This is a genomic window from Rhodobium orientis (genome assembly GCF_003258835.1).
Classification (GTDB): domain Bacteria; phylum Pseudomonadota; class Alphaproteobacteria; order Rhizobiales; family Rhodobiaceae; genus Rhodobium; species Rhodobium orientis.
The window spans coordinates 18,744-134,086 of sequence record NZ_NPEV01000004.1 but is presented as its reverse complement, the minus strand read 5'-3'; the positions used below and the strand labels follow the sequence as shown (position 1 = coordinate 134,086).

Sequence of the window (115,343 nt, the reverse complement as noted above, 5' to 3'; positions counted from 1 at the left end):
GTCGCAAATGACCTCGGCACCGATTCGAGCTGCCGAAGACCGGAGCTCGTGACAGTCTATCCAAGGGGTGCAGCACCATGGCCCAGAACACTCTCCCGGCAATCAGTGCGGGCGAAAACGGACTACAACGCTATCTCGACAAGATCCGGCGGTTCCCGATGTTGGAGCCGCAGGAAGAATACATGCTGGCAAAGCGCTACAGCGAGCATGAGGACCCCGATGCGGCGCACCGGCTGGTCTCCTCGCATCTGCGCCTCGTTGCCAAGATCGCCATGGGCTATCGCGGCTACGGCCTGCCGATCGGCGAGGTGATCTCCGAGGGCAATGTCGGCCTGATGCAGGCGGTCAAGCGGTTCGACCCGGAAAAGGGGTTTCGGCTGGCCACCTACGCCATGTGGTGGATCAAGGCCGCGATCCAGGAATACATCCTGCGCTCGTGGAGCCTCGTCAAGATGGGCACCACGGCGAACCAGAAGCGCCTGTTCTTCAATTTGCGCAAGGTCAAGGGCCAGATTCAGGCCCTCGACGAGGGCGACCTGCAGCCCGAGCAGGTTGCCGAGATCGCCCGGCGCCTCGGCGTCAGCGAGGAGGAGGTCATCTCCATGAACCGCCGCCTCGGCGGCGATGCCTCGCTCAACGCGCCGATCCGCCAGGAGGCCGACGGCGGCGAATGGCAGGACTGGCTGGTCGACGAGAGCGAGAGCCAGGAAAAGATGCTGGCCGACCAGGAAGAGCTCGACATGCGCCGGGCCATGCTGAAGGACGCCCTCGGCATCCTCAACGACCGCGAACGGCGCATCTTCGAGGCGCGGCGCCTCGCCGAGGACCCGATGACGCTGGAAGCGCTGTCGGAGGAGTTCGGCGTCAGCCGCGAGCGCGTCCGCCAGATCGAGGTCCGCGCCTTCGAAAAGGTGCAGAAGGTGATGCAGAAGCGGGCCGCCCAGATCGAGCAGCAACAGCAGCTCGCCGAGGCGTAAGAAGCGGGAATGGGACCGCAGGCCTCAGGCCTGCGTCCCGGTAGCCTCGGTCCGAAACCGCCTTACCCAGTCCTCATTGGTCGCGTCCGACAGCTTGGCGACGCCGATCTCGACGGTGTCGGCCGCGGCGGGATCGCGGCCGAGCGCGGTCAGCACCGTTTTCAGCGTACCGATGGGATCGGCCGAAAGCCCGCCATAGGTCAGGCGCAGCGGATCGATCTCCTCCCCCTTGAACCAGTCGGCCCAGGCCGCATCCATGGCGACCATCTCGGCCATTTCAGCCGCGATCGCCTCGCGGTCGTAGCGGAGCTCCTGCGGGGCCGAGAGCCGTTCCAGCTCCGAGCCGTCCGGCGCCCGGTGCCAGAGGCCCGACTGCTGCGCCTTCAGAAAAGAGACCGCCTGGTCCAGCTTGTCCTCGCGCGTCAGGTGAACGAACAAGGTCCGCCCGAAGACGGCCTCAAGCCGCCCAACGTCCGTCGCCGGGTCCGGATGAAGGAGCGCCAGCTTTTCGGTGAAACAGGCAAAGCTGTGCCGCTGCAACCGGAGGCCGAACATCCCCGTATCGCCGCTCCCGAGCGCAATGGCTTTCCGGAACACCTCCTGCAGGGTTTCCACCTCGCCCTTCGCAGGATCGGGCGAGAGCCCCAGATCCTTGATCCACTCCGCAACGGACGGTTGATGGAAATAGGAGTCCGGCACCCCGGCAACGCCGGTGGCTTCCAGCAGAGAGCACAGAAGCGTGCTGCCGCTGCGGGGAGAGGTGCAGATCACATAAGATTCGTAGCGTGTCGCGGTCATGCCACCTCTCCCGGAATTCCGGTCTATTCGAGTTCCACGGCATAGTCGTCGACAGGCCGTGCTTCCTCGATCAGCCCGCTCTTCTTCATGAAATCCGCGAAGCGCTTGTAGCGTGCGCTGTCGAGCGCCGCCGGGCGCTTGGCAAAGCGCGGGAGCGTGTCCATGAAGGCGCGCCGGTTGAGTTCGTTGTCGAGATCTGGATGCGCCTTCAGGAACATCTGCTGCGCCTCCTCAGGGTGGTTGGTCAGGTAGATGGTCGCCTTTTCCACCGCTGCGAGGAACCGCCGCAGTCGCGCATCGTCCAGATGGTCGCGATGGGCCAGGAAGATGAGTTCGTCATAGACCGGCACGCCGTGCTCTTCCAGATAGAAGGCCCGGCCCTTACTGCCTTCAAGCTCGAGCTGGGTCATCTCGAAATTGCGGAACGCGCCGACGACGGCATCGACCCGGCCGGCGAGCAGCGCCGGCGACAGGGCGAAGTTGACGTTGACGAGTTCCACATCGTCGAGGCTGAGACCCACCTCGCCGAGCATGGCGCCGAGGATCGCGTCCTCGAAACCTGCGACGGAGAATCCGACCTTCTTGCCCTTCAGGTCGGTGATCTTCGTCACCGGCCCATCGGCAAGCGCGACGACTGTATTAAGCGGCGTCTCGACCAGCGTGCCGAAGCGCACCAGCGGCAGGCCCTCGGCGACCTGCTGGTAAAGGTTCGGCTGGTAGGAGATGGCGATATCGCCCTTGCCGGCGGCGACGAGCCGCGGCGGCGCGCTCGGGTCGGCCGGCGGCACCAGCGTGACGTCGAGCCCCTGTTCTTCGAAATAGCCGGCCTCCTTGGCGATCACCAGCGGCGCGTGGTCGGGATTGACGAACCAGTCGAGCAGCACGGTCAGCTTGTCGGCGGCGAGCGCCGGCGACGTCAGCGTCACCGCCAGCGCGGTGAGAAGGGCGAGAACGAGGCGTTTCATCTCAAAATCCTTTCGTTTCATGGTGGAGGCGGTTGGCCCGATAGGGTCAGGCATCCGTTTCCGGAGCCCAGAAGACGAGGCGCCGCGTCGCCCGGTCGACGACCTGGCGCAGCGTGACGGCGATGACGGCAAGGACGATCAGGGCGGCAAAGACGGTGTCGGTCTGCATGCGCGCATTGGCCTGGATCATGACGAAGCCGAGGCCACTGGAGGCGCCGACCCATTCGCCGACGACGGCACCGATGGGCGCAACGGCAACGGCGACCCGGAGCCCGGAGGCAAGGTTCGGCAGCGCGGCCGGAATGCGGATATGGATGAGCGTCTGCCAGCGCGAGGCGCCGGAAAGCCCGGCCAGTTCGACGAGCCCGCGGTCGGTCCGCGTCAGCCCGTCATAGAAGGACGAGGCGACGGGGAAATAGATGATCAGCGACGCCATGACGATCTTGGAGGCCATGCCGAAGCCGAACCAGACGACGAGCAGCGGCGCGATCGCAAAGACCGGCAGCGCCTGGCTGGCAACGACCACCGGCAGCACCAGCTTGCGGGCAAGCGGCAGGAAGCTCATGACCAGCGCCGTTACGACGCCAAGGAGCGCGCCCGTCGCCAGGCCGACGACAATTTCAAGGAAGGTGGTGAGCCCGTGTGTGGCGAGATAGCCCGGCTGCGCGCGGAACACGGCGGCGACCCGCTCCGGCGACGGCAGCATGTAGTGCGGCAGGGCAAAGCCGGTGACCACCGCCTGCCACAGGGCGACGAGGGCAGCGGCGATCAGCAGCGCGCGGGCGAGCGCCCAGAAAACGCGGGACATGGCCGAGCGGCCGAAATCAGGCGCGGTCGCGCCGGGCGCGGCGCCGCGGAAATCGCGCGGAAAAAAGGGAAAAATCGGACATCGGCGACACCTCCACAAGGATGACCGACGTCAGGAGATGTCCGCATAAGCCGTGCATGCGCCCCGTCCCTTCGCCGGCATGATCCGGATCAGGTTCGAAGGGTTCGGCATCCCGCGATGCCATCTCAGCTCCTTGACGGAGCACCCCTCGGAACGGCTGAGAGGATGCGCGGGATCGCCGCCCATTGCAAGCGGGGTGAAAAAGATTTTCGAAAAGACTGGAAAGGCTGGCGCAGCCGCGGTCAGCCGGCCTGCCATTTGGCGAAGGCCTGCTCGATCATGCGATCGCCGGGAGCGCCTTTTTCCAGCGTCAGGATCGCCCGCTTGTCGGTCTCGAACAGCACCGGAATGTCGATCCAGCCGCGATCCTTCAGGAGCGTCTGGTTGCGGTCGTTCTCAACGTCGTTCTGCGACAACGCGATCCAGAAAAGGTTTTCCAGAACCCGGGCGGAGGCGCCGCGCAAGGCGTCGCCGCGCGCCGCCTCGCTGGTCTTCAGGATCAGGCCGGGCACGTTGGCGATGCCCCCGCCCTCGAAGTCTTCCGGCAGGGTGAAGGCGATCTCGATCGTATAGGGCGCCGGCAGGGCGGTATCCCGGTTCGGCCGCAGCTTGACGTCGACCGCCATGTTCTTGTCCGGAATGTCCGCATGGGCATGCAGCACCGTATCGGTGCCGCCGCTCGCCGACGGCTCCTCGGTCAGCGACCACACAACGCTGCCGTTATAGGCGGTGTTGCCGGCGCCGGGCTCGGTGTTTTCCTCGTAGAGGATCGCCCGTTGGCCAACGCCGACGGTGTTTCCGGAATCGACGACCGGTGCCGGATTGTCTTCCGGCGCCGGCTCGGTGGCGGACTGCTCGTCCGGGGCGACCTCGTCCGGCCCGGTCTCTTCGGACGTTTCCGCCGGCTCGTCGCTCAACGCCGCATCGTCTGCGCCTTCCACAGGGACCGCATCCTCGGCCGGAACGTCCTCTTCGGTTGCCGCCCCATCCTCGCCCTCGCTGCCGGGTGCCCGCACGCGCATGGTCCTGACGCTCTTGGCGTCCGGCGCGGCGCCGTTCTCGCCGCCGACCGAGGGCAGCCGGTCGGTGATCTTCGGCGCCAGGCCGTCCGGCGCAAGGGCCGGCTCGTCGGTCGTCCGGGTGTCCATTTCGGTGACGGTCGGCTGGACCGTCCCGTCATCGGCAAGGTCGGCCGATCCGAACAGGAGGTCCCGCTGGGCATAGATCCAGCCGGCAACGCCGACGAAGATGACAAGCAGGATCGCGGCCGCCACCATCCACATGGTCCGCGAGGACAGCGGCTGGGCGACCCGGCCGTGGAATTCCGTCCCGGCAAGGGCATCGCCGTCGGCAGGCCCGTCGCCCGAAAGATGCGGTTCGCCGGCGGCTGCGACCGGCGGCTCGGCCATCGGCTCCGCGCCGGGTTCCTCAGGCGGATGCTCGGGGAGTTCCGGCTCCTGACGCTGGCGCTCGGCGCGGCGCTGCTTCTTTTCCGTCGCATCGAGGACCTCGCGCGCCGACTTCGAGGCCTTGCCGGAGGCGGCCCCGAGCGCGCCGGCAGCCTTGACCGCGCGGCGGAAGACATCGACGCCGCGCGCCTTTTTCGGCGGTTCGGAATCGTTCGCCGCTTCCGGCCTGTCCGGCTCACCGGCGGGCGCGGGAACGGGAACCGCAAGGTCCTCCTTCGGCCGCGCCGGCGGGATCGGCGGAGCGACCGCCCCGGCGGGCGGCGCAGCGGCAGGTTCCTTTTTCACCGGCGGCTCAGCGCGCGGCGGCGCCTCGAAGCGCGGCGGCGCCGGAGGCCTCGGCCTGTCCGGTTGCCCGGCGGGCTTCGGCGCCTCGGTGCGAGCCGTCGCCTCGGGATTGACCCTGGAGGCCGGCGCAACGGGCTTCGGGACCTCGGCGCGCGGCCGGTTCGAGCCCATCAGCGCCCGCGCCGTCTCCGATTCCACCTTGCGGATCGATTCTTCCAGGGCGAGGCGCTGCTTGGTGATTTCCGAGGGCGCCAGCGGCGGATCGACGGATTTCAACTGGGTGACCAGCGCGCTGCGGGCCTTTTCATAGACGGCGCGACGCGCCTCGCCGGTGTTTTCCGGCAAGGCGTCGAGAGCCCGTTTCAGGATTGCGTAATAGTCCGCCATGTCTCAACGCTCGGTCGGGCGCGTATTATTGTCGTCGAGGGCCGTTCGCGCCGAAGCGGTCTCCCGTCTGCAGGAACGCCGGCCGGTCCGAAGACGTTCCGAAGCGCGCCATGCCCTCGCTCCTCCCCGCTCTAACCTTCAACTCCCCGTCTCTACGCACCGCACGCCGCGTCCGCAATACTTGGCGGCCGCCAAGTCTTACAAAAAGTGCTAATCCTGAAACGGATCCTGGACAAGGATAGTGTCGTCTCTTTCCGGACTTGTCGACAACAGCGCGACCTGGGTGCCGATCAGTTCCTCCAGGTAGCGCACATATTTGACCGCCTGGGCCGGCAGTTCCGCCCAGCTTCGCGCACCCGCCGTCGAGGCTTCCCAGCCTTCCAGCGTCTCGTAGACCGGCTCGACCCGGCGCTGCGCCTCCTGGGCGGCCGGCAGGTAGTCGATCCTGGCACCGTCGAGCATATAGCCGGTACAGATCTTCAATTCCTTCAGGCCGTCCAGTACGTCGAGCTTGGTGAGCGCGATGCCGTTGATGCCGCTGGTGCGGACCGTCTGGCGCACCAGCGCGGCATCGAACCAGCCGCAGCGCCGCTTGCGCCCGGTGACTGTGCCGAATTCGCGCCCGCGCTCGCCGAGGAACTGGCCGACCTCGTCATCGAGCTCGGTCGGGAACGGCCCCTCGCCGACCCGGGTCGTGTAGGCCTTGGTGATGCCGAGCACATAGTCGATGGCGCCGGGGCCCATGCCGGAACCCGTCGCGGCCTGGCCGGCGCCTGTGTTCGACGACGTGACGAACGGATAGGTGCCATGGTCGATGTCGAGCAGCGCGCCCTGCGCGCCCTCAAAGAGGATTCGCTTGCCGGCCTTGCGGATCTCGTCGAGGAGCTGCCAAACCGAATCCATGAACGGCAGCACGGCATCGGCTGCCGCGGCCAGTTCCTCATAAAGCGCGTCTGCCGAGATCTCCTGCTCCCCGAGCCCGCGCCGGAGCGCATTGTGGTGGATGAGCATGCGGTCGATCTTGGGTTTCAGCGTCGTGAGGTCGGCAAGGTCCATCAGGCGAATCGCCCGCCGGCCGACCTTGTCCTCATAGGCCGGGCCGATGCCGCGTCCCGTGGTGCCGATCTTGCCGGCAGCGAGCGCGTTCTCGCGCAGCGCGTCGAGTTCGCGGTGCAGCGAAAGGATCAGCGTGCAATTCTCGGCGATCCTGAGGTTGTCGCGGCTGACGGTGACGCCCTGGTCCTTCAGCCGGCCGATTTCCGCGATCAGGGCGTGCGGGTCGAGCACCACGCCATTGCCGATGACGCCCAGCTTTCCCTCGCGCACGACGCCGGACGGCAGCAGGCTCAACTTGTACGAAACGCCGTCGATGACCAGCGTGTGGCCGGCATTGTGCCCGCCCTGGAAGCGCACCACCACATCGGCACGCTCGCTCAACCAGTCAACGATCTTACCCTTACCCTCGTCGCCCCATTGCGAGCCGACGACAACCACATTCGCCATTAACGCGCCCCGAAATACGCTCTTTTTTCCGCTGAGTTTCGCTGAAGCACCGCGGCTCCCACCCATCTGCGGGCGCGCGACTATAACCACTCGGCCGTGCCGTGGCGAGACCCCCCGATGTCTGAGCGGGGGACGCGCCGCGCCGCGGCCGGATTCGGCGCCGGGGCTGTGTCGCAAAGGTCACGTGAGACGGCAAAGGACCGGGCGCAATCAGCGCACTGGGCCACCGTTCCACATGATCCGCTCCTCCTCCGGCCAGCGCACCGTGTAGCCGATCAGGATCTCGCGCGCCTTTCCGGCATCGAGATCGAACGCCCAGCGCACGACACCGCGCCTGCCGTCCACATCGGTCGTCGTCGGCTCGGTCGTGTCGGACGCCCGCTCCACCTCGATCTTCTCGTTCTCCGACTGCGGCAGCCGGTCGTCGATCTCCATGCGCATGGTGCGGTCGTGACGGTTGGTGACGGTGATGCGATAGCGCCGCTGGTCGATCTTGTCGGTGGAGAGCATGCCGCGCTCGCCCTCGCTTTTCTCCAGCGTGATCCGTTCCACGACCACCGCCGGATCGGCGCCGAAGCCGAAGGAGACCTCCTCGTTCGGCGCGATGAAACCGATCCCGCCCTTGCCGACGAAGACCCCGTCCCGGAACAGCTGCACCTCGCCCGGCAGGATCGGCCCGGCGCTTTCATTGTCGAAGCGCACGGTCAGATAGGCCGTCGGATCGAGCACAGGCACGGAGCGCACGATGAGCTCCGGGGAGATTGTGTCGCTGCCGATCTTCAGGGTCTTCGGCGTACCGTCGCCGACGATCGAGGTGCGGCCGGGGATGCGATAGACGAGGTCGAAGCCGCGGGTCTCAAGGGCCGCGGCGCGCTCCCGCGCCGGCATCGCCCGGACCATGGCGCCGCCGGCCGGCGCTTCCATCGGCGCGGCCTCCGCCATCTCGTTGTCGTCAAACATGCGCATGGTCTTGCGGCTCTGGGCCATCGGCACCGGCCGCGGCTGCGGCGCGATGCGGACGATCAGGGGGCTGAGCTCCGGCGCCTCGGCCCGCCCGCCCGGACGCGCCGTGGAAAGGGTCAGTTCGGCGTCGCTCCAGTCCTCGCCGGTCGCCTGGGTGACGACGGCCCGGCGCACCAGGTCCAGCGACGGCCTCTCGCCGGAAAGCGACAGCCGCGCGTCATAGACCGGGCGCCAGACCGCACCGGCCGCTGCATATCGCAGCGTCAGGGCGGCATCCGCCGGCTTGTCGGCGACAACGGAAATGCGCGCCTGATAGGTCGGCTTTGCTTCGGGGAAGCTCTCGTTCTGCTTGTCCCTCAGGCGCGCGATCTCATCCTTGATCTCCTGCAGGCGAACGGTCGAGGCGCGCACCGTCTCGCGCAGGCTCGACAGCGAGGTGCCGAACTTGCCGAGCATGTCCGACCAGTCCGGAGCCGGCCGCTCACCCTTGAGGTCGAACATCTGCTTGGGCGCCTCGGAAACGATGTTGCGCACGAAGCGGATCTGCTCGTTGGCCGTGGCGATGGCGTCTTCCACCGCCTGGCGCTCGCGCTGGAGGGCTTCGATCCTGGCGCCGATCTCGCCCGGCTCGTCATGGGGCTTCGGCACCATGCGGCGCATGTCGACGGAGACGATCTCAAGCCCGGCCGTCGCCTCGGCTTCGACCCGCACCGAATCCGGATCGAGGCTGAGCGGCAGGTTTTCCAGGACGATGACGGATTCGCCGGCCGGCACGGCAGCCGTCGCCTCACGCGCCACCGTCGCCCCGTCCGGATAGACCTCCACCTGGGCGATCCGCGAGGGCGCCGTGACGTCGGCGGCCCATGCCGGGACAACAGCTGTACCCGTCCCCGTTGCCGCGACGAGGAGCCCTGCCGCGAAAATGCCGATCGGTTTCATCTGCCGAATTCCTCCCTCAGGAAACGCTTGAAAATCAAGCCCGCGATTGTGCCGGCAAATGCGGCGGCCTGACGGCGCCGGCCCGCAATAATGCTAGCGCTCGGCGCCGTGCGGCTCGGCATGGGTGACGATCCGGCGCACGTCCGCACGGCTCTCCCGGAACGCCCGCTCGAAGCGGTCGACGGCGGTATGCACCTCGTCGACGGTGAGCGTGCGGTCGACCCAGCAGTGCAGCGTCACGAACAGGCCGAGGCTGTTGCGCCGCACCCGGACGTCGTGGATGTGGGTGACCAGCGGATGGCGCTCGGCGAGCACCTCCAGCTTGTCGACCACCTCCAGGATCATCTCCTCGGAGACGTCGGCGCCGTCGACGCCGATGACATCGGCCGGCTCGATGTGGCTTTCCACTTCGACATCGTCGCCGAGTTCGTTGCGGATCGCCTCTTCCAGGCTAGATGCGACGTCATGCGCCTTCCAGTACGGCCAGTCGGCATCGACCTCGATGTCGAAGCTGACGGAGAGCGCGTCGCTGACATGCTGGACCGTCAGATGGTGCATGGCAACGCCGCGCCGCGCCGCCACCAGCATCACCTTGTCGAAGATCGTCTCGTCGTCGATCGCCACCGGATGGGCCGTCAGCGAGATGTCGGCGTCTTCGATCTCCCGGTGCACCCGGTCGATGAACTTGGCCTTGATCGCATTGACCCGGTCGAAGGCGAAGGTCCGGCGCACATTGACGTCGGCGTCGATGAAGACGGTCGACCCGCCGCGGCGGATCCGCGCCCGTTTCAAGGCCAGCACGCCCTCCGCGTCCCTGGCGATGTTGGCGATGATGTCGGCATAACCCGCCGGCGCGGTGTCGGTCAGGGACTCAATGGTGCGCCGGCCGAGCCGGTAGCCGGCAAGCCCGACGACGACGGCAACGGCAATTGCGGCAAAGGAATCGCCGGCCGGGAACCCGGCCCAGGTCGCCGCCAGGCCGACGAGAACGGCCGCGGAACTCCACAGGTCCGAGGCGAAATGCAGCGCGTCGGCGGCAAGCGCCTCGCTGCGCGTCGCCTCCGCCGCCCGTTTCAAGGCCCGCGAGCGGTTGAAATCGACGACCATCGACCCGCAGATGACCGCGACCGCCCACCAGGTGACCTCGACGCCGTTGCCCGGCGCGATCAGGCGGTGGATGGCCTCGTACACGATCCAGCCGGCGATGACGAAGAGCAACCCGGTCTCGGCGAGCGCCGTCACGCTCTCGATCTTGCCATGGCCGTAATGGTGCTCGTCGTCCGCCGGCTTGTCGCTGACCCGCACGGCAAAGAAGGTGATCGCCGTTGCGCCGATATCCATCAGGCTGTGGAAGGCATCGGACAGGATGCCGAGGCTGCCGGTGGCAAGCGCGACCGAGAACTTGCCGATGGTCAGCCCGACGCTGGCAAGAAGCGAGATGAGCGCGACTCTGGTCTTTTGCGAGGTCATCGTCCGTCCGGCCTGGCGCGGTCGTTCATGCGCGCCGTTCATAGCACGAGCGGACGACAAAAAAAGCCGCGCGGCGAACCGCGCGGCATTCTCTCATAGGTTTTATGCCTGCCCTCAGAATGCGAGCGGCGCGACCTGGACGACGCTCGGCAGCGCCAGCACCTTGGCCAGCACGTCTTCGGCGATCGGCCCGTCGACCTCGACGAGGCTGATGGCATCGCCGCCGCGCTCCGAGCGGCCGAGATTGAAGGTCGCGATGTTGACGCCGGCATCGCCGAGCACGGTGCCGAGATTGCCGATGAAGCCCGGCTTGTCCTCATTGGTGACGTAGAGCATGTGGGGACCGAGCTCGGCCTCCATGTTGATGCCCTTGATCTGGATGATGCGCGGCTTGCCGTCGCCGAAGACCGTTCCCGCCACCGAGCGCGACTGGCGCTCCGTGGTAATGGTCAGCCGGACATAGCCCTCATAGGCGCCCTGCTGCTCGCGCCGCACCTCTTCCACATGGATGCCGCGTTCCCGGGTCATTGCCGGGGCCGAGACCATGTTGACGGTCTGCAGCATCGGCCTCAGCACGCCGGTCAACGCCGCAGAGGTCAGCGCGCGCACGTTCATCTCCGCGACCGTGCCCTCATACTCGATCTTGATCGCCTTGATGCCGGTCTGGGTGAGCTGGCCGGCAAACAGGCCGAGCAGTTCGGCAAGGCGCACGAACGGCGTCAGCTTCGGCGCCTCCTCGGCCGAGATCGACGGCATGTTGAGCGCGTTGGTGACGGCGCCGTGCAGCAGGTAGTCGGACATCTGCTCGGCGACCTGCAGGGCGACGTTCTCCTGGGCTTCCGAGGTCGAGGCGCCGAGATGCGGGGTGCAGACGACGTTCGGCGCATCGAAGAGGACGTTTTCCTTGGCCGGCTCGGAGGAAAAGACGTCGATGCCGGCGCCGGCGACCTTGCCCGACTTCAGCGCTTCGGCCAGCGCCTCTTCGACGATCAGGCCGCCGCGGGCACAGTTGATGATGCGCACGCCGTCCTTCATCTTGGCGATCGCGGCTGCGTCGATGATGTTGCGGGTCTTGTCGGTCAGCGGCGTGTGCAGGGTGATGAAGTCGGCGCGGCGGAACAGCTCGTCGAGATCGACCTTCTCCACCCCGAGGTTCATCGCCCGCTCCGGTGACAGGAACGGATCATAAGCGATCACCCGCATCTTCACGCCGATAGCCCGCTCCGCGGCGATCGAGCCGATATTGCCGCAGCCGATGACGCCGAGCGTCTTGGCGGTGATTTCGGTGCCGACGAATTTCGACTTTTCCCACTTGCCGGCCCGTGTCGAGGCATCGGCCTCGGGAAGCTGGCGGGCGACGGCGAACATCATGGCGATGGCGTGCTCGGCCGTGGTGATGGAATTGCCGAAGGGCGTGTTCATGACGATGATGCCCTTGGCGGTCGCCGCCGGCACGTCGACATTGTCGACGCCGATGCCGGCCCGGCCGATCACCTTCAGATTGTTCGCATTGGCGATGATCTTTTCCGTCACCTTGGTGGCGGAGCGGATCGCCAGGCCATCATAGTTGCCGATGATCTCGGCAAGTTTGTCCTTGTCCTTGCCGAGGTCCGGCTGGAAATCGGCATCGATGCCGCGGTCCTTGAAGATCTGCACCGCGGTCGGCGAAAGCTTGTCGGAAATGAGAACCTTGGGAGCCATGGGAGTACCCTCATGCGGCACCGGCGGGCGCCGGTGCCTGAAAGAAAGATTGTGTTCGGAAAGGCGCGGGCGTCAGGCCGCGTGGGTCGGAACCTTGACGGAGCCGTAGGCCCAGTCGAGCCACGCCATCAGCGCTTCCAGGTCGGCGCGTTCGACGGTGGCGCCGGCCCAGATGCGAAGGCCCGGGGGCGCATCGCGATAGGAGCCGATGTCGTAGGCGACGCCCTCCGCGTCGAGCGCGGCCGTCAGTGCCTTGGCAAAGCCCGCCTGGCCCGCGGCATCGAGCGCGGTGATGTCCGGATCGACGATGGTCAGGCACACCGAGGTATTCGACCGCGTCAGCGGATCCTTGGCGAGGAAGTCGATCCAGTCCGTCCTGTCGACCCACTCCGCGATCACCGCAGCATTGGCGTCGGCCCGTTCGACGAGGCCGTCGAGGCCGCCGACGGACTCTGCCCAGGAAAGCGTGTCGAGATAGTCTTCAACGCACAGCATCGAGGGCGTGTTGATGGTCTCGCCGCGGAAGATGCCCTCGTTGAGCTTGCCGCCCTTGGTCATGCGGAAGATCTTCGGCAGCGGCCAGGCCGGGGTGTAGGTCTCCAGCCGTTCCACCGCGCGTGGGGAAAGGATCAGCATGCCGTGCGCCGCCTCGCCGCCGAGCACCTTCTGCCAGGAGAAGGTCACCACATCGAGCTTGTCGAAGGGCAGCTTCTGGGCAAAGGCCGCGGAGGTGGCGTCGCAGATGGTCAGGCCCTGGCGGTCGGCCGGGATCCAGTCGCCGTTCGGCACGCGCACGCCCGAGGTGGTGCCGTTCCAGGTGAAGACCACGTCGTTGGAGAAGTCGACCGCATGGAGGTCGGGCAGCTCGCCGTAGTCGGCCTTCAGTGTCCGTGCGTTGTCGAGCTTGAGCTGCTTGACCACATCGGTGACCCAGCCGGCGCCGAAGGATTCCCAGGCCAGCATGTCGACGCCGCGGGCGCCGAGCATCGACCACAGCGCCATTTCCACGGCGCCGGTGTCGGACGCGGGAACGATGCCGATGCGATAGTCTGCGGGAACTTCCAGGATCCTGCGGGTGTCCTCGATGGCCTTGGCGAGTTTCGCCTTGCCGATCTTGGCGCGATGCGAGCGCCCGACGGCGGCGTCGGCAAGAACCGACGGCGTCCAACCGGGACGTTTGGTGCAGGGACCGGAGGAAAATTGGGGATTTGCCGGCTTGGTGCCCGGCATGGCAGGTGCTGTCATGTCGTCTATCCTTCCAGATAGTAGCCCCTCGTTGGGGAGGGGTGTCCCACTGGCGCGTATAGACCTCGGCCCGGCAGAGTGCAACAGGCTTTGACGTGAATTTCGTGTGACAGCGTCGTCCAGGATCGCCTCGGCCGGTCGGAAAACGACGGACACCGGCCGCGCAGTGACCCCACCCTGCCGGCGCTCTGGGGCGGATCACCGCACCAAATCTGCGCCGGCTACCGTCCGCATTTCTTCCAGCCATGAAAGGTCATGGATTGCGGGGAAATTCCGCTGCCGCCATGCTGCCACGACATCCGGACAACTGGGAACGCACGCCTTGCAAAGGTTACCGAATCGGTGGCCGACGGCGCCCATGGTCAACGGATCGTTAGCGGGCAAGCCCCCGGACGGCGGAAGGCTAACCCTTTGCAGCATAACGATTTGTTAGGATTTCGACGGCGCGAGGACCATTTGCCCGCCGTCCGTCGCCCGTTTCAGGAACAAGTAGGAACGGCGCTTCTTATAAATACCGGTCGTCGAAAATCCGGCGTTTGCGGATGCTCTCCACAATAACGCGGCGGATTTTGATGTAATCGATGGGAATCGGCCGCGTATCGATTTCACACTTGAAGATGAATCGATCGAGATTGTTCTTGATGTGGAAGAGTTCCCTGTCCGTGACGCTCGGATCGCCCGCGATATCGGTTGCCAGAAGCTCGATGTCTTTTTTCCGCAAGGTTCTCATCGTTCCCAAAAATTCCCCGTTCGCCCCCGCCGTGTGGCCGGCATGAAGCGCGCGAACGGGCATTTCTTCAACGATGCGCTATGCGATTGCTAAGCAAACCTTAAACGAATCCGTTAGAATTCGTTTCGAATTTGCCTTTGATTTGAATGGTGGCGGTAATATTTCCCGCCCCTGCGGACCACCGGCCATCGCCTCCCGGGCCTAGCCGATTGAAAGGCCCACGCATTTCCGGCTTCACTGTATACAATAGCCGGATAGTCCGATGTGCGGCGGCCGATATCCGCGACCCGTGCCGAAATGGATCAATGCGGGGCACGCGGCGACGGCCGCGGCCCCGGGCGCACCGCGGATAGACCGTCCGATCCCTCGTCCGACGTCGACGATAGAGGCCAGGAAACGAAACCGGTCGGAGCCTCGGCGGGATCGGCGGCAATCCGTCGCGAAAGTTTCCAGCGGCCGCCATGACGATAGTGCAGCCTTCGTATTTTCCCGTTGTATACAGGCTGGCCTTGGGGCAGAAAAGTAACTCATTCTGTCCGTCGGCGTGTCGCCCTCCCGCGTCTTTCGTCGTCACAACAACGCATGTCAGGCCAAACTTGATAACTACGGAACGCACCATCGCCATCGTCGGCGCCGGTCTGCTGGGCTGCCTCAGCGCGATCGCGCTGGCGCGCCGTGGCAGGCGTGTCGTGCTGTTCGAGCGCGACGGGGATATTCTCGGCCGCGCCAGCCGCTTCAACGAAGGCAAGGTGCATCTCGGCTTCACCTACGGCCTCGATCGGACCGGCGAGACCGCCGCCCGGATGTTCGCCTACGGGATTCGGTTCAAGGAGGAACTGGCCCGCCTGCTCGACCGGCCGGTCGAGGAGTTCTTCCTGCACCAGCGCTGCGTCTATGCCGTTGCCGGCGATTCCGCCCTGACGCTTGAGGACGCCGTGACGCACCTGGACGCCCTCGATGCCCTCCATGCGGCCCATCTGGCGGCAGGCGGCGCACCGGCGACGACATCCGGCCCTTTCATCCGCCGACTGACGGGCGCCGAACTGGCGGCCCGGTTCAGCGACACGGTAACAGCGGCATTCGATGTGGCCGAACCGATGCTGGATTGCGACCGGCTGTGCGACGGCGTCGCCGCGGCCGTCCGTGCCGCATCCGGGATCGAGATCGTCGCCGGGTGCGCCGTCCATGCCATTGAGGCAACGCCCGAGATCGTCGACGCCGACGGCAACCGCCACGGCCCCTTCGACCGCGTCATCAACGCGGCGTGGGACGGCATGCCGGCGATCGAGCACCGCAGCGGCCGCCCGGCCGACGGCCACAGCTTGAGGGGCAAGACGGGGTTCGTCACGGAAGTCCTGCGCGGCATGCCGGAAGCACCGGTGACGTTCTGCTGGGGCATGTATGGAGACCTCGTCCCGCAAACGCGCAACCAGGCCTACGTCTCCTGGTATCCGTCCTGCCGGATGGGGTTCACCACCAGCGTTTCCGCCGGCTCCGGCTGGTTCGACGCCCTCGCCGAATCCTTCGATTTCAACCGCGCCTACCAGGATTGCCGCGCGGCCTTTTCCCGGCTCCTGCCGAATCTGGAACTGTCCGAGGAGCCGGCCGCGCGCCGCGCCGGGGCGATTCTGGCACACGCGCGAACCGACCTCCAGGACCCCGGCAGCGGCCTGCACCGGCGGACCGATTTCGGCATTCACGCCTATGACCGGGTGCTGATGGTCAACACCGGCAAGCTCTCCTGTGCGCCCGGGCTGGCGACCCGGCTCGCGGAAATCGCCTGAGACCATGGCGACGGCGCAGCCACCCGTCAGCATCTGCATTCCCGCCTGGCGGGCGCAAGGGTTCATTGGCGAGACGCTGGACTCCGTCCTCGCCCAGACCTGGCCCGTTGATATCGCCGTCTCGGTCGACCCCTCCGACGATGCGACGACACAAACGGTGCGCAAGGTGCTTGCCGGGCGGCAGGCGCGGGTCGTCGAACAGCCGCAACACCTCGGATGGCTCGGCAACTGCAATGCCGCGCTCGGCCTGGCGAGCCGGGACCACGCCATGCTGATGCCCCATGACGACACGCTGGATCCGGACTACGTCGCCGCCTGCATGGATGCGCTGGCAGCCAACCCGCGGGCGGTGCTTGCATTCACCGATATCGACGGCCTCAACAAGGCGGATGTCCTCGGCACGGAGCCGTCCGAAACGGGATCGACCTGCCAACGGGTCGCCGCCATGTTCCGCCGGCATTTCCCGGCCATCGGCTTTCGCGGGGTTTTTTCGCGAACGCGCGCGCGGCGCCACGCCGTCCCCCGTGCCATGGCAGGCTTCGGCGCAGATTCCCTCTGGGTTCTGAGGATGGCCGTCCAGGGCGATATCGTGCGCATACCGAGCACGCTCTATCACAAGCGCTTCCACGACCAGACAGCGCACCAGCCCTGGTATCGCGCATCCCCCGCCGAGCGCGACGAGATGTGGATCGCGCATTGCGTGGAGTCCCTGCGCACCGTCGCGCTGCAGCGCCCGGACGTGTTGCTGGACGCCGATTTGCGCCAGGCCTGGCGGCAACGCCTTGCACGCCAAGAGGTGCGCTTCCACACGCCGCCCGGCCTGCCGGGCGAACTCGACCCGGGTCGGCCGCTTCTGCCCCAGGTGCTTCGCGTCTACCGCCGCGTAGCCCGCCGCACGCCGCACTATTCCTGGAGTTGAGCCCCGCCCCGCGACTGCAAACGGAAAGCGAAATCCTGTGTTACAGTCGCACACGATTTTTGAACGCTTTTGAGGGATCATTGCGGCTATAAGACGCCAATCCATTCCTCGATCTGAACGACAATCGCCGTGACGGGAGGCGATATGACACGCAAGTTTTTCGGGACCGACGGCATTCGCGGGCGGGCCAACACCTGGCCGATCACGCCGGAGGTCGCCCTCAAGGTCGGCATGGCGACGGGCCTCGTCTTCACCCGAGGCGAGCACCGCCACCGGGTCGTCATCGGCAAGGACACGCGGCTTTCCGGCTACATGATCGAAACGGCGCTGGTCTCCGGCTTCACGTCGGTCGGCATGGACGTCTTCCAGCTCGGGCCGATCCCGACGCCTGCCGTCGCCATGCTGACGCGCTCGCTGCGCGCCGATATCGGCGTCATGATCTCCGCCTCCCACAACGCCTATCACGACAACGGCATCAAGATCTTCGGCCCGGACGGCTTCAAGCTCTCCGACGACATCGAGCGCGAGATCGAGGAAATGATGGGGGCCGACCTGACGGAGCGCCTTGCCGTCTCCGACAAGCTCGGCCGCGCCAAGCGCATCGACGGCGTCCACGACCGCTATATCGAGGCGGCCAAGCGCACCCTGCCCCGCAATCTCAGCCTCGACGGCCTCCGGATCGCCATCGACTGCGCCAACGGCGCCGCCTACCGGGTCGCGCCGGAAGCGCTCTGGGAACTCGGCGCCGACGTCGTGCCGGTCGGCGTCACCCCGGACGGCTTCAACATCAATGACGGCTGCGGCTCGACCAGCCCGGCAGCCCTCGCCGAAAAGGTCTACGAGGTCCGCGCCGACATCGGCATCGCGCTGGACGGCGACGCCGACCGCGTCCTCATCGTCGATGAAAAGGGCCATGTGGTCGACGGCGACCAGCTCATGGCCGTCGTTGCCGAAAGCTGGAAGGAGGACGACCGCCTCTCCGCCCCCGGCATCGTCGCCACGGTGATGTCCAATCTCGGCCTGGAGCGCTTCCTCGGCTCGCTCGGCCTCACCCTCGACCGCACCAAGGTCGGCGACCGCTACGTCGTGGAACGCATGCGCCAGATGGGCTTCAATGTCGGCGGCGAGCAGTCCGGCCACATTATTCTCTCCGACTTCGCCACCACCGGCGACGGCCTCGTTGCCGCCCTGCAGGTGCTGGCCGTCGTCAAGAAGCTCGACAAGCCGGTGAGCGAGGTCTGCCACCGCTTCGACCGGGTGCCGCAGATCCTTGAGAACGTGCGCACCCGCGGCGGCAAGCCGCTGGAAAACGAAGCGGTGCTCAGCGCCATTCGCGACGCGGAGACGAAACTCGGCAATTCCGGCCGCATCGTCATCCGCCCGTCCGGCACCGAGCCTGTCATCCGGGTGATGGCAGAGGGCGACGACGAAGTGCTCGTCGCGCGCCTCGTCAAGGAGATCTGCGGCGCCGTCGAAGCCGTCGTCTGAGCAAAGACCTGCGGACACCACCGCGTTTTTGCGGGACCGGCGTGTGGTTTTCACCTGTCCGGCGCGGAAATCCGCCAGAAATTATCTGCTGAGATGGCTTTCAGGCGTTTTTTTCAACCTTTGTCCGGAGAGCATTTTGCCACCGGAATGCCGGACCTTGAAACATACACTTGGAATTAGACTTCGCGTGCCAAGAAAAACACCGGAAAGCGGTATCTATTGCCGCTAGAGGCTGTTTGGATATTTTTGATATATATTAAGTCAAAATTTATCAGTTAGGCGACTTACACCTTCCTTTATCGATAGAAGGCGATTCTCAAACACTAGAAAAATCTATTTTCGGGTCATTTTTTACTATTACATTCCAGAAAATCGAAGAAAAGGTGAATTTTCACTCCGAATATTGCCCTTCCCTTGCAGGTAATCTGCGGGATAGTCTGTCTACACAGAGCGTCGCGACCGGCTTGGCGCGATCCGAAAGCGCTCACGTACCCGGCCCATCGGCGGCGAAAACGCCCATCCGACGGGCCGTCGGGGATGGTGGAACAGGGGAAGGTGAAGAGGAAACGCGGGCATGGCCACTGGTAACACATACATCGACTCGATCAGCTGGGGAGGCTGGGGCTGGTACAATCCGGGCGGCAGGGTCGTCATCAAATACTATTTTGACAACGACTATTCGGCGTGGTCGAACTCCGAAAAACACGCCTACCGCACCGCGCTCCAGGAATGGGCGAAGGTCGCCAATTTCACCGTCCAGGAAACCCAGAACGAGAGCGAGGCCCAACTCGTCGAGCACAGCCTCAGCAACGCCCAGATCAATGCCAAATACGGCGTGCAGCCGGGCTCGGTGCTGTTCGGCGTCCACGATACCCCGGAAAACGCCGCATCGAGCTTCGACGGCAAGGCGCACGGATTCTACAACTACCAGGCCTATAGCTGGCCCTCCTCCGGCATCGCTTACGATACCGGCGGCCTAAAGAAGGGTGGCTGGGGTTACACGACCATGCTGCACGAGCTGGGCCATGCGCTGGGCTTCGCCCATCCGCACGACAATGGCGGCGGCTCGCCGCAGATGCCGGGCGTGAGCAGTTCCGACGACCTCGGCTACAACAAGCTGAACCAGAGCCTCTACACCGTGATGTCGTACAACAGCGGCTGGGAAGCGGTTCAGCGGCCGGAAATGAATGACATTTCCGACTACGGCTACAATTACGGCCTCGGCGCCTACGACATCGCCGCGGTCCAGATCAAATACGGCGCCAACACGACCTATGCCAGCGGCAACAACACCTACACCATCCAGAACAACGGTGCCTGGATCTCGATCTGGGATACCGGCGGAACGGACCGCATCGTCTACAGGGGCTCCCACGACGCCGTGATCAACCTCAACGCGGCGACGATCGACGGCACGGCCCATGGCGGCGGCTATCTCAGCTACGTGAAGAACGCCGGCAGCCAGAAGCACTATGGCGGCTTCACCATCGCCGACGACTTCACCAACGCGCTGGCCAACCGCAACGGCGAGACCGGCGTCATCATCGAGAACGCCGTCGGCGGCAGCGGCGACGACAAGATCACCGGCAACGGCGTCAACAACAAGCTGATCGGCGGCGCCGGCGACGACACCATCTTCGGCCTGGGCGCCAACGACAAGCTGATCGGCGGCAACAACGACGACCTCCTCTTCGGCGGTGGCGGCAACGACCGTATCGCCGGCGGCAAGCACAACGATACCCTCGCCGGCGGTTCCGGCAACGACTGGGTCGCCGGCGGCGCCGGCAGCGACAGGGTCAACGGCAACGGCGGCGACGATCGCGTCCTCGGCGGCGCCGGCAACGACACCCTCGCCGGCCAGTTCGGCGACGACAAGATTTACGGCGGCAGCGGCTCCGACTACCTCAACGGCAGCCAGGGCAACGACCTCCTGCAAGGCTCCAAGGGCACCGACCGCCTCATCGGTGGCGGCGGGGACGACACCCTTTACGGCGGCAAGCACGCCGACGAGTTCGTCTTCGGCGGCAAGACCGGTCGCGACATCATCGAGGATTTCCATGTCAATTCGGACCTGATCGACCTGTCGGCCTACAAGAGCCTGCACGACATGTCCGACCTCACGATCTACATGCGCCACGGCGACACGGTAGTCCGGTTCTTCAACAACGTCATCGTCCTCGACGACGTCAGCAAGGGTGCCCTCGACAACGGCGATTTCATATTCTGACTGTCGTCACCGGCTGCCGAATATCAGGACTTAACCGCCGCCGGTCCGGCGCCGCGGCCGGGCAAATGTGATGCCCGCCAGCACCATGGCGAAACCGGCGAAATCCGTGCTCGTGAAGTGCTCGCCGAGGAAGCTGACGCCGACGGCGAGCGCAAAGGCCGGCACCAGATAGTTGGTCAGCGCCGTGAAGCCGGCGCCCGCCGAGGCGATCAGCGGGAACAGGACGATGCCGGCAATCGCCGTCGGAAAGATGCCGAGGAGCGCCAGCGACGCCAGGGTCTCCGCACGCTCCGCCGCATAGCCGTCCGGCGCCGTGACCAGCGCCAGCGGCAGGGCCATGGCGCTTGAGGCGATGATCATGCCCGTCGCCCGCTCCAGCCCCGCCATTGGCCGCATCAGCCGCACCGTCACCGCCTGGCTGGCATAGCCGAACGACGCCGAGACGACCGCCAGCGCGCCGAGAAGCTGCATGTTGCCGGGGTCGAACGACAGCAGCGCGCCCGGCCCGATCAGCATGACGACGCCGGCAAAGCCGGCCACGAAGCCGATGCCTTTTCGCACGGTCAGCGGCTCGTCCCTCAACAGCGCCGCCGCCATGAAGATGACCACCAGCGGCACCGCCGCCATCAGGACGCCGGCAAGGCTGGAGGAGATGTACTGGGTCCCCCAGGAAATCAGCCAGAACGGAGCAACCGTGCCGACGAAGGCCAGCCAGGCAAATCCGGCCCAGTCGCGCGGCCGCCGCGACAGCGCTCCCCCGCTGAGGAGGAGCACCGGGATCAGGACGGCGGTCGCCAGCAGCACCCGCCACGCCACCACCCAGACCGGCGCCACCTCGCCGACCGCCACCTTGGTCAGCGCAAAGGACGATCCCCAGACGACGACGAGGACGGAAAGGTCGGCCCAGTCGCGCATCGGATGTCGGGTGGCAGCTTGCGGGTCCGAGCCCATGCGGTCCTTCCAGTGCGCGCGGAGACGGCAGGCGCCGCCGGGGGACTTCCGGGTCCGCGACCCGGCCTGCTCCCGGCCCTTCTTATCGCAATCGGCGAGGCGGGCAACAGGCCGGCCGGTCGCAGGCGCGAAATCGAAACCTTTTGTTTACAAAGGTTTCGATCGTTAAGTATTCGGAAACCTTAATATTCGTGGTTAAAAATCTCGGTTAATTCAGCCTTAAGATTTTCCGCCCATAGTTCCGCCCTGAAGTAAGGGTCCGGGGTGTTGCGTCGAGTGTGACCGGGACCGGCAACGGAAGGGATTGAGTAATGGGCAGCCTGAAGAAAACGATCCTGTCGACGTGCGCGGCGATGCTGCTGTCGTCGACGGCCTTTGCGGCGGATCTCCTGGAACCGCCGATCATTGAACACACGCCGGAGGTCATTCCGGTGGAGGTTGGTGCCGGCTGGTATCTGCGCGGCGATATCGGCTACGCGGTGATGCAGGCGCCCGACGCCTACTGGAACAACACCAATTTCCATGGCGAGTCCCTCGACAACACATGGACCGGCGGCGTCGGCTTCGGCTACGATTTCACCGAGTATTTCCGCAGCGACATCACCTTCGACTATCATGGCAATGCCGAGTTCCGGGCCCGCACGCGCTGCGCCCCCGGCTGCGGCACCACCCGCGAGCGCACCACGCTCGATGCCTGGACCATCATGCTGAACGGCTATCTCGACGTCGGCACCTGGCAGGGCTTCACCCCCTATATCGGCGCCGGTATCGGCACCTCCTACATCAAGACCGACAACGTCGTCGGGCACAATCCGGTGCCGCCCGCCAGCCGCTTCGAGGGCAACGAGCAATGGAACCTGTCGGCCGCTGCGATGGCCGGTGCGTCCTTTGAGGTCGCCCCCGGCCTCATGGTCGATGCCGGCTACCGCTATCTGTGGATGGGCGACGCCATTTCCGGCAACGCCCGCGGCTTCCGCGGCAAGGTCCATTTCGAGGACGTGGCCGCGCACGACATCCGCGTCGGCCTGCGCTACATGATCGAATAGCGCCAACGATCGCGTAATTCCGGCGGCAACGCCGGAGGGGCTGCCGAGCGCGGTGGAGGGTCATGCCTCCGCCGCGTTTGCGTTTCGGGCAGACCACAGAACGTACAGACAAAAAAACGCCCGGGCGGATCCGCTCGGGCGTTTGTTATCTGGGTCGCAGCAGGTCGGTTACGCCTGCGGCTGCGGCTCCATTCCGCCGGCATCGTCCTCGCGCGGACGGGTACCGCCGGCCTTGGGGACCGCGGACGACCGGCTCGGGGGCGGCTCGTCGCCGGAATCCCGGATCGGCGCCTTGCCCTTCAGGAGATCCATGATCTCCTTGCCGGACAGCGTCTCGTATTCCAGGAGGCCCTTCGCCAGCGTGTGCAGCTCGTCGATGTTGTCGGTGAGGATCTGGCGGGCCTTGCCCTCCGCCTCGTCGATGATGCGGCGGATTTCCTCGTCGATGATCTTGGAGGTGTCCTCCGAGATGTTCTGGTGCTGGGTCACCGAATGGCCCAGGAACACCTCTTCCTGGTTCTCCCGGTAGCGCAGCCGCCCGAGCTTGTCGCTCATGCCGTATTCCATGACCATCGCGCGGGCCATGTTGGTGGCCTGCATGATGTCGTTTGAGGCGCCGGTGGTGACGTTATCCTCGCCGAAGATCAGCTCCTCGGCGACCCGGCCGCCGAACAGCATGGCCAGCCGCGCCTCCATCTCCATCTTGCGGATCGACAGGCGGTCGCGTTCCGGCAGGTTCATGGTGACGCCGAGCGCCCGGCCGCGCGGGATGATCGTGACCTTGTGCAGGGGATCGTTGCCCGGGGTGTGCAGGCCAACCAGGGCATGCCCCGCCTCGTGATAGGCGGTCAGCTTCTTTTCGTCCTCGGTCATGGCGAGGGTGCGGCGCTCCGCGCCCATCATCACCTTGTCCTTGGCGTCCTCGAACTCGGCCATGGTGACCATGCGCTTGCCGCGCCGGGCGGCCAGCAGTGCCGCCTCGTTGGTCAGGTTCATCAGGTCGGCGCCGGAAAAGCCGGGGGTGCCGCGGGCCAGCACCTTCAGCTCCACGTCAGGCGCCAGCGGCACCTTGCGCACATGGACCTTGAGGATGCGTTCGCGGCCGATGACGTCCGGATTCGGCACCACCACCTGGCGGTCGAAGCGGCCGGGGCGCAACAGCGCCGGGTCCAGCACGTCGGGCCGGTTGGTGGCGGCGATCAGGATGACGCCCTCATTGGCCTCAAAGCCGTCCATCTCCACGAGGAGCTGGTTGAGGGTCTGCTCGCGCTCGTCGTTGCCGCCACCAAGGCCGGCACCGCGATGGCGGCCGACCGCGTCGATTTCGTCGATGAAGATGATGCAAGGCGCGTTCTTCTTAGCCTGCTCGAACATGTCGCGCACGCGGGATGCGCCGACGCCGACGAACATTTCCACGAAGTCCGAACCGGAGATGGTGAAGAACGGCACGTTCGCCTCGCCGGCGATCGCCCGGGCAAGCAGCGTCTTACCGGTGCCCGGAGGGCCGACCAGCAGCACGCCGCGCGGGATGCGCCCGCCGAGCCGCTGGAACTTCTGCGGATCGCGCAGGAATTCGACGATCTCGTGCAGGTCTTCCTTGGCCTCGTCGACGCCCGCCACGTCCTCGAAGGTGACGCGGCCGTGGGCCTCGGTCAGAAGCTTGGCCTTCGACTTGCCGAAGCCCATCGCCTTGCCGCCGCCCGATTGCATCTGCCGCATGACGAACAGCCATATACCGATGATGAGCAGCATCGGCAGCCAGTTGATCAGCACCGCAATGAACGAATAGTTGTCCCCGGCCGGCTTGGCTTTGATGTTGACGTTCTTCTGGCGCAGGCTGTCGATGTAGGACGCATCGCGCGGCGCGTAGGTCTGGAACGTCGTGCCGTCGGTCAGGTGGCCGGAGATGTTCTGCTCCTGGATCACCACGTCGCGCACGTTGCCGCGGTCGACGTCGCTCAGAAACTGCGAAAAGGCGATTTCGGTGGAGCCGGTGCGCTGTCCGGGGTTCTGGAAAAGCTGGAATAGCGCAATCAATAGGAGGCCGATGATGACCCAGAGCGCAAAGTTGCGGAAATTTGTGTTCATTTTGGTCCCTTGCATCCGGAAGACGCGCGCGCGGAAGCGCTGGCGCAGCGTTCCGTTGTCCTCGCGAGGTAAGATAGGTTCCCCCGCCACCCTTGCCAAGTCATGGGCCTGCCAAGTCGCTGCAACTTTTTCTTAACCTAAACGAATGGCTAATCCGAGGCACGAAAGACACCGCCTGGGATATCCCCGGTAAAGGAACGCAACCGGAGTCCCCGCGGTTCCTCCCAGACGGCAGAAAACGGCACGGCCGACGCCGCATCGGGAAGTGTCGCCGAGAACGCCGGAACGGCGGCAAGCCGCCCCGCGGCGAACGCCGCCGGCATGGTCTCAAGTGCCGCGGCCGGCATTCCCTCGGCCGAGGTGAGTCCGAGTACGGCGCGCCCGTCCGGCCCGAGCGGGCCGACGACGACCGGTGTTCCGGCACCCGCCGCCAGCGTCACTTTGAAGCGGTGGTCCCAGATCGCCTTTTCGCCCGGAAGAAGCGGGATTTCCGGCATGCCCTCCCGCCCCGCCTCGCGGTAGAACCAGAGCCGGCCGCGGCGCGCCTCGACGACGACGCCGGCAAGCGTGCGCTTGAGCCGCCGGCCGTCGTCGCGGGACCGGATTGCCTCGACGAGAGCCTCGAGCCGCTCCTGGCGCGGCGGATAGACCGTGCCGCCGACGGCGGTGAGAAGCCGCGCCACCAGCCGCAGCGCGATCTCCTCCGGGCAATCGGCAAAGGCGGCCGGGTCGAGCGCGCCGAAGCCGCCCGGATGAAACCGGGCGAAGGCGGCAAGCCGCGACAGTGCATCGGCCTCAAGGGCGTCCGACGCCTTTCGCATGCGCCGCGCCGTCGCCGCCAGCCGCTCCGGCGTCAGGCCTTCGCCGGCAAGGACCGGCAGCAGCCTGCGCAGCCGGATGCGCTCAAAGGCCGTGTTCTCGTTGGAGGGATCCTCGATCCAGCCGATGCCCGCCGTCTCCAGCGTCGCGACGAGCCGCGCCTTGGGGACATCAAGCAGCGGCCGCACGAGCCGGATGCCGCCGATCCAGCGCGCAGGCGCCATGGCGGCAAGGCCGTCGACGCCGCTGCCGCGGGCAAGCCGCATCAGCACGGTTTCGGCCTGGTCTTCCAGATGGTGGGCAACGACGATCGCCCCGAGACCCGACAGCACGGCCCGCTCGATCAACAGCCGGTAACGCGCCTCGCGCGCTGCGGCCTGAAGGTTCGCGGTCGGCTTATCGCCGGTCCAGGAGAGCGTTTCGTGGCCAAGGCCGAGCCGCCTCGCCAGCTTTGCGACCTTTACCGCCTCACCGGCCGATTCCGGCCGCAGCCCGTGGTCGACGGTGAGGACGATCAGCCGGGGCGCATCGCTGCACCGTCCGGCCCAGCGCGCCGCCAGCACCATCAGCGCCGTGGAGTCGGCACCGCCGGAGACCGCAAGGCCGATGGCCTCCTCGCCGGCAAGCGGCGCGAACAGCGCCTCCAACTCGTCGTCGCGGATCGGGTCGGCGGCGGTCATGTCGGGTGTCGGCTCAGCCCTTGCAGCCGGCGCCGCGCATTTCCTTGGTCACGCGCGAGCGCAATGCCTGCGAGGCGCTGCCGTGGTTTTCCAGCACCTCCGAATAGGTGGCGCAGGCCGCACCCGTCTCGCCCATCGCCTTCAGCGACTGGCCGAGCTTGAACAGCGCGTCGGGAGCCTTCGGGTCGGTCGGATGCTCCGTGTAGACGGCAAGGTAGACGTCGGCCGCGTCCTGGTAGCGGCGCTGGCCGAACAGGCTCTCGCCGAGCCAGAAGCGGGCGTTGACGGCAAGATCGTCATCGCCGTGGAAGTCGAGGAAGTTGCGGAACGCGGTCTCGGCCCGGGCATAGTCGCCGGAAAGGATGTAGCCATAGGCGACGTCGTAGTCGGCGCGCGGATCGCCGCCGCGGGCCGGCACCACGTCGCTGTCGCCCTCGGCCGGTCCCGGCGCCGTCAGATTGTTGCCGCCGGCGAGCGTCGACAGGTCGAGCGGCTGGCCGATCGCCCGGCCGATGGCGTCCTCCTGGCTGCCCATGGACGAGCCTTCCGGCGCCTCGAGCACCATCGTGCCGAGCGTCTGGTCGTCGTTGGACGATTGCGGCTGGGACGAAAACTGGCTGTTGTTGGCGGTGTTCCGCTGCGGCTGCGGTTGCGGCTGCGTCACCTGCGAGCGATTGCCCCCGCCGCCCGGATTCTCAAGCTGCTGGAAGCGGAACTCATTGTCCTGCTGCATCCGCTGGAGCTGGTCCGTCAGCGTGCGGACCTGATAGCTAAGGTCCTCGACCTGGCCGGTCAGCTTGCGGATCTGCTCCTCGAGCTGGCTCATGCGCAGCGACTGCGAGGCGTTTTCGCGGCTCGAGGACCCGAAGAAGCCGCCCTGTGCAAGGATGATCGGCGACTCAAGCTCGCTGGCGGCAGCGCCGGTGGCGGAAAACCCGAGTATCGCCAGCATCGCCCCTGAAAGGGCTACCGGCAGAACGCGGTGTCGGATGCCGCTGGTGATCATGGTGTCCTTGCCTCGTCGTTGCACCGTCCAGGAAATGAAAACCGGTGTTTGCCGGGCAACACGCCCGAGCTGAGAAAAGACCGCGGATGGCAGGCCGCAAATAAACGCGCGAAGCCGGCCAAAGTTTGACGGTCCCCATCGGGGGCGCCACTCCAGCACCGGCTGTTGCCGCACTATAGAGGGTTTCGCGGAAAAAGGGGCGTGCCTTTTGCACACCGCCGGTGCACCCGGCCGCATATTCGCGGCATCGAGGCCCGAGGCGCCCGGTGTTCCGAAAACAGAACGACGCCGGAGCCTGTTGTCGGGGCCCCGGCGTCGCCGTCGGAAAAGGGCGGAACGTGTCTGCCGTTCGCGCGTCAGCTTCCCGCGCCGCTGACGACAGAGACCGCACGGCGGTTCTGCGACCAGCAGGATTCGGCCGAGCAGACGGCCACGGGCCGTTCCTTGCCGTAGGAAATCGTGCGCAGCCGGCCCGGCGAGACGCCCTGGCTGGCGAGATAGTCGCGCACGGCGGACGCGCGCCGGGCGCCCAGCGCCAGGTTGTATTCGCGGGTGCCGCGCTCGTCGGCATGGCCCTCGATGGTCAGCGAGTACTGCGAGTACTGGCCGAGCCAGCGGGCCTGGCCGTCCAGCGTCGAGCGGGCCGAGGCGTCGAGCGACGAGGAGTCGACGTCGAACAGCACACGGTCGCCGACATTGACGACGAAGTCTTGCGGGCTGCCAGGGGCAACCCCATTGATATTGGATTCCGGCTTGTTCGCGCAGGCCGCGACGGTCAGAGCCACGACGGCCACTGCGAACAGTCGCATTGCACCTGCAAAACGCGCATTACTCAGCATGCGATCACTCCCAAAAAGTCCCACCCAGTAAGTTCAGGGTTACCAGTGCGATGGTTAAGCCGCGGTTTTCCAGGATGGTAAACACTTCGTTGCGGCGGTTTCCAGAAAAATCCCGGCGCAGGTGAGCCCCAGCCGCCGAATTCCGCTGTCTGATGGCAATGAATGCGGTCAACACTATGTCCGCATTGCGCCAAATCGGTGATGAACACCGCCAGAGCGGCTCAAAACCCTGCGCCGAAACAACGTTGTGGCCAACTGTGTTTCTACCGCAACAGTAGCCGGCAACAATTCAATCGGTTGGGGCTTGCCGTTCGGCCGGAACGCCTTCCCTAGGGAAGCGGCGGCGACCAGGCCGGATCGGAGGCGAAGGACGGCGTTCCGATCTGCCGCTCGTGCCGGCCCGTCAGGTCGATGGCCCACAGTTTCGGCCCGCCACTGGCGCCCGGCGTCTCGCGGAAGAACATCAGCACCCGGCCGTTCGGCGCCCAGGTCGGGCCTTCGTTGTGGAAGCCCTCCGTCAGGATGCGCTCGCCACCGCCGTCCGTCCGCATTACGCCGATCTGGAACTTGCCGCCGACCTGCTTGGTGAAGGCGATGAGATCGCCGCGCGGCGACCACACCGGCGTCGAATAGGAGCCGCTGCCATTGCTGATCAGCCGTGCGCCGCCGCCGTTGCCGCCCATGACATAGAGCTTCTGGCGCCCGCCGCGGTCCGATTCAAAGACGATCTGGCGCCCGTCCGGCGAATAGCTCGGGCTGGTGTCGATCGAGGGCGAGGAGGTCAGCCGCGTCGTCTGGCGCGTCCTCAGGTCCAGCGAATAGATGTTGGCGTTGCCGTCCGACTGCAGGCTCATCACCACCCGGTTACCGTCGGGCGAGAACCTTGGGGCAAACGTCATGCCCGGAAAGTTGCCGACCAGTTCGCGCCGGCCCGTCTCGATGTCGAGCAGGTAGACCCGCGGCTGGCCGTCCGCATAGGACATGTAGGTGACAACCTGGCTCGACGGGCTGAAGCGCGGCGTCAGCACCAGATCGCGGCCTTGCGTGAGATACCGCAACCGCGCGCCGTCCTGGTCCATGATCGCCAGCCGCTTGACGCGCTTGGTCTTCGGCCCGCTCTCGTCGACAAAGACGATGCGGGTGTCGAAATAGCCCTTCTCGCCGGTCAGCCGCTCATAGATCGCATCGGCGACGATGTGGGCGATGCGCCGCCAGTTGTCCGGCGAGGTGAAATACTGCTGGCCGGTCATCTGCTCGCCGGCAAAGACGTCCCAGAGCCGGAACTCCACCTTCAGCCGGCCGTCCGGCTGCTGGGTGACGGCGCCGACGACGAGCGCCTGGGCGTCGATGACGCGCCAGTCGCCGAAACGCGGCGGCTGGCTCACATCCGGGTTCTTCTGGATGAAAGCGGCCGGATCGAGCGGCTTGAACAGGCCCGAATTCTTCAGGTCGTTGCTGATCACATTGGTGATGTTGCGGCCAATCTCGGCCGACGCACCGGAGCCGACAAAGTCCGGCAACGCGATCGGCAACGGCTCGATCACGCCCTGGGTGATGTCGATCTCGATCAGCGCCGAGGCCGGAAAGGCGCCGGCCGCCGTCAGCACGCATGCGGCGATCGTCGCGCGGACGAGTATTGCGATCCTTGACAGTGACGACCGCATTGCCTGCTCCCAGCCCCGTTTGGTCCGCGACACAACGATATCGACCATCCCGTGGTTCCCCTTCGTGTTCCGTCTCGTCAACGCTTCTGCCTTATCGCGTGACAACTTTCCAGCGCACAGTTGGCTGATCCGCATGACGAAACGATGGCCGCCGTCCCTGCGGATTGCGCCTTACCGGCGGATATCACCCGCCGAGCATCTCGCGCGGATCGAAATTGACGATGACCTCTTCCCAGGCATCGTATTTGTCGGCCGGCAACTGGTAGGGCTGGCAGCGCAGGACCGCGCGCGTTGCCGCACTGGCAGCGGCCGGGAAGAACTGGCTCGACCCGGTATTGATCACCTTCGGCGGCGCTGCGACCGTGCCGTCCCGGTTCAACTGCATCTTCACCTTGACCAGCAGCCCCTCGGCCTCGGCCGCACCGATCGGCGGGCTCCAGCAGCGGCCGATCTGGCCGCGCAGCGAATCGAGCTCCGATTGCGTCATCTTGGCATTGTCGTTGCCGCGCCGGGCGCCGAGCGAGGCCGGCTGGCTGTTGCGCTGCGAGCCGCCGCCGGCCGGCTGGACCTTGTTGAGGAGCGCCGCCATCTCGTCGTTGCGCTTGTCCTTGTTCTGCGCGGTCTGCGTCCGCTTCGGCGGCGTCGGCTTGGCGCGCGGCCGGGCGGTGTCCGGGATCTCGGACGGCGCCTCGGCCTGTTCCTGCGGTTGCGGTTCGGGCTCCGGTTCCGGCACGGGTTCGGGCTCCGGCACGCTCTCCTGGACCGGTTCGGGCTCCGGTTCGGGCGGCGCGGGCTCCGGCTCCGGTGCCGGTTCGGGCGCGGCCGGCTCAGGCGTTGCCTGCTGGGGGGTCTGCTCCGGCGTCGGCGGTGTCGGTTCCGGCGTCGGCTGGACGCCGGGCGGTTCGGGTTGCGGCTCGGGCTCCGGTTCCGGCGTCGGTTCGACCTCGGCCTCGGACGGCACCTCGCGAATTTCCTTCGCGGTCCGGTCGCCGCGCTGCAGGTCGGTCAGCTCGGAGATCGGCACCAGGTCGACGGGCAGCGATTCCACGGCCGTCACCTCAAACGGCGTCGCATCCGGCAGGGCGAGCGTGCCCCACAGGATCAGGCCGACATGGACGACTGCCGAGGTGACGAGCCCGACACGCACGTGATCAGCCTCCCTGTTCCTCCAGCGTCACCAGCCCGATCCGTTTGTAGCCGGCGGCGCTGATGCGCCCCATGATCTGCATGATGACGCCATAGTCCGCATCCCGGTCGCCGCGCACATAGATGCGCTCCTCGTAGCCGGTCTTGGCGATCGCCTGCAGCTTGGCGACGATCTCGTCCGGATCGATCTCGGTGTCCTGGATGAAGACCTGGCCGGAGTTGCGGATCGAGATGGTGATCGGCTCGGTGTCACCCTCCATCGGCTTTGCGCGGGTCTCCGGCAGGTCGATGGGAACGCCCACGGTCAGAAGCGGCGCCGCGACCATGAAGATGATCAACAGCACCAGCATGACGTCGACGAACGGCGTCACGTTGATCTCGCTCATCGGCGCGTGGTGCACCTTCCGGCGCCCGCGCCTGCGGCCGCCCTTGTAGGCGGGCTTGACCCCGGCACCCATGGCTATGCCCCGGCCCGGGCGTCAGCGCGCGCGGCAAGGGATCTGCAATCGGTCATCGTTCGTCCCCACGAAAAGAACAGGTGCTCATGGCGTCCGGCGGCGCGGTCGGCGCTCACAGGCGCTCATCGATCTGGCGCGACAGGATCGCGGAGAACTCGTCCGCAAAGCCCTCCATGCGACCGCTCAGCTTGCCGACGTCGTTGGCGAACTTGTTGTAGGCGATCACCGCCGGGATCGCGGCAAAGAGGCCGAGCGCGGTGGCGAACAGCGCCTCGGCGATGCCCGGCGCCACCACCGCAAGGTTGGTGTTCTTGGAGGCCGCGATCGCCTGGAACGCGGTCATGATGCCCCAGACCGTGCCGAACAGGCCGATGAACGGCGCCGACGCCCCGACGGTCGCCAGGAACAGGAGCCGGTTTTCCAGCCGCTCCACCTCGCGCGCGATCGTCACGTCCAGCACCTTGTCGATGCGGATGTTGAGCGAGCCGAGCGCTGCCCGGCCCTTCTCGTGGCTGCGTTTCCACTCCCGCATGGCAGCGACGAACAGCGCCGCCAGCGCATGGTTGCCGCGCCCGGACAGCGACCGGTACAGCTCCTCCAGCGACTGGCCCGACCAGAAGATCTTCTCGAACCGGTTCATCTGCGAGCGGGTGCGCGCGAAAAGGATCGACTTGTCGATGATGATCGCCCAGCACCAGATCGATGCCAGCAACAGACCGATCATCACGAACTTGACGACGATATGGGCGTCTAGGAACAGCGTCAGCAGCGACAGGTCGCCGACCGGGGCCTCAAGGGCCGACTGGGCCAAATCCACCGGGTTCATGCAAAAAGACCTCTTGTCCGTCTCGATAGTGGTCGCCCGGCGTCACCAGACGAGACTTCCACGCGAAAACCGTCTCCGGCCGCGTATTCGCCTGTCTGATCGCCAAACATGTCAAAACTTGGAACGTTTGCCGCTCGCAAGGTCTACCCGCTTATGCCCCGCACCAGCAAGACTTCGGCAAGGTTAATAGAGCATTAACGAAAGTGACGGCGGAAAAGTTTCCGCGCCGCCGCCGATCCCGTCAACCGGCGGCAAAGCCCAGTTTTTCGCGCATTTCCTGAGCCAGACGGCGCGGCCGGCCGGCGGCATTGATGACGGCGGCGGTCACCGCCGCCCCGATCAGGACGGTCGCCCCGCGGCGCACCACCTGGTCGAGCACCATCCGCGCGCCGCGCAATTCGCGGAATCGCGTCTCCACGGTCAGGACGTCGTCGATCCGCGCCGGCGCGTGGAAATCGAGCTCCATGTGGCGGACCACGAAATGCAGCGCCTCGCCGCCCGCACCCGCGGCAAGCTCCGCGTGGTGGACACCGCAAAGGCGCAGGAAATCGGTGCGCCCGCGCTCCATGAATTTCAGGTAGTTGGCGTGATAGACGATGCCGGAAAAATCCGTGTCCTCGTAATAGACACGAATCTGCAAAAGGTGATGGCCGGCCTCGATGCGGCCGGCAAGCGCAATGTCATCCATGTGAAAGGTCGTCGGGGTCGGGGGTTTGTGAATGGTGGCCGGCGGCTCGAAAGAAGCCGACCACCTTCCTGTTTAACCCACCTTTGTGACGACCGCGAGGAATTCGCCCATTTCGCCGCGCAACTCGTCCAGCGATTTCTGCTGATCGGCAAGCTGGCGCGCCGAGGTCATCACTTTTTCCGCCGCCTTTGCAGTGACTTCGGCCACCTCCTGGACGTTGGTGATACTCGTCGTCACATCCCGCGTGCCGCTCGCCGCCTCGGCGATGTTGTGGCTGATCTCGCCGGTCGCCGCGCTCTGCTCCTCGACCGCGGAGGCCACCGCCGTGGAGGTCTCGCTGACCTTGTTGATGGCCGAGTTGATCTCCTCATTGGCCTTCACGGCCTGGGTCGTCGCGGCCTGCAGGCTGTTGACCTGCACCGAGATCTCCTCCGTCGCGGTCGCCGTCTGGCCGGCCAGCGCCTTGACCTCCTGGGCGACGATGGCAAAGCCGCGCCCTGCCTCGCCGGCCCGCGCCGCCTCGATGGTGGCGTTGAGGGCCAGCAGATTGGTCTGCGCGGCGATGTCGTTGATCAGGCTGACCACCTCGCCGATGGTCTGGGAGGCGCCCGAAAGGCCGCGAATCTCCGCGTCCATCGCCGCCGACTTGGAGACCGCGCCGTTGGCGACCTCGGCCGACAGCACCATCTGCCGGTTGATCTCGCCGATCGAGCTGGTCAGTTGTTCCGTGGAGGCGGCAACGTTCTGCATGTTGGCCGAGGCCTGCTCGGCACCAGCCGCCGCGGTCAACGACTGCCGGTTGGCGCTGTCCGCGGACTCGCTGACCTTCGACGCCGCACCGTTCAGGTCGTCGACCGCCGAGGAGACCGAATGGACGATGCCCTGGAGCTGGGTCTCGAACTTGCCGGCGAGGTCGCAGAACGAATCGTGGCGCTGCTTGATGCCGGCCATCGCCGTGTTGATGCTGCGCGCCGCCCCGGCGAACGCGCCGACCATGCCGCGCTCCGCGATCAGGCGGAAGTGCTGGTTCTTGTTTACGTAGTCGAGGCAGGCCTTGGACTCGCGCAAATAGGCGTCGGTCCGGTCGATCAGGAGATTGATGGCGTGCATCAGCTCTCCCATGTCGCCCTTTTCCGTGATGTTCAGGATCCGGGCCTCGAAGTCGCCATTGGCGACCGCCTTGCAGACTTCCGTCGCTCGTCTCAGGGAAGATTTTCTCATGCCCACACGCACCGTTCCGTTTCCTTGTCATAGCCCTGGCGCCGGCGCCCCGACGGCCGGGACCCGTGCCGCTCCTTGCCGACGGTTGCGATAAACTCGTCATAGTCCATGCCGAGGTCGTCGAGCATGGATTCCAGCATCTTGGTCGACGCCGTCAGGCCGTCCTTGGCCGAGGTGTGCCGCTGCTCCTCTTCGCGCAGCTTGGCGTAGAGCGGGATGATGTGCTCTTCCAGGATGCGCCGGTCGGGCACCCGCCGGTTGGAGTGGTAGCCGATGATGTTGCCCTTGAGGTCGAAGCTGGGCGTGGCATGGGCATAGACCCAGTAATGGTCGCCGTTCTTGCAGCGGTTCACCACATAGGCGAAGATCTCGCTGCCCGACTGCAGCATGCACCACAGCACCTTGAACATCACCCGCGGCATCTGCGGATTACGCAGGATGCTGTGCGGCTGGCCGATGAGTTCCTTTTCCGTATAGCCGGAAATGTCGATGAAGATCTTGTTGGCGTAAGTCAGGTTACCCTTCAGATCGGTCTTCGACACGATGATGTCGTCCTCCGGGAAGGTTCTCTCCACGCCTGAGAGATGGACCTTGTCGTTCCGCTTCAAGACCTGACTCCTCGCTCTCGGCCAGCCCATTTTTGCGTCGCTGGACGGTTGTGTCGGGCGCGAGTTTCACGAGAAAGGAGTAAATGACCGGTTAAGAGAGATTTCGAAAACAGTTAAAATTGTAAGAATTCAATGTATAAGATGGAATCGAACGCAATAATACAGTAGTATTTTCCATCGGAAACCATAGTAATCGCATGACGACGGGCCGGAACGGACGCAGGCGGAACGCTATCCCTCGCGCAGCCGGGCGCCGAGCGCTTCCTCCATCCGCCTGAGGCAGCGCCCGCGCAGCGCGGAAGCGGCGAAGTGGTAGTAGTTGAGCTTGCAGGCGACGTCGGTGTGGAGGGCCGAGCGGTCGCCGTCTTCCAGGTCGACCCAGGCGATCACCGGCACGTCGTTCTTGCTGGCATCGACGCAGACCCAGTAGCTGTCGGCGAGCACCAGCTCCATTTCCTTCAGGTCCGCAAACTGCAGGCGGAGCGGCGTGCCCCAGCGGCCGCGGGCGCGGCGCCAGAGATTGTAGGTGCGGGCGTCTATGCGGTCCGGCCGCTGCGCCAGGACCGGCAATGCGGCAAGCCGCGCATCAAGTTCCGTCAGGTCCTCGTATCCTCGCCTCGTTTCGTGCCGATACCCCATATTGCCGCAGGACAGGGACGAAACGCCAGCCTGGCCCAAAGGTTGCCGCCGACAAAAAACGGAGAGGCTACTCGTCCTCGGTGAAGAGGCCCATCTGCGCGGCGATCGGCGGAGGTGCGGCAAGGCCGAGATGCTTGAAGGCGTGCGGGGTAAGAATACGGCCGCGCGGCGTGCGCTGGACAAAACCCTTCTGGATCAGGAACGGCTCGACGATCTCCTCGATGGCATCGCGCGGCTCCGACAGCGCCGCGGCGATGGTTTCGATGCCGACCGGACCGCCGCCGAAGCTCATGGCAATCGTCGTCAGGTAGCGCCGGTCGAGGGAATCGAGCCCGGCCGCATCGACCTCAAGCTGCCGGAGCGCCTTGTCGGCGGCGTCCCGGTCGATGGCATCGACACCGGCAACGGTGGCGAAATCGCAGACCCGGCGCAACAGCCGGCCGGCGATGCGCGGCGTGCCGCGGGCGCGCCGGGCGATCTCGTTGGCGCCCTCCTCGGTGATGCCGGTCGCCATGATCCGCGCACCGCGCTTGACGATCAGTTCCAGCTCATCCACCGAATAGAAGTCGAGCCGCACCGGAATGCCGAAACGGTCGCGCAGCGGCGTCGTCAAAAGCCCGAGCCGCGTCGTCGCGCCGACCAGCGTGAATTTGGCGAGGTCGATGCGCACGGATCGCGCCGCCGGCCCCTCGCCGATGATCAAATCGAGCTGAAAGTCCTCCATCGCCGGATAGAGGATTTCCTCCACCGCCGGATTGAGCCGGTGGATTTCGTCGATGAAGAGGACGTCCCGCTCTTCCATGTTGGTGAGCAGCGCAGCGAGGTCGCCGGCCTTGGCGATGACCGGTCCGGAAGTGGCGCGGAAATTGACCCCAAGTTCGCGCGAGACGATCTGGGCGAGCGTCGTCTTGCCGAGCCCCGGCGGCCCGACGAAGAGCACGTGGTCGAGGGCCTCGCCACGCCTTCGCGCCGCCTCGATGAAGACCTTGAGGTTGGAGCGCGCCTGGGCCTGGCCGACGAAATCGTCGAGCTGCTGCGGGCGCAGGGTCCGGTCCTCGTCCTCTTCGCGCACCTCGGCCGAGATCATCCGGTCGTCCGTCATAAAATAGATTCCATATCAGGTGGAAAAGTCGAAACTAGGCACCAGTGAATCGAAACGAGAATGAATTTATTGGGTCTGCTCATCAACACCAGAGCTATCGTTCTCGCCGCCAATCAAGACCACAGGCAACAATCGTCGGCCATGCAACAGATCGATGAATGACTTACGCACTATCCTAGCTTCGAGCTGCTCGTCTTCCCATCCTTGCGGAGTGTAGCCACCTTCGAATATTTCAAGTTGCTCGATCTTAAAGCCCATCTCCCTCGCCATTGAATGAAGTGTCTTCGCAAGCAGCGTATGCCTTTCGTTGTTGATTCTTCTCCAGAAGAGATCATCTTTATAGTTTTTTTGCTCAAGTGTATCGCCATCAATATACACTTCGCCGGGATACCTATTGTGCATTGTGCCTAAGTGCTCGAACAATCGTCGCCAAGCGTCGATAATCTGTTTTTTGTCTGCGAACTCGATTTCGATTAGATTGAGCGCACCAACATGTTCCAATGTCATTGGAGTTCGCCGCGTTCTCATCAGCGTACGAAAAACGTTCATCCGTCGTTCGCGTTTTTCTTTTCGATTCTGAAGATGTTGCGCGATAAGGACAGCCGCAAGCGGGCCGATGACGATGCCCGCAATCGTTAGGATTTCAACTAGAGTCATAAATTGAACTCCAACTCGATTTCGTCGCGGATCGGGATGCCGCTTGCCCCGATCGCGGGGATCTCCGGCTTCAGCTTGCGCGCTGCCTCCATCGCGCCCGGATAGACCGCCACGATGCGGAACCCCCGCCGCTGATAAAACCGCAAAGCATGGAGATTGTCATTGGTGGTCACCAGCCAGACCTTTGAGCAGCCCTTTTCCCGGGCCTCGAACAGCACCCGCACGACCAGCGCCTGCCCCGTGCCGCCGCCCTCAAAGACGCTGTTAACGGTGACGATCTGCAGGGCGCCATCGACAATCCGATAGCTAACGAAGCCTTTCAGTGTGCCGTCCCGGTCGACGGCCCGAAAGCCGGAAAGGTCGGCTGCCCCGATGACATCGCTGCGGGCGACGATGGCCGGCGCGCCCCAGTATCTGGTCAGGAAGTCGGCGATCCAGGCGGTATCGGATTCGGGGATCAGGTCGACCGGCGCGGTCACGTCGCCAGTTCCTTCAGCGCCAGCCGGATCAGCGTTTCCGTCGTTGCCTCCTCGCCGGCCTGGCGGGAGGCGGCGTTGACGGCGGCGCTCGCCCTTATCTGCTGGTAGCCGAGATTGACGAGGGCCGAGACCGCATCGGCAACCGGGCGCGGCGCCCGTTTCTCGGCGATGTCGTCGACGAGCCGGATGTGGCCGAGATCGGCGTCGGCATAGCTCGGCGCCTTGTCGCGCAGTTCCGCGGCGATGCGTTCCGCCACCTTTTTGCCGACCCCGGGCGCGCGGGTGATCTGGGCGACGTCCTTGAGCGCGATCGCGGTGGCAAGGTCCGAGGGCTTCATGATGCCGAGCACGGCCAGCGCCACCTTGGCGCCGACCCCCTGCACGGTCATAAGCAGCCGGAACCATTCCCGCTCGGCGTCCGACAGAAAGCCGTAGAGCCGGATCAGGTCGTCGCGCACATAGGTCTCGATGGAGAGCACCGCCGCCTCGCCCGCCGCCGGCAGGGCCTGCAACACCCGCGCCGGGCAATGCACCTCATAGCCGACGCCCTGGACGTCGAGGATGACATAGTCGTCGCCGAAACTATCGACGACGCCCTTCAGCTTGCCGATCATCGCCCGCCTCCCGCGGCCAACGCGATGCGCGCGCTCGCCGAGCCGCGATGGTGCGCATGGCAGAGCGCGATGGCCAGCGCGTCGGCCGCGTCGTCGCTGTCGAAGGTGGCCTTCGGCAAGAGCACTTTCACCATCACCCGGATCTGTCCCTTGTCGGCATGGCCGGCGCCGACGATCGCCTTCTTCACGGCGTTCGGCGCATATTCGGCAACGCTGAGCCCCATGCGGCCGGGAACGAGGAGCGCAATGCCGCGCGCCTGGCCGAGTTTCAGGGTCGCCTTGGCGTCGCGGTTGACGAAGGTCGCTTCCACCGCCGCCTCGTCCGGCCGTGCCTCGGCGACGACGGCATCGAGCGCATCGTGCAGCGCCACCAGCCGCTCCGCCAGCGTGCCCTCGACCGGCGGATGCACTGTGCCGGAGGCAACGAAGCCGACATTGTTGCCAGTGACCTCGATGACGCCCCAGCCCGTGTGCCGGAGGCCCGGATCGATGCCGATGATTCGAATCGCCTTTTCCATGGGAGGATTTTTAGCGCGTTGCCGGCACAAAAAGGTAGGCCGGCATTTGACGGTATCGCGCTAACCAGCCGTTAACGTTTTCACACGGCGCGCAAAAACGCCGCAGGACGCGTGGAGCGGTGTTTATACAACTGTAATCGGCCTCGACATACCCTGTCGCCAACGGTGATTCGCGCCCAATCCTCGCGCCATTTCAACCAAACTGCATCGAACCCTATCGTTATTTTGCCGATCGATGCCCGAAGGAGCTCATCATCATGGCAAGCAATTCATATGACAATCTGATCGTCGGCACCGCCGGAAATGACAAACTGAGTTTCAGCGGCAACCGGAACCGGGTTTTTGGCCTGGATGGGGATGATACCATCTCATCTCCACTAGAAATGGGAACCGGGAATACGCTAAACGGCGGCCAAGGCGATGATAGACTCTCAATGCACGAGGGACATTATAACATATTGATCGGCGGCGCCGGCGACGACAACCTATCAATACACAAAGGCCAAGAAAATGTGCTGAGCGCCGGCGACGGAAACGATTTCTTGTCAAACTATGGCGGTCAAAACAACGTTTTGAATGGCGGCATCGGAAATGATCACATATTAAACTATAATGGAAACAACAATAGATTAATCGGCGGCGAGGGGAACGATACAATATTCGGCCACGGCGCTAATGATATTTCAGAATATTCAGGAAATAGAGATGATTATTTGATTATCGACAAGGGGCTCGGTTGGATCGAAGTTGTTGATCAACGCACCGGTCAGACGGATGGTCGTGATCTCCTTCATCAGGTCGAAAAGCTCGCTTTCCAAGATGGCACGCTCTCAGTTCATGAAATCGAATTCGACATAACCACAGGCTTTGACGAGCAACTTTACGAGGGCACTGCCCGAAACCCCGCGACATTGATCTTTGGCGGCCGTGGCGGTGCCGTATTCGGTGACGGAGCCGATGAGTATTGTGTGGTCCAGAACGGCAACGACTCAACGCTGAGTGGCGGTCAAGGATATGACCGCTTCGACGTCATAAATTCATTCAACAGCCAATTGAATGGGGGGCAAGGGAATGATTTGTTGATGGTTCTTAGCGGCAGTAAAAACACATTGGAAGGGGGAGCGAACAACGATCATCTTCTTACGCAGTCCGGAGCCGAAGACAATCTGCTCATTGGCGGCGGGGGAAACGACACCCTACTTGGCCATGGCAGGGACGATACGGCACAATACTCGGGGAACCAGGACGACTACAAAATCATTTGGAGTAGTGACGGTAACCTCAAAATCATTGACGAACGCGACGCACCGGAAGACGGCGTCGACGAACTGCAGGGCATAGAAAAACTAGCTTTTGCTGACGGAACCGTATGGGTCAGCAGTCTTAGTTTCGACCAGGTTGACGGCACGGCAGGGAGTCAAAAACTCGCCGGCGGAGCCGGTGACCAGACGATTTTCGGAAAAGCCGGCAATGACACACTCGCCGGAAACGCCGGACGAGACGAAATCTTCGGCGGCAGGGGCAACGACAATTTGTTCGGCGGCTCCGGCAGGGACGAGCTGTTCGGTGGCAAGGGCAGCGACAGCGTGCTTGGCGGCACCGGCAAGGACCTGCTGTTCGGCGCCCAGGGAAAGGACACGCTTGCCGGCCAGGACGGCCGTGACAAGATTTACGGAGGTGCCGGCGACGATCGCCTGTTCGGTGGCGATGGAAAGGACGCACTTTTCGGCGGAAGCAACGATGATTTTCTGTCCGGCGGGATCGGCGATGATCGCCTGGTGGGCGGCAGAGGCAACGACACAGCGGTCTATGCCGGCGGCAAAGGCCGCTACGAGATTACCGAGACCAACAGTGGAAATATCAAGATTACCGACCACCAAGGTCACTTTGGAACCGATATCCTGAGTAGTATCGAGCAGATCAGTTTCGGCGGAAAGGTGTTTGACCTCGACGACCTGCTGAGTTGATCGAGCGGCGATGCGAAAGGGTGGCTTGCGACGCCGCGAGGTCGATGCGGGTGCAGGCGTGCAGATGCTCTCCGCGAAAGCACTGGAGCCGACGGCTGGCGGCGAACGTTTTGAAACGCTGCTTCAGTCGTTGGCCGGGCTGACGGACCCTACCCATATGCGTTGACATGCCGCGCCCGACCCGGAATTGTGCGCCGGTCCCGCCTTTCCCGTTCCGGCACCCGCAAACATGTTGTCCTGGACCGCACTGATCACCGAGCCGGCGATGCTCGCACTCGTTGGCATTGCCTTCGTCACCGCGCTGGTGCGCGGTTTTTCCGGCTTCGGCGCGGGCATGCTGTTCATGCCGCTGGCCGGCGCCCTGTTCGATCCCAAGCTCGCCATCGTCATGATCTGGATGATCGACAGCGTGCCGGCCTTCCCGATCCTGTTTCCGGCCCTGAAGAAATGCGTCTGGCGCGAGATCGTGCCGATGGCGATTGCCGCCTTCGTCGGCGTGCCGATCGGCATGTACCTGTTGAAGACCGCCGATCCGGTGCCGGTGCGCTGGACCATCAGCCTGTTGACCCTGGTGCTTGCCGCCATCCTCTGGTCCGGCTGGCGCTACCGGGTCCGGCCGAACATGCCGACGACGCTCGGCGTCGGCTTTTCCTCCGGCTTCCTCGGCGGGTTTGCCGCCATCCCCGGTCCTCCGGTGCTGATGTTCTGGATGAGCGGGCCGGCCTCTGCGGCGGTCGCCCGCGCCAATATCATCGCCTATTTCGGCATCCTGATGGTGCTGAGCGGCGCCAATCTCTTCGCGCAAGGCTTCATCACCATGGAAAGCCTGCAAAGATCGCTGATCCTCGCCCCGGTCTACCTCGCCGGCGTCCTCATCGGCAACCGCATGTTCGGCTTCGCCAGCGAGGCCACCTTCCGGCGCATCGCCTACGCGCTGATCATCGTCTTCGCGCTGCTCGGCCTGCCGGTGCTGGACAGCGTGCTGGGGTAGACATCAGGGGGCACTCGACAGAAAGCAAGTAGCCGGCCCATACTCTCCCCGTCACCCTGGGCCCATTGCCCCTGTCAACGCGGTAGTCCGTAGCCGGCGTTTGCTGGATCGCCGCGTCGGCCTTCCGGCCTCCTCGCGATGACGTTGAAAATACGAAAACTCGCCGAATTCCGTCATTGCGAGCGCAGCGAAGCAATCCAGAAACGGCCTTCGCTACCAGCGCCGACATACCGTATCGCGACGGGCAATGGATCCCGGCGCAAGGCCGGGACGCCGACGGAGGGTACGGTCCGCCCGGTGCACAAAACGCACCGAATTGCACCCCTAGCCCGAAGGGCTCGCAAGCCCGAACGGGCGCCGGCGCCGATGCGCCGAAAAGCCTGCGTGGCGCCTGAACGCCAAACTCACTCAAGCCGCCGCGATCTTCTCCATCACCTCGTCGGAGATGTCGTAGTTGGCATAGACGTTCTGGACGTCGTCGTCGTCCTCCAGCGCGCCGATCATCTTCATCAGCGTCGCCGCCTTTTCCTCATCGACCGGGGAAAGAGTCTGCGGCTTCCAGATGGCGTTGACCGATTCCGCCTCGCCGAGGGAATCGGCAAGGGCGGAGGAGACGTCGCCGAGGTCCTCGAAGGCGCAGGTGATGACGTGGCTTTCCTCGTCGGACTGCACGTCCTCGGCGCCGGCCTCGATGGCAGCGTCCAGGACGGTTTCCGCATCGCCCGCGGACGCCGGATAGACGATCTCGCCGACCCGGTCGAACATGAAGGAGACCGAGCCGGTCTCGCCCATCGCCCCGCCGTTCTTGGCGAAGCACGCGCGCACATTGCCAGCGGTGCGGTTGCGGTTGTCGGTCAGCGCTTCGACGAGCACGGCAACGCCGCCGGGGCCGTAGCCCTCGTAGCGGATTTCCTCATAGGTCTCCGCGTCGCCGCCTTCGGCCTTCTTGATCGCCCGCTCGATATTGTCCTTCGGCATCGACTGGGCGCGCGCGTTCTGGATCGCCAGGCGCAGCCGCGGATTGCCGTCGGCATCCGGGCCGCCGACCTTGGCCGCCACCGTGATCTCCTTGGACAGCTTGGAGAACTGCTTGGAGCGCTTGGCGTCCTGCGCTCCCTTGCGATACATGATGTTCTTGAATTTTGAATGTCCGGCCATGGCTCGTCTCTGTCGTTGCGTGCCGCTGGATACGTGGGCGAGAGGCGGCGGCGGGGGAGCCCCCGCGCGCGCCACGCGGCACGGGCGCGGCTGGTCGTTGGAAATTTCGGCTGCTTATATCAAAAGAGACGGCGAAATCCAGCCGGGCTTGCGCGTTCCGCCTACTCGAACTCCATCTCCATGAAGACGGCCTGGGCATTGCGCCGCGACAGGGTCTCGAAATTCGGCAGCGCGGCGAACGCCGACTGATCGATGTCGGCGGCCTCCGTCATGTCGCCGCCGCGCTCCAGCACCGCACCGACCTCGGACCGCAGATTGACCAGAACGTCGAAGGTCTGGGCAATTCCCGCCGACAGCGGCGCCGGCCGGCCATGGCCGGGAACGACGATTGCCGGGTCCAGCACTTCCAGCGCCTTGAAGGCGGCGATCCAGCCGGCACTGTTGGAGTAAGGCAGGACGCCGAGCATGCGGTCGAGGAAGACCACGTCGCCGGCAAAGGCGATGCGCTCCTTCGGCAGCCAGACGATGGTGTCGCCGGGCGTGTGTGCCGGGCCGGCCATCTTCAGCACCAACTTGGTGCCGCCGACCTCAAGCTCCAACGCGCTCTCGAAGGTCCGTTCGGCCGGCACGGCCTCGGTCCCGGCGAGCGCTTCTTCGCCGATGAGGTTGGTGAGCATGAAGAACTGCTCGTCCGCGCGGGCGGTCTGGTCCCGGACCGCGGCATCGGCCGCAATGATCTCCGCGCCCTTCGACTTGAAATAGGCATTGCCGAGCCAGCGATGATCCTGGCCGCCGGTGTTGATGACCGTGACGACCGGCTTGTCGGTGATCGTTTGAAGGGTCTCTGCGATCATCGCCGCACCCCTGGCGCTGCCGCCAGAGTCTATCAGTACCACGCCAGCATCGGTCACGACGACGCCGAAGGTGGCGTTGTTGCCGAGATTGTCGGCGCTCCTCTGGCCGAGCGGGCCGACCAGCGCATAGACGTTATCTGCGACCGGAACAACCTCGAGAACGCCGGCACGGGCCGGCAGGATGGCGAGGACAACAAGGGCAGCGGCGAGAAGGCCGGCGGCGCGAAAACGGCGCGACCATCCGTGAGCAAGACTGTGCATGGGGATTCCGGTTGGTTTTTCGGTTCTGTCGCGGGCGACCATGCCCCATCGCACAAAATTATTCAAATTACCGAATATAATGATTTGGAAAAGAAAATGGCGGGCCACAGGGTCCGCCACCAGAAGCTTTGAAAAACGCCGGCGCTTGAACGCCAAACCGAAGTTACGCGTTTTTCGCCGGATCGAGGGTGACCTTGTAGAGCTCGTTGTCGCCGCGATCCATCAGCCGGACGGTCATCTGTTCGGTCGAGCCGTCGATGTCGACGAGACCGAAGAACTGCAGGCCCATGGACGGCGGCAGGTTGGCGCCCTGCTCCTCGGTCGGCGCCTTGATGAACTTCAGTTCCGGACCGAAGGTCATGTCGAGGTCGTTGGGGCCGAAGGTGCCGGCGTGGATCGGGCCGGAGACGAACTCCCAGAACGGCTCGAAGTCCTGGAACTGGGCCTTGTCCGGATTGTAGTAGTGGGCCGCCGTGTAGTGGACGTCGGCGGTGAACCAGACCGTGTTGGTGATGCCGGCCGTCTTGATGAAGGAGAGCAGCTCGGCGAATTCCAGCTCGCGGCCCTTCGGCGCGCCGTTGTCGCCATTGGCGACGGCTTCGGCGCCGGCCTGTTCCTTCCAGTTGTCCCAGACGATGAGGCCGATCGGCATGTCGCAGGCGATCACCTTCCAGGTCGCGGTCGACTTGGACAGGGCGTCCTTCAGCCAGGCCATCTGTTCGGCGCCGAGGATGCGCGCTTCCGGCGACAGCTCGGTCTCCATCGACGGGCCGTTCGGGCCGCGATAGGAGCGCAAATCGAGGAAGAACACGTCGAGCAGCGGGCCGTAGGCGATCTTGCGGTAGACCCGGCCCGGTTCCGCCGGGGTGAAGCGGATCGGCATCATCTCGTGGAAGGCGCGGGCCGAACGCGAGCGCAGCACGTGGATCGACTTCTCGGTGTAGCGATCGTCGTTGGAGAGGTCCTTGGAACTCGACCAGTTGTTGACCACCTCGTGGTCGTCCCACTGGAAGAAGGTCGGGCAGACGGCGTTCATCTCCCGCACATGCGTGTCGAGGAGGTTGTACTTCCAGTTGCCCCGGAACTCGTCGAGCGTCTCCGCGACCTTGCGCTTTTCATCGACCAGCACCTTGTTGACCCACTTGGTGCCGTCCTTGAGGTCGACCTCGTCTTTCATCACGCCGTCGGCGTAGATGGTGTCGCCGGAATGGATGAAGAAGTCCGGCGTGTGCTTCGCCATGGTGCCGTAGGCCAGCATGCCGACCTCGTCGATGCCCCAGCCCTGGCCGGCGGTGTCGCCCGACCAGGCAAAGCGCACATTGCGCTTCTCGCGCGGCGCGGTGCGGAAGCGGCCGACGATCGGCTCGGAGACCGCATTGGTATCGGCAAGGTCGACCGCGGTCATGCGGTAAAAAATGTCCTGGTCGGAGGCGAGGTCCGTCAGCAGGCGCTTGACGGCAAGGTCGTTGGCCGGAACGGCGTCGAGGCTGGCAAGCTGGCGCGCATCGGCAAAGCTCTCGGTCGTCGCCACCTCGAAGCGGACGCTCGACGGCCTGTCGGTCCGGGTCCAGATCACGCCGGAATTGGTGTCGACGTCGCCGGACTGGACGCCGTGGGTGAAGACGGGCCGCGCGTTGGCGCGCGAATAGAACGGCATGGCAAGGCCGGAACCGGCCACCAGCCCGGCCGCGCCGGCGGAGGCCAGAAAGCCGCGGCGGCTCAGCTTGAGCATCTGAGTCATTGGAGATCCCCTTGTGCGAAAATTTGCTGCGGCTCGGATGACGACCGCCAAGGGGAAGCCTGACGCCGTTCGGTGACAGCGTTTTGTCTATTCCATTATGGTTATGTGAAAGAGAGGATATCGCTCCCGACGGGAAGCCCCTTCAAGATTTTATCATTTGAAAACAACTGATTGGCTGGGAATTGGCGAGCCCCGCAAGGGCGCGGAACGCCGAATGTGACAGCCCCGTCGCGGCACCGTCACGAAAGCGCCCGCAATGGTCGAGCGCCCTACCAGAAGGAGGGCACGGTCTCTTCCAGCCGCCCGCCGAGCCGGAGCGGCGCGACCGCCGTCGCCAGCCCCGTGTCGTCATCGACCTCCACCGCCACACCGGACAGCGTCGCCCGCCCCAGCGCCGGCGAGAACCGCGCTTGCGGGATCTTCTTGGTGAAGCGCTGGATCGGTTCGTCCTTGTCCATGCCGACGACGGAATCGTAGTCGCCGCACATGCCGGCATCGGTCATCAGCGCGGTGCCGCCCGGCAGAATCTGGTGGTCGGCGGTCGGCACATGGGTGTGGGTGCCGACGACGAGGCTCGCCCTGCCGTCGACGAAATGGGCCATCGCCTGCTTCTCGCTGGTCGCCTCGGCATGGATGTCGATGACGACGGCATCGACGTGCTCGCCGAGGCTGCAGGCGGAAAGCTCGCGCTCCATGGCCGCGAACGGATCGTCGAGCTGGTTCATGAACACCTGGCCCATGGCGTTCATGACGAGCACGCGGGCGCCGTTGCGGGCGGTATAGACGCCGGCGCCGCGCCCGGGCGTTCCGGCCGGATAGTTGACGGGGCGCAGCAGCCGGTCCTCGCGGGCGATGAAGACGAGCGCCTCGCGCTGGTCCCAGACATGGTTGCCGGTGGTGATGACGTCGGCCCCGGCGTCGAGGAACCCGCGGGCGATGTCCTCGGTGATGCCGAAGCCGCCGGCGGCGTTCTCGCCGTTGACGACGACGAAATCGAGCTCGTAGCGGTCGACGAGGCCGGGCAGCCGGTCGAGAACGGCAGCGCGGCCGGCGCGGCCGACGACGTCGCCCAAAAACAAGAGCCTCATATCGCGCCCTCCGTGTCGGGTCTCAGTTCCGTGCCGGCGTCGGTGAAGACCATGGCAAGCGGCCGGTCGTGCGGCTCGGCCGGAACGTCCTCCACCCGCTGGCACGCATAGGCGACGCCGACAAGCAGCGGCTGGTGATTTTCCGCCTCCATCGCCGCGATCGCCCGGTCGTAATAGCCGGCACCGTAGCCGATTCTGTTGAAAGCGCCGTCATAGGCGGCAAGCGGCACCAGCATGATGTCCGGGCGCACCGGTTCCGCCTCCGGCCGCGGCTCCATCAGCCCGAACCGCGCCGGCACGAGCGCATCCGGATCGCCGGTCCAGGCCCGAAAGACCAGCGTTTGGGCATCCAGCACCACCGGCAGGCAGAGCCTTGCGCCCTCGCCCGCCAGATGCGCCATCAGCGGCAGCGGATCGATCTCGCCGCGAATCGGCCAGAAGCCGGAGACGGCGCGGCCCGAGACCAGGCCGAGCATGCCGGCTTGGGCGACGAGGGCCACGGCCGCCGCGGTCTGCGCCTCGGTCCCGATGTCCGCCCGCCGCGCCAGCACGTCGGCGCGGATCCGGGCCTTCTGCTGCTGCGGGGTCTCGGTCATGGCAACGGCAAGTTTCAAGGGAATCGGGCTTCAAGGGAATTGACGGACCGCCGGGGTCCGGTGAAGAGGTGAAGCCGCACGGCCGTTGGAGAATGCGATCCCGGGTACCTACATCGTAGGTGGGCGCCGTTTGAAAGAACCCACGGGTTCAACCAGGGACAGCTCCCTTCAGGATCAATAAGGCCCCGGGGAAAAGACTCCTGACGCACCGCGCAGCAACACCGAAGACGAGATATAGGACCCGCTCCCGGCAAAAGCCAGAGGCCGGCGATGCGCTCTTTGCGACGGGTGCCTCGCGTCGCAGCGATCGGCCCGCCTCAGCGCCCGGCGCCGTTCGGCCGGTCCAGCGTTTTCGCCAGGTCCTCGATGCGCGCCGCCGCCGCGTTGAGCTTTTCCGCAAATGCCTGCTCGGAGCTTTCGCTGCGCTCCAGGAGCGCCTTGCGGCTCTCGCGCAGCGATTCCAGCTCGGCCTCCAGGCCCTTCATCTGCTGCTCGACGGTGGCCAGCATGTCGACGGCCATGATCCCGGCCATCACCGACAGGCGCTGGTCGCCGATTTCCCCGAAGGCCGTCTTCAACTCGCCGATATAGCCGTCGAAGCGGCGGGCGAGCGCGAACAGCCGCTCCTCCTCGCCGTCGTCGCACGCCATCCGGTACTGCCGGCCGTTGATCGTTACGCTGACCTGCGCCATCCGCTGTCCTAACGCCCCCGGATCGCCGGGTCCCCTAACCGCCGTGATCGTTCAGCACCGCGCGGATCGTCTCCATCGCCGAGACCAGCCGCCGCGACACCTCGCGATTGGTATCCTCCAGCCGGTCGGCCCGGGCCAGCGCCGAATCGAGATCCTGCGCCAGCTTCGACCGGTCCTCGCCGAGCCGCTGCAGCTCGTCCTCCGCCGTGGCAAAGCGCTCGCCGGCCTCCACATGCCGGTGCACGGCGGCCTCGAGCTGGCTCAACGCCGTATCGAGCCGCCCCATCACGGTCTTCACGTTCGGGGTGTCCGCCATGCCCGTGTCCGCCAAAACCAACCCTGGCCCATGCCTGTCGCGTTCGGTCGTTCCACCCTGCGGCGGTGCGCCGGCGATCATCGCGAGAAAAGAAGATGCTCAGTAACTTGCGGCCGGAAGATTAGGCGCCGCGTGAAGTCACCGTCAATGGTGTGTGGTCACGTTCTTTCGGCACATACCCCGAATACATTGACACAAAACGCCTTCCTGTTATCACTCTGGCCCATTCCCCAAGCGCCCGCAGCCGCAATCGGCGCCCGGCGCCATCACACCGACGGTCCCGGCGCCTCCCGTGAGTCGGGCCTTGCCGCAACGCGATCGAGTGTTCATCACATGACCGACATCTCCAAGCATGACCAGATGGCGAACGCGATTCGCTTTCTCGCAATCGACGCCGTCGAAAAGGCGAATTCAGGCCACCCCGGCCTGCCGATGGGCGCGGCCGACATCGCGACCGTCCTGTTCACGAAATTCCTGAAGTTCGACCCGACCGACCCGCACTGGCCCGACCGCGACCGCTTCGTGCTGTCCGCCGGCCACGGATCGATGCTGCTCTATGCGTCGCTGCACCTGCTCGGCTACGAGGATTTCCCGCTCGAGCAGCTTGAGCAGTTCCGCCAGCTCGGCAGCCGCGCCGCCGGCCATCCGGAGTTCGGCCACGGCGCCGGCATCGAGACCACCACCGGCCCGCTCGGCCAGGGCATCGCCACCGCCGTCGGCATGGCGCTCGCCGAGCGCCTCGCCAATGCCCGCTATGGCGACGACGTGGTCGACCACATGACCTATGTCCTCGCCTCCGACGGCGACCTCATGGAGGGCATCAGCCACGAGGCGATCTCGCTCGCCGGCCACCTGAAGCTCGCCAAGCTGGTGGTGCTCTACGACGACAACGGCATCTCCATCGACGGCCCGCTGTCGCTCGCCGAATCGGGTGACGCCGTCGCCCGCTTCGAGGCCGCCGGCTGGAACGCCACCCGCGTCGACGGCCACGCGCCGGAAGCCATCGCCGCAGCGATCGAGGCCGCCCGCGGCAGCGACCGTCCGACGATGATCGCCTGCCGCACCGAGATCGGTTTCGGCGCCCCGACCAAGGCCGGCACCTCCGGCGTCCACGGCTCCCCGCTCGGCGAGACCGAGGCGGCCGGTGCCCGCGAGAAGCTCGGCTGGACCGGCGGACCGTTCGAGGTCCCGGCCGACATCCGCGACGCCTGGCGCATCGCGGGCCTGCGCTCCGGCCAGGCACGCAAGGAGTGGGCGAAGCGCTTCGAGGCCCTCGACAACGAGACGAGGGCCGAGTTCGAGCGCCGCCTGCGCGGCGACCTGCCGGCCGGCCTCGGCGCGGCGATCACCGCGTTCAAGGCCAAATGCGTCGCCGAAAAGCCGAAAGTGGCGACCCGCAAGGCCTCCCAGAACACCCTCGACGTCATCAACGAGGTGGTGCCGGAGACCATCGGCGGCTCGGCCGACCTCACCGGCTCCAACAACACCCGCTCCGCCGACATGGCGGCGGTCAGCGCCGAGGACTTCTCCGGCCGCTTCATCCATTACGGCATCCGCGAGCACGGCATGGCAGCCGCCATGAACGGCATCGCGCTGCATGGCGGGTTCATCCCCTATTCCGGCACGTTCCTGTGCTTTGCCGACTATTGCCGTCCGGCCATGCGCCTGTCCGCACTGATGGGCCTTCGCGTCATCTACGTCATGACGCACGATTCCATCGGCCTCGGCGAAGACGGCCCGACGCACCAGCCGGTCGAACACCTGGCGAGCCTGCGCGCCATGCCGCACATGCAGGTGTTCCGTCCGGCCGACATCGTGGAGACCGCCGAATGCTGGCAGGCGGCGCTGGAATCGAAGTCCGCGCCGAGCACCCTCGCCCTCACCCGCCAGGGCCTGCCGACCCTGCGCGAGGAAGACGAGGAAACCAACCTGTCGGCCCGCGGCGCCTATGAGCTGCGCTCCTCCGACGAGGACGCCCGGGTCTCCATCTTCGCCTCCGGATCGGAGGTCGAGATCGCCGTCGCCGCCAAGGAGGCCCTCGACGGGGCAGGCATTCCGACGCGCGTCGTTTCGGTCCCCTGTTTTGAGCTTTTCGAGGAGCAGTCTGACGCCTATAAGTCTGAGGTGATCGGCTCTGCCGAAGTCCGCGTCGCCGTGGAAGCCGCAATCCGCATGGGCTGGGACCGGTTTATCGGCGAAAACGGCATCTTCGTCGGCATGAGCGATTTCGGCGCCAGCGCGCCGGCCGACCTGCTCTACGAGCATTTCGGGATTACTGCAGAGAATGTCGTTGCCCGTGTCCGCGAGCGCCTCGAAGCGGCACAGTGACGCAATAGCCCCTAACCGATATTTCCCATAGGGTTTTCCTGAGGGACATATTACCAATCTTGAATGTGACTACGCCTGGTTCGACACCGCGAAGGAGGGACTGTGAAATGGCTGTCAAGGTAGCAATCAACGGTTTTGGCCGCATCGGCCGCAATGTTCTGCGTGCGATCGTGGAAACCGGATGCAAGGACATCGAAGTCGTCGCCATCAACGACCTCGGTCCGGTGGAGACCAACGCGCACCTGCTGCGCTACGATTCGGTTCACGGCCGGTTCTCCGGCACGGTCAAGGTCGACGGCGACACCATCGACTGCGGCACCGGCCCGATCAAGGTCACCGCGATCCGCGACCCCAAGGAACTGCCCTGGGGCGAGATGGGCGTCGACATCTGCTTTGAATGCACCGGCATCTTCACCGCCAAGGAGAAGGCCTCCCTGCACCTTGAGGCCGGCGCCAAGCGCGTGCTGGTCTCCGCCCCGGCGTCCGGCGCCGACAAGACCATCGTCTATGGCGTCAACCACGACACGCTGACCGCCGACGACCTGGTCGTCTCGAACGGCTCGTGCACCACCAACTGCCTGGCGCCCCCGAGCTTCGTGCTGAACAATCTGATCGGCATCGAAAAGGGCTTCATGACGACCATCCACGCCTACACCGGCGACCAGCCGACCCTCGACACCCTGCACAAGGACCTCTACCGGGCCCGCGCTGCGGCGATGTCGATGATCCCGACCTCGACCGGCGCCGCCAAGGCGATCGGCCTCGTCATTCCGGAGCTGAACGGCAAGCTGGACGGCGTCGCCATCCGCGTGCCGACCCCGAACGTGTCGGTCGTCGACCTCGTCTTCAACGCCGGCCGCGAGACCTCGGTCGACGAGATCAACGCCGCCATCCGCGAGGCCGCCGACGGCCCGCTGAAGGGCGTCCTCGCCTATACCGACGAGAAGAACGTGTCGATGGACTTCAACCACGACCCCGCCTCCTCGACCTTCGCCACCGACCAGACCAAGGTCATGGACGGCAAGCTGGTCCGCATCCTGTCCTGGTACGACAACGAGTGGGGCTTCTCCAACCGGATGCTCGACACCGCCGTCGAGATGGGCAAGTACCTGTAAAAACCGCGACCGCCGGGCGGGATCGGCCACTGTCGATCCGCCGGGCCCGTTTCGAACCGTAACCGGCCGCGGCCCGGGATTGCTCCCGTCGCGGCCGTTTTCGTCTCCGTCAGTTCAGCCACGCCAGCGGGCGGCTTTTTCAGCGCCGCCGCGCTCACGGGAGGACCACGATGAGCAAGTTCAACACAATCGACGACCTTGACGTTGCCGGTAAGCGCACCCTGGTGCGCGTCGACCTCAACGTGCCGATGAAGGACGGCAAGGTCACCGACGACACCCGCATCCTCGCCGTTGCCCCGACCATCAAGGAGCTCTCCGACAAGGGAGCGAAGGTTCTGCTTCTGGCCCATTTCGGCCGCCCCAAGGGCGAGAAGAAGCCGGAGATGTCGCTGGAGCCCGTCGCCGGCCCGCTTTCCGAGGCCGTCGGCAAGCCGGTGACGTTCGTCTCCGATTGCATCGGCGACACCGTTGCCGACGCCGTTGCCAAGATGGCCGACGGCGACATCGCGCTGCTTGAGAACACCCGCTACTACAAGGGCGAGGAAAAGAACGAGGAAGACTTCGTCGACGCGCTCGCCGCCAATGGCGACGTCTATGTCAACGACGCCTTTTCCGCCGCCCACCGCGCCCACGGCTCGACCGAGGGCCTGGCCCACAAGATGCCGGCCGCGGCCGGCCGCGCCATGCAGAAGGAACTGGACGCCCTTGAGGCCGCGCTCGGCTCGCCGAAGCGCCCGGTCGTCGCAGTCGTCGGCGGCGCCAAGGTCTCGACCAAGATCGACCTTCTGGAAAACCTCGTCTCCAAGGTCGACGGCCTGGTCATCGGCGGCGGCATGGCCAACACCTTCCTCGCCGCCAAGGGCGTCGACGTCGGCAAGTCGCTGTGCGAGCACGACCTTGCCGAGACCGCACGGCGCATCATGATCGCCGCGGAAGCCGCCGGCTGCGCCATCGTGCTGCCGGAGGACGCGGTCGTCGCCAAGGAATTCGCCGCCGGTGCCGCCAACGAGACGGTCGCGCTCGACGCCATCCCGTCCGACGCCATGATGCTCGACGTCGGCCCGGCCTCGATCAAAGCCGTCACCGCCAAGATCGACGAGGCCGCAACGCTGGTCTGGAACGGCCCGCTCGGCGCCTTCGAGATCCCGCCCTTCGACACCGCCACCGTGGCCGCCGCCAAGCACGCCGCGGAGCGCACCAAGGCCGGCGATCTCCTGTCGGTCGCCGGCGGCGGCGACACCGTCGCAGCCCTCAAGCACGCCGGCGTCAAGGACGACTTCTCCTATGTGTCGGCTGCCGGCGGCGCCTTCCTGGAATGGATGGAAGGCAAGCCCCTGCCGGGCGTGGAGGCCCTGCGCAAGTAGCACGGCCCCGAAGTCGCAAGACGGGTCCGCATGCGCCGCCCGGCGCCAAAGGCATCGCAAGCGCGAACCCGCGCCGGCGCCGTTGCGCCGAAAAGCCCAGGTAGCGCTTGAACGCCAAAAAGAATCGCCGGCGGTTTACCCCGCCGGCGTTTTTGTTTGCACGCGCTTCGCTACCCCCTCGACGGGACCGGACGAACAGGATATTTCCGGCCAAGCCATGGGGTCCCATTTTTTGCCGCCTTTTTGTGATCGGTGCCCCCGAGACCCGTTGGCGGCGAAAGCCGGCGGGACGACAGAACGATCGAGCCCGACATGACAACGCCACGCCCCCGCCTCTTCCTGGTGACGCCGCGCGCCGTCGCACTGAGCGCCTTCCTGCCGAAGCTGGAAGCGGCGCTGTCGGCCGGCGACGCCGCCTCGCTGCTGATCACGCCGGACATGGACGAGGACGCCGGCTTCCAGAAAGTCGCAGAGGCCGTTGCAGCGGTTGCCCAGAAGAATGGTGTCGCCGCCATCGTCGCCAATGACAGCCGCGTCACCGGCCGCGCCGGCGCCGACGGCATCCATATCGACACCGGCGTCGACGACCTGACGGATGCGATCGAGCGCTTCCAGCCGAAGAACTTCGTCGGCGCCGGAGGGCTCTTCGACCGCCACACGGCGATGCTCGCCGCCGAGCGCGGCGCCGACTACGTCTTTTTCGGCCGCATCGACCGCGAGGAGGCACCGGGAGCCCATCCGGCCAACATCGCTCTTGGCGAATGGTGGTCGAGCCTGTTCGAGCCGCCCTGCGTGGTGATGGCCGGTGCCGACCTTGCCACCGTCGATGCGGTGCTCGACGCCGGTGCCGATTTCATCGGCATGCGCGCCGCCGTCTGGAGCCATCCGGGCGGCCCGGCCGAGGCCGTCCAGTTCGCCAATGCCCGCATCGACGCCTTCGGCGGAGACGCGCCATGACGCTGCGCCCGATCGCGGTGCTGGCCCTCCTTCTCACCGCACCCGTCGCCGCGGCGGCCCAGACGCCGCCGACGACGGCGCCGCAAGAGGAAACCGAGTTCCTGCAGAACCCGGTCAGCGACTACCTGTCCAAGCAGCAAGCCGGCCCGCAGGCGCCAGAAGCCGATAGCGGCGCGGCAACGACCGACGGCGCAGACGAGACAACAGCGGACGGCCGGACCGTCGACCTTGCCTATGGCGCCTACCAGCGCGGCCTGTTCCTGACCGCCCTTGCCTACGCCATTCCGCGCGCGGAAAACGGCGACACGGCCGCCCAGACGCTGCTCGGCGTGCTCTATGAAAACGGCAAGGGAACCCAGCAGAACCTGAAGGACGCCGCGAACTGGTACAGGATCGCGGCAAGGAACGGCGACCGCGAGGCCCAGTTCCGCCTCGGCACGATGTACCTGGAAGGCCAGGGCGTCGAGAAGGACCGCAAGCGGGCGATGGACCTCTTCGAAGAGGCGGCAAAGGCCGGCCAGCCCAACGCCATGTTCAACATCGGCATCGCCTATCTGGACGGCGACGACCGGCCGCGAAGCGTTCCCCGCGCCGCCGAGATGTTTGCCAAGGCGGCAGAGGCCGGCATCGCCGATGCCCAATATGCCATCGCGCAGATGCACATGCTCGGCGTCGGCCGGCCGATCGACCAGGAAAAGGCGACGGAATGGCTCGGCCGCGCCGCCCGCAACGGCTTCGTCGACGCCCAGGTCGAGTATGCGATCCGGCTCGCCAACGGCAAGGGCACGGCGCGCGACGACGGCGCCGCCATCGCCTGGTTCGAGCGTGCCGCGCGGGCCGGCAATCCGGTCGCCATGAACCGCCTCGCCCATATGTACCTGCTCGGCCGCGGCGGCACCTACGATCCCGCCGAGCCGGCCAAATGGCACCTGGTGGCCCGCCAGCTCGGCCTCTCGGACCTGCAGCTCGACGGCTACTGGGAGTCGCTGCCGCAGGACGTCCAGAACCGCGCCAAGGATCTCGCCGCCAACTGGATCCTCGGCAAGTAGGCGCGCAGCGGACCTTTGCAGCGCGGCGAGACTTGAAACGACGGCGCTTTTGTGGTGCAGAAAGCCCCGACACATCAAGGGCCGACGACGCCCGACCGATCGGCGCGTGAGGCACCGGTCCCCATCGGCGCCCCGCGCGCCTTGCCACAGCCACGACAGGCCTCCGGCGTCCGCGCCGCCGTGCCCGCATCCGGAACCGACCGACATGAAGATCAACGGCAACGAAATCCGCCCCGGCAACGTCATCATGCACCAGGACACGCTCTGGGTCGCCGTCAAGACCCAGCACGTCAAGCCCGGCAAGGGCGGCGCCTTCGCCCAGGTCGAGTTGAAGAACCTCCTCGACGGCCGCAAGCTCAACGAGCGCTTCCGCTCCGCCGACACCGTCGAGCGCGTCCGCCTGGAACAGAAGGACTTCCAGTTCCTCTATGCCGAGGGCGAGATGCTGGTGTTCATGGACACCGACACCTACGAGCAGATCGAGCTGCAGACGGAATTCGTCGGCGATCGCGCCGCCTTCCTGCAGGACGGCATGACCGTCACCCTGGAAATGCACGAGGGCCGGCCGATCGGCATCACCCTGCCGGCGCAGGTGACGCTCGAAGTCACCGAGGCCGACGCCGTCGTCAAGGGCCAGACCCAGTCCTCCTCCTACAAGCCGGCCGTGCTGGAAAATGGCGTGCGCGTGATGGTGCCGCCCTTCGTCTCGGCCGGCGAGCGCATCGTCGTCGACACCAACGAACTGGAATACGTCCGCCGCGCCGACTGACGCGGCGGCGACACCGCTAACGAAAAAAGAGATTGCATTATGGCGCGTTCAGCCCTCTTGAACGTCATGGTTCAGGCCGTCATGAAGGCCGGACGCAAGCTGACCCGCGATTTCGGCGAGGTGGAACACCTCCAGGTCTCGCGAAAGGGGCCTGCCGACTTCGTCTCCGCCGCCGACCGCAAGTCGGAGGAGGTCCTGTTCAACGAGCTGCAGAAGGCCCGGCCCGGCTACGGCTTCCTGATGGAGGAGTCGGGCGTCACGGAGGGCGACAGCGAGAACCGCTGGATCGTCGATCCGCTGGACGGCACCACCAACTTCCTGCACGGCCTGCCGATCTTTTCCATCTCCGTCGCCCTGGAGCGCCAGGGAACGCTGGTCGCCGGCGTCATCTACAATCCCATCACCGATGAGCTCTTCACCGCCGAACGCGGCTCCGGCGCCTTCCTCAACGACCGCCGGCTCCGGGTCGCCACGCGCCACGACCTGACCGACTGCATCATCGGCACCGGCATGCCGCGCTTCGGCTATGGCGACCACGGCCGCTTCCTCAAGGAGCTGGCGGCCGTGATGGGCGAGACCGCCGGCGTGCGCCGCTGCGGCTCGGCCGCCCTCGACCTTGCCTGGACCGCCGCCGGCCGCTTCGACGGCTTCTGGGAGCGCGCCCTGTCGCCCTGGGACATCGCCGCGGGCATCGTGTTGATCCGCGAGGCGGGCGGCTTCGTCACCGACCTGGACGACCGCGACCGCATGCTGGAGGCCGGCAACATCTGCGCCGGCAACGAGGACATCCACCGCCGGCTGATGGCGCTGTTGAAAAAGGCCGGCGGCTGATCCGCAGCGCCAGGGTTAAAAAACGGTTCCGATTAGCGGTTTTTGCTGCGCCTAAAACGCGCTATCACTGACCTCGTCCTTTCCGGGTCAGTGGAGCGAATATGGCAAAGGATCTCGATCCCTACCGGCTTTCCAGCCCCCAGGTCTTCCTGTGGCGGATGATCATCTTCCTGGTCATCTTCGCCTTCGTGGCGCTGATCCTCTACCGCCAGATCGTCACCGCGTTCATGAGCAATCCGGGCCTCAACGGCCTCATTCTCGGCGTCGGCCTGATCGGTATTTTCCTGACATTCCGGCAGGTTATCCGGCTCTTTCCCGAGGTCGCCTGGGTCAACTCCTTCCGCCTCGGCGAGCCCGGCATCGAGGTTCGCCGCCCGCCCGTGCTGCTTGCCCCGATGTCGACGCTGCTCGGCGACCGCATCGGCGAGATGGCGATCTCGACCCACACCATGCGCTCGATCCTCGATTCGATCGGCATGCGCCTCGACGAATCGCGCGACATCTCCCGCTACCTGACGGGCCTGCTGGTCTTCCTCGGCCTCCTCGGCACCTTTTGGGGCCTGTTGCAGACCGTTTCCTCGGTCGGCGCCACCATCAACTCACTGGACGTCGCCTCCGGCGATTCCAACGTCATCTTCGAGGATTTGAAGGCAGGACTGGAAGCCCCGCTCACCGGCATGGGCACGGCGTTCTCGTCCTCGCTGTTCGGTCTTGCCGGCTCCTTGGTGCTCGGCTTCCTCGATTTGCAGGCCGGCCAGGCCCAGAACCGCTTCTACAACGACCTTGAGGACTGGCTGTCGACCGTCACCGACCTGACACCGGAGGAGATCGCCGAACAGCGCGGGCCCAGCGGCACGACCGCTGAGGACCTGCGCGTCGCCATGGAACGCATGGCCAGATCGATGCAGGAGGGCGGCTCCAACCGCACCGCCTCCCACGCCATGGCCAATCTCGCCGAAGGCATCCAGGGCCTCGTCCAGCATTTGAGGTCCGAGCAGAAGACCATGCAGCAATGGGCCAAGAACCAGGGCGACCAGCAGGAGCACATCCGCGAGCTGCTGGAGACCCTCAACACGGCGTTCAAGAAGGCGAAGGACTGAGCGATGGCGCTCGCCCGGACACGACGGCGCGAGGCGCGGGCCGACTATTGGCCCGGTTTCGTCGATGCGATGGCGACGCTGCTGCTCGTCATCATCTTCATGCTGTCCGTGTTCATGCTAGCGCAGTTCTTCCTCAGCCAGGAGATCACCGGCCGCGACGCCGTCCTCAACCGGCTGAACGCGGAGATCGCCGCCCTCAAGGAAGCCCTGGCGCTGACCTCGGCGGAAAACAACAGCCTGACCGAGACCCTTGCCGTCTTTGAGTCCAACCTCAGCGATGCCGAAGAGGAGCAGGCGCGCCTGCAGGGCCTGCTCGACACGCAGACGGGGGCTGCGGAGAGCGCCGGCGGCCAGCTTTCCAGCCTGCAGAACACGCTCGACGAAAAGGAGCGCATCAGCCAGCGGGCGCTCGCCCAGGTCGAACTCCTCAACCGCCAGATCGCAGCGCTCAGAAAGCAGATTGCCGCGCTGGAGTCCGCCCTCGATGCGTCCAAGGACAAGGACCGCGAGGCCCAGGCCAAGATCGCCGACCTCGGCAAGCGCCTCAACGTGGCGCTCGCCCAGCGGGTCCAGGAACTCGCCCGCTACCGCTCAGACTTCTTCGGCCGCCTGCGCGAGATCCTCTCCAAGCGCTCCGACATCCGCGTCGTCGGCGACCGCTTCGTGTTCCAGTCCGAAGTGCTGTTTTCCGCCGGCAACGACGCCGTCAACCCGGAAGGCGAGGAAGAGCTCGACAAGCTCGCCGAGGCGATCAACGAACTCGGCGCCCAGATCCCGCCCGAGATCGACTGGGTGCTGCGCGTCGACGGCCACACCGACAAGCGGCCGATCTCCTCGCCGCGCTTCCCGTCCAACTGGGAGCTGTCCGCCGCCCGCGCCATCTCGGTGGTCAAATATCTGATCTCCAAGGGTGTGCCGGCGAACCGGCTGGTTGCCGCCGGCTTCGGCGAATTCCAGCCGCTGGAGGAAGGCGAGGACGACGAGGCCTACGCCAAGAACCGCCGCATCGAGCTGAAGCTGACCCAGCGGTAACCCTCCCCGCAAAGGAGCGCGGGCCGATGATCGGATAGAACCTTTCAACCTCGCCATTCCGCCTGCGCCGGGCGCCTCACCAAGACCGTGCAGGCCCTCTTCCCATGTCGAAGCGAAAAGGTCCGATCATGCCGTTTTTGAACAAGGACGCGCGCAACCCCGTCACCATGCCGGACGGCACCGTCCTGGAAGAAGTCGTCTATCTGAAGAACGCCATCGACATCCCGCAGATCGAGGTCGGCGACTACTCCTATTACAGCTCCTTCGGCCGCCCGGAAAATATCGCCGCCGCCATCGCCCCCTATCTGTTTCCCCACAGCCGGGAAAAGCTCATCATCGGCAAGTTCGCCCAGATCGCCCACGGCGCGCAGTTCATCACCAGTTCGGCCAACCATCCGATGGGCGGCGTCACCGCCTATCCGTTCCGGCTGTTCAATCTCGACACCGTGCGCGACTACACCGAGATGCCGGTAAAGGACACGGTCGTCGGCAACGACGTCTGGTTCGGCCACGAGGCGATGGTGATGCCAGGCGTGACCATCGGCGACGGCGCCATCGTCGCCGCGCGCGCCGTCGTCACCCGCGATGTCGCCCCCTACACCATCGTCGGCGGCAATCCGGCAGCCGTCATCCGCAAGCGCTTTTCCGACGAGGTGATCGCCGATCTCCTGGAAATCCGCTGGTGGGACTGGCCGGTCGAAGCGATCGAGGACAATCTGGAAGCGCTGGAAACCGCGGATATGGAGCGCCTGAAGGCCGTGCATCGGTCCCTTTGAGCGCGTGCCTCCTGGGCGCCGCCGTTCCGGGCGCACCAAAACGTGACTCCCTTACGGGATTGCGGTTTTTCGACAGATCGACAACCATGTGTTGGCGGGCTCGCTCGCCCGTCAACGCGAAGGAGCGATCGCGAAAGGAGCCACAGGGGCCACCGCAAGGGACAAGGGATCCGTGTCCGCAGGCCGCGTCTTTCTCACCGGCTTTGCCGTCGCCGTCATCGCCGGCGCGCTCTGTCTCCTTGCGGTCTACGTCGCCGGCATCGGCGGCGCCCGGGCACCGGTCGCGGCAACCCCCGTTGAGGTCTCCATTCCCGACGGCTCGGCCCTGGCGGAAGCCGTCGATGCCGCTGCCAGCGCACAGATCGTCGCCGCGGAAAAGGCCCTCGGCGAGGAGCAGATCTTTGCCGAAAAGGAGCTGGCGCGGCTGACCGAACAGCTTGCCGGTATCACCGAAGACCTCAACACCATCTCCGAGCGCGTCGTCCGCAGCTATCACGGCCGGAGCCGGAGCAGCGGCGATCGCACCTGGCGCAGCCGGCCGCAGCGCCCGAGGATCCAATCCGGCGATCCGGAAATGCTGGCCCGCCGCCGCCTCTACCAGCGCCGGGCCGAGGCGCTTGCCGAAACCCGCGCCGCCTCCGAAACGCAGATTGCGGCGATGCGGGTGCAGCGCGAAAACCTTGAGGCCGCGGAGGGCGAGCCGCTGGCCGACCGCATCGCCGCCATCACCGACCGCGACGCCCTCATCGCCGATGCGGCACGGCGCGCCGAACGCCCGGCGAAGATCACGCTGGAAATCGTCTCCGAGATGTGGATCGGCGAGACCTACGACGCCCACCTGACCATCGGCCGCGGCACCGGAAGCGATGCCGCCGGCGAGACCTTTCGCGCCGCAACGCCGGAGCCCGACGCGCTGTCGGCCGACGTCGCCGCCACTCCGGATGTGGGCGCGGCGCTGTCCGGAAGCGGTTTCACCGTCGACCCCGAGGGCCTCACCTGGGTGACCGTGCCTGAGGGCCGCTCCGACGTCATTTCCTGGACCGTGACGCCCGCCGCCGAAGGCAGGAAGACCCTGAAGCTCACCGTCCGCCAGCGGATCACGGTCGGCGAGGAGACCATCGAGATCCCGGTGGAATCCTTCCCGCGCGCGGTGAGCGTCCATGTCGACCTCGTGACACGGATCGGCGCAACGCTCGGCGCGGTCGACAAGACCACCGGCAAGGTGAAGTCCATCTATGAGGCGGTCATCGGCTTCGGCGGCGCCTTCACTGCGCTCGGCGTCATCGGCGGGGTCATCTCCGGCTTTGCCGCCTGGATCCGAAAAAAGATCGCCGGCGCACCCGGGAAGGAGCCCGGAAAAGAAAACGGCGGCCCGCAAGAAAGGCCGCCGTCGCCGGAGAGATCAGAAAACGACGCGGCGCCGGCCGCCGGCGCGCCTATTCCGCCGCCTTGACGTCGCCATTGCCGTTCAGTGCCGCAGCCCCGGTCTCGAACTGCAGCTTGGCGAGCCGGGCATAAAGGCCGCCCTTTTCGACGAGGCTCTGGTGGTCGCCCTCTTCCACGATCACGCCCTTGTCGAGGACCAGGATGCGGTCGGCCTTGAGGACGGTCGCCAGCCTGTGCGCGATGACCAGCGTGGTGCGGTCCTGCATCAGCGTCTCCAGCGCCTCCTGCACCTGCACCTCGCTCTCGGCATCGAGCGCGGAGGTCGCCTCGTCGAGGAGCAGCACCGGCGCGTCGTTGAGGACGGCGCGGGCAATGGCGATGCGCTGGCGCTGGCCGCCGGACAGCGTCACGCCGCGCTCGCCGACCATCGTGTCGTAGCCGTTTTCCAGCGACAGCACGAACTCCTCGGCGTGGGCGGCGCGGGCGGCGGCCTTGATCTCGTCGAGGCTCGCCTCGGGACGGCCGTAGCGGATGTTCTCCGCGATGCTGGCGCCGAAGACGACGGTGTCCTGGGGAACCAGGGCCATGCGCTTGCGCAGCGCATCGAGGTCGACATGGCGCAGATCGACGCCGTCGAGCCGGAGCGTGCCCGCGGTCGGGTCGTAAAAGCGCAGGATCAGGTGGAACAGCGTCGACTTGCCGGCGCCGGACGGGCCGACCAGTGCCACCGTCTCGCCGGGGCGGATGGTCGTGGTGATGCCGGAAAGGACGCCGGCCTGCGGCACCCCGGGATAGGCGAAGCTGACCGCCTCGAAGCTGACCTCGCCGCGCACGGGGTCCGGCAGCGGTGTCGGATTGTCCGGCGTGCGGATGGCGCTCCTGGTATTGAGGAGCTCCGACAGCCGCTCGGCCGCACCGGAGGCGAGCGCGATCTCGCCCCAGACCTGGCTGAGTTCGCCGAGCGAGGCCGCCGCGATCACCGAATAGAGCACGAACTGGCTGAGCGAGCCGCCGGTCAGCCGGCCGGCCAGCACGTCCGTCGCGCCGATCCACAGGACGCACACGATGCTGGCAAAGACGATGAAGATGGCAATGGCGGTGAGCACCGCCCGCGCCTTGGTCGAGGCTCGCGCCGCCTGGAACGCGCGCTCGACGGCGTCGCTGAACCGGTTGGAGGCGAAGTCCTCGTTGGTGAAGGCCTGCAGCGTGCGCACCGCGCCGATCGCTTCCGAGGCATAGGCCGACGCATCGGCCAGCGTGTCCTGGGCGAAGCGCGACTTGCGCCGCACCTGGCGGCCGAACACGATCATTGGCACGACGACGAAGGGAATGGCGAGAAGCACCATGCCGGACAGCCGCGGGCTGGTGACCACCATCATGATCATGGCGCCGACGAAGAGGAGGAAATTGCGCAGCGCCTGCGACGCCGTGGCGCCGACGGTTGCCTTGATCTGGGTGGTGTCGGCGGTCAGCCGCGAGACCACCTCGCCCGACTTGGCGGTGTCGAAAAAGGCCGGCGACAGCCGCGTGATGTGGGCGAAGACGGCCGCGCGCAGGTCCGCGACTACCCGTTCGCCAAGCCAGGTGACGTAGTAGTAGCGGCAGGCGCTGGCGATCGCGAGGGCGGCTGCAACCACCACCAGCATCGCGAAATACTTGTCGATGAGGTTGGTTTCGGCGCCGGAAAAGCCGTGGTCGATCATCCGCCGGACGGCGAGCGGCACGATCAGCGTCGCCACGGTCGCGCCAAGCAGCGCCACGAACGCAGCGGCGAGATGCCCGCGATAGCGCATCATGAACGGAATGAGGGTCGCCAGCGGGCGCAACGAGCGGCTCTTGCGCCCGTTGTCGGTGTCCTGGCGGGCGGCGGAATGTCTTCTGCGTGCCAAAGCTTGTCCTCGTTTTCCGTTGGCTTAACGTCTCAGGGCCGTGCTGACAATCCCATGAATATGATCTGCACCTTCGGCCGGGACCGCACTCGCCGCAGGCCTTGCCCGAAAGGACGCTGGCCGGCAATCCGCATAAGCACGTCCCGCCCCTTGTTTCGCTGTCCTGCTTCGGTTATATCCAGCATCGATTTCGCATCGGCTGCGGGCTGTTCCGGCTCGCGGCCGTGCTTTTATGGTTTCACGGCCCCCGACGATTGACCGGCCCTGCCGGCACGCGGCCGCCGCGACCGAGACGACGACCCGCATTTGACGAAAGGACCCGTCCGATGAAAAAGGACATCCACCCGGAATACCACACCGTGAAAGTGGTGATGACGGACGGCACCGAGTTCGAGACCCGCTCCTGCTATGAGGGCGGCGAACTGCGTCTGGACATCGACCCGACCACCCATCCGGCCTGGACCGGCGGTCAGCAGCACCTGATCGACCGTGGCGGCCGCCTGTCGCGCTTCAAGAAGAAGTACAAGGGTTTCCTCGGCTAGGCCCTGCACGCTTCCGGTCTATCCGGACGGACAAACAAAAACCCCGGTCGCCGCGCGGCCGGGGTTTTTCGTGTGTGCAAGGATTGGCGGCTTCTCAGTCGCTGCCCTGGCGGAACGCGTTGGCGAGCTGGCTGAGCTGCGCGGCAACCGGATTGCTGGTCGCCGCCTCCGGTTCGGTGGGCGTCTTCTTGTAGATCGCCGCATCGAGAATGCGGATGCGTTCCTGCAGGCGGACCGAGCGGGCGATCAGGTCCTTCAGCCGCACCGGCAGCATTTCCCACCCCGGGCCGGTGCAGGGCGAGGACAGGCTGTCGAGGCGCACCTTCGACTTTTCCTCGCCGGCCTGCTCGTGCGTCATCTCGCCTTCGTTGACGGCCCGCTGCAGCAGCAGCCAGGAGGCGAGCTGCATTAGCCGCGTCGTCAGGCGCATGGATTCCGTCGCGTAGGTGAGCGAGGCGGCACGATCGAGCGATTTCGATTCCTCGCGGCCCTCGCTGTCGAGATAGGCAGCGGATTCCTCGACAAGCGCCATGCCCTCGCGGAACAGCGAAAGGAAATTCTCCGAGTTCGCCAGCCGCTCCGCGAACGGGACCGGTTCGGCGTAGCCGGGGTCATTCGTCGAATTCTTGTCTTTCATGGCACTCGCTACCCTTAACTCGTTCGGCAAACGGCACATCGTACCGCCATCGACCGCGTGTCCCGGACCGGGACGATCACACCCCAACGAGCAACGACCGTGCCAGACCGCCTGCCTTCCCCAACCGGCGATACTATACCGATCAAAAAAGGTAAAAAAAGAGCCGCTCGCGGCGGCTCTAAGGAAGTTAACAGGGAGGCGTCAAACAGAGTGACAGGAGCCACTCGCAATCCAGATGACTGGACATACTTAGTAAACACCGAGAAAGCTTAATAGTCGGTTAATAGACCGGAAAAACCCCAACCAAGCTTAAAGACAATGTTAAATTATGAGGCCGTTTTCGCAACCCTGAACCCGGTAAATACACATAGAAACCACTGGATAAATGTGGAAAATGCAAGCTTTCAAGTATTAAATACGTATCAAACCGATAGGGAAAAATCCCCGCCGGATCTTTCCCGAAAAAAATACGGCAAATTGCACCGCAACGGACGGAAACAACCGAATCAATCCCGAATCGGCACAGAGGTCGACCCTGAAGAGGCGCCTTAACAAAGTTCCGATGCCGATGTTGCTTCAGCTCTTGAAGACGCTGTCCGCCGCCGACCGGGTCGCCTCCCGAACCAGGATGGCATCTTTCAGGCGCCCGATTTCCGCCTCCAGCTCGCCGATCCGCTCTGTCAGTTCGGCCACCGACAGCGTCGAGATGTCCTCGCCGACCCTGTGGCCGGCCCTCGGCGTCTTTTCCGGACCCTCTTCGTCGAAAAACATGGCGTGCCTCCTTGCCGGATATCCTGTGCCAAAATAGGCCCGATGGCACGGTTTGTCAGCGTCGGCGGTCAAAGGTGCCGGACGCCCCCGCCGGCGGGCACCCGGACCCACACGCCTGCGGGCACCCGGGCCCACCCGCCTGCGGGCACATTGTCAGCTCCGGTCCGAGGCGGTACATCGAAGGAAACCGACCAAAACACCGAGGACGCCCGCCATGACCGACACGATCCCCGAGACCATGACCGCCATCGCTATCCAGGATCCCGGCGGGCCGGAGGTCCTGGTGCCCGAACAACGGCAGGTGCCGCACGCCTATGAGCACGAGATCCTGGTCAAGGTCGCCGCCGCCGGCATCAACCGGCCGGACGTGCTGCAGCGCCAGGGGCTCTATCCGCCGCCGAAGGGCGCCTCCGACATTCCGGGCCTGGAGATCGCCGGCACCGTCGCCGCGGTCGGCCGCAACGTTGCGCGCTGGAAGGTCGGCGACACCGTGACGGCGCTGGTGCCGGGCGGCGGCTATGCGGAATATTGCGCCGTCAACGAGGCAACCGCCCTGCCCGTCCCGGACGGCCTTTCCATGGCCGAGGCAGCAAGCCTGCCGGAGACCTTCTTCACCGTCTGGTCGAACGTCTTCGATCGCGGCCGGCTGCAAAAGGGCGAGGTGTTCCTCATCCATGGCGGCACCTCCGGCATCGGCACCACGGCGATCCAGATGGCAAAGGCGTTCGGCGCCAGGGTGATCGCCACCGCCGGCTCGGACGACAAATGCGCCGCCTGCAAGAAGCTCGGCGCCGACGAGGCCATCAACTACCAGACCACCGACTATGTGGAGGCCGTGAAGGCGGCGAGCGACGGCCACGGCGCCGACGTCATCCTCGACATGGTCGGCGGCGACTATATCGAGCGCAACTACAAGGCCGCCGCCGTGGAAGGCCGCATCGTCCAGATCGCCTTCCTCAACGGGCCGACCGCCGATGTCGACTTCCGCCGGCTGATGATGAAGCGGCTGACCCACACCGGCTCGACGCTGCGCGCCCGCGAGGTGCCATTCAAGGCGGAAATCGCCAAAGCCCTTGAGGAAAAGGTCTGGCCGCTGATCGCTAGCGGCTCGATCAAGCCGGTGATCGATTCCACCTTCGACCTGAAGGACGCTTCAAAAGCCCATGAACGCATGGAGACGAGCGGCCATATCGGCAAGATCGTGCTGACCACGGGCGCCTGAGGCCCGTTCACGCTCCGTTAACCGCGATTGCCTCGCGCCGCCGCAAAGGGCTGCCGGGGCGCCGCCGTTTCAGCAAAAATAAAGAGCTGCCGGCGACACTTGCCCGCGTGGTTCGCGCAAGGACGGCGCGGACATCGGGGAACGGAGCCAGCCTCTTGCAGCGCTCGATCGCATCACCAGAGATTGCCGGCACGGCAGCACCGGAGCGCCGGGCACGACCGGGCACGGCGGAGAGTGCGGCAGGTGGCGCGCTGCGCATCGATGCGTTCCAGACCGTCGAGGCCGCGGCGCGGCCGTGGCAGGCGCTGGAACGGGGCGCCGGCGCCAATCTGTTCCAGTCCCATGCCTGGGCCGCGGCCTGGGAAGCGACCGCCGGCCCGGCCCATGGCGAGGGGTTCCAGGCCTTCGTCGGATATCTCGATGGCGTGCCGGTCCTTCTCAACGCCTTTGCCATCAGACAAGACGGCCTGTCGCGCATCGCCTTTCCCATCGGCGGCGTTCATGCGGCCGAATGCGGCGGGCTCTATGCGCCGGAGCTGCTGTCCCGGCCGGACGGCGCACGCCTGATCGCAGACGCACGGCGCGCCATCGCCGGACGCCTTGCCGCCGACGTCATCCTGGAGCCCTGCCTCGGCGAGACCGCCCTCAAGTCCGAGACCACGATCGCCCGGCGCGGGCTCGCCTTTGCCGGATCGCTGACCGAGCCGGTCCACCTCTGCCATCTGGCACCCTGGGACGTGTTCGACCCCGCCCATCGCAAGTCCCGGCACCGGGCCGAGGACCGCCGCAGCGCCGCACGACTTGCCCGCATCGCACCGCTCCGATTCGAAATCACGACCGATCCGGCCGCATCCGCCGCCGCCCTCGGCGATCTCCTGCGCCAGAAGTCCCTTCAGTTCCGCGCCGCCGGCATTCCCGACCGCTATGGCGATCCGGCGGTCGTCGCCTTCTTTGAGCGCCTGGCAACGGCGGACGCCGGCACCGAGCCGATCCTCGGCAGGCTGCATGTCGGCGAGCGCATCGCCGCGACCATCTTCAGCGTCGGCTTCAAGGACACGGTCTTCGGCCTCGTCACCGCGATCAGCGACGACGCGGAACTGCGCCGCGGGGCGCCGGGCTTCGTTGCCTTTGAGAAATACCTGCAGGCGCTGTGCGAGGCAGGCCGCTATCGCACCGTCGATTTCGGCGTTGGCGACAACGGCCTGAAGGACCGCTGGTGCGACGACGCCCGCCCGCTCTCCTATCGCTACGAGATCATCGGACCGTACGGCATCGTTCCCGGTTTTCGCGCCGCCGGCACCGAGATCGCCAAGCGGACCGTCAAGGCGAATCCGCGGCTCGCAGGCTTCTACCGCCGCCTGCGCCGGCACGCGGCCGAAAGGCACAAGGCTCCGCGGACCTGACCCGGCCCGGCGTCGCGGCCAAATCCCGGCCTTTCCCGGATAATCCATCCCGGCGATTGCACGCCGGGACGTTACGACCTATATTCGCGGCCATTCCCCGTCAATTTGACGATATGGGCCTTTGCCGGCACCCCGGCAAAGCACGGAGGAGGAGCATTTGAAATGACGTCGACGCCGTTGATGCCAAAGGCGACCGCCGTTTGGCTTGTCGACAACACCGCGCTGAGCTTCGAGCAGATCGCCGCGTTCTGCAAGCTGCATCCGCTCGAGGTGAAGGCCATCGCCGACGGCGAGGCCGCGCAGGGAATCAAGGGGCTCGATCCGCTTCAGACCGGCCAGTTGACCCGCGAGGAGATCGACAAGGCCGAGGCCGACCCGAAGCACCACCTGAAGCTCGCCGAGCGCAAGGTCCGGGTGCCGGAGGCCCGCCGACGCGGTCCGCGCTACACCCCGGTGTCGCGCCGCCAGGACCGGCCGAACGCCATCCTGTGGCTGGTGCGCAACCATCCCGAGGTCAAGGACAGCCAGATCATGCGCCTCGTCGGCACCACCAAGCCGACCATCCAGGCGATTCGCGAGCGCACCCACTGGAACGCCGCCAATCTGTCGCCGATGGATCCGGTGACGCTCGGCCTGTGTTCCCAGATCGAACTCGACCTGGAAGTGGAAAAGGCGGCCAAGAACGCCCCGCGCCCGCCGGTCGAGGAGGCCGGCTCGACGCTGCTGTCCGTCGAGGAGACGGTGGCACCGCCGGTCAGGGACGCCGACGTCTTCGCCAAATCGGACAGACCGTCCGAACCGGATCCCGAGGAAGAGGTGTACGACCCGGACCAGGTCTTCGCCAAGCTGAAGACCCTGAAGGGCTCCGACAAGGAAGTGGAAGACGCCAACGAGGAAGAGACCTTGGAGGAAGAGACTTCGGAGGTAGAAGCCTCGGAGGTAGAAGCCTCGGGCGAAGTCGAGACCTCCGGCGAGGAGAGCGACAACGGCGCCGAAGAAGAGGCGAGCTCCGGCGAGGAAAGCCCGAGCGAGGAGAGCGACGACGACCGGAAGCCCGAATAGGCTCGATCTTTCGCCAGTCCGCTACGGAATCGAAAACGGCGCTACCCGCGGGCAGCGCCGTTTTTGTTTTCCTCAGCGGATGAAGCTCAACTCGCGTCCGGCACCGGGACGGTGTAGTTGAGCGGCAGCCGGCCGCCGTCCGCATAGACCGTCTGGCCGGTCATGTAGCTCGCCTCCGAGGAGGCCAGGAACGCGGCGATGGCGGCGATCTCGTGCGGCTCGCCGATACGGCCGAGCGGCGTGCGCGACAGCACCTTGTTGCGGGCCGCCTCGTCGGTGGTGATGGTCGACAGCATGTCGGTCATGATCGAGCCGGGACCGATGGCGTTGACCCGGATGCCATAGGGCGCCAGCGACAGCGCCATCACCTTGGTGAGCTGGTTCACCCCGCCCTTGGAGACCGAATAGGGCACGTTGTCGGGGATCGCAAAGACCGCGTTGATCGACGACATGTTGACGATGGCGCCCGGCTCGCCGCCGCCTTCCACCCGCTCCACCATGTACCGCGCCACCGCCTGGCTGACGAGGAACATGCCCTTCAGATTGATCCGGAGGACCCGGTCGAAGTCGGCCTCCTCGAGCTCCAGGAACGAGCAGCCGTGGATGATGCCGGCATTGTTGACGAGGATATCGATCTCGCCGTGCTGCTCCAGCGTCGCGGCAACGAGGTTCCTGACATCGAGCTTTTCGCCGACATCGCAGTGGACGAAGCTGACCGTGCCGACATCGGCAAGGCTTTCCGCGGCTTCCTGGCCGCGCTTTTCGTCGACGTCCGCCAGCACCACCTTGGCACCGTCATTGGCGAACCGCCGGGCGATCGCATAACCGATGCCGCGGGCGGCGCCGGTGACGATCGCGGATTTTCCTTCAAGCCCCATATCAGCCTCCGCATGGTACTAAAGTCGGCGGCACTCTAGAGCAGCCGCTTGCCCGTTGGAACAGGGGTCGAGGCACGTTTTCCACACGCGCATTGCGATCCGCCGGCGAAAGTAAACGCCGCCCGCCAGCCGGATTGTCGCGTCCGGCGAGGCGGGCGGCGCCGTTTTTGAGCGTTTCGGCCCTGTCAAAAGGCCGCGCGCACCATCATGCGAGCATCCGGACCTTCGGCTCGCGGTCGTAGAAGCGCCTGGCCGCGGCGGCGACGAAATCGTCCCCGACACCGGTGACGCCGTCGTCCGCCATGACGCCTGCCTTTTCGAGGAGCGGCTTGGCGTCCTCGTTGCAGCCGAGCGCCTTCAAGTGGCCGAACGCATCCATCACCCACTGAACGGCCGCACCCTCGCCGCACATCGCCTTCGTCGCCTCCCCCGACAGGACTACCGCGGCGGCGTCGAAAAGCTGCGAAGGCGAGCCCAGGAGCTGGCCGTCGGCCATGACCTCCGTGCCGTCCGACAGCGTGACGCCGGCGATCTTCGGCGCCACCAGGGTCACCTTGGCGCCGGCCTTTTCCAGGGCCTTCGTGAGGCTTGAAACGGCCTTGGCGTCGCTGCCGTCGGCGATCAGCACGCCGACATTGCGGCCTTCCAGGGTCTCCTTCATGTTCTTGTGGATGCTGAGTGCAGGCGACGGCTCCATGTCGATCGTCTTGCGCGCCGCCTTGGCCTTTTTCGGCATCTCGATGCCGAGGCCTTTGGCGACCCGCTTGGCCAGATCCTCGTCCACATTGCGCAGTCGGGCGACCACCCGCGGCGGCACCTGCTCCAGGCCGACCTTGGAGAGCTCGAAGACGAAGGCGGAGGCGATATGCGCCTGCTCGGCGTCGGTCTGCGACTTCCAGAACAGACGCGCCTGGCTGAAATGGTCGCCGAACAGCTCGGCCCGCAGGCGCATCTTGTCGCCCTGCTCGTCGTTGGCGGCACGACCGCCATGGGTGGTGAAGCCTGTCGCCGGGCATTCGCGCGGACCGCCCTCCTCGCCATGGTCGGCAAGGCTGTTCGGCTCGTAGTTCGCGCGACCCTTCGGCACCTCCATCTGCATGTGACCGTCGCGCTGGAAGTTCATCACCGGGCATTTCGGCTGGTTGATCGGGAGCTGATGGAAATTCGCCGTCCCGAGCCGCGACTTCTGGGTATCGAGATAGCTGAACAGACGCCCCTGCAGCAGCGGGTCGTTCGAAAAGTCGATGCCGGGCACGATATTGGCCGGGCAGAACGCCACCTGCTCGGTCTCGGCAAAGAAGTTGTCCGGGTTGCGATCGAGCACCATGCGCCCGATCAGCTTCACGGGGATCTCCTCTTCCGGGATCAGCTTGGTCGGATCGAGCACGTCATAGGGCTGGGCGTCGGCCCAGTCCTCGTCGAACGCCTGGATGCCGAGTTCCCATTCCGGGAAGTCGCCGGCCGCGATCGCCTCGTGGAGGTCCTTGCGGTGGTAGTCGTTGTCGGCGGCCTGCAGCTTCAGCGCCTCATCCCAGACCGTCGACTGGACGCCGAGCTTCGGCTTCCAGTGGAACTTGACGAAGGTCGCCTTTCCCTTGGCATTGACCAGCTTGAAGGTATGGATGCCGAAGCCTTCCATCATTCGAAGCGAGCGCGGGATTGCCCGGTCGGACATCGCCCACAACAGCATGTGGGTGGATTCCGGCGTCAGCGAGGCCCAGTCCCAGAAGGTGTCGTGGGCGCTGCCGGCCTGGGGATAGCCGCGGTCGGCCTCCATCTTCACCGCATGGACGAGGTCCGGAAACTTCATGGCGTCCTGGATGAAAAACACCGGGATGTTGTTGCCGACGAGGTCCCAGTTGCCTTCCTTTGTGTAGAACTTGACGGCAAAGCCGCGCACGTCGCGCGGCGTGTCGACCGAGCCGGCGCCGCCGGCAACCGTGGAGAACCGGGCAAAGAGCGGCGTCTTCTCGCCCTTGCGCTGGAAGAGATCGGCCGAGGTGATGTCGGAAAGCGACTCGTAGAGCTCGAAATAGCCGTGCGCGGCCGAACCGCGCGCATGGACGATACGCTCCGGGATCCGTTCGTGGTCGAAATGGAAAATCTTCTCGCGGAGGACGAAGTCCTCCAACAGCGTCGGCCCCCTGGCGCCGGATTTCAGGCTGTTCTGGTTGTCCGAAACGCGAATGCCCTGATTGGTCGTCAGGTGGCCGTCCGCGTCGTGCGGGCCCTTCTTCGGCACGTGCTGGTGGGTCTCGCCGGCATTGCCCGGCGTCGTCTCAAACGGCTTGTCAGCTCCCATGACACCTTCCCCTTGTTGCGTGGATAGCGAAGGTCGCAACGGCAGGCGGGGGCGAAGGTTCCGGGGCGGCGAAAAATTATTGTAGCGATTCTAAAACCGTTCGCGCCCAGGCCCTTGGCGGGACAAGGGAAAATCCCGGCAGCAAAAATTCCGCTTTCAGAACCCGTCCATGGAAAGGGCGCCGGCCATTCCGCCGGCGCCCGCGCCAGATCGACAGGAGAACGGCCGGCTCAGCCGACGCCGTGCTCTTTCAAGGCTTCCATGATCTCGTCGAGGATCGCCGGATCGTCGATGGTCGCCGGCATCTTGTATTCCTCGCCGTCGGCGATCTGGCGCATGGTGCCGCGCAGGATCTTGCCGGAGCGCGTCTTCGGCAGCCGGTCGACGGTGACCGCGATCTTGAAGGCGGCGACGGGACCGATCTTCTCGCGCACCAGGGCGACCAGTTCCTTCTCGATCACCTCATAGTCGCGGTCGACGCCGGACTTCAGCACCACGAAGCCGCACGGCGCCTGGCCCTTAAGCTGGTCGTGGATGCCGATGACGGCGCATTCGGCAACGTCCGGATGGCTCGCCAGCACCTCTTCCATGCCGCCGGTGGAAAGCCGGTGGCCGGCGACGTTGATGATGTCGTCGGTGCGCGCCATGATGAAGAGATAGCCGTTCTCGTCCATGTAGCCGGCGTCGGCCGTCTTGTAGTAGCCGGGGAACTCGGTGAGGTAGCTCTCCTTGAAGCGCTGGTCGTTCTCCCACAGCGTCGGCAGGCAGGCCGGCGGCAGCGGCAGCTTGACGACGATATTGCCGAGGGTGCCCGCAGAGACCGGATGGCCGGCATCGTCGAGGATCTGCACGTCGTAGCCGGGCATCGCCACCGTCGGCGAGCCGTAGACCACCGGCAGCATGCCGAGGCCGACCGGATTGGCGGCGATCGCCCAGGCCGTTTCCGTCTGCCACCAGTGGTCGATCACCGGCACCTTCAGGTGCTCCTCGGCCCACTGGATGGTGTCCGGATCGGCGCGCTCGCCGGCCAGGAACAGGGTCCGGAACGTGCCGAGATCGTAGTCGGCGATGAGCGTGCCCTTCGGATCGTCGCGCTTGATGGCGCGAAATGCCGTCGGCGCGGTGAAGAGCACGGCGACGTTGTGCTCGGCGATCACCCGCCAGAACACGCCGGCATCGGGCGTGCCGACCGGCTTGCCTTCGAAGACGACGGTGGTGCAGCCGTGCAGGAGCGGCGCATAGACGATGTAGGAATGGCCGACCACCCAGCCGACGTCGGAGGCGGCCCAGAACACCTCGCCCGGATCGATGCCGTAGATCGCGTTCATCGACCATTTCAGCGCCACCATGTGGCCGCCATTGTCGCGCACGACGCCCTTCGGCTGGCCGGTCGTTCCGGAGGTGTAGAGGATGTAGAGCGGATCGGTCGAGGCGACCGGCACACACGGCACGTCGCGGCCCGAAGACAGCGCCTCGTCCATGGCGGCGAGCATGTCGACGTCGCGCTCGCCGTTGAGCCGCGCCTCCACTTCCTCGCGCTGGACGATGAAGCATTTGGAGGGCTTGTGGGTGGAAAAATCGATGGCGCCGTCGAGCAGCGGCTTGTAGGCAATGACCCGGCCCGGCTCGATGCCGCAGGACGCCGAGATGATCGCCGTCGGCTTGGCGTCGTCGATGCGCGTCGCCAGCTCCTTGGAGGCAAAGCCGCCGAACACCACGGAGTGGACGGCGCCGATGCGGGCGCAGGCGAGCATCGCCATCACCGCCTCGGGGATCATCGGCATGTAGATGATGACCCGGTCGCCCTTCTGGATGCCGTTGTCGATCAGGACGGCGGACATCGCCTTCACCCGGTCGAGCAGTTCGGCGTAGGTGTAGGAGGCTTTCCTGCCGGTGATCGGGGAATCGTAGATCAGCGCCGGCTGGCCGGGGCGGCCGCGCTCCACATGGCGGTCGAGGCAGTTGTAGCAGGTGTTGCAGGTGGCGCCGGGAAACCAGCGGCCATAGGCGCCGCTGTCGGCATCGAACACCTTGTCGTAGGGCGTGAACCAGTCGATCTCCTCGGCCGCGTTCCCCCAGAACCCGTCCGGGTCGTTCTTCCAGCCCTCGTAGACATCCTGATACCGGCTCGCCATGGCGCGTTTCTCCCAACTGCAGGTTTCCGGCAAATTGGGCAAATTCAACGGACAAATGCAAGTCGGCGATGTTACGACTTTCCGACTAAGCAACGCCGCTTATGGCCGAAAAATGACCCGCGAGCGTGCGCCAGGCGTCCGAAAGCGGTGGCGAAGCGTTGCTGTCACAGCCCGCATGGCGACAGGAGACGTGCGTCCCACCGACGCCATCGCCTGTTGGATGCTTGACGCGAGGCCCGATCTGCCGTCGATGTGACCACCATGATCACAGACCCGATGTTCTACTGGGCCGCGGTGCCGGCCGTACTCCTCGTCGGCCTGTCGAAAGGCGGTTTCGGCGGCTCCTTCGCCCTCCTCGGCACGCCGCTGATGGCCCTTGTCATCCCGCCGCTTCAGGCCGCCGGCATCATGCTGCCGATCCTGGTCGCCATGGACATCGTGGCGCTGACCGCCTACCGGCGCCGCTTCGACAAGAAGACCATCGCCATCCTCGTGCCGGCCGGCGTCATCGGCGTCACCATCGGCTGGCTGACGGCGGCGATGATCACCGCCGCCCATGTCCGGCTCATCGTCGGCACCATCGGCCTGTGGTTCACCCTCGACTACCTGCTGAAGCGCAAGGGCGAGCGGGCGCCGGCCGAACACAACATCGCCAAGGGCGGCTTCTGGGGGACGGTTGCCGGCTTCACCAGCTTCGTCAGCCACGCCGGCGGCCCGCCGTTCCAGATGTACGCCTTGCCGCTGAAGCTGGAGCCGGTGCTGTTCGCCGGCACCTCGGCAATCTTTTTCGCCTCCGTCAACGCGGTCAAGCTCGTCCCCTATTTCGCCCTTGGCCAGTTTTCCACCCAGAACCTGACGACATCGGCCGTGCTGTTGCCGCTCGCCCCGATCGGCGTCATGAGCGGCGTCTGGCTGGTCAAGCGCATCCCCATGAAGCCGTTCTACCGCATCATCTATTCGGCGGTGTTCCTGGTCTCGTGCAAGCTGATCTGGGATGGCGTTTCCGAAATCGCCCTCCGGTAAAGCGCAGTTGCGGACCGCCGCGATTTGGTCTTAGGTCTTGCGAAAAATCAATCGCCGCTGCCGCAAACGGCGGCGGCATGACGCGCGCAAAAAGACCCGGACCCGAGCGATCCGGCTCAACGCGATGCGCGACCAGGGACGAGGAAACCGCCGTGACGGAACAGCCAAGCCAATACGATCTTCATCTGGAAAAAACCCCCGCGAACTACCAGCCGCTGACGCCGCTGACGCTGTTGCAGCGCTCCGCCCTGGTCTTCCCGGACCATGTCGCGATCATCCACGGCGAGAGCCGCACCACCTATGCCGAGTTCTACGCCCGCTGCCGGCGGCTCGGCTCGGCGCTGGCAAAGCGCGGCATCGGCAAGGGCGACACCGTCTCCGTCATGCTCGCCAACACGCCGCCGATGCTGGAGGCCCATTACGGGGTGGCGATGGCGAACGGCGCCGTCGTCAACACGCTCAACACAAGGCTCGACGCCAAGATCATCGCCTTTTCCCTCGACCACGCCGAGACCAGGGTGCTGATTGTCGACCGGGAGTATTCGGCGACCGTCAAGGAAGCGCTGGCCCTGACGGAAAAGGTCAAGCCCCTCGTCATCGACTATGACGACCCGGAGTTCCAGCAGACGGGCGAGCGCCTCGGGGAGCTGGACTACGAGGAACTTCTCGCCGAGGGCGATCCGGAATTCGACTGGCCGATGCCGGAAGACGAGTGGAACGCGATCTCGCTCAACTACACCTCCGGCACCACCGGCAACCCCAAGGGCGTCGTCTACCACCACCGCGGCGCCTCGCTGCTCGCCAACGGCAACGTGGTGACGGCGGCGATGGGCAAGCACCCGGTCTATCTCTGGACCCTGCCGATGTTCCACTGCAACGGCTGGTGCTTCACCTGGTCGCTGTCGGTCGTCGCCGGCACCCATGTCTGCCTGCGCTGGGTGCGGCCGGAGGCGATCTGGAAGGCGATCGCCGAGCACAGGGTCACCCATCTGTGCGGCGCGCCGATCGTCATGTCCACCATCCTCAACGCCCCGGCAGAGGAAAAGCGCGACCTCGACCATACCGTGGAGTTCATGACCGCCGCCGCGCCGCCGCCCGAGGCGGTGCTCGCCGCCATGGGCGACAACGGCTTCAACGTCACCCACCTCTACGGCCTGACGGAAACCTACGGCCCCGCCGTCGTCAACGACTGGAAGGACGAGTGGCAGGCGCTCGAGGGCCCCGCCCGCGCGGCCAGGAAGGCGCGCCAGGGCGTGCGCTACGCGGCGCTGGAAGACCTCACGGTGATGAACCCGGAGACCATGGAAAAGGTGCCGGCCGACGGCGAGACCATCGGCGAGGTCATGTTCCGCGGCAACCTCGTCATGAAGGGCTATCTGAAGAACCCGACGGCGACCGATGCCGCGTTCCGCGGCGGCTGGTTCCATTCCGGCGACCTCGGCGTCCTGCATCCGGACGGCTACATCCAGCTCAAGGACCGCTCCAAGGACATCATCATCTCCGGCGGCGAGAACATCTCCTCCATCGAGGTGGAGGACGTGCTCTACAAGCACCCGGCGATCGCCGCCGCCGCCGTCGTCGCCAAGCCGGACGACAAGTGGGGCGAGACCCCGTGCGCCTTCCTGGAGCTGCGTCCCGGCGCGGAGATCACCCCCGACGAGGTCATCGCCTATTGCCGGGAGAACCTCGCCCACTTCAAGGTGCCGCGCCACGTCCAGTTCACGGACCTGCCGAAGACCTCGACCGGCAAGATCCAGAAATACGTGCTGCGCGAGCAGGCCAAGGATCTTTGACCCGCGCGCCGGCAGCGCCCTTTTGTGGCCTTGAACAGGGCCCGGTCCCCCGCCCATCATGGGACCGTTACTGACGAGACGGATTATGGCGCCCCGTACCGCGACCGCGCTTTTGCGCTTCCGGCTCGGGCAACCGACAGGAGCTTTGAAAAAATGTCGATCGTGCCCCCTTCGGGCGGCGGCTACGGCCCGGATGGCGGGCGCCCGAAGACCCACAAGGAATTCAACCTGCCCGGCTGGCTTCTGATCGCGGAATTCGTCGTCATCGGCGCGCTTGCCGCCTGGGCCGCCAAGCGCTTCGCGGGCCTGCCCTGGCTGCCGTCCGCCATCGCCGGCATCGTCGTTTTCGTCGGCCTGATGAGCCTTCTCTACAAGACCCGCTGGTTCTTCTGGCTGTACCTGGCGGTCGTCACGCTGGTGCCGGCGCTGATCTTCGGGGATTTCATGAAGTTCCACGTGCCCGAGGAATGGGCCTGGGCGTGCGGCATCGCCCTTGCGGTCGCCAGCGCCTGGGCGCACTGGGCCGCGCGCTCGGAAATCTACGAGGAAGACGAGACGGAACCGCCGCAACAGCCGCCCTATGGCTGAGGCCGGTGCGGACGGCAAACGTCGTCCGGAACGCCCGCTCCTTGCGGCAGTCGGCGCAGTCTTGAGCGCCGGCGCGGCCCGGAAAGGGCCCGCAAGACCGCGGATTTCGGGAACGTGAGATGGGATAGCCGCCGAGACCGCACGGACTGGCGGCGGCGGGGGCCGGTCGAACGAAAAGGCAGACCGGCGATTGATACGGATGGCGCCGCGAGCAGAACCTTAAGTCTTGGCGTCTAGGCCCTACTCGCGGATTTCTGGAACGTGCTTGACGTGACCGTTACAGAAGCTGATCTCAGGATGTTCGGATGCGCAAAATCTCGTCCTTCAGGAGCAGCTTCTTGCGCTTCAACTCGGCTACGTGGAGATCGTCATACCCCGGATGGGCCAGTTCCTCTTCGATTTCCCGTTCCAGCGCGTGATGCTGTTCTTCGAGGTTAACGAGAGCGGCATTCTGAGACATGTCGAAAAGCCTCCTTCTATCCCAAGTTTGACAACACAAGTGTGACATATGGGAACCGGTCTGTCGAAAAAAAAGTCCCCTCCAAGCCCCCGAATCACCCCTTTTTGGGATGCTTGCGGCGTATACCCTGAAGACGCGCTTCCGGTGCCCGGCAACACCGTGCTATCGTCGTGAAATTACAGTTTAAAAATGATCGCCGGAGGGTCCCCGCCCCCGCATCTGAACGGTGAGGTTGCGCCGTTGGACGTCGAAGAAAAAGCTGCAGCGGAAGCAGAACTGGCGCGGCTGCGCGAAGAGCACCGGGACCTGGATACCGCCATCGAGGCGATGGTCGCCAATGCCCGGGCCGATCACTTGCAGGTTCAGCGGCTGAAGAAGCGCAAGCTGGTGCTGAAGGACAGGATCAGCCAGCTCGAGGACGACACCCTACCGGACATCATCGCCTGAGGCGAAAACGGCCCGGGTATAGGCCTCGCGGCGACGTCTCTTGTCGCGGTACATCGCCGCATCGGCCTCGTCCAGAACGGTCTCGCAACCGCCCTTCGTCTCCAGCGGCGCGATGCCGGACGACAGGTGCAGCGGGATCGGCGTTCCGAAGTCGCAGAGCGGGTTTTCCTCAACGAACGTAACGAGGTCCCTGACGCGCTTTGCCGCCTCTGCGGGTACCGTGTTCCACAGCAGCATGGCGAATTCGTCGCCGCTCAGCCTGCCGACGAGATCGGAGTCGCGGACGTTTTCCAGGAGAAGCCGCGCCACATGGCGCAGTGCCGCATCGCCGACCCGGTGACCGAACCGGTCGTTGATCGTCTTGAACCGGTCGACGTCGAAGAAGACGAGCGTCGCCGACACCCCGTAGCGGCCGCTGAAGGCCTTGGCGCGTTCCAGCTCCCGCATGAATCCGCGCCGATTGAAGACGCCGGTGAGTTCGTCCTCGTCGAGCTTGCCTTCCAGGTCCTTGATGCGGCAGTCGAGCGTGTAGATCAGATGCTCGAAGGCATGGACGATCTGCCGGGCCTCCGGCGCGAGGGTCCGCAAAAGGACGTCGTTTATCGCAGTCGGGCCGACCTCTGACGGGTGGATCAAAACCACCTCGTCGCCGGCCCGTACGGCGTTTTGCACATGCTGGTCTTCCATGGCGCTCTCTTTCGCGTTTACCGCAATCCGGCGCAACAAGATTAAGGCCTGATAGTACGGCCGCCATTACGATTTCCTCACTTGGAACAGTAAAATCTTAGCGATGCAACCAGGGAGCGCATTAGCGTTTTTTCAGCAACGCGGTAATATGCAGTGTTTATTAAAGAATCCGGCGGGTAAATGTTTCCCGGCAATAACGTCGCAGGGCCCAGGCTCGCGCTTCGGGCGAGTTGCGTGCAGTGCATACACCCTCGATAGCGCCGTCCGACAACCGCGAATCGCCGCCTTGCACCGCCGCACTCCGTCCCTATAATCCCCGGCTTTCCAACCCGGCGCCGGCGCGCGGCCCGGCATCCGGCCCATAGCCGAAAGGTAATCCAATGCCGTCACCGGCCGCTCCGGTCGCCATCATCATGGGCAGCCAGTCCGACTGGCCGACCATGCGCCATGCCGCCGAGACCCTCGATGCGCTCGGCATCGCCTTCGAGGCGCGGATCGTCTCCGCCCATCGCACGCCCGACCGGCTCTACGACTTCGCCAAGGGCGCCCGCGACCGCGGCCACAAGGTGGTGATCGCCGGTGCCGGCGGCGCCGCCCACCTGCCCGGCATGACGGCGTCGATGACGCCGCTGCCGGTGTTCGGGGTGCCGATCGAATCGCGCACCATGAAGGGCATCGACAGCCTCTATTCGATCGTCCAGATGCCGGCCGGCGTGCCGGTCGGAACACTGGCCATCGGCCGCTCCGGCGCCGTCAATGCCGCGCTGATGGCCGCAAGCGTGCTGGCGCTCACCGACGCGGCCCTTGCCGAACGGCTCGACGCCTGGCGCGCGCGCCAGACCGAGGCGATCGCCGAGACCCCGAGCGACGAGGACTGAGCCGGCAATGGCGCGACTTTCCCCCGGCGACACCATCGGCATCCTCGGCGGCGGCCAGCTCGGCCGCATGATCGCCATGGCGGCCGCCCGCCTCGGCCTCAAATGCCACGTCTATTGCCCGGACGCCGCCTCGCCGGCCTTCGAGGTCGCAGCCGCAAGCACCTGCGCGCCCTATGAGGACGAAGCGGCGCTGGCCGCCTTTGCCGAAGCCGTCGACGTCGTCACCTACGAGTTCGAGAACGTGCCGGACACCACCGCCGCCGTGCTTGCCGCCCGTGTGCCCGTGCGCCCCTCGCCGGAATCCCTGCGCGTCTGCCAGGACCGGCTGACCGAAAAGGCCTTCCTGTCCGATGCCGGCATCGCAACGGCCGCGTTCCGCAAGGTCGACAGCCTGGACGAGCTGGAAAAGGCACTCGGCGAGATCGGCACACCGGCGATCCTGAAGACCCGCCGTTTCGGCTATGACGGCAAGGGCCAGACGATGATCCGCACCGCGGGGGAAGCGGCGGATGCCTGGGAGGCCATCGGCAAGGCGCCGGCGATCCTGGAGGCCGTCGTGCCCTTCGCGCTGGAATGCTCGGCCATCGTCGCCCGCGGCGTCGACGGCGAGACAGCCGTCTTCGACATCGCCGACAACCGCCACGAAAACCACATCCTGAAATTCTCCAGGGTGCCCGCCCCGATCGCCCCGGAAACCGCCGCGAAGGCCGCCGACATTGCCCGGCGCATCGCCGGCGCCCTCGACCATGTCGGTGTCCTTGCCGTGGAGCTCTTCGTCGTCCGCGACGGCGATGCGGAGACCCTCTTCGTCAACGAGCTTGCGCCCCGGGTCCACAATTCCGGCCACTGGACCGAGGATGCCTGCGCGGTCTCCCAGTTCGAGCAGCATGTCCGGGCGATCGCCGGCTGGCCGCTCGCCATCCCGCGGCTCGTTTCTGAGGTCGAGATGGAGAACCTGATCGGCGCCGATGCGGAGCGCTGGGCCGACATCCTTGCCGAACCGGGTGCCCGGCTCCATCTGTACGGAAAGGGCGAAACGCGCCCCGGACGCAAGATGGGTCACGTGAACCGTTTGGCCTCGCCAAACGGCCGTTTTGGAACCTCTCCGAAACGGCCGCTTTGACGTGGACAACCCTTGTTGATTCTGTTAAAGACGGCGCCACATTTGCGACGCGACAGCGGCGCCAAGGGAGTTGTCGCCCCTTAGCGGCGGATTCCCGGCAAGATCACACGGAAACGAACACGGGATTTGACGCGTGCAGGTACTCGTCCGCGACAACAACGTCGATCAGGCGCTGAAGGCGCTGAAGAAGAAGATGCAGCGCGAGGGCATCTTCCGCGAAATGAAGCTTCGCGGCCACTACGAGAAGCCGTCCGAGAAGAAGGCCCGCGAAAAGGCCGAGGCCGTCCGGCGCGCACGCAAGATCGCCCGCAAGCGGGCACAGCGCGAAGGCCTGCTGCCGGGCAAGGCGCCGCGCAGCTAGGCGACGAGGTCCGCAGGCCGGCTCGCGTGGCTCCGGCGCCGCGGCAGCCGGCGGCAACGCCCTTTGAGACACCGACCGGATTGGCGCCGCAATGCTGCGGCGCCTTTTCGCTGCCCGCCATGAAGGCGCCACCCGAAAATCGACGGTCCAGTCGCCGAAAGGCCTTTGTCCCGCACGGGTATTCCCAAAAAGCGACGTGTGTTAAATGTTTTCCATGAAAACAGCGCGGGAAAATGTCATGAGGTATCCCGTCACCGGGTTGAGAACGTTCCGCGCCGGCAGCCTTGCCGCGGCAATTCTCGCCGTTGGCCTTGCCGGCTGCCAGGTCGATTCCGTTTCCGGGCCGACGGCCAGCGAGCTCGACCCCTATACTGGCTCCAAGGAAAATATCGCGTCGCTGAGCGCGGTGCTGGAAGCCAACCCGCGCGATCCGCACGCCTACAACATGCGCGGCACCGCCTTCGGCAAGGCCAACAAGTCCGAACAGGCGATCCAGGACTTCACCCGCGCCGTCGAACTCGACCCGTCCTATTACCAGGCCTACGCCAACCGAGCCCTCGTCTACCGCAACATGGGCCGCATGGACCTGGCGCTCGCCGACTACAACCGCGCCCTGTCGATCAATCCGAACTACGATTCGGCCTATGTGGCGCGCGGCAACATCTACCGCCAGCATAACCAGCCGGGCCTTGCCCTCAACGACTACAACAACGCGATCCGGCTGAACCCGTCGGATCCGCGCGCCTATCATAACCGGGCGCTGATCTACCAGGCCCGCAACCAGCACAACAAGGCGGTCGACGACTTCTCGCGCGCCATCGGCCTCGATCCGAAGGCCCCTGCCCCCTATAACGGCCGCGGCGTCTCGTATCTTGCCCAGGGCAACGCCAAGGCGGCGCTGGAAGACTTCAACTGGTCGCTGGAATACGATCGCAAGACCGCCAGTGCCTGGGCCAATCGCGGCGTCGCTCTGGAAGAGCTTGGCCACAAGAACGAGGCGATCGGCTCCTATAACCGGGCAATCGCCCTGGAAGCCACCAACAAGACCGCCCGCGAAGGCCTCGGCCGCCTCGGCGCCACCTACTCGCGCACGCGGACGTAGCTCAACACGCAACGACCTCGCACGCCTCTCCGGTCTCCATCGACCGGCGCATGGCGGCCAGAGGCGCATCCTCGTCGAAGGCGATGCGCCCGCTCAAATGCGTAACGCCGAGCGATTTCCAGAGACGGTCGAGGTCCGGATCGACGGGCGTTGACCGCCAGTCCCTGTAGAGCGTCATCAGCACGTCCGTGCCGGTCGCCGCATCGGCCGCCGCGAGCGTACGCTCGATGGGCCAGAAATCCGTGAAATCGCCGCCCGACGTCAGCACGCCGCGAAGGGCGTCCCTGAGGCTTCTGGCGCCGTTCGTCCGCTTGCGGATCTGCGTATCGGCGACGAGCGCGAAGATCGCCCCGCCCCAATAGGTCCGGCCCCAGGTCGGCGTGTTGTCGAGGCCGTGGTCGCCGGCCTTCGGCAGGCCGTGCGGCATGCGCGTCACGAACTCGCCCCAGACCTGGGTGCGGTCGAGATCGCCGGCCTGCATCCGCGCAATGGACTCCACATAGACCGCGAGCCCCTCGGCCAGCCAGTCGTGGCGTCGAGGCATGCGCGGCAGCGCCAGGTGCACCATCTCGTGCACCATGATCCAGTCCTTCTTCAGATCGGCGACGTCGCTCGCCTCGCCGACCATGACGCGCAGATAGGCGCCGCGGTCGCCGAACGCCTTGCCGGACCTGACACCGGTCCCGTCAACGCCGATGACGTCGAGCCGCACGTGATCGACCGGGAACCGCCCGTAGTAGCCGGCAATGACCTCGGCCGAGCGTCGGATCCAGGCGGCAAGGGCCGCCTCAGGAAGGCTGAAGTCGCCGCGATAGGCAACCGACAGCGTCGCCCCGCCAACGGCGATCTCCTGGCGTAAAGGCGCGCTCTGCTGCGACAGCGTCGGCACCGCGGCAAGGCCGAGCGCCAGAACGGCAATCGCGATCCTACCGGACATCCACGCCATAACGCCTTCCTCCGCATCGATCTGGAAGAGGCCAGCCTATCCGCACACGAGGCGCAGCGCGCATCAAGCCGCTTCAGGATGTCGTGAAGGACCTGCAAACAAGAAAAGGACGCCTGCCGGTCGGCAGACGCCCTATCCAATCTCTCTTGCGGATCGCCTGTTCTAGGCTTCCATCGACTTGACGATGCCTTCGACCATCTTCTTGGCGTCGCCGAGCAGCATCATGGTGTTGTCGCGGTAGAACAGCGGGTTGTCGATGCCGGCATAGCCGGACGCCAGCGAGCGCTTGGAGAACATCACCGTGCCGGCGTTCCAGACATGCAGGACGGGCATGCCGTAGATCGGCGAGGACGGATCGTCCTCGGCCGCCGGGTTGGTGACGTCGTTGGCGCCGATGACATAGGCGACATCCGCCTGGCTGAACTCCGAGTTGATGTCTTCCAGCTCGAAGACCTCGTCGTACGGCACGTTGGCTTCGGCCAGGAGCACGTTCATGTGGCCGGGCATGCGGCCGGCGACCGGATGGATCGCGTATTTGACCTCAACGCCCTCGTGCTTCAGCGCATCGGCCATTTCCCGAAGCGCATGCTGGGCCTGGGCGACCGCCATGCCGTAGCCGGGGACGATGATGACCTTGCCGGCATTCTTCATGATGTAGGCCGCGTCCTCGGCAGAGCCGCGCTTGACGACCTTGTCGCCGGTGTCCTCGCCCGCCGCCGCCGTCTCGCCGCCGAAGCCGCCGAGAATGACGGAGATGAAGGACCGGTTCATGCCCTTGCACATGATGTACGAGAGGATCGCACCCGACGAGCCGACCAGTGCGCCGGTGATGATCAGCGCCGTGTTGCCGAGGGTGAAGCCGATGCCGGCCGCCGCCCACCCCGAATAGGAGTTGAGCATGGAGACCACCACCGGCATGTCGGCGCCGCCGATCGGAACGATGATCAGGCCGCCGAAGACCAGTGCGGCCAGCGTGATCAGCCAGAACGCGGTGTGGTTTTCCGAGCCGACGAACCAGATGATCAGGATGACGATCAGGGCGAACAGGCCGGCATTGATGACGTGCCGCGACGGCAGCAGGATCGGCGCGCCGCTCATCCGCCCGTCGAGCTTCAAAAAGGCGATGACGGAGCCGGTGAAGGTGATGGCGCCGATGGCGACACCGAGCGACATTTCCACGAGGCTCGCCCCGTGGATATGGCCCGGAGAGCCGATGCCGAAGGCGTCGGGCGCATAGAGCGCTCCGGCCGCCACCAGCACCGCGGCCATGCCGACCAGCGAGTGGAAGGCGGCAACGAGCTGCGGCATCGCCGTCATCGGGATCTTCTTGGCGGTGAACGCACCGATGCCGCCGCCGATGGCAATCGCGATGATGATCAGGAACCAGGCATCGGCCGCCGGCGACGCCACGAACAGCGTCGTGATGATGGCGATGGCCATGCCGATCATGCCGAACAGGTTGCCCTGCCGGGAGGTTACCGGATGCGACAGGCCGCGCAGCGCCAGAATGAACAGCACGCCGGCGACGAGATAGAGAAGAGCCGTGATGCTTGCGGACATCTAATCAGCCCCCTCAGCTTTTTTTCTTGTACATGGCGAGCATGCGCTGGGTGACCAGGAAGCCGCCAAAGATGTTGACGCTGGCAAAGACCAGCGCGATGAAGCCGAGCACCCGGGCCCAGGTACCGCCCTCGCCGACCATGTCGACGCCGACGGCCAAGAGCGCACCGACGACGATGACGCTGGAGATGGCGTTGGTGACCGACATCAGCGGCGTATGCAGCGCCGGGGTCACCGACCAGACCACGTAGTAGCCGACGAAGATGGCGAGCACGAAGATCGCCAGCCGGAACACGAACGGGTCGATGGCGCCGCCGGTGGCGGCGTGGACGGCCGCGCCCGCGGCATCGCCGACCTGGTCGACATAGGACTGGGCGGCCGCGGCCGCGTCGGTGGCCTCCCGTGCGGACTGGGCGGCGGCATCGGCCGCAGCGCGCGCGCGTTCGAGCGCTTCGGCCGGGGTAAGATTAGCCATGAGTGAAGTCCCCCTTAACCGGCGAATGCCGGGTGAACGATGGAACCGTCGCGGGTCAGGACCGTCGCCTTGACGAGCTCGTCCTCCCAGTCGACGGCAAGCGCCTTGGCCTCCTTGTCGATCAGCGTCTCGACGAAGGCATAGAGGTTCTTGGCGTAGAGCAGCGAGGCGGTGGCGGCGATGCGGCCGGGCACGTTGAGATAGCCGGCGACCTTGACGTCGCCGACGGTGGCGACCTCGCCGGCAACCGAACCTTCCACGTTGCCGCCGCGCTCCACGGCGAGATCGATGACGATCGAGCCGGGCTGCATGGAGGCAAGCATGTCCTTGGTGACGAGCTTGGGTGCCGGGCGTCCGGGAATCAGCGCCGTGGTGATGACGATGTCCTGCTTGGCGATGTGCGAAGCGACGAGTTCCGCCTGCTTCTTCTTGTAGTCGTCGGACATCTCCTTGGCGTAGCCGCCGGCCGTCTCGGCTTCCTTGAACTCCTCGTCCTCCACGGCGACGAACCTGCCGCCGAGGGATTCGACCTGTTCCTTGGCCGCCGGGCGAACGTCGGTCGCCGAGACGATGGCGCCGAGCCGCTTGGCGGTGGCGATCGCCTGCAGGCCGGCAACGCCGGCGCCCATGACGAAGACCTTGGCCGCCGACACCGTGCCGGCTGCCGTCATCATCATCGGCATGGCGCGGTCGAACAGTTCGGCCGCGTCGATCACCGCCTGGTAGCCGGCAAGGTTCGCCTGGCTCGACAGCACGTCCATGACCTGGGCGCGGGTGATGCGCGGCATGAAATCCATGGTGACGGCCGTGATGCCCGCCTCGGCCATCGCCTTGACGTCGTCCTCGTGGCCGAAGGGATCCATGGTCGCAACGACCAGCGTTCCCTTCTTGATGAGCTTCAGCTCGTCCGCATTCGGACGTCGCACCTTGAGCACGACATCGGCGCCCGAGAGCGTCGCCTTGGCGTCCTTGGCCAGCTTGGCGCCGGCCTTTTCATAGGCTTCGTCGGGAAACCGCGACAGCGCGCCGGCCCCCTTCTGAACGACCACCTCGGCACCGAGGCCGACGAAACGCTTGGCCGTTTCCGGAGTCAGCGCAACGCGCGCCTCGACCGGATCACTTTCCAGTGGGACTGCAATTTTCATGATTGTTCCGAACTAAGCGACGGTAAGAACGACGAACGCCACCCCGAGAACGAAGACGAGGCCACCGGGTATCCAGCCGCGCGGGCCGGCGAACAGGCCGATGAGCGCGGTGACGATCGCAAGAAAGACGATCAGCGACCCGGTCCAGACCGACCACGACCCGCCGAAGGCGAACAGGACGAGGGCGACAAGGATGCTGAAGATGTTGGCGACCGAGACCTTGATCAGCGACATGAAGCGCTCGTAGGTCTCGTGGTGGGTGTTGAAATCGGTTGCCGGCTGGCTGGTCTGGCTCATGCTCCCCTCCCTTTGAATCAAGGTACGTCCGGGCTGTTATAGCAAAGCATGCGCCTGCGGCAACGCGGGCGCACAACAGTTTTCGAACCGCCATGCGATCGAAGGCATAGCACTTGTTGTGCAACGCCGAAAGACCCGGCCGGTCATATTACCCAAGGCGCATGCAAGCGCAGCGCCGTCCGGTCCCCCTCGCTATTGCGGCGACGCCACCGTCTCCAGCGACAGCCCCGTGCTGGCGAGCGCCTCGCGCTGGCGCCGGGCGACCACATCGATGTCGAAGTCCTCGATCTGGCCGTTGAAGAGCTTGTAGAAATTCAGCTCGGCGCCGAGATGCAGGAACACACCGCCAAGGCCGATCGCCGCCCGGTCCATGAACACGAACTCCCGTGGCACCGTCACCGGTCCCCGCTCCTTCAGCGCCTTGTGCACCTGGAAGGCTTCCTTGCGGCCGTATTCGGACGGTGAGACGCCGTCGGCCATGGTCCGTACGCGGTCGGTCAGGATCGGACCGTAGATGAACCGCGCCCAGACATTGAGGATCTCGATGACGTCCTTGGTCAGTCCCTTGAAGCCCCAGCGCTCATAGGCATGCACCACCCGCTCGTCGTCATTGTCGCGAAGCCCGGTGTAGAGATCGACGACGCCCTTGATGAACTCGGGCGGGAAGATGCGGATGCAGCCATAGTCGAGGAGGTTCATGCCGGCCGGCCGGCCGCCCTCCTCGAACACCGTGTAGTTGCCGAGATGCGGATCGCCGTGGATGACGCCGTAGTGGCTGAACGGATACCACCACGCCTTGAACAGGGTCTCCGCGACGATGTTGCGCTCCTCCAGCGAGTGCTCGCGGTATTCCAGGAGCCGCCTGCCATCGAGCCAGGTCATGGTCAGCAGCCGCTTGGTGGACAATTCGTCGACGATCTCCGGCACCCGCACCTGATCGTTGTCGGCGAAGATGCCGTCATAGAGCTTGGTGTGCCGCGCCTCCCGGTAATAGTCGAGTTCCTCGCGCACCCTGGCGCCGATCTCCTTGGCGATCTCACGGGTGTCGATCGCCGGCTTGGTGCGCCGGTGGAGGGAAAAGATGATGCCGAGCTGGTTGAGGTCGGCTTCGACCGCCGATTCCATGTCCGGGTACTGCAGCTTGCAGGCAAGGTTGCGCCCGTCGGTGTGGACCGCCCGGTGCACCTGGCCGAGCGAGGCGGCCGCGGCCGGCTCGTGCTCGAAGGAGGCGAAGCGCTTCTGCCAGCCGGCCCCGAGTTCGGCCGTCATCCGCCGCTTGACGAAGGCCCAGCCCATCGGCGGCGCGTTGGCCTGCAGCTTGGCGAATTCCGTTGCGTATTCCGGAGGTACGGCATCGGGAATGGTGGCGAGCAGTTGCACCACCTTCATGAGCGGGCCCTTCAGCCCGCCGAGCGCTGCGGCCAGTTCCGTCGCGTTACGGTCGTGGTCGGCATCGCCGCCGAAAAAGCGCGTGCCGGCCATGCGCGCGGCAAGGCCGCCCATATTGGTGCCGACCCGGGCATAGCGCCGGACCCGGCCGCTGAAGCGGTTGGCTTCGGTATCCTTGATCTTATCGTTCATCGTGGTCGCAAAAACTCACTGACACATCGTCGACGCGCGCCGCCCGGCGGCGTTTCATCCACGCCTAATATGGCACTTCGGCGCCCGTTGAACAGGCGCGGCGATGCAGCGCGCCGGAAAGCAGCGCAAAGACGATGGTCGCCGCCCCCGCATAGACGGCCATGGCGACGAGCTGCGTCTCGATGGCAACGCCGAGATCGATCAGCCAGCCCATCAGGCCCGGCGCGAGCGCCGTCGACAGCACCGCCGCGGCAACCGCCACCGAACGGATCGCGCCGATATGGGCGCTGCCGTAAAGTTCCGCCCAGACCGCGCCGAGGACCGCGGAGCTGCCCCCTTGCGTGAGCCCGGCGAGCACGAAGAAGAGGAGCGCCAGCCCCGGCTCCGGCGACCAGGCAAGGACCAGAAGGCCGCCCGCCATCGGCAACAGATAGGCCGGCAGCGCGCGTCTGGCGGACCAGCGGTCGATGATCCATCCGGTGGCAAGGCCGCTGGTGATCGAGGTTGCGGCAAAGAACGGGTAGCCGGCCGCGAACCAGGCAAGCTCCCAGCCCTTGGTCTCGACCAGATGCACCTGGTGGAAGAAGACGCCGGTGACGATGAAGGCGGGCGCCAGCAGCCCCGGCAGCAGGATCCAGAACAGCGGATCGCGCAGCACCCGGGCACGGGTCCACTCCTCCGCCGGCGCCTCGCCCTCGCGGCGTGGCGGCAGCGGCGTCTTCGGCACCCGGGACTGGCGGAAGAGGACCATGGAAAGCGGCGCCGCCAGCGCCAGCGCAATACAGGCGACGACCCAGGTCTGGCGCCAGCCGATGGCGGCGGCCAGGAACACGCCGATCGCCGGAAAGATCGCCTCGCCGACCGGATGGCCGAGGGCGGCAATGGCGATCGCCCGGCCCCGCTCCCGGTTGTACCAGCGCGCCATCGCCGTCAGCGCCACATGGTCGAGCATGCCCTGGCCGAACAGCCTGAGGCCGAAGAGCGCGACCGCAAGGACGGCGATGCCGGGCGACAGCGCCATCATCAGGCAGGTGACCGCCAGCCCGCCGAGGATAAGCCCGCTGACGAGGTCGAGCCGCGAGTGGTCGGCGAACTTGCCGACCCAGAGCAGCGTTGCCGCGCTCGCCAGGGTCGCCGCCATGTAGAGCGTGCCGAAATCGCCGTGGGAGAGGCCGTATTCGGCGCGGATCTCGCCGCCGAACAGCGAAATGAAGAAGGTCTGGCCGAAGCTTGAGGCAAAGGTCAGCAGGAAGCCGGCAAAGAGCCAGCGCAGATTGGCGACGGCAAAGGCCAAAAAGCCCATGGGTGTTGCTTTCGAAAGGTCGGGGCGCCGGATCGGGCCGTGGGAAGCGACCGGGACGCGGCGCCATCCTTGACGCGGGCCGGCGGTGCCTGTCCAGAGATTTTTGCGAGCGGTACCTGCAAGACAGCCGGCCTCAGGCCGGTTGCGGTACCCCGGCGATGTCGGACAGCAGCGCACCGATCGCCGGCGCGGCGCGGGTCAGCCCCTTGTAGCGGAGCTGGTCCGGCGTCATCGCGGCAAGCTGCCCGGCGAGCGCCAATGCGATCTTTTCCCGGTCCGGATGCGCGCGGATGGTTTCCACCGGGTCCACATGGATGCGGATCGTGAACAGGATATCGCTCGTCTCCGGCAGCCGCATCAGCGTCTGGCGTTCCACGCGCACCGCCAGTCTCTCGGCCAGTTCGGCCGGCGTCAGCGCCGCCATGTCCTCCTCGTGCGGCTCGGCATGCCGGAGCCTAGTGTCGGTGTAGAGCGACCAGTTGTGGCGCTCCACGGCACTGCCTGGCGCCAGATTGTCGAAGATGCGCTCCACCACCGTCAGCATGCGCCCGGCAAAGCCCGGCACAGGATCGTGGATCGCGCCCATCGGCTTGGCGAATTTCTCTTCGAGCTGCCAGGACGAGGGGAAACAGACCGCGGCGGCCGCCAGCCGCCAGCCGTCGTCGCCCTTGCGCATCAGGCAGAGGTCTTCCTGGACGAGGAGGGCGGCGAGTTTCAGAGGCGCATCGGAGAAGTCGGAGAAGCGATAGCGGCGGGCAGCCGGGGCCACCGTCACGCCCTCCCGGTCGAGCTCGTAAAGGTCCGGCCGTTGGTCCGTCGCCGAGGCGAGCACGACCTTCAGGATTTCCGCCTGTGCCGCGCCGGTTCCCTGCTCGGCCCGGAACACCGCCGCCTCGTCCGCGGCAAACAACGCCTCCTTCTCGGCAAGGTCCCGCGCGACGCGATCGTCGGTCTCGACAATCGCCTCCGGCCCGATCGGCTTCAGCCCGATCGAGAAGGGCTTGGTGGTGAGATAGGGCTTGTGGAGGAATGCACGCATGGCAGCGGTTTAGGCGGGACGGAGCAGGAGGGCAAGACCTGGCAATGTCGCGCTGACCGGCGCCCGCGATGCCGCAACGACAAATCGCCCGACCGGTCGTCGGGCGATTTGGAGGCAAGTAGGACGTGGTCCCGGTCAATTGCAGCCGCGCGGGCCGCCCGGGAGGAGCTCTTCGCGCCTCGGGCGGCATCTTTGCTTGATCATCGAGGCAACGCCCGGCATCACGTAGGGGCCCATCCTCGACGACCGACCACCGCCGCGAAAACGGCCATAGCCGTGGCCGCGGTGCCGGCGATTGTAGCGGAACCGCTTGGCGTGGCGGCGCTTTGCCCGCCAGCCGACCTTGACCACATGGGCCTCGTCGGCATGGGCGAGATATGCCGCGCCCGGCGGGATGATGGGATGCGCGCTCGCGGGGCCGTGGGCCGCCGCCAGCAGCGCCGCCAGTGCCAGTCCGGAAAGAAATGTGCGTCTCATGGGTCGTCTCCTTCGTTCTTGGTTGGGTGCGCTTTCGGGAGCGCAGGCCGCAGCCGTCCGCGACCCTTTCAACATGGGGCCAGGTCAGACGAAGGAGTGTGATGGAGGTCATGTTTGGAGCGATTGCGGGAGCAGCAACCGGTGAGGGCAAGCAAGGCAATCGTCGATCTCGGCAGTCTCCCTCGAGGCCGATCGGCGTCAGCCCGAGCGGGGCCGGCTCGGGAGAAGGCTTTGCTGGAAAGCGCCCGCGGAAAGCCTTCCCATGCGGACGGGCGCCCCGGGACGAGCGCCCGAGGCGACCAGCGACGTCGTCGCCCGCCAATGGCCATCATTGGGCATCGTCACCGGCAGGCGGGATCGCTCGCCGGGAACAGCGCATCGAGGCACTGGCGACGCCGGATCAGCATCGAGGCGACGCCGGGATGCACATAGGGCCCCAACCTCGACGCCCGGCGACCGCCGCGGAAACGGCCGTAGCCGTGGCCGCGGTTCCGCCGATTGTAGCGGAACCGCTTGGTGTGGCGGCGCTTGGCCCGCCAGCCGACCTTGACCACCTCCGCGGTATCGGCATGAGCGAGATATGCCGTGGCCGGCGGTGTGATGGGATGTGCATTCGCGGGGCCGTGGAACGTCGCCAGCAGCGCCGCCAGTGCCAGTCCGGAAAGAAATGCGCGTTTCATTGTCCTTCTCCTTCGTTAGATGCGCCGGGGACAGCGCACGCCGCGTTTCCCGCGACCTTGCCAACATGGGAGCCACGCGAACGAAGGAGTGTGATGAGGGTCATGTTTGCGGCGATTGTTGGCCGTTCGCCACATCGACAGAAGAGTATCGACGCAGCCAAAACTCGCTGGCAGAATTGCAGACAAGGCAAGAGAGAAGAACAATGTCCGCATTAGCCCGGGAGTTCACCGAAACGGTGAAGGTCCGCGCCGGATGCGATCCGGCTTTTCGCGCCGCTCTGCTGGCCGAAGCGGTCGATCTGCTGATCTCCGGCAATGTCGACACCGGCAAAGCCGTTCTACGCACCTGTGTCAACGCGACGGTCGGCTTCGAAAAGCTCGCCGCGGAAACCGGTCATTTGCAGAAAGAGACGGGCGTGCGTTTGGCTGTGGGCGTCGATTCGTGAGGGACCTGCCGCAATAACCCCCGCCTACCGCCGCGCCCTTCGCCAGCCGGCGGCCCAGGCTTCGTTCTCGGTGCAGAACCAGCGCTCCCCGCGCGACGGCGAGATCACCGTCTGATGGTAAAATTTTTGGCCCGGGACGTGGAAAATGCGCTCGCCGGTATTGTAGCTGACATTGCCCTTGATGTTGCAGGTGGCGAGCGCGGCAAAGGACTGCGAAACGGACGTCAGCAGCGGCAAGACGGCGTCTTTTTCGCTCATCACCAAAAGGCCGACGACGACACCGACTGCGAACGTTGCCGCCGTCGCCAGCCCGCCCGACCGGCGTTCTTTCCGACGCCGATCCCGGTGTTTCTCGCGAAATTGCGCCACGGTGCCCATGGCGCAATTCTGAGCAAAAGGATCTTACGATTCAGACGGAATAATCGCTAAAATTGTAACCTGTGCACGAAACACCATAAGGCGCGCTCAGGCAAAGGCCCTGCCGCATGTGCCCCGCTCATCTAACGCGTCCCTCACTCCATCCCCTCCAACTCATCAATCATCCGCGAAATCACCCCCAGTCCCTTCTGCCAGAAGGCCGGGTCGGAGGCATCGAGCCCGAACGGCGCCAGCAGCTCCGAGTGGTGCTTGGTGCCGCCGGCTTTTAGCATGTCGAAATACTTCTCCTGGAAGCCGGTTTCGGCCTCCTCGTAGACCGCGTAGAGCGAATTGACGAGGCAGTCGCCGAAGGCATAGGCGTAGACGTAGAAGGGCACGTGGATGAAGTGCGGGATATAGGTCCAGTAGGTCTCGTAGCCCTCTTTCAGTTCCACCGCCGGGCCGAGGCTCTCTCCCTGCACCTCCAGCCAGATGCGGCCGATCTCTTCCGAGGTCAGTTCGCCCTCGCGGCGCGCCTCGTGCAGCCGGCGCTCGAACACGTAAAAGGCGATCTGGCGCACCACCGTGTTGATCATGTCCTCGACCTTCTGGGCGAGCATGATCTTGCGCAACTCCGGCGTTCCCGCCGTCTTCAGCATCGCCTGGAAGGTCAGCATCTCGCCGAAGACGCTGGCGGTCTCGGCGAGCGTCAGCGGCGTCGGCGCCATCAGCGCGCCCTGCGGCGCCGCCAGCACCTGGTGGACGCCGTGGCCGAGTTCGTGGGCGAGCGTCATGACGTCCCGCGTGCGGCCCTGGTAGTTGAGCAGCACATAAGGGTGCGCACTCGGCACGGTCGGGTGCGAAAAGGCGCCCGGCGCCTTGCCGGGGCGCACCGGCGCGTCGATCCAGTTGCGCTTGAAAAAGGTATCGGCGATCTCCGCCATCTTCGGCGAAAAGCCGCCATAGGCATCGAGCACGGTCTTTGACGCCTCGTCCCAGGAAACCTTGCGCCGGTCGGTGTTCGGCAGCGGCGCGTTGCGGTCCCAATGGGCGAGCTTGTCCATGCCCAGCCAGCGCGCCTTCATGGCGTAGTAGCGGTGCGAGAGCTTCGGATAGGCGCCGGTGACGGCATCGACGAGGGCCGCGACCACCTCCGGCTCGACCCGGTTGGCCAGGTGCCGGGAGTCGGCGACATCGCCGAAACCGCGCCAGCGGTCGGAGATCTCCTTGTCCTTGGAGAGCGTGTTGGTGATCAGGGTAAAGGTGCGAAGGTTCTCCGAGAAGGTCTGAGCCAATGCCTCGGCCGCGTCCTTGCGCTTTTCCTCGTCCGGATCCTGCAGGAGGTTGAGGGTCGCCTCAAGGCCCAGTTCGCCGGAAGCGGTCTGGAACGACAGCCCGGCCATGGTCTCGTCGAACAGCCGGTTCCAGGCGCCCGCCCCGGTCACCGACTTTTCGTGGAACAGCCGCTCGATGTCGTCCTCGAGCTGGTAGGGCTTTTCCTTGCGGATGTCCTCGATCCACGGCCGGTAGTGGGCCAGGCCCTCGTCCTTGAAGCCTGCCTCGATCGCCGCATCCTCGACCCGGTTGAGCTCCAGCTCGAAGAACAAGAGATGGACGCTCGCCGCGGTCACCTTTTCCTGCACATCGCCATAGAACTTCGCCCGCGCCGGATCGGTGGTCTGGCCCGAGTACAAGAGGCTCGCATAGGACATCAGCCGGCCGAGCAGCTCCTGCAGCTCCTCGTATTCGCGGATCGCGGCAACGAGCTGACCCACATCCCCGCCCGGGGCAAGATAACCGGCAAGCCGCCCCTTGCGCGTCTTCTCGAACGCCTCGCCATCTGCCTTCGCCCGCGTCAAATCGCGCTTGACGGCATCGGACTGCGGCCCGTCGTAGAGATCGCTGAGGTCCCATTCCGGCAGCGCCCCGAGATCGCTGGCCGCCACCGCGCCCCCGTCGTCCGGGCTGTGGACGGCGTTGTGGAAAACTCCGGGAAACCCTGTGGCGGCATCGGTGGAAAAGGCGGTCATCGGCGGTCTCTTTGCTAGGGCATCAGCGGCGCGCGGCGCCGGGCGGGACGGGTTTCATATCGTGTCGCGGGGGGCGGGTTCAACGGCCGCGCCCCGCCTTTGTGAGCAAATATCGCAAGGTCGGTGCAAATAAAGTCCGGAGCAGGCGTTTATTAACCCGTTCCCTCCATGATGACCCGAAATGAGACAGGCGTCCGCACACGGCGGAGCCGATTTATCCAGCGTCTTCTAGGCCAGGAGACGCGCGATCCGGACCGCGACCCATGACCAAACGCATCCTCATCGTCGACGACGATCCCGTGCAACGCAGGCTCCTGGAGGAAGCGGTCAAGCGCTTCGGCTTCGGCGCCGTCGTGGCAGACGGCGGCGAGCAGGCGCTGGCGGTCCTCAACGGGCCGGACGCCGCCGACATCGGCGTCGTCGTGCTGGACATCGTCATGCCCGACCTCGACGGCATGGGGGTGCTGACCCGCATGCGCGAAGCCGGCATCACCATCCCGGTGATCGTGCAGACCGGCCAGGGCGGCATCGACACCGTCGTCGGCTCCATGCGCGCCGGCGCCTACGACTTCGTCGTCAAGCCGGTCTCGCCGGAGCGCCTGGAAGTCTCGATCCGCAACGCCCTCAAGGTGACCGCCCTTGAGGGCGAGGTCAGCCGCATCAAGCGGTTCAGGTCCGGAACCCTGACCTTTTCCGATATCGTCACCTCGAGCCCGCCCATGGAGCGGGTGATCCGGCTCGGCGAGCGCGCGGCGACCTCCAACATCCCGATCCTGATCGAGGGCGAGTCCGGCGTCGGCAAGGAAATGGTCGCCCGCGCCATCCAGGGCTCCAGCGAGCGCGCCGCGCGCCCGTTCGTCACCGTCAACTGCGGCGCCATCCCGGACAATCTCGTCGAATCGATCCTCTTCGGCCACGAGAAGGGCGCCTTCACCGGCGCCGTCGACAAGCATATCGGCAAGTTCCAGGAAGCGAACGGCGGCACGCTCTTCCTCGACGAGGTCGGCGAACTGCCGGCCGAGGTCCAGGTCAAGCTCCTGCGCGCCCTGCAGGAGGGCGAGATCGACCCGATCGGCGCCCGGCGCCCGGTCACCGTCGACTTCCGGCTGATCTCCGCCACCAACCGGCGGCTGCTGGATCTCGTCAAGGAGGGCCGGTTCCGCGAGGACCTCTATTACCGGCTCAACGTCTTCCCGATCTGGATCCCGCCGCTGCGCGATCGCCGCGAGGACATTCCGAAGCTGGTCCAGCACTTCATCGCCCGCTTTGCGGCCGAGGAAGGCAAGCGCTACGTCAACTCCGTCTCCCCCGCCGCCATGCAGATGCTGATGGCCTATGAGTGGCCGGGCAACATCCGCCAGCTCGAGAACGCCGTCTTCCGCGCCGTCGTCCTGTGCGACGGCGAATGCCTGACGGAGGACGAGTTCCCGCAGATCGCTTACCAGACGCAAGGAAGCGCGCAGCCGACCGGCTCGCCCTCCCTTGAGCCGGCCGCCGCACATGGCGGGCCGAGCGAGCCCTCCCGGCCGGCGGCGTCCGCGCCCGTCCCGCCGCAGCATGCGCCGGCGGCGCCCGCCCCGGGCGATTCCTCGCGGCAGACGCCCTTCGGGTTCCTGCGCGCGCTCGACGACACCGGCCATGTCCGCCCGGTCGACGAGGTCGAGGCCGATATCATCCGCATCGCCCTCGACCACTATCGCGGCCGCATGGCGGAAGTGGCCCGGCGCCTGAAGATCGGCCGCTCGACGCTCTATCGCAAGGTGCGCGACTACGGCCTCGATGCACCGGCCGACGACGAGGCGGCCGAATAGGCCGATCACGCGACTGTTCATTGAAATCGGCTGCGGGAGCCCCTTTTTAAGGGGAGACCTGTCGAGCCGCCCCTGGCCGCGAAACGCTCGCGGTCGCCGACCGACACCCCGTTCCAAAGGGAGCCGCTACGTGACCGCACGCATGCCGCTATCGAGAGCCCTCGCCATCGCCCTTGTCGCCGCCGGCCTCGCCGCCGGCAGCCCGGCCGGGGCGCGCGCCGAGCCGGAAGCAGCGTTTGCCGAAGCACTCGCCGCGCACCGCCCGAGCCTCGATCCGGTCGCCGAGGACCTTCACCTCCTCCTTTCCGGCAGCGCCGGCGCCCTCACCTTCGACGACAAGCGCCACATCGCGGCCCTGAAGGCCTTCTACGCCGACCGCAACTGGCAGCCGGCCTGGACGAAAGATGGCGCGCTGACGGAGCGCGGCCTCGACCTTCTCGACCGGCTCGCCCATGCCGACGAGGACGGTCTCGACCCTGCCGCCTACAAGGTGCCCGAGGCCGACCCGGGCGCCGTTGCCGGTACCACGCCGCAAAAGGCCGCCCGCCTGGAGGTCGCCGTCGCGCTGGCCGCCCTCACCTATGCCGAGGATGCCGAGGCCGGCCGCATCGATCCCCAGGAGATCTCCGGCTACATCAAGCAGCGCCCGGTGCGCCCCGACCCGATAGAGGTGCTGAAACGGCTCGCCGAAGCCGACGATCCCGGCCGCACGCTGCAGGGCTACAACCCGCCCCACGAAGGCTACCGGCGCCTGCGCGCCAAGCTCGCCGAACTGCGCCGCAAGCGCGACGAGGCCACAGCCGAGCGGCCGGACCCGCTTCCCGCCGGCGGCAATGCCCGCCTCGGCGACACCGACCCGCGCGTGCCGCTCCTGCGCAAGCACCTCGACCTCGCCGAGGCGACGGGCGATGCAAACACGTTCGACGAAGACGTCGATGCGGCCCTGCGCCGCTTCCAGGAGGAGCACCGGCTGACGTCGGACGGCATTCTCGGGCCGCGCACGGTCGCTGCGCTGAACGGCACGACCGCGTCCGATCCGATCGCCGACATCGTCACCGACATGGAGATCTGGCGCTGGCTGCCGCGCGATCTCGGCCGCAACCACGTCTACGTCAACATTCCGGAATTCCTGGTCCGGGTCGTCGACAACGGCCGCGTCGTCCACCGCGCCCGCGTCGTCGTCGGCAAGGTGCACAACCAGACGCCGGTGTTCTCCGACGAGATGGAGCACATCGTCGTCAACCCGTACTGGAACGTGCCCTATTCGATCGCCACCAAGGAGATGCTGCCGAGCATCCGCGCCAATCCTGGCGCCTATTTCGCCCGCCGCGGCTACGAGGTGGTCTATCGCGGCCGCGTCGTCAGCCCCTATTCCGTGGAATGGTCGGCGGCGAGCCTCAGGAACATCCGCATCCGCCAGCGTCCGAGCGCCCGCAACGCGCTCGGCCGGCTGAAGTTCATGTTCCCGAACAAATACTCCATCTACCTGCACGACACGCCGTCGAAGACCCTGTTCAAGCGCAACCGGCGCGCCTTCAGCCATGGCTGCGTGCGCGTCCAGGACCCGCTCGAACTCGCCGACGTGCTGCTGGCCGGGACCGGATGGAACGCCGCGCGACTCGAGAGCATCTTCGGGCGCGGCGAGCGGCGCATCGAACTCGACCACCACATCCCCGTTCACCTGACCTATTTTACGACCATCGTTAACGGGCGCGGCGAACTGAAGCGTTTGCCGGACATTTATGGCCATCACGAGCGCCTGAAGAAGGCTTTAAAGCTGTGAATTGAGGCCCGGAACGACCTCAAACGGCGGAGAACGGTCGATTTTTCGGAAAATCCGGGCTATTTTCTACCGGCGATGCCGCGGAACCGTCATTTTTGGCGGCTATTCCACTCCGCGGTAAATCGACATTAACCTATCCGGGCGTACATCGAGTAGGCTTGGGGGCCAGCGCTACCACAGCGCTAAACAGTACGGGACGTGTCTTGTCGACAACGAACGCCGGTTTTGTAGCACATGGCGTGCCCGGTTTGGCGAAGCTGATTACCGCGCTCTTTGCGGCGGTGTTCTGCGCGACCGCCTTCGGCGGATCCGCCTTTGCCGAAACCCGCAGCCTGACGCTCTACAACACACACACCCACGAACGCGCGACCATTACGTTCAAGCGCAACGGGCGTTACGTCGCGTCCGGCCTGCGCGACCTGAACCGGTTCCTGCGCGACTGGCGGCGCAATGAATCCATCAAGATGGATCCGCGCCTGTTCGACCTGATATGGTCGGTCTACCAGAGGACCGGCACCAGCACGCCGATCCACGTGGTCTCAGGCTACCGCTCGCCGGCCACCAACAACATGCTGCGCCGGCGCTCGCGCGGCGTCGCCAAGTTCAGCCAGCACACGCTCGGCAAGGCGATGGACTTCTTCATCCCCGGCGTGAAGTCGTCGAAGATCCGGGTCATCGGCCTGCGGCAGCAGGTCGGCGGCGTCGGCTACTATCCGCGCTCCCATTCCAAGTTCATTCACCTCGACACCGGCCGCGTGCGCCACTGGCCGCGCATGACCCGGAGCCAGCTCGTCCAGGTCTTCCCCAACGGCAACACCCTGCATGTGCCGTCCGACGGCAAGCCGCTGCCGGGCTACAAGACCGCGCTCTCGCGCGCCAAGTCCGGCAAGAGCCTCGCCCAGCGCTCCACCCGCGTCGCCTCGCTCACCGCGCCGACCACCGGCGGGCGCAACGGCGGCTGGGACGAAGGCGTGCTGCGCGAGAAGGGCACCGGCAAGGGCTTTTTGAGTGCCCTGTTCGGCGGCGGTCTCGACGAGGAAGAGGATGGCAGCGGCGTCGAGGCGAGCGGTCGCACCGAGGTCGCCGCAGCGCCTGCCAAGGCCGTCCGCACACCGCAGGTCGCCGTAAGGCGCAACGGGCCGGTCCCGCCGGCCCCGGTCGGCACCGACGACCAGACCCGCGTCGCGTCGCTGACGCCGGCCACCAATGCCCTTTTCGGCAGCAATGTCGGCACCGACAACACCGAGCCGCAACCGGCCGAGGCCGCAGCCGAACCGGCGGCGCCCGAGCCACCGGCAGTGGATGAAGAGCCGAAATTCGTGATCCGGGCCGATGCCCCGCCGCCGCGTCCGAAACCGGTCACCGAGACCGCCATTGCCGCGCTCGTCGACGATACCGCGATCCCGCGCCTGAAGCCGGCCGTACCGACCGTGGTCGCCTCGGCCGGCACCGAAGAGGCGGACGCCACAGTCACCGCGACGATTCCGCGTGACGGCACCGAGGTCGCCGCGATCGACGAAGACAACACGGCAGCCGTTCTCGGCTATGCCTCCGCGGTACCGGCATCGAAACCCGGTTCGATCTTCGACGAAACCCGTCGCCTGGCGGATACCGCCGTCCCGTCGGCCTCGCCGCGACCGAACCCGCGTCCGCGGGCCCTGGCCAGCCTGAAGGGCGATGCCCGCATCGGCGCCGACGGCACGACGATCGCCAGATCCGACGACCCGAACGATCCGACCGGCCGCATGGCCAAGGCGCCGCGCCTCTTCGTCGACGCCCATTCCGCCGGCACCACCGCCTTTGCCGAGCTCTACCACCCCGACCAGCGCAGCATCGCCTATTTCATGTCGGTGCCGGGGCGCACGGTGGTCAACGACTTCTCCGGCAATGCGCCGGCACCGCTCAGCATGGACGCCTTCAGCGGCACCGCAATCGCCGCCCTGCCGACCCGCTCGATCTACTGATCCGGCGTCGAACGGCACCGAACACGTCAAAAAAGCCCGGCGGGTCGCTCCGCCGGGCTTTTTCGTTGTCGGCCTGAGATCCTGCCGTTCTATCCCGCCGGCTTCTCGGTGCGGCTTTCCAGCGGCAGGATGATGCGGAAATAGCTGGTGTCGTCATTGGCAAAGACGATGACGAGGTCGCCCTTCATCGCCCGCATGATGGCGCGGCTGATCGGCAGGCCGAGGCCGGCGCCCTGGTCGCGGCTGGCGCGGCTGCCGCGGGCGAACTTCTCGAACACCACGGTCGCATCCTGGCGCGAGACGCCGCCGCCATTGTCGATGATGTCGACATGGACGACCGGGCCGCGCACATTGGTCCGCACGAGGATGCTCGGCTCTTCCGCGGCGTTGTATTTGACGGCGTTGGACAGGACGTTGATCAGCACCTGCCGGAGCCGGTCCGAATTGGCCATGATGTTAAGCCCGCTCGGGTCCGGGTCGACGGTGACGTCGACCTCCGAATTGCGGGTCATGCTGTCGACGGCGGCAAGCGCCGCATCGATCGCCTGGCGCGCATCGATCGGCTCCACGTCGACGACCGAGGCCCCCGCCTCCAGCCGGCTGATATCGAGGAGTTCGTCGAGCAGACGGGTCAGCCGCCGGCTCTCGTCGTGGATGATGGAGACGAACCGGTCGCGCTCATCCTCGCTGAGGCTCTTTTCGGTCATCAGTATTTCGGAGAACGAGCGCACCGAGGTCATCGGCGTGCGCAGTTCATGGCTGACCTGGCTGAGGAAATCGTCCTTGTGGGCGTCGAGCGCCCTCAGCCGTTCGTTGACATTACGAAGCTGCTGGGCGGTCCGCTCCTGCTCGATGGATTTCTCCGACAGCCGGCGCGAGGTCTCGATCAGCCGCTGGGTCTCGTCGGCGATGTCGAAGAGGTCGGTGATCTCCACGGTCTGGCGCCCGGCGATACGGGTGACCATGGCGTGGGCCGAAGCCGCCCCAATCGAGCCGGCAAGCTCCCGTTCCAGGCGGCCGATCACATCGTCGGTCGGATGCGGCAGGCCGCCGGCCCTGCCCTGGCTGCGCGACATCTCGTCGAACAGCCGCCGCGCCGGTTCCGCGCCGAGGATGCGCTGGGCGAGGATGAAGAGGTCTTCCGACTGCGCCGTTCCGACCTGGACGCCGGCTGGCCGGCCGCCCGTGGTGCGGTAGACGTCGACGAAGAGCGCGCCCTGCAGCCGTTCCAGCGCCCCGGGCGTCACCAGGCTGGAGACGACGAGGAAGGTGAGCGTGTTCAGCCCGACGCTCCAGATCACCGCGTGGACGAGCGGGTCGAGCCCGGTCAGCCCGAACAGCGCCTGCGGCCGCAGAAGCGCAATCCCCCACGGACCCTCGGCAAGGAACGCGGCCGTGCCGGAGAAATCGCCGGCAAAGCTCGGCAGGAACAGCGTATAGGCCCAAAAGACGAAGCCGACATTGAGGCCGGCGATGGCGCCGACCCGCGTCGCGCCGCGCCAGAAGATGCCGCCGACGAGGCTCGGCAGGAACTGGGCGACGCCGACGAAGGCGATGAGGCCGATGGCGGCAAGCGCCGTCGAGCCGCCGCTGACCCAGAAATAGAGGAAGCCGAGGCCGAGGATGAGCGCGATGCTGATCCGCCGCGAAACCAGCAGGAGGTTGCGCACGTCGCCGCTGACGGCGGGGTTGGCCGCGAGCAACCGCATCGCCACCGGCATGACGATATGGTTGGAGACCATGGTGGAGACGGCGATCGCAGCGACGATGACCATGGAGGTCGCCGAGGAAAAGCCGCCGAGGAAGGCGAGCAGCGCCAGGTCGTCCCGTTGCGAGGCGAGCGGCAGGGTCAGGACGAATAAGTCCGGATTGCTGCCCGCCGGCATCATCTTCAGGCCGACGATGGCGATCGGCATGATGAACAGCGTCATGCCGAAGAGGTAGAGCGGGAACAGCCAGGAGGCCGTCGCCAGGTGCCGCTCCTCGATGTTTTCAACGACGGTGACCTGGAACTGGCGCGGCAGGCAGATGACGGCGGCGGCCGACAGGAACGTCAGCGTCGCCCAGCGCGGCCCGAAGATGTCGCCGGCGCCGCGGATATCCTCCATCGACACATTGGCAAAGACATCGTCGAACCCGCCCGACAGGCCGAAGGTAGCAAAGACGCCGACGGCGATCAGCGCCACCAGCTTGACGATCGCCTCAAGGGCGATGGCGGCGACGACGCCGTGGTGGCGCTCGTTGGCGTCGAGGTTCCTCGTGCCGAAAAGCACGGTGAAGAGCGCCATGCCGGCGGCGACCCAGAACGCCGTGGAGACGACGTCGGCCTCGCCGGCGATGATCTGGTAGCTGCGCGTCACCGACTGGAGCTGCAGCGCGATATAGGGCGTCGTCGCGATCAGCGCGATCAGCGTGACCAGCACGGCAAGGCTCGGACTCTTGCCGTAGCGCGAGGAGATGAGGTCGGCGATCGAGGTCACCCGGTGGACCCGGCCGATCCGCACCAGCTTGCGGAGCAGCCACCACCAGCCGATGAAGACCAGCGTCGGCCCGGTATAGATGGTGACGAATTCCAGCCCGCTGCGCGCCGCCGACCCGACCGCGCCGTAGAACGTCCAGGACGTGCAGTAGACCGAGATCGACAGGGTGTAGATGACGGGCGACTGCAGCCAGCCGATCGGGCCGCGCCGGTTGCGCCGGTCGACGATGAAGGCGACGGCGAAAAGCAGCGCCACATAGCCGAGGCAGACCGCGAGCAGGAAATTGACGGACAGCATCAGGGCGCCGGATCGTGGGACGACACGGTCGGATCGGTGTCGCCGAATCGCCGCGCCAGCACGAAGGCAACGGCGATCAGGCAGATCCAGATGGAAAACACGTAGAGCAGCGGCACCGGAATGCCGGCGATCTTGTGCGGGATCAGCGAGATGCCGACCATCGGCGGCATCAGCACGGCAACGCCGAAGATGACCAGGACGATGGCACGGTCCCGGGTCTGGCGGTGGAGGAACTGGACTTCCGGATGGTCGCTCATGGCACGCGCCTCAAAGAGCGAGCCGCCGCGGCGGCTATGCGGGGCGGCCGTCGGAGAGCTTTTCGACGGCGGCGACGATTTCGGAATTCGCGAACGGCTTGGTGATGAACAGGTCCGCGCCGCATTCCAGCGCCGTATCGCGGTCCTCGCGCTGGCCCTTTGCGGTCAGCATCAGGACGGGCAGCCGGTCGGCACGCCGGTCGGCGCGCAACTGGCGCAGGATCTCGTAGCCGTCGATTTCCGGTAGCATGACGTCGAGGATGAGCACGTCGGGCGTGTCGGCCAGCGCCTTGTCGAGCGCCTTGCGTCCGTCGGTCTCGACGGCGACATCGAAGCCCGCCCGTTCCAGAAGGAAGGTGAGCGATTCCACGATGTTCGGTTCGTCCTCGGCCAGCAACACGCGTTTTGCCATTGTTTTCGCTTCCTCCACTGCGCACTGGTCTGATGCAGGCGTCGGCGCGATTACACGATAATTGGCGCGGAGTGGCAATTGAGGAATTGGTGTTATGCCAGGCGCCGCCGCGCGCTGCTATTCGGCAAAGGGGTCTTCCACCCGGTGCAGGCAGGACCGGCGCGGGCACAGCCGGCAACTGGGCCCGACCTCCTCCACCAGCGCCCTCGGGTCCGGACCGTAGACCGTGTGGGTTGCATCGGCCTCGCGCATCACCAGCATGTCGGTAACATAATGCCGGGGCCGCCCGAAGCCGCTCGGCCCGACGCCGGTGGCGCGGGCGACGAACACGAAGCGCGCGCCGGAGGGAAACAACACCCGCTGCGGCAGCACCGCCTCCGGCGAGCCTTGCGCCCGGTAAAGCACCCAGAGCGGACAGGCCGCGGCGTAGCGCGGCACGGTCAGGCCCTCAAGGCCGAGCATCTCGATGATGGTGCCGGCCGCATTGGCCCGGAAATAGCCGAAGCGCGGCGTCTCCTTGCCAGGCGACAGCGCGGTCAGCCTCAGGCAGACCGATTCCACCTCGGCGGCGAACGCCTCGGCCAGCGCTTCGATGTCGTAGCGGAGGTCGGCCGCGCGCGAGACGAAATCGGCAAGCGGCATCAACACGGCGCCGGTGGCGTAGTCCATCAGCCGCCGGCGGGCCCGCGCGCGCGCCGCAGCGGTCTCGATCGGCGGCTGCCGGCAGAGCGATTCCACGATCTCCTGGAGATGCGCCTCGGCGAGTGCCCGTGCCTCGTCGCGCCTGCCGCCGGGATGCAGCGAGGAGAGCCGGGACGCCAGCGGCGCGGCGGCCGCATCCAGTTCGGCAAAGCGGTTCTGGCGCTCCGCGAACAGCGCCTCGACCTCGTCGACCGGCGTCAGCTTGCGGTCGCTCGCCTCCACCTTGTCGAGATAGGCGGCGAGCGCCTCGGCGATGCCGGTCAGCGTCCGGCTCTCCTCGTTGACGATATCGGTGAAGCGCTGGCGGCGCGCCTGCGGCACCTCGGGATAGTCGGAGAGAATCTCGGCCGCCGACCGGATCGCCGCGATCCGCGTCAGCATGCGGTGCACCGTCTCGCTGAGGAACGGGTCGTTGGAGAGCCGGTCGGCGACGATCTGCGCCCGCACCGTCGCCTCGCGCTCCGACTGGGCGAGCGCCGCCATGCCTTGCGCCCAGCCGGGAAAGCGGCCGACGAACTCGTTGGTCCGGTGTTCCTCGATCCCGACATCGGCCAGTTCGGGAAGCTGGGCGATTTCGCTCAGCCTGTCGAGCAGCCGCCTGCCGGTATCGTCGTCGAGTTCCTCCACGGTCAGGTCGACCGCCTCGGCCGTGCGCCGCAACAGGCCGCCGGCGATCCGCCGCTTGTTCCATTCGATCAGGTTCAGATAGGACGGGGAGATGCCGATCCGGCGGGCGAGCTCGGCCTGGGTGAGGCCGATTTCGCGCCTGCGTTGTCTTATGCGGGTGCCGAGAATCGACGATTCCACGGGGTTTTGCTCCCTTGGCGGGTATTGTCGCGATCGCTCGCTTGTCAATTATTGACAACTTAACATCCAAATAATGAAATAGATTTACAGAAAAAGCAATTAGTTCCAATTGCTTATTGTGCATTTGACAGCGTTGGTTCAGTTTGGCGCCGGGCGAGACAATCGCCCGCGGGCCGAAAAGAGCCTGGACGCTAAAGGCCGGCCATTCGGCTTAACCCTAGGGAAACGCTGCAAGGGAGAGTTTTTTTCATGAGCAAATTATATGTAAACCGTCGCGGCCTGCTGAAAGGCACGGCCGCTGCCGGTGTCGGCCTTGCCGCACCGACGATCTTTACCAGCCGCGCCTGGTCCGCCGAATACATGAACGAGCCGACCGGCGACACCGTCACCCTCGGCTTCAACGTACCGCAGACCGGCGCCTACGCCGACGAGGGCGCGGACGAGCTGCGCGCCTACCAGCTTGCGGTCGAGCACCTCAACGGCGAAGGCGACGGCGGCATGCTGAGCACCTTCTCCTCCAAGGAGCTGAAGGGCGAGGGCGTCAACGGCAAGAAGGTCGCCTTCGTCACCGGCGACACCCAGACCAAGTCCGACGCCGCCCGCGCCAGTGCCAAGCGCATGATCGAGAAGGACGGCGCTGTGATGATCACCGGCGGCTCGTCCTCGGGCGTCGCCATCGCCGTGCAGGGCCTTTGCCAGGAAGCCGGCGTCATCTTCATGGCCGGCCTCACCCACTCCAACGACACCACCGGCAAGGACAAGCGGGCCAACGGTTTCCGCCACTTCTTCAACACCGAGATGACCGGCGCCGCGCTGGCCCCGGTGCTGAAGAACAACTTCGGCTCCGACCGCAAGGCCTACCACCTGACCGCCGACTACACCTGGGGCTGGTCGCAGGAAGGCTCGATCAAGAAGTACACCGAAGAGCTCGGCTGGGAGACGGTCGCGGCCGTGCGCACCCCGCTCGGTGCCGGTGACTTCTCCCAGTACATCACGCCGGTCCTCAACTCCGGCGCCGACGTTCTGGTGCTCAACCACTACGGCCGCGACATGGTCAACTCGCTGACCCAGGCGGTCCAGTTCGGCCTGCGCGACAAGGAAGTGAACGGCAAGAAGTTCGCCATCGTCGTGCCGCTGTTCTCGCGCCTGATGGCCCAGGGCGCCGGCGATGCCATCAAGGGCATCTTCGGCTCCACCAACTGGCACTGGTCGCTGCAGGACGAGGGCTCCAAGGCGTTCGTCAAGTCGTTCGGCCAGAAGTACGGCTTCCCGCCGTCCCAGGCGGCCCACACCTGCTACTGCCAGACCATCCTCTACGCCGATGCCTGCCAGCGCGCCGGCTCGTTCCGCCCGTCGGCGGTCGGTGCGGCCCTGGAAGGTTTCTCGTTCGACGGTCTCGGCAACGGCCCGACCGAATACCGGGCCGCCGACCACCAGTGCTTCAAGGACGTCCTGGTCGTGAAGGGTAAGGAGAACCCCTCCTCCAACTACGACCTTCTGGAAGTCGTTGAAATCACCCCGCGCGCCCAGGTCGAGTACCCGGCCGAGCTGCTCGGCGGCGAGCTTGGCCCGTACAACGACGGCGCCTGATCACCCCGCTTTTTCGCAAGCAACACGGTCGCCCCTTCGGGGGCGGCCGCCCCTTCGACGTGAGCGAGATCCATGGACGAGATTCTGCTGCAAATCCTCAACGGTCTGGACAAGGGCGGCGCCTACGCGCTGATCGCGCTTGGCCTGACGATCATTTTCGGAACGTTGGGCGTGGTGAATTTCGCCCACGGCGCCTTGTTCATGCTCGGCGCCTTCTGCGCCGTCGCCGTCAAGGCGTTCCTGGGCATGGAAAAGGTCACCCTCGATCCGACCCAGACGACGGCCTGGGGCACGCCGATGGAAATCCGCCAGCCCTATATGGAGGCCTGGTTCGGTGAGTTCGGCCGCCTTGTCGTCGACTTTTCCGTCCCGTTCTCGGTTCTCGTCGCCGTGCCGGTGATGCTGATCGTCGGCATCGCCATGGAGCGCGGCCTGATCCGCTTCTTCTACAAGCGCCCGCACGCCGACCAGATCCTGGTGACCTTCGGCCTTGCCATCGTGCTGCAGGAGATCATCAAGAGCTTCTTCGGCGCCAACCCGATCCCGCAGCCGGCCCCGGAAGCGGCCCAGGGCATGATCGACTTCGGCATCGCCCTCGGCTTCGACGCCGGCAACGTCGTCTACCCGGCCTGGCGCCTGATCTACTTCCTGTTCTCGCTCGCCGTGATCGGCGGCGTGTTCGCCTTCCTGCAGCTCACCACCTTCGGCATGGTCGTGCGCGCCGGCATGGCCGACCGCGAGACCGTCGGCCTCCTCGGCATCGACATCGACCGGCGCTTCACCGTCGTCTTCGGCATCGCCGCCGTCGTCGCCGGCCTTGCCGGCGCCATGTACACGCCGATCCTCAGTCCGGACTACCACATGGGCATGGACTTCCTGGTCCTGTCCTTCGTCGTGGTCGTGGTCGGCGGCATGGGATCGCTGCCCGGCGCGGTGCTGGCCGGTTTCCTGCTCGGCATCCTGCAGAGCTTTGCCTCCATGAACGAGGTCAAGGACATCTTCCCGGGCATCGACCAGATCATCATCTACCTGATCGCCGTCGTCATCCTCCTGGTCCGGCCGCGTGGCCTGTTGGGCCGCAAGGGCGTGATGGAGCACTGAGTTATGAGCCTTACAATGAACCGCAACGACGTGCTTCTCCTGATCGGCTTCACGATCGTGGTGTTTGCCGCGCCCTTCATCTTCACCCCGATCGGCGCCGGCTATCCGGACCTTCTGCAGAAGTTCGCGATCTTCGGCATCTTCGCCCTCGGCTTCAACATCCTGTTCGGCCTGACCGGCTACCTCTCCTTCGGCCACGCCGCCTTCCTCGGCGTCGGCTCCTACACCGCGGTCTGGTCGTTCAAGCTGTTGTCGATGAACCCGCTGCCGGCGATCTTCTTCGCCATCCTGCTCGGCGGCCTGTTCTCCGCCGTCATCGGCTACATCTCGCTGCGCCGCTCGGGCATCTACTTCTCGATCCTGACGCTGGCCTTCGCCCAGATGTGCTACAACCTCGCCTATTCGGTGCTGACCCCGATCACCAACGGCGAGACCGGCCTGCAGCTCGACCAGTCCGACCCGCGGATCCTCGACACCGCCGCCGGTATCGACTACGGGGCGGCGCTCCCGGTCTCCAATTTCTTCGGGATCGACATGAACTCAACGGTGGAGACGACGCTGTTCGGCCAGACGCTGCAGTTCAACTCCGGGTACTATTTCTGCGCCGTCTTGCTGATCCTGTGCTTCTTCATCTCCATGCGCATCTTCCGCTCGCCCTTCGGCCTGATGCTGCGCGCGGTGAAGTCGAACCAGAACCGGATGAGCTATACCGGCCTCAACACCAAGCCCTATGCGCTCGCCGCCTTCATCATCTCCGGCATGTATGCCGGCCTTGCCGGCGGCCTGATGGCCGTCACCGACCCGCTGGCCGGTGCCGAACGCATGCAGTGGACGGCGTCCGGCGAGGTCGTTCTGATGACCATCCTCGGCGGTGCCGGCACCCTGCTCGGCCCGGTGATCGGCGCCGGCGTCATCAAATATTTCGAGAACATCTTCTCGTCCTTCAACGAGGGCATCCTGATGCAGGCATACAGCTTCCTGCCGGAGACCCTGCAGCACGCCCTGGTCTCTATCTCCTCGCTGTTCGTCGGCGAGGGCTGGCACCTGACGCTCGGCGCCCTGTTCATGCTGATCGTCATCTTCCTGCCCGGCGGGCTGATGGAAGGCTTCAGGCGCATCCGCACCGGCATCTCCCGCCTGATGGGCGGCGGCAAGAGCGGCAAGGCCTCTGATCGGGCCTCCGCGGCGGCCGAGTGAGGAGAGAAAAATGAGCATTCTTTCCGTCAAGAACGTCAACAAGAACTTCGGTGGCCTGAAGGCCCTCAACAACGTCAACCTGACCGTCGACGCCGGCACCGTGCATGCCATCATCGGCCCCAACGGCGCCGGCAAGTCGACGCTCCTCAACTGCTTCATCGGCCGGCTGGAACCGGACACCGGCACCGTCACCTTCGACGGCACGTCGCTGCTCGGCATCGAGCCGCACGAGATCAACCAGATCGGCGTCAGCCGCGTCTTCCAGACGCCGGAGATCTTCGGTGAGCTGAGCCTCGTCGACAACGTCATGATCCCGGCCTTCGCCAAGCGCGACGGCATCTTCACACTCAACGCCTGGCGCCAGATCAAGACCGAGACGGCGATCCGCGACAAGGCCATGGTCATGCTGGAGGACGTCGGCCTTGCCGCCAAGGCCGGCGACATCGCAGGCCAGCTTTCGCGCGGCGACAAGCGGCGCCTGGAACTGGCCATGTGCCTGGTGCAGGATCCCAAGCTGCTGCTTCTCGACGAGCCGACCGCCGGCATGGCCCGGGCCGACACCAACAACACCATCGACCTGATGAAGACCATCGCCCAGCGCGGCGTCACCATGGTCGTCATCGAACACGACATGCATGTGGTGTTCTCGCTCGCCGACAAGATCTCCGTGCTCGCCCAGGGCACGGTGATCGTCGAGGACATGCCGGAGAACATCAAGGGCAACCCGAAGGTTCAGGAAGCCTATCTCGGAGGCGCGCACCTATGACCGATCTCAACCAGGGGAGCCCGGCTCCCGAGAAAAAGCCGGGCCCGTCGCTGCTCGCCGACGACCCGTTCGCAGGCGCCGCCCCCGGCAAGAAGCCGACGCTGACCACAGGCGGCCAGCGGGCCTTCTTTTCCTGCTGGGACGTCCATGCCTATTACGGCGAGAGCTACATCGTCCAGGGCGTCAGCTTCGACATCCGCGAGGGCGAGATCGTCGCCCTCCTCGGCCGCAACGGCGCCGGCAAGACCTCGACGCTGCGGACCATCGCCCGTGTCGATTCGCCGAACCTGAAGCACGGCGAGATCTGGCTCGACCACAAGCCGCTGCACAGCATGCGCGCGCACCAGGCATCCTTCAACGGCATCGGTCTGGTGCCGGAAGACCGGCGCATCATCGCCGGCCTGACGGTGGAGGAGAACCTGCAACTTGCCCAGATCTCCCCGCCCGTCGGCTGGTCGATCGAGCGCATCTACGACCTCTTCCCGCGCCTCGGCGAACGGCGCAACCAGGAGGGCATCACGCTGTCCGGCGGCGAGCAGCAGATGCTGGCGATCAGCCGGGCGCTCGCCCGCGACGTCAAGCTGCTGCTGCTCGACGAGCCCTATGAGGGCCTCGCCCCGGTCATCGTGCAGGAGATCGAGCGCACGCTGGAGCAGATCAAGAACCTCGGCATGACCACCATCATCGTCGAGCAGAACGCGATCGCCGCGCTGCATCTGGCCGACCGCGCGATCATCCTCGACATGGGTCAGGTGGTGTTCGACGGCGTCTCCCAGGAGGTGCTCGACAACGCCGACCTGCGCCAGCAATACCTGGCGATCTGAGCCCGACCGTTTGGGAGCCGCGATATGGACAGGGACGGGTCGGGCGCCAAGGAGACCGTCGCCCTCAGTACCAAGGTCGAAGAGGAATTCATCGCGCCGTTGACGGCGATCCGCGGCTCGCTGGAAATCCTCAGGGATTTCGAGGACCTCTCGAAGGACGAGCGTACCCGCTTCCTGGACACTGCCCTGCGCGGCTGCGTGCGGCTCGAAAAGGCCGTCGCCGGCCTTGCCGACTCCGTCTACGACGCCGGCGGCGAAACCGGTCACACAAGCAGCGCCAGCGAGCTGTCCCAGGAGGATTTCCGGGAATACGCCTCGCGCGTGCGCATCCTCGACGACCTCGACGTCATCGAGATCGACTTCAGCGGTTTCGTCTTCAAGAATTCCAAGACCGTCAACGACTTCCACGATGTCATCGACGGTGTGATCGCGACCACCGGCCGCCACTGGTATTTCGTCGTCAACTACAGGGACTGCCGCATCTGGCCGGAGGCCTGGGTGGCGTTCGCCCATCGCGGCAAGAAGATCAACGTCACCCATTCGCTGGGCACCGTGCGCTATGTGGAGCGCGAGGCCGACGAGACCAAGGTGACCGACGAACCGCTGTCGGCGAGCTACGATCCCAACCTGTTCGACAGCCGCGACGCCGCCTTCGCCCGCATCGCCGAACTGAAGCGGTCCGCCGGCAAATAGCCCCCTTCCCCGACAAAAAAGCCGCCCGGGCGGAAAACGCTCCGGGCGGCCTGGTATTTGTCGGTTTTTCTGCCGGTCAGTTGATCGCCATGGCTTCCTTGGAGCCGGCGCCGTGGACCTGCAGGTAGCGCAGGACGAAGCGTTTTTCCTCTCCCGTCAGGCTGGTCCTCGGGGCGTAGGTGTCGACGTCCGTCTGCCAGGCGAGCGCATCGCGCGAGGCCGGATCCGGCGGCGAATGGCAGGCACCGCACTGGCTGGAGAAGGTCCGGTCGGCGATCGACCACAGCATCTGGTCGTCGGAGGTGAGGTCCGCCGCCTTGACCCAGCCGTCGAGCGAGGTCTGCACCCAGTCCTGGTTGCCGTCCTCGTAGAAGCGGGTCTCGCCCTTCTTGACCTGATCGAGGGCGCTTGCCGAGATCGACAGGTTGAGGGCACGCAACCCGAAGCCCGCATACTGGCCGCGCACCACCTGGCCGGCCTGCCAGCCCTCGACCCGCACCTTGACGTAGTCGCCGCTGCTCTCCAGCCGGGTCATGCCGACGCCGACCAGCACCGTCGCCAGCTTGCTGGCGTCGTCTGCAGGCTCCGCGACCAGTCCGGTCGTCCGCTTGGCCCAGACATGGTCGCCCGTCAGATCCTCGGTCCTGGCCATGAAGGCGGCCGCCTCTTCGCGGGCGCGCTTGGCCATATCCGGCTTATGGTGGGCGATGCCCTTGTGGCAGTCGATGCAGGTGTCGCCGTTCTTCATCGCTTCCTGCATCTGCTTGGCTGCGGTCTCCTTCTGCTTGTGGAAATCCATGGTCTCGAAGGAATGGCAGTTGCGGCATTCGCGGGAGTCGTTCGCCTTCATCGTCGCCCACACCCGTTCGGCCATCTCAAGCCGGTGCTCCTGGAATTTCTCCTTGGTGTCGATGGTCCCGATGACCTTGTGGAACAGCTCGTTGGAGGCCTGGATCTTGCGGATCAGCTTGGCCGTCCAGGGCTTCGGCACATGGCAGTCGGAGCAGATGGCGCGCACGCCCGAAGCGTTCTTGTAGTGCACGGTCTGGGTATATTCGGCATAGACGTTATCGCGCATCTCGTGGCACGAGATGCAGAACTCCATGGTGTTGGTGTACTCCATGAAGGTGTTGAAGCCGCCCCAGAAGATGACGCCTCCGATACCGCCGACGATCAGCGCCACGCCCAGGCGAAAGGGCGTCTTGCGCGACCACAGCGTATTCCACCATTTGCGGATCATGTCTCGATTTCCAGTGTAGCAGGGTGTCCCCGGAGGAACGGGCGCCAGAAGGCGCCCGTTCCGTTGGCATCAAGGTCGAACCGGCCCTAGGCGACCGGGTCGAAGGTGGTGATCGTCGGAAGGTCTCCGGCGTACTTCTCGATCTCCACGAGGGCGGTGTGGGCGCAGTTGCCCTGGGCGAGCTTGGAGGTGCCCTTGTCGAAGGTCAGCACGTTCGGGTCGCCGTGCTTGCACAGCGCGCCCTTCGTGCCCGGCTCGGCCGGGTCGTACCAGGCGCCTTCCTGCAGGCGGATCACGTCGCTCTTCATCCGGTCGGTGACGACGGCACCGGCCAGGACCGCACCGCGGTCGTTGAAGATGCGCACCACATCGCCGTCGGCGATGCCGCGGGCCTCGGCCGCGTCCGGATGGATCCACACCGGCTCGCGGTTCTCCACCTCGTAGGAGTGCCTGAGGTCGGCGTTATCGAGCTGCGAGTGCAGGCGATAGTCCGGATGCGACGAGGTCATGTGCAGCGGATACTTGTCCGACATCGTGCCGCCGAGCCGCTCGAACGGCTCCATCCAGGTCGGATGGCCCGGGCAGTCGTCATATCCGTAGCCGGCGATCTTGCGCGACAGGATCTCGAACATGCCGGACGGGGTCGCCACCGGATTGAGCAGCGGATCCTCGCGGAACTTGGCGAACTGCACGTAGTTCCGCTTCTCGTCCGTGACGTCGTACATCCACACCTTCTTTTCGTTCCAGAAGGTATCGAAGTCCGGGCTTTCGATGCCCTTTTCCGCCGCCTTGGCAACGCCTTCCTCGTAGATGTGCTTGAGCCAGCCCATCTCGTCCATGCCGTCGGTGTATTCGGCCTCGAAGCCGAGGCGCTTGGCGACCTGGGAATAGACCCAGAAGTCGGTCTTGGATTCGAACAGCGGCTCGATCGCCTGCTGCATGGCGCACAGGCCGGCATTCTGCTCGCTGATGTTGCAGATGTCGTTGCGTTCGAACAGCGTCGAGATCGGCAGCACGATGTCGGCGAACCGGGCCGACTGCGTCCAGTTGATGTCGCTGATAATGATCGTCTCCGGCTTCTGCCAGAAATCGATCTGCTTGTTGCGTTCCTGGTGGTGGTGGAACGGGTTGCCGCCGGCCCAGATCACCAGCCTGAGATCCGGTGTGGTGTATTCCTGGCCGTTGTAGTCGTATTTCTCACCCGCATTGGCCAGCGCCCACGGCACGCGCGAGCACGGGATCGGCGCCGGAACCTCCTTGGAGGCCTCGCCCGCCGGGAAGCCGGCGAATGACGGGCCGTGGCCCTTCGGCGTGCCGTAGCTGGCGTAATGCAGCGTGAAGTCGGCGCCGCCGCCGGGCAGGCCGATATAGCCGAGCATGCAGGCCAGCGTATGGGCCATCCACGGACCCTGCTCGCCATGGTCCTGGCGCTGGATCGACCAGCCCATGGTGATCAGCGTGCGCTTGGCGGCCATGGAGCGAGCCATTTCCTTCAGCTTGTCGGCGTCGACGCCGCAGATCTCGGCGGCCCATTCGGCCGTCTTCTCGGTGCCGTCGGGCTCGCCCTTCAGATAGGCGGAGAACTCCTCGAAGCCGGAGCAGTAGTTGGCAAGGAATTCGGTGTCGTGCAGATCCTCGGCGACCAGCGTGTGGGCGATGCCGAGCATCATGGCGACGTCGGTGCCCGGACGCGGTGCCACCCAGTCGGAGCCGAGCAGCTTGGCGGTTTCGGTGTTGATCGGGTTGACCGAAATCGACGGCTTGCCGGTTGCCTTGTACTCCTCAAGGTATTTGAGGCCGGCATGGTTCGGGACCGACCAGCCGATGCGGCTGGTGACGGCCGGATCGGAGCCCCAGAACACGATCTGTTCGGTGTTCTCGATGATGCTCGGCCAGGTCGAGGAGTCGTAGTAGGAGGTGCCGATCACATAGGGCAGAATCACGCGGATCGCGCCCGTGGAATAGGTGTTGACGTCGTCGACGAAGCCGCCGTTGAGGTTGAGGAGACGATAGAGGTTGTTGAAGCAGTTGTGCAGCATCGCCGGCGTGCGCCAGCCATAGGACCCGCCATAGATCGAGCCGTTGCCGTGCTCGTCCTTGACGCGCTTCAATTCGCTGGCGACGAGATCGAGCGCCTCGTCCCAGGAAACGCGCACGAACTCGCCCTTGCCGCGCTCGGTGCGGTCGCTGTTGACGCCGTCCTTCAGGAAGCCCTTGCGGACCATCGGATATTTGATGCGGGTCGGCGAATAGGCCCAGTCGACCAGCGTCGTCGCCTGCTCGACCGGGACGAGGTCGGCTTCGTGCGGACGCACGGCGACGAGCTTGCCGCCCTCGACCTTGGCGTAGTGGACGCCGAAATGCGAGCCGGTGACGACCTCGCCGTCGGCCACGGCGGCGGCATAGGCCTGGCGCAGTACGGACGGCACCAGTAGCGTGCCGGCACCAAGGGCGGTGAGGCCCTTCAGCACCGAGCGGCGCGAGACTTGTGTGATCGGGTGACTGGTCATGGGTATCCCTTTCTTCTCAGTCAGGGCACGCCGCTTTCGGTCGTGCCAATCGAAACGGTCTGCCGACCTTCGACATATCGAGGAGAGTGACCGGCGGCGGGCCGGCGTGCC

102 protein-coding genes, 1 other RNA gene, 1 pseudogene and 1 riboswitch are annotated in these 115,343 nt (G+C 65.8%); of the genes and pseudogenes, 41 read left to right on the top strand and 63 right to left on the bottom strand.

Annotation, left to right across the window (positions count from 1 at the left end):
- Nucleotides 1-77: 77 nt before the first annotated feature.
- Nucleotides 78-977: an RNA polymerase sigma factor RpoH gene (rpoH, locus tag CH339_RS03620; protein WP_111432919.1), complete on the top strand. Its 900-nt coding sequence runs from the start codon at nt 78-80 to the stop codon at nt 975-977.
- Nucleotides 978-1,001: 24 nt separating this feature from the next.
- Here the strand turns inward: rpoH and CH339_RS03615 are convergent, their stop codons facing one another.
- The 10 genes from CH339_RS03615 to CH339_RS03570 all read right to left on the bottom strand — a co-directional run bounded on the left by CH339_RS03615 (nt 1,002) and on the right by CH339_RS03570 (nt 14,384).
- Entirely contained in the window at nt 1,002-1,775 is a 774-nt protein-coding gene (locus CH339_RS03615) for a Stf0 family sulfotransferase (protein ID WP_111432918.1), read from the bottom strand.
- 23 nt (nt 1,776-1,798) lie between these two features.
- A complete protein-coding gene (locus CH339_RS03610) occupies nt 1,799-2,740 on the bottom strand; it encodes an ABC transporter substrate-binding protein (RefSeq protein WP_111432941.1) in 942 nt (313 codons plus the stop codon).
- A 46-nt stretch (nt 2,741-2,786) separates the two neighbouring features.
- Nucleotides 2,787-3,548, bottom strand: a complete 762-nt coding sequence (locus CH339_RS03605) for an ABC transporter permease (RefSeq protein WP_111432917.1) — start codon at nt 3,546-3,548, stop codon at nt 2,787-2,789.
- A gap of 130 nt (nt 3,549-3,678) precedes the next feature.
- Nucleotides 3,679-3,788, bottom strand: a riboswitch (TPP riboswitch).
- Nucleotides 3,789-3,871: 83 nt separating this feature from the next.
- Nucleotides 3,872-5,770, bottom strand: coding sequence for a hypothetical protein (locus tag CH339_RS03600; RefSeq protein ID WP_111432916.1), 1,899 nt, complete (start codon nt 5,768-5,770; stop codon nt 3,872-3,874).
- Nucleotides 5,771-5,980: 210 nt separating this feature from the next.
- Nucleotides 5,981-7,273: an adenylosuccinate synthase gene (locus tag CH339_RS03595; protein WP_111432915.1), complete on the bottom strand. Its 1,293-nt coding sequence runs from the start codon at nt 7,271-7,273 to the stop codon at nt 5,981-5,983.
- A 210-nt stretch (nt 7,274-7,483) separates the two neighbouring features.
- Nucleotides 7,484-9,175, bottom strand: coding sequence for a mucoidy inhibitor MuiA family protein (locus CH339_RS03590; protein WP_111432914.1), 1,692 nt, complete (start codon nt 9,173-9,175; stop codon nt 7,484-7,486).
- A 93-nt stretch (nt 9,176-9,268) separates the two neighbouring features.
- Nucleotides 9,269-10,645 carry a cation diffusion facilitator family transporter gene (locus CH339_RS03585; protein ID WP_170138389.1) on the bottom strand — a complete coding sequence of 459 codons (1,377 nt, stop codon included), beginning with the start codon at nt 10,643-10,645 and terminating at the stop codon, nt 9,269-9,271.
- 114 nt (nt 10,646-10,759) lie between these two features.
- The gene (gene serA / locus CH339_RS03580) at nt 10,760-12,346 is read right to left on the bottom strand and encodes a phosphoglycerate dehydrogenase (RefSeq protein WP_111432912.1); all 1,587 of its coding nucleotides are present in this window, start codon (nt 12,344-12,346) and stop codon (nt 10,760-10,762) included.
- A gap of 72 nt (nt 12,347-12,418) precedes the next feature.
- Nucleotides 12,419-13,591, bottom strand: coding sequence for a phosphoserine transaminase (locus CH339_RS03575; RefSeq protein ID WP_111432911.1), 1,173 nt, complete (start codon nt 13,589-13,591; stop codon nt 12,419-12,421).
- 505 nt (nt 13,592-14,096) lie between these two features.
- Nucleotides 14,097-14,384 (bottom strand): hypothetical protein, encoded by a 288-nt coding sequence (locus CH339_RS03570; protein ID WP_111432910.1) that lies wholly within the window; start codon nt 14,382-14,384, stop codon nt 14,097-14,099.
- A 533-nt stretch (nt 14,385-14,917) separates the two neighbouring features.
- Here CH339_RS03570 and CH339_RS03565 point away from each other — a divergent pair.
- The 4 genes from CH339_RS03565 (at nt 14,918) to CH339_RS03550 (ending at nt 20,739) form a co-directional block, all read left to right on the top strand.
- Complete coding sequence (locus tag CH339_RS03565) at nt 14,918-16,105, top strand: FAD-dependent oxidoreductase (protein WP_170138388.1); 1,188 nt, start codon at nt 14,918-14,920, stop codon at nt 16,103-16,105.
- Between the two features lie 4 nt (nt 16,106-16,109).
- Entirely contained in the window at nt 16,110-17,024 is a 915-nt protein-coding gene (locus CH339_RS03560) for a glycosyltransferase family 2 protein (RefSeq protein WP_111432908.1), read from the top strand.
- Nucleotides 17,025-17,168: 144 nt separating this feature from the next.
- Nucleotides 17,169-18,512 (top strand): phosphoglucosamine mutase, encoded by a 1,344-nt coding sequence (gene glmM, locus CH339_RS03555; protein ID WP_111432907.1) that lies wholly within the window; start codon nt 17,169-17,171, stop codon nt 18,510-18,512.
- Nucleotides 18,513-19,086: 574 nt separating this feature from the next.
- Nucleotides 19,087-20,739, top strand: coding sequence for a hypothetical protein (locus tag CH339_RS03550; RefSeq protein ID WP_111432906.1), 1,653 nt, complete (start codon nt 19,087-19,089; stop codon nt 20,737-20,739).
- Nucleotides 20,740-20,769: 30 nt separating this feature from the next.
- Here CH339_RS03550 and CH339_RS03545 read toward each other — a convergent pair whose 3' ends face one another.
- Nucleotides 20,770-21,690, bottom strand: a complete 921-nt coding sequence (locus CH339_RS03545) for a DMT family transporter (RefSeq protein WP_111432905.1) — start codon at nt 21,688-21,690, stop codon at nt 20,770-20,772.
- A 311-nt stretch (nt 21,691-22,001) separates the two neighbouring features.
- Here CH339_RS03545 and CH339_RS03540 point away from each other — a divergent pair, with 311 nt between their 5' ends.
- Entirely contained in the window at nt 22,002-22,736 is a 735-nt protein-coding gene (locus tag CH339_RS03540; protein ID WP_111432904.1) for an outer membrane protein, read from the top strand.
- A gap of 168 nt (nt 22,737-22,904) precedes the next feature.
- Here CH339_RS03540 and ftsH read toward each other — a convergent pair whose 3' ends face one another.
- The 18 genes from ftsH to ruvC all read right to left on the bottom strand — a co-directional run bounded on the left by ftsH (nt 22,905) and on the right by ruvC (nt 38,788).
- Complete coding sequence (gene ftsH / locus CH339_RS03535) at nt 22,905-24,824, bottom strand: ATP-dependent zinc metalloprotease FtsH (RefSeq protein ID WP_111432903.1); 1,920 nt, start codon at nt 24,822-24,824, stop codon at nt 22,905-22,907.
- Between the two features lie 149 nt (nt 24,825-24,973).
- Nucleotides 24,974-26,323: a tRNA lysidine(34) synthetase TilS gene (gene tilS / locus CH339_RS03530; RefSeq protein ID WP_111432902.1), complete on the bottom strand. Its 1,350-nt coding sequence runs from the start codon at nt 26,321-26,323 to the stop codon at nt 24,974-24,976.
- Between the two features lie 13 nt (nt 26,324-26,336).
- The gene (gene ybgF / locus CH339_RS03525; RefSeq protein ID WP_146610106.1) at nt 26,337-27,329 is read right to left on the bottom strand and encodes a tol-pal system protein YbgF; all 993 of its coding nucleotides are present in this window, start codon (nt 27,327-27,329) and stop codon (nt 26,337-26,339) included.
- A 356-nt stretch (nt 27,330-27,685) separates the two neighbouring features.
- Entirely contained in the window at nt 27,686-28,168 is a 483-nt protein-coding gene (gene pal / locus CH339_RS03520; protein ID WP_420825904.1) for a peptidoglycan-associated lipoprotein Pal, read from the bottom strand.
- 4 nt (nt 28,169-28,172) lie between these two features.
- Nucleotides 28,173-28,340, bottom strand: coding sequence for a hypothetical protein (locus CH339_RS24555; RefSeq protein ID WP_170138387.1), 168 nt, complete (start codon nt 28,338-28,340; stop codon nt 28,173-28,175).
- Between the two features lie 157 nt (nt 28,341-28,497).
- Nucleotides 28,498-29,832 (bottom strand): Tol-Pal system beta propeller repeat protein TolB, encoded by a 1,335-nt coding sequence (tolB, locus tag CH339_RS03515; RefSeq protein ID WP_244668998.1) that lies wholly within the window; start codon nt 29,830-29,832, stop codon nt 28,498-28,500.
- Between the two features lie 184 nt (nt 29,833-30,016).
- A complete protein-coding gene (gene tolA / locus CH339_RS03510; RefSeq protein ID WP_111432898.1) occupies nt 30,017-30,979 on the bottom strand; it encodes a cell envelope integrity protein TolA in 963 nt (320 codons plus the stop codon).
- Between the two features lie 4 nt (nt 30,980-30,983).
- Nucleotides 30,984-31,436: a protein TolR gene (gene tolR, locus CH339_RS03505; RefSeq protein WP_111432897.1), complete on the bottom strand. Its 453-nt coding sequence runs from the start codon at nt 31,434-31,436 to the stop codon at nt 30,984-30,986.
- A gap of 112 nt (nt 31,437-31,548) precedes the next feature.
- A complete protein-coding gene (gene tolQ / locus CH339_RS03500) occupies nt 31,549-32,262 on the bottom strand; it encodes a protein TolQ (protein WP_111432896.1) in 714 nt (237 codons plus the stop codon).
- Between the two features lie 241 nt (nt 32,263-32,503).
- Nucleotides 32,504-32,950 carry a tol-pal system-associated acyl-CoA thioesterase gene (gene ybgC, locus CH339_RS03495; RefSeq protein WP_111432895.1) on the bottom strand — a complete coding sequence of 149 codons (447 nt, stop codon included), beginning with the start codon at nt 32,948-32,950 and terminating at the stop codon, nt 32,504-32,506.
- 72 nt (nt 32,951-33,022) lie between these two features.
- Nucleotides 33,023-34,171, bottom strand: coding sequence for a methyl-accepting chemotaxis protein (locus tag CH339_RS03490; RefSeq protein WP_111432894.1), 1,149 nt, complete (start codon nt 34,169-34,171; stop codon nt 33,023-33,025).
- Complete coding sequence (locus tag CH339_RS03485) at nt 34,168-34,809, bottom strand: PAS domain-containing protein (protein ID WP_111432893.1); 642 nt, start codon at nt 34,807-34,809, stop codon at nt 34,168-34,170. The genes CH339_RS03490 and CH339_RS03485 overlap by 4 nt, the downstream gene beginning before the upstream one ends.
- Before the next feature lie 201 nt (nt 34,810-35,010).
- Complete coding sequence (locus tag CH339_RS03480; RefSeq protein WP_111432892.1) at nt 35,011-35,418, bottom strand: hypothetical protein; 408 nt, start codon at nt 35,416-35,418, stop codon at nt 35,011-35,013.
- Between the two features lie 67 nt (nt 35,419-35,485).
- Nucleotides 35,486-36,520, bottom strand: a complete 1,035-nt coding sequence (gene ruvB, locus CH339_RS03475) for a Holliday junction branch migration DNA helicase RuvB (RefSeq protein ID WP_111432891.1) — start codon at nt 36,518-36,520, stop codon at nt 35,486-35,488.
- Between the two features lie 66 nt (nt 36,521-36,586).
- Nucleotides 36,587-37,177: a DUF6680 family protein gene (locus tag CH339_RS03470; RefSeq protein WP_146610105.1), complete on the bottom strand. Its 591-nt coding sequence runs from the start codon at nt 37,175-37,177 to the stop codon at nt 36,587-36,589.
- The gene (locus CH339_RS03465; protein ID WP_201240917.1) at nt 37,174-37,656 is read right to left on the bottom strand and encodes a GNAT family N-acetyltransferase; all 483 of its coding nucleotides are present in this window, start codon (nt 37,654-37,656) and stop codon (nt 37,174-37,176) included. The genes CH339_RS03470 and CH339_RS03465 overlap by 4 nt, the downstream gene beginning before the upstream one ends.
- Nucleotides 37,653-38,270 (bottom strand): Holliday junction branch migration protein RuvA, encoded by a 618-nt coding sequence (ruvA, locus tag CH339_RS03460; RefSeq protein WP_111432889.1) that lies wholly within the window; start codon nt 38,268-38,270, stop codon nt 37,653-37,655. The genes CH339_RS03465 and ruvA overlap by 4 nt, the downstream gene beginning before the upstream one ends.
- Nucleotides 38,267-38,788, bottom strand: coding sequence for a crossover junction endodeoxyribonuclease RuvC (ruvC, locus tag CH339_RS03455; protein WP_111432888.1), 522 nt, complete (start codon nt 38,786-38,788; stop codon nt 38,267-38,269). Before ruvC ends, ruvA begins: the two co-directional genes overlap by 4 nt.
- A gap of 257 nt (nt 38,789-39,045) precedes the next feature.
- Here ruvC and CH339_RS03450 point away from each other — a divergent pair, with 257 nt between their 5' ends.
- Nucleotides 39,046-40,755, top strand: coding sequence for a calcium-binding protein (locus CH339_RS03450; RefSeq protein WP_111432887.1), 1,710 nt, complete (start codon nt 39,046-39,048; stop codon nt 40,753-40,755).
- 265 nt (nt 40,756-41,020) lie between these two features.
- On the top strand, nt 41,021-41,746 hold the full coding sequence (locus tag CH339_RS03445) for a sulfite exporter TauE/SafE family protein (RefSeq protein ID WP_170138386.1): 726 nt from the start codon (nt 41,021-41,023) through the stop codon (nt 41,744-41,746).
- 408 nt (nt 41,747-42,154) lie between these two features.
- On the opposite strand, the gene CH339_RS03440 is transcribed toward CH339_RS03445, so the two are convergent.
- From CH339_RS03440 to CH339_RS03405, 8 genes are all read right to left on the bottom strand, one after another.
- Entirely contained in the window at nt 42,155-42,904 is a 750-nt protein-coding gene (locus tag CH339_RS03440; RefSeq protein WP_111432885.1) for a YebC/PmpR family DNA-binding transcriptional regulator, read from the bottom strand.
- 161 nt (nt 42,905-43,065) lie between these two features.
- On the bottom strand, nt 43,066-44,019 hold the full coding sequence (locus tag CH339_RS03435) for an MBL fold metallo-hydrolase (protein WP_170138385.1): 954 nt from the start codon (nt 44,017-44,019) through the stop codon (nt 43,066-43,068).
- 163 nt (nt 44,020-44,182) lie between these two features.
- Complete coding sequence (locus tag CH339_RS03430) at nt 44,183-45,751, bottom strand: alkaline phosphatase D family protein (protein WP_111432883.1); 1,569 nt, start codon at nt 45,749-45,751, stop codon at nt 44,183-44,185.
- Between the two features lie 278 nt (nt 45,752-46,029).
- Nucleotides 46,030-46,848 (bottom strand): TIGR00282 family metallophosphoesterase, encoded by an 819-nt coding sequence (locus tag CH339_RS03425; RefSeq protein ID WP_111432882.1) that lies wholly within the window; start codon nt 46,846-46,848, stop codon nt 46,030-46,032.
- Nucleotides 46,845-47,462: a 5-formyltetrahydrofolate cyclo-ligase gene (locus tag CH339_RS03420; RefSeq protein WP_245408094.1), complete on the bottom strand. Its 618-nt coding sequence runs from the start codon at nt 47,460-47,462 to the stop codon at nt 46,845-46,847. Before CH339_RS03420 ends, CH339_RS03425 begins: the two co-directional genes overlap by 4 nt.
- A gap of 49 nt (nt 47,463-47,511) precedes the next feature.
- A non-coding RNA gene (ssrS, locus tag CH339_RS03415) (6S RNA) lies at nt 47,512-47,666 on the bottom strand.
- Between the two features lie 95 nt (nt 47,667-47,761).
- Nucleotides 47,762-48,136 carry a cell division protein ZapA gene (locus CH339_RS03410; protein WP_111432881.1) on the bottom strand — a complete coding sequence of 125 codons (375 nt, stop codon included), beginning with the start codon at nt 48,134-48,136 and terminating at the stop codon, nt 47,762-47,764.
- 34 nt (nt 48,137-48,170) lie between these two features.
- A complete protein-coding gene (locus CH339_RS03405; protein ID WP_111432880.1) occupies nt 48,171-48,452 on the bottom strand; it encodes a DUF4164 domain-containing protein in 282 nt (93 codons plus the stop codon).
- 333 nt (nt 48,453-48,785) lie between these two features.
- Here CH339_RS03405 and tkt point away from each other — a divergent pair, with 333 nt between their 5' ends.
- From tkt to CH339_RS03350, 11 genes are all read left to right on the top strand, one after another.
- Nucleotides 48,786-50,780, top strand: a complete 1,995-nt coding sequence (gene tkt, locus CH339_RS03400; RefSeq protein ID WP_111432879.1) for a transketolase — start codon at nt 48,786-48,788, stop codon at nt 50,778-50,780.
- 107 nt (nt 50,781-50,887) lie between these two features.
- Nucleotides 50,888-51,895, top strand: coding sequence for a type I glyceraldehyde-3-phosphate dehydrogenase (gene gap / locus CH339_RS03395; protein ID WP_111432878.1), 1,008 nt, complete (start codon nt 50,888-50,890; stop codon nt 51,893-51,895).
- 170 nt (nt 51,896-52,065) lie between these two features.
- Nucleotides 52,066-53,259 carry a phosphoglycerate kinase gene (locus tag CH339_RS03390; protein ID WP_111432877.1) on the top strand — a complete coding sequence of 398 codons (1,194 nt, stop codon included), beginning with the start codon at nt 52,066-52,068 and terminating at the stop codon, nt 53,257-53,259.
- A 312-nt stretch (nt 53,260-53,571) separates the two neighbouring features.
- Nucleotides 53,572-54,216, top strand: a complete 645-nt coding sequence (locus CH339_RS03385; protein WP_111432876.1) for a thiamine phosphate synthase — start codon at nt 53,572-53,574, stop codon at nt 54,214-54,216.
- Nucleotides 54,213-55,265 carry a tetratricopeptide repeat protein gene (locus CH339_RS03380; RefSeq protein WP_111432875.1) on the top strand — a complete coding sequence of 351 codons (1,053 nt, stop codon included), beginning with the start codon at nt 54,213-54,215 and terminating at the stop codon, nt 55,263-55,265. The genes CH339_RS03385 and CH339_RS03380 overlap by 4 nt, the downstream gene beginning before the upstream one ends.
- A gap of 205 nt (nt 55,266-55,470) precedes the next feature.
- On the top strand, nt 55,471-56,034 hold the full coding sequence (gene efp / locus CH339_RS03375; RefSeq protein ID WP_111432874.1) for an elongation factor P: 564 nt from the start codon (nt 55,471-55,473) through the stop codon (nt 56,032-56,034).
- Nucleotides 56,035-56,073: 39 nt separating this feature from the next.
- Nucleotides 56,074-56,865 (top strand): inositol monophosphatase family protein, encoded by a 792-nt coding sequence (locus CH339_RS03370; protein ID WP_111432873.1) that lies wholly within the window; start codon nt 56,074-56,076, stop codon nt 56,863-56,865.
- Between the two features lie 101 nt (nt 56,866-56,966).
- Nucleotides 56,967-57,965 (top strand): flagellar motor protein MotA, encoded by a 999-nt coding sequence (locus tag CH339_RS03365; RefSeq protein WP_111432872.1) that lies wholly within the window; start codon nt 56,967-56,969, stop codon nt 57,963-57,965.
- A gap of 3 nt (nt 57,966-57,968) precedes the next feature.
- Nucleotides 57,969-58,997 carry a peptidoglycan -binding protein gene (locus CH339_RS03360; protein WP_111432871.1) on the top strand — a complete coding sequence of 343 codons (1,029 nt, stop codon included), beginning with the start codon at nt 57,969-57,971 and terminating at the stop codon, nt 58,995-58,997.
- 128 nt (nt 58,998-59,125) lie between these two features.
- Entirely contained in the window at nt 59,126-59,773 is a 648-nt protein-coding gene (locus tag CH339_RS03355; protein WP_111432938.1) for a CatB-related O-acetyltransferase, read from the top strand.
- A 172-nt stretch (nt 59,774-59,945) separates the two neighbouring features.
- Complete coding sequence (locus CH339_RS03350) at nt 59,946-61,226, top strand: hypothetical protein (protein WP_111432870.1); 1,281 nt, start codon at nt 59,946-59,948, stop codon at nt 61,224-61,226.
- Here CH339_RS03350 and CH339_RS03345 read toward each other — a convergent pair.
- Nucleotides 61,210-63,048, bottom strand: coding sequence for an ABC transporter transmembrane domain-containing protein (locus CH339_RS03345; RefSeq protein ID WP_244668996.1), 1,839 nt, complete (start codon nt 63,046-63,048; stop codon nt 61,210-61,212). The genes CH339_RS03350 and CH339_RS03345 overlap by 17 nt on opposite strands.
- A gap of 326 nt (nt 63,049-63,374) precedes the next feature.
- Between CH339_RS03345 and rpmE the strand changes: the two genes are divergently transcribed.
- Nucleotides 63,375-63,590 carry a 50S ribosomal protein L31 gene (gene rpmE, locus CH339_RS03340; protein ID WP_111432868.1) on the top strand — a complete coding sequence of 72 codons (216 nt, stop codon included), beginning with the start codon at nt 63,375-63,377 and terminating at the stop codon, nt 63,588-63,590.
- A 94-nt stretch (nt 63,591-63,684) separates the two neighbouring features.
- Here rpmE and rcdA read toward each other — a convergent pair whose 3' ends face one another.
- Complete coding sequence (gene rcdA, locus CH339_RS03335) at nt 63,685-64,227, bottom strand: protease adaptor protein RcdA (RefSeq protein WP_111432867.1); 543 nt, start codon at nt 64,225-64,227, stop codon at nt 63,685-63,687.
- A 576-nt stretch (nt 64,228-64,803) separates the two neighbouring features.
- The gene (locus CH339_RS03330) at nt 64,804-64,998 is read right to left on the bottom strand and encodes a DUF1192 domain-containing protein (protein WP_111432866.1); all 195 of its coding nucleotides are present in this window, start codon (nt 64,996-64,998) and stop codon (nt 64,804-64,806) included.
- 214 nt (nt 64,999-65,212) lie between these two features.
- On the opposite strand from CH339_RS03330, the gene CH339_RS03325 reads away from it, so the two are divergent.
- The 3 genes and pseudogenes from CH339_RS03325 to CH339_RS03315 all read left to right on the top strand — a co-directional run.
- A complete protein-coding gene (locus tag CH339_RS03325; protein ID WP_111432865.1) occupies nt 65,213-66,220 on the top strand; it encodes an NAD(P)H-quinone oxidoreductase in 1,008 nt (335 codons plus the stop codon).
- Nucleotides 66,221-66,375: 155 nt separating this feature from the next.
- Nucleotides 66,376-67,623 (top strand): GNAT family N-acetyltransferase, encoded by a 1,248-nt coding sequence (locus tag CH339_RS03320; protein WP_170138384.1) that lies wholly within the window; start codon nt 66,376-66,378, stop codon nt 67,621-67,623.
- A 162-nt stretch (nt 67,624-67,785) separates the two neighbouring features.
- Nucleotides 67,786-68,508: pseudogene (locus CH339_RS03315) on the top strand (DUF1013 domain-containing protein); the annotation flags it as partial.
- 263 nt (nt 68,509-68,771) lie between these two features.
- On the opposite strand, the gene CH339_RS03310 reads toward CH339_RS03315, so the two are convergent.
- From CH339_RS03310 to CH339_RS03300, 3 genes are all read right to left on the bottom strand, one after another.
- The gene (locus tag CH339_RS03310) at nt 68,772-69,563 is read right to left on the bottom strand and encodes an SDR family NAD(P)-dependent oxidoreductase (RefSeq protein ID WP_111432862.1); all 792 of its coding nucleotides are present in this window, start codon (nt 69,561-69,563) and stop codon (nt 68,772-68,774) included.
- A gap of 205 nt (nt 69,564-69,768) precedes the next feature.
- A complete protein-coding gene (locus CH339_RS03305) occupies nt 69,769-71,865 on the bottom strand; it encodes a catalase (protein ID WP_111432861.1) in 2,097 nt (698 codons plus the stop codon).
- A gap of 230 nt (nt 71,866-72,095) precedes the next feature.
- Nucleotides 72,096-74,000, bottom strand: coding sequence for a propionyl-CoA synthetase (locus CH339_RS03300; protein WP_111432860.1), 1,905 nt, complete (start codon nt 73,998-74,000; stop codon nt 72,096-72,098).
- 261 nt (nt 74,001-74,261) lie between these two features.
- Between CH339_RS03300 and CH339_RS03295 the strand changes: the two genes are divergently transcribed.
- From CH339_RS03295 to CH339_RS03285, 3 genes are all read left to right on the top strand, one after another.
- On the top strand, nt 74,262-75,023 hold the full coding sequence (locus CH339_RS03295) for a sulfite exporter TauE/SafE family protein (RefSeq protein ID WP_111432859.1): 762 nt from the start codon (nt 74,262-74,264) through the stop codon (nt 75,021-75,023).
- 152 nt (nt 75,024-75,175) lie between these two features.
- A complete protein-coding gene (locus CH339_RS03290; protein ID WP_245408093.1) occupies nt 75,176-76,816 on the top strand; it encodes an acyl-CoA synthetase in 1,641 nt (546 codons plus the stop codon).
- Between the two features lie 153 nt (nt 76,817-76,969).
- Nucleotides 76,970-77,404 carry a hypothetical protein gene (locus tag CH339_RS03285; RefSeq protein WP_111432857.1) on the top strand — a complete coding sequence of 145 codons (435 nt, stop codon included), beginning with the start codon at nt 76,970-76,972 and terminating at the stop codon, nt 77,402-77,404.
- A 292-nt stretch (nt 77,405-77,696) separates the two neighbouring features.
- Here the strand turns inward: CH339_RS03285 and CH339_RS03280 are convergent, their stop codons facing one another.
- On the bottom strand, nt 77,697-77,864 hold the full coding sequence (locus CH339_RS03280; protein ID WP_111432856.1) for a DUF465 domain-containing protein: 168 nt from the start codon (nt 77,862-77,864) through the stop codon (nt 77,697-77,699).
- Nucleotides 77,865-78,053: 189 nt separating this feature from the next.
- Here CH339_RS03280 and CH339_RS03275 point away from each other — a divergent pair, with 189 nt between their 5' ends.
- Nucleotides 78,054-78,311 (top strand): YdcH family protein, encoded by a 258-nt coding sequence (locus tag CH339_RS03275; protein ID WP_111432855.1) that lies wholly within the window; start codon nt 78,054-78,056, stop codon nt 78,309-78,311.
- On the opposite strand, the gene CH339_RS03270 is transcribed toward CH339_RS03275, so the two are convergent.
- On the bottom strand, nt 78,291-78,998 hold the full coding sequence (locus tag CH339_RS03270; RefSeq protein ID WP_111432854.1) for a GGDEF domain-containing protein: 708 nt from the start codon (nt 78,996-78,998) through the stop codon (nt 78,291-78,293). The two genes, CH339_RS03275 and CH339_RS03270, sit on opposite strands and share 21 nt — an antisense overlap.
- A gap of 380 nt (nt 78,999-79,378) precedes the next feature.
- Here CH339_RS03270 and purE point away from each other — a divergent pair, with 380 nt between their 5' ends.
- The 4 genes from purE to CH339_RS03250 all read left to right on the top strand — a co-directional run bounded on the left by purE (nt 79,379) and on the right by CH339_RS03250 (nt 82,462).
- A complete protein-coding gene (gene purE / locus CH339_RS03265; protein WP_111432853.1) occupies nt 79,379-79,876 on the top strand; it encodes a 5-(carboxyamino)imidazole ribonucleotide mutase in 498 nt (165 codons plus the stop codon).
- Between the two features lie 7 nt (nt 79,877-79,883).
- The gene (locus CH339_RS03260) at nt 79,884-80,999 is read left to right on the top strand and encodes a 5-(carboxyamino)imidazole ribonucleotide synthase (RefSeq protein WP_111432852.1); all 1,116 of its coding nucleotides are present in this window, start codon (nt 79,884-79,886) and stop codon (nt 80,997-80,999) included.
- 133 nt (nt 81,000-81,132) lie between these two features.
- Nucleotides 81,133-81,360: a 30S ribosomal protein S21 gene (gene rpsU / locus CH339_RS03255; RefSeq protein WP_111432851.1), complete on the top strand. Its 228-nt coding sequence runs from the start codon at nt 81,133-81,135 to the stop codon at nt 81,358-81,360.
- A 238-nt stretch (nt 81,361-81,598) separates the two neighbouring features.
- Nucleotides 81,599-82,462, top strand: coding sequence for a tetratricopeptide repeat protein (locus CH339_RS03250; RefSeq protein WP_111432937.1), 864 nt, complete (start codon nt 81,599-81,601; stop codon nt 82,460-82,462).
- Between the two features lies 1 nt (nt 82,463).
- On the opposite strand, the gene CH339_RS03245 is transcribed toward CH339_RS03250, so the two are convergent.
- The 10 genes from CH339_RS03245 to CH339_RS03200 all read right to left on the bottom strand — a co-directional run bounded on the left by CH339_RS03245 (nt 82,464) and on the right by CH339_RS03200 (nt 91,965).
- Nucleotides 82,464-83,408 carry a hypothetical protein gene (locus CH339_RS03245; RefSeq protein ID WP_111432850.1) on the bottom strand — a complete coding sequence of 315 codons (945 nt, stop codon included), beginning with the start codon at nt 83,406-83,408 and terminating at the stop codon, nt 82,464-82,466.
- 162 nt (nt 83,409-83,570) lie between these two features.
- Entirely contained in the window at nt 83,571-84,968 is a 1,398-nt protein-coding gene (locus tag CH339_RS03240; RefSeq protein WP_111432849.1) for an NAD(P)(+) transhydrogenase (Re/Si-specific) subunit beta, read from the bottom strand.
- Between the two features lie 13 nt (nt 84,969-84,981).
- A complete protein-coding gene (locus tag CH339_RS03235) occupies nt 84,982-85,443 on the bottom strand; it encodes a proton-translocating transhydrogenase family protein (protein ID WP_111432848.1) in 462 nt (153 codons plus the stop codon).
- Between the two features lie 14 nt (nt 85,444-85,457).
- Nucleotides 85,458-86,588 (bottom strand): Re/Si-specific NAD(P)(+) transhydrogenase subunit alpha, encoded by a 1,131-nt coding sequence (locus tag CH339_RS03230; RefSeq protein WP_111432847.1) that lies wholly within the window; start codon nt 86,586-86,588, stop codon nt 85,458-85,460.
- Between the two features lie 12 nt (nt 86,589-86,600).
- Complete coding sequence (locus tag CH339_RS03225) at nt 86,601-86,885, bottom strand: hypothetical protein (protein WP_111432846.1); 285 nt, start codon at nt 86,883-86,885, stop codon at nt 86,601-86,603.
- A gap of 192 nt (nt 86,886-87,077) precedes the next feature.
- A complete protein-coding gene (locus CH339_RS03220) occupies nt 87,078-88,466 on the bottom strand; it encodes an ABC1 kinase family protein (RefSeq protein ID WP_111432845.1) in 1,389 nt (462 codons plus the stop codon).
- Between the two features lie 64 nt (nt 88,467-88,530).
- Nucleotides 88,531-89,769 (bottom strand): MFS transporter, encoded by a 1,239-nt coding sequence (locus CH339_RS03215; protein ID WP_111432844.1) that lies wholly within the window; start codon nt 89,767-89,769, stop codon nt 88,531-88,533.
- Nucleotides 89,770-89,902: 133 nt separating this feature from the next.
- Complete coding sequence (locus tag CH339_RS03210; RefSeq protein WP_111432843.1) at nt 89,903-90,808, bottom strand: heme-dependent oxidative N-demethylase family protein; 906 nt, start codon at nt 90,806-90,808, stop codon at nt 89,903-89,905.
- A 135-nt stretch (nt 90,809-90,943) separates the two neighbouring features.
- Nucleotides 90,944-91,285, bottom strand: coding sequence for a hypothetical protein (locus tag CH339_RS03205; RefSeq protein WP_111432842.1), 342 nt, complete (start codon nt 91,283-91,285; stop codon nt 90,944-90,946).
- 341 nt (nt 91,286-91,626) lie between these two features.
- Nucleotides 91,627-91,965 (bottom strand): hypothetical protein, encoded by a 339-nt coding sequence (locus tag CH339_RS03200; RefSeq protein WP_111432841.1) that lies wholly within the window; start codon nt 91,963-91,965, stop codon nt 91,627-91,629.
- 203 nt (nt 91,966-92,168) lie between these two features.
- On the opposite strand from CH339_RS03200, the gene CH339_RS03195 reads away from it, so the two are divergent.
- Nucleotides 92,169-92,411: a hypothetical protein gene (locus CH339_RS03195; RefSeq protein ID WP_111432840.1), complete on the top strand. Its 243-nt coding sequence runs from the start codon at nt 92,169-92,171 to the stop codon at nt 92,409-92,411.
- Between the two features lie 24 nt (nt 92,412-92,435).
- Here CH339_RS03195 and CH339_RS03190 read toward each other — a convergent pair whose 3' ends face one another.
- A complete protein-coding gene (locus CH339_RS03190) occupies nt 92,436-92,789 on the bottom strand; it encodes a sunset domain-containing protein (protein WP_111432839.1) in 354 nt (117 codons plus the stop codon).
- A 134-nt stretch (nt 92,790-92,923) separates the two neighbouring features.
- Nucleotides 92,924-94,798, bottom strand: a complete 1,875-nt coding sequence (locus CH339_RS03185; protein ID WP_111432838.1) for a M3 family oligoendopeptidase — start codon at nt 94,796-94,798, stop codon at nt 92,924-92,926.
- Nucleotides 94,799-95,061: 263 nt separating this feature from the next.
- On the opposite strand from CH339_RS03185, the gene CH339_RS03180 reads away from it, so the two are divergent.
- The 3 genes from CH339_RS03180 (at nt 95,062) to mepK (ending at nt 100,356) form a co-directional block, all read left to right on the top strand.
- A complete protein-coding gene (locus tag CH339_RS03180; protein WP_111432837.1) occupies nt 95,062-96,609 on the top strand; it encodes a sigma-54-dependent transcriptional regulator in 1,548 nt (515 codons plus the stop codon).
- Between the two features lie 130 nt (nt 96,610-96,739).
- Nucleotides 96,740-98,392 (top strand): L,D-transpeptidase family protein, encoded by a 1,653-nt coding sequence (locus CH339_RS03175; protein WP_146610104.1) that lies wholly within the window; start codon nt 96,740-96,742, stop codon nt 98,390-98,392.
- Between the two features lie 239 nt (nt 98,393-98,631).
- Nucleotides 98,632-100,356, top strand: a complete 1,725-nt coding sequence (mepK, locus tag CH339_RS03170) for a peptidoglycan L,D-endopeptidase MepK (RefSeq protein ID WP_420825903.1) — start codon at nt 98,632-98,634, stop codon at nt 100,354-100,356.
- A gap of 89 nt (nt 100,357-100,445) precedes the next feature.
- On the opposite strand, the gene CH339_RS03165 is transcribed toward mepK, so the two are convergent.
- The 4 genes from CH339_RS03165 to CH339_RS03150 all read right to left on the bottom strand — a co-directional run bounded on the left by CH339_RS03165 (nt 100,446) and on the right by CH339_RS03150 (nt 105,311).
- Nucleotides 100,446-103,133 carry a sensor histidine kinase gene (locus CH339_RS03165; protein WP_244668994.1) on the bottom strand — a complete coding sequence of 896 codons (2,688 nt, stop codon included), beginning with the start codon at nt 103,131-103,133 and terminating at the stop codon, nt 100,446-100,448.
- Nucleotides 103,133-103,390, bottom strand: coding sequence for a hypothetical protein (locus CH339_RS03160; RefSeq protein ID WP_111432834.1), 258 nt, complete (start codon nt 103,388-103,390; stop codon nt 103,133-103,135). Before CH339_RS03160 ends, CH339_RS03165 begins: the two co-directional genes overlap by 1 nt.
- A gap of 34 nt (nt 103,391-103,424) precedes the next feature.
- Nucleotides 103,425-103,802, bottom strand: a complete 378-nt coding sequence (locus tag CH339_RS03155) for a response regulator transcription factor (protein ID WP_111432833.1) — start codon at nt 103,800-103,802, stop codon at nt 103,425-103,427.
- Nucleotides 103,803-103,919: 117 nt separating this feature from the next.
- The gene (locus CH339_RS03150; RefSeq protein ID WP_170138383.1) at nt 103,920-105,311 is read right to left on the bottom strand and encodes a helix-turn-helix domain-containing protein; all 1,392 of its coding nucleotides are present in this window, start codon (nt 105,309-105,311) and stop codon (nt 103,920-103,922) included.
- A 249-nt stretch (nt 105,312-105,560) separates the two neighbouring features.
- Here CH339_RS03150 and CH339_RS03145 point away from each other — a divergent pair, with 249 nt between their 5' ends.
- The 6 genes from CH339_RS03145 (at nt 105,561) to CH339_RS03120 (ending at nt 111,482) form a co-directional block, all read left to right on the top strand.
- Complete coding sequence (locus CH339_RS03145) at nt 105,561-106,901, top strand: substrate-binding protein (RefSeq protein WP_111432831.1); 1,341 nt, start codon at nt 105,561-105,563, stop codon at nt 106,899-106,901.
- Between the two features lie 72 nt (nt 106,902-106,973).
- Nucleotides 106,974-108,002: a branched-chain amino acid ABC transporter permease gene (locus CH339_RS03140; RefSeq protein ID WP_111432830.1), complete on the top strand. Its 1,029-nt coding sequence runs from the start codon at nt 106,974-106,976 to the stop codon at nt 108,000-108,002.
- A 3-nt stretch (nt 108,003-108,005) separates the two neighbouring features.
- Nucleotides 108,006-109,199, top strand: coding sequence for a branched-chain amino acid ABC transporter permease (locus CH339_RS03135; RefSeq protein ID WP_111432829.1), 1,194 nt, complete (start codon nt 108,006-108,008; stop codon nt 109,197-109,199).
- Nucleotides 109,200-109,209: 10 nt separating this feature from the next.
- Nucleotides 109,210-109,965, top strand: coding sequence for an ABC transporter ATP-binding protein (locus CH339_RS03130; protein WP_111432828.1), 756 nt, complete (start codon nt 109,210-109,212; stop codon nt 109,963-109,965).
- Nucleotides 109,962-110,789: an ABC transporter ATP-binding protein gene (locus CH339_RS03125; protein ID WP_111432827.1), complete on the top strand. Its 828-nt coding sequence runs from the start codon at nt 109,962-109,964 to the stop codon at nt 110,787-110,789. Before CH339_RS03130 ends, CH339_RS03125 begins: the two co-directional genes overlap by 4 nt.
- 24 nt (nt 110,790-110,813) lie before the next feature.
- Nucleotides 110,814-111,482, top strand: coding sequence for a hypothetical protein (locus CH339_RS03120; protein ID WP_111432826.1), 669 nt, complete (start codon nt 110,814-110,816; stop codon nt 111,480-111,482).
- Between the two features lie 76 nt (nt 111,483-111,558).
- On the opposite strand, the gene CH339_RS03115 is transcribed toward CH339_RS03120, so the two are convergent.
- Together CH339_RS03115 and torA are read right to left on the bottom strand one after the other, a co-directional pair.
- Nucleotides 111,559-112,722, bottom strand: coding sequence for a NapC/NirT family cytochrome c (locus CH339_RS03115; protein ID WP_111432825.1), 1,164 nt, complete (start codon nt 112,720-112,722; stop codon nt 111,559-111,561).
- Between the two features lie 86 nt (nt 112,723-112,808).
- Nucleotides 112,809-115,232, bottom strand: coding sequence for a trimethylamine-N-oxide reductase TorA (torA, locus tag CH339_RS03110; protein WP_111432824.1), 2,424 nt, complete (start codon nt 115,230-115,232; stop codon nt 112,809-112,811).
- Nucleotides 115,233-115,343 lie beyond the last annotated feature (111 nt).

Coding starts and splice junctions, on each gene's coding strand:
- rpoH (WP_111432919.1), top strand. CDS start 78: ATGGCCCAGAACACTCTCCCGGCAATCAGTGCGGGCGAAAACGGACTA.
- CH339_RS03615 (WP_111432918.1), bottom strand. CDS start 1,775: ATGACCGCGACACGCTACGAATCTTATGTGATCTGCACCTCTCCCCGC.
- CH339_RS03610 (WP_111432941.1), bottom strand. CDS start 2,740: ATGAAACGCCTCGTTCTCGCCCTTCTCACCGCGCTGGCGGTGACGCTG.
- CH339_RS03605 (WP_111432917.1), bottom strand. CDS start 3,548: ATGTCCCGCGTTTTCTGGGCGCTCGCCCGCGCGCTGCTGATCGCCGCT.
- CH339_RS03600 (WP_111432916.1), bottom strand. CDS start 5,770: ATGGCGGACTATTACGCAATCCTGAAACGGGCTCTCGACGCCTTGCCG.
- CH339_RS03595 (WP_111432915.1), bottom strand. CDS start 7,273: ATGGCGAATGTGGTTGTCGTCGGCTCGCAATGGGGCGACGAGGGTAAG.
- CH339_RS03590 (WP_111432914.1), bottom strand. CDS start 9,175: ATGAAACCGATCGGCATTTTCGCGGCAGGGCTCCTCGTCGCGGCAACG.
- CH339_RS03585 (WP_170138389.1), bottom strand. CDS start 10,645: ATGACCTCGCAAAAGACCAGAGTCGCGCTCATCTCGCTTCTTGCCAGC.
- serA (WP_111432912.1), bottom strand. CDS start 12,346: ATGGCTCCCAAGGTTCTCATTTCCGACAAGCTTTCGCCGACCGCGGTG.
- CH339_RS03575 (WP_111432911.1), bottom strand. CDS start 13,591: ATGACAGCACCTGCCATGCCGGGCACCAAGCCGGCAAATCCCCAATTT.
- CH339_RS03570 (WP_111432910.1), bottom strand. CDS start 14,384: ATGCCCGTTCGCGCGCTTCATGCCGGCCACACGGCGGGGGCGAACGGG.
- CH339_RS03560 (WP_111432908.1), top strand. CDS start 16,110: ATGGCGACGGCGCAGCCACCCGTCAGCATCTGCATTCCCGCCTGGCGG.
- glmM (WP_111432907.1), top strand. CDS start 17,169: ATGACACGCAAGTTTTTCGGGACCGACGGCATTCGCGGGCGGGCCAAC.
- CH339_RS03550 (WP_111432906.1), top strand. CDS start 19,087: ATGGCCACTGGTAACACATACATCGACTCGATCAGCTGGGGAGGCTGG.
- CH339_RS03545 (WP_111432905.1), bottom strand. CDS start 21,690: ATGGGCTCGGACCCGCAAGCTGCCACCCGACATCCGATGCGCGACTGG.
- CH339_RS03540 (WP_111432904.1), top strand. CDS start 22,002: ATGGGCAGCCTGAAGAAAACGATCCTGTCGACGTGCGCGGCGATGCTG.
- ftsH (WP_111432903.1), bottom strand. CDS start 24,824: ATGAACACAAATTTCCGCAACTTTGCGCTCTGGGTCATCATCGGCCTC.
- tilS (WP_111432902.1), bottom strand. CDS start 26,323: ATGACCGCCGCCGACCCGATCCGCGACGACGAGTTGGAGGCGCTGTTC.
- ybgF (WP_146610106.1), bottom strand. CDS start 27,329: ATGATCACCAGCGGCATCCGACACCGCGTTCTGCCGGTAGCCCTTTCA.
- pal (WP_420825904.1), bottom strand. CDS start 28,168: ATGCTGAGTAATGCGCGTTTTGCAGGTGCAATGCGACTGTTCGCAGTG.
- tolB (WP_244668998.1), bottom strand. CDS start 29,832: ATGCGGTCGTCACTGTCAAGGATCGCAATACTCGTCCGCGCGACGATC.
- tolR (WP_111432897.1), bottom strand. CDS start 31,436: ATGGGTGCCGGGGTCAAGCCCGCCTACAAGGGCGGCCGCAGGCGCGGG.
- tolQ (WP_111432896.1), bottom strand. CDS start 32,262: ATGAACCCGGTGGATTTGGCCCAGTCGGCCCTTGAGGCCCCGGTCGGC.
- ybgC (WP_111432895.1), bottom strand. CDS start 32,950: ATGGATGACATTGCGCTTGCCGGCCGCATCGAGGCCGGCCATCACCTT.
- CH339_RS03490 (WP_111432894.1), bottom strand. CDS start 34,171: ATGAGAAAATCTTCCCTGAGACGAGCGACGGAAGTCTGCAAGGCGGTC.
- CH339_RS03485 (WP_111432893.1), bottom strand. CDS start 34,809: ATGGGCTGGCCGAGAGCGAGGAGTCAGGTCTTGAAGCGGAACGACAAG.
- CH339_RS03480 (WP_111432892.1), bottom strand. CDS start 35,418: ATGGGGTATCGGCACGAAACGAGGCGAGGATACGAGGACCTGACGGAA.
- ruvB (WP_111432891.1), bottom strand. CDS start 36,520: ATGACGGACGACCGGATGATCTCGGCCGAGGTGCGCGAAGAGGACGAG.
- CH339_RS03470 (WP_146610105.1), bottom strand. CDS start 37,177: ATGACTCTAGTTGAAATCCTAACGATTGCGGGCATCGTCATCGGCCCG.
- ruvA (WP_111432889.1), bottom strand. CDS start 38,270: ATGATCGGCAAGCTGAAGGGCGTCGTCGATAGTTTCGGCGACGACTAT.
- ruvC (WP_111432888.1), bottom strand. CDS start 38,788: ATGGAAAAGGCGATTCGAATCATCGGCATCGATCCGGGCCTCCGGCAC.
- CH339_RS03450 (WP_111432887.1), top strand. CDS start 39,046: ATGGCAAGCAATTCATATGACAATCTGATCGTCGGCACCGCCGGAAAT.
- CH339_RS03445 (WP_170138386.1), top strand. CDS start 41,021: ATGCTCGCACTCGTTGGCATTGCCTTCGTCACCGCGCTGGTGCGCGGT.
- CH339_RS03440 (WP_111432885.1), bottom strand. CDS start 42,904: ATGGCCGGACATTCAAAATTCAAGAACATCATGTATCGCAAGGGAGCG.
- CH339_RS03435 (WP_170138385.1), bottom strand. CDS start 44,019: ATGCACAGTCTTGCTCACGGATGGTCGCGCCGTTTTCGCGCCGCCGGC.
- CH339_RS03430 (WP_111432883.1), bottom strand. CDS start 45,751: ATGCTCAAGCTGAGCCGCCGCGGCTTTCTGGCCTCCGCCGGCGCGGCC.
- CH339_RS03425 (WP_111432882.1), bottom strand. CDS start 46,848: ATGAGGCTCTTGTTTTTGGGCGACGTCGTCGGCCGCGCCGGCCGCGCT.
- CH339_RS03410 (WP_111432881.1), bottom strand. CDS start 48,136: ATGGCGCAGGTCAGCGTAACGATCAACGGCCGGCAGTACCGGATGGCG.
- CH339_RS03405 (WP_111432880.1), bottom strand. CDS start 48,452: ATGGCGGACACCCCGAACGTGAAGACCGTGATGGGGCGGCTCGATACG.
- tkt (WP_111432879.1), top strand. CDS start 48,786: ATGACCGACATCTCCAAGCATGACCAGATGGCGAACGCGATTCGCTTT.
- gap (WP_111432878.1), top strand. CDS start 50,888: ATGGCTGTCAAGGTAGCAATCAACGGTTTTGGCCGCATCGGCCGCAAT.
- CH339_RS03390 (WP_111432877.1), top strand. CDS start 52,066: ATGAGCAAGTTCAACACAATCGACGACCTTGACGTTGCCGGTAAGCGC.
- CH339_RS03385 (WP_111432876.1), top strand. CDS start 53,572: ATGACAACGCCACGCCCCCGCCTCTTCCTGGTGACGCCGCGCGCCGTC.
- CH339_RS03380 (WP_111432875.1), top strand. CDS start 54,213: ATGACGCTGCGCCCGATCGCGGTGCTGGCCCTCCTTCTCACCGCACCC.
- efp (WP_111432874.1), top strand. CDS start 55,471: ATGAAGATCAACGGCAACGAAATCCGCCCCGGCAACGTCATCATGCAC.
- CH339_RS03370 (WP_111432873.1), top strand. CDS start 56,074: ATGGCGCGTTCAGCCCTCTTGAACGTCATGGTTCAGGCCGTCATGAAG.
- CH339_RS03365 (WP_111432872.1), top strand. CDS start 56,967: ATGGCAAAGGATCTCGATCCCTACCGGCTTTCCAGCCCCCAGGTCTTC.
- CH339_RS03360 (WP_111432871.1), top strand. CDS start 57,969: ATGGCGCTCGCCCGGACACGACGGCGCGAGGCGCGGGCCGACTATTGG.
- CH339_RS03355 (WP_111432938.1), top strand. CDS start 59,126: ATGCCGTTTTTGAACAAGGACGCGCGCAACCCCGTCACCATGCCGGAC.
- rpmE (WP_111432868.1), top strand. CDS start 63,375: ATGAAAAAGGACATCCACCCGGAATACCACACCGTGAAAGTGGTGATG.
- rcdA (WP_111432867.1), bottom strand. CDS start 64,227: ATGAAAGACAAGAATTCGACGAATGACCCCGGCTACGCCGAACCGGTC.
- CH339_RS03330 (WP_111432866.1), bottom strand. CDS start 64,998: ATGTTTTTCGACGAAGAGGGTCCGGAAAAGACGCCGAGGGCCGGCCAC.
- CH339_RS03325 (WP_111432865.1), top strand. CDS start 65,213: ATGACCGACACGATCCCCGAGACCATGACCGCCATCGCTATCCAGGAT.
- CH339_RS03310 (WP_111432862.1), bottom strand. CDS start 69,563: ATGGGGCTTGAAGGAAAATCCGCGATCGTCACCGGCGCCGCCCGCGGC.
- CH339_RS03305 (WP_111432861.1), bottom strand. CDS start 71,865: ATGGGAGCTGACAAGCCGTTTGAGACGACGCCGGGCAATGCCGGCGAG.
- CH339_RS03300 (WP_111432860.1), bottom strand. CDS start 74,000: ATGGCGAGCCGGTATCAGGATGTCTACGAGGGCTGGAAGAACGACCCG.
- CH339_RS03295 (WP_111432859.1), top strand. CDS start 74,262: ATGATCACAGACCCGATGTTCTACTGGGCCGCGGTGCCGGCCGTACTC.
- CH339_RS03285 (WP_111432857.1), top strand. CDS start 76,970: ATGTCGATCGTGCCCCCTTCGGGCGGCGGCTACGGCCCGGATGGCGGG.
- CH339_RS03280 (WP_111432856.1), bottom strand. CDS start 77,864: ATGTCTCAGAATGCCGCTCTCGTTAACCTCGAAGAACAGCATCACGCG.
- CH339_RS03275 (WP_111432855.1), top strand. CDS start 78,054: ATGATCGCCGGAGGGTCCCCGCCCCCGCATCTGAACGGTGAGGTTGCG.
- CH339_RS03270 (WP_111432854.1), bottom strand. CDS start 78,998: ATGGAAGACCAGCATGTGCAAAACGCCGTACGGGCCGGCGACGAGGTG.
- purE (WP_111432853.1), top strand. CDS start 79,379: ATGCCGTCACCGGCCGCTCCGGTCGCCATCATCATGGGCAGCCAGTCC.
- CH339_RS03260 (WP_111432852.1), top strand. CDS start 79,884: ATGGCGCGACTTTCCCCCGGCGACACCATCGGCATCCTCGGCGGCGGC.
- CH339_RS03250 (WP_111432937.1), top strand. CDS start 81,599: ATGAGGTATCCCGTCACCGGGTTGAGAACGTTCCGCGCCGGCAGCCTT.
- CH339_RS03245 (WP_111432850.1), bottom strand. CDS start 83,408: ATGGCGTGGATGTCCGGTAGGATCGCGATTGCCGTTCTGGCGCTCGGC.
- CH339_RS03240 (WP_111432849.1), bottom strand. CDS start 84,968: ATGTCCGCAAGCATCACGGCTCTTCTCTATCTCGTCGCCGGCGTGCTG.
- CH339_RS03235 (WP_111432848.1), bottom strand. CDS start 85,443: ATGGCTAATCTTACCCCGGCCGAAGCGCTCGAACGCGCGCGCGCTGCG.
- CH339_RS03230 (WP_111432847.1), bottom strand. CDS start 86,588: ATGAAAATTGCAGTCCCACTGGAAAGTGATCCGGTCGAGGCGCGCGTT.
- CH339_RS03225 (WP_111432846.1), bottom strand. CDS start 86,885: ATGAGCCAGACCAGCCAGCCGGCAACCGATTTCAACACCCACCACGAG.
- CH339_RS03220 (WP_111432845.1), bottom strand. CDS start 88,466: ATGAACGATAAGATCAAGGATACCGAAGCCAACCGCTTCAGCGGCCGG.
- CH339_RS03215 (WP_111432844.1), bottom strand. CDS start 89,769: ATGGGCTTTTTGGCCTTTGCCGTCGCCAATCTGCGCTGGCTCTTTGCC.
- CH339_RS03210 (WP_111432843.1), bottom strand. CDS start 90,808: ATGCGTGCATTCCTCCACAAGCCCTATCTCACCACCAAGCCCTTCTCG.
- CH339_RS03205 (WP_111432842.1), bottom strand. CDS start 91,285: ATGAGACGCACATTTCTTTCCGGACTGGCACTGGCGGCGCTGCTGGCG.
- CH339_RS03200 (WP_111432841.1), bottom strand. CDS start 91,965: ATGAAACGCGCATTTCTTTCCGGACTGGCACTGGCGGCGCTGCTGGCG.
- CH339_RS03195 (WP_111432840.1), top strand. CDS start 92,169: ATGTCCGCATTAGCCCGGGAGTTCACCGAAACGGTGAAGGTCCGCGCC.
- CH339_RS03190 (WP_111432839.1), bottom strand. CDS start 92,789: ATGGGCACCGTGGCGCAATTTCGCGAGAAACACCGGGATCGGCGTCGG.
- CH339_RS03185 (WP_111432838.1), bottom strand. CDS start 94,798: ATGACCGCCTTTTCCACCGATGCCGCCACAGGGTTTCCCGGAGTTTTC.
- CH339_RS03180 (WP_111432837.1), top strand. CDS start 95,062: ATGACCAAACGCATCCTCATCGTCGACGACGATCCCGTGCAACGCAGG.
- CH339_RS03165 (WP_244668994.1), bottom strand. CDS start 103,133: ATGCTGTCCGTCAATTTCCTGCTCGCGGTCTGCCTCGGCTATGTGGCG.
- CH339_RS03160 (WP_111432834.1), bottom strand. CDS start 103,390: ATGAGCGACCATCCGGAAGTCCAGTTCCTCCACCGCCAGACCCGGGAC.
- CH339_RS03155 (WP_111432833.1), bottom strand. CDS start 103,802: ATGGCAAAACGCGTGTTGCTGGCCGAGGACGAACCGAACATCGTGGAA.
- CH339_RS03145 (WP_111432831.1), top strand. CDS start 105,561: ATGAGCAAATTATATGTAAACCGTCGCGGCCTGCTGAAAGGCACGGCC.
- CH339_RS03140 (WP_111432830.1), top strand. CDS start 106,974: ATGGACGAGATTCTGCTGCAAATCCTCAACGGTCTGGACAAGGGCGGC.
- CH339_RS03135 (WP_111432829.1), top strand. CDS start 108,006: ATGAGCCTTACAATGAACCGCAACGACGTGCTTCTCCTGATCGGCTTC.
- CH339_RS03130 (WP_111432828.1), top strand. CDS start 109,210: ATGAGCATTCTTTCCGTCAAGAACGTCAACAAGAACTTCGGTGGCCTG.
- CH339_RS03125 (WP_111432827.1), top strand. CDS start 109,962: ATGACCGATCTCAACCAGGGGAGCCCGGCTCCCGAGAAAAAGCCGGGC.
- CH339_RS03120 (WP_111432826.1), top strand. CDS start 110,814: ATGGACAGGGACGGGTCGGGCGCCAAGGAGACCGTCGCCCTCAGTACC.
- CH339_RS03115 (WP_111432825.1), bottom strand. CDS start 112,722: ATGATCCGCAAATGGTGGAATACGCTGTGGTCGCGCAAGACGCCCTTT.
- torA (WP_111432824.1), bottom strand. CDS start 115,232: ATGACCAGTCACCCGATCACACAAGTCTCGCGCCGCTCGGTGCTGAAG.